Annotated in this window: 93 protein-coding genes, 1 tRNA gene, 1 other RNA gene and 1 pseudogene (1 of these 96 cut by a window edge); 47 read left to right on the plus strand and 49 right to left on the minus strand. The window is 63.3% G+C overall.

The window, feature by feature from the left end; genetic code table 11:
- Positions 1–433, minus strand: partial view of a metalloprotease PmbA gene (pmbA, locus tag ACIPHM_RS05035; RefSeq protein WP_400325118.1) — the start only. Its footprint begins 926 nt before the window's first position; 433 of the gene's 1,359 nt are visible here — the first part of the coding sequence; it begins with the start codon at positions 431–433; its stop codon lies off the left edge, out of view.
- Positions 434–548: 115 nt separating this feature from the next.
- Between pmbA and yjgA the strand changes: the two genes are divergently transcribed.
- Together yjgA and mog are read left to right on the plus strand one after the other, a co-directional pair.
- Positions 549–1,154, plus strand: a complete 606-nt coding sequence (gene yjgA / locus ACIPHM_RS05040; protein ID WP_400325120.1) for a ribosome biogenesis factor YjgA — start codon at positions 549–551, stop codon at positions 1,152–1,154.
- Positions 1,154–1,774 carry a molybdopterin adenylyltransferase gene (mog, locus tag ACIPHM_RS05045; RefSeq protein ID WP_400325122.1) on the plus strand — a complete coding sequence of 207 codons (621 nt, stop codon included), beginning with the start codon at positions 1,154–1,156 and terminating at the stop codon, positions 1,772–1,774. The genes yjgA and mog overlap by 1 nt, the downstream gene beginning before the upstream one ends.
- Before the next feature lie 102 nt (positions 1,775–1,876).
- On the opposite strand, the gene orn is transcribed toward mog, so the two are convergent.
- Positions 1,877–2,515: an oligoribonuclease gene (orn, locus tag ACIPHM_RS05050; RefSeq protein ID WP_400325124.1), complete on the minus strand. Its 639-nt coding sequence runs from the start codon at positions 2,513–2,515 to the stop codon at positions 1,877–1,879.
- Between the two features lie 102 nt (positions 2,516–2,617).
- Here orn and ACIPHM_RS05055 point away from each other — a divergent pair, with 102 nt between their 5' ends.
- A complete protein-coding gene (locus ACIPHM_RS05055) occupies positions 2,618–3,865 on the plus strand; it encodes a M48 family metallopeptidase (RefSeq protein WP_400325126.1) in 1,248 nt (415 codons plus the stop codon).
- The gene (gene rsgA / locus ACIPHM_RS05060; RefSeq protein WP_400325128.1) at positions 3,862–4,800 is read left to right on the plus strand and encodes a ribosome small subunit-dependent GTPase A; all 939 of its coding nucleotides are present in this window, start codon (positions 3,862–3,864) and stop codon (positions 4,798–4,800) included. Before ACIPHM_RS05055 ends, rsgA begins: the two co-directional genes overlap by 4 nt.
- A 76-nt stretch (positions 4,801–4,876) precedes the next feature.
- Here rsgA and ACIPHM_RS05065 read toward each other — a convergent pair whose 3' ends face one another.
- The 6 genes from ACIPHM_RS05065 to rpsP form a co-directional block, all read right to left on the minus strand.
- Entirely contained in the window at positions 4,877–5,815 is a 939-nt protein-coding gene (locus tag ACIPHM_RS05065; protein ID WP_400325130.1) for a CobD/CbiB family protein, read from the minus strand.
- 135 nt (positions 5,816–5,950) lie between these two features.
- Positions 5,951–6,637, minus strand: a complete 687-nt coding sequence (locus tag ACIPHM_RS05070) for a CoA pyrophosphatase (RefSeq protein ID WP_400325132.1) — start codon at positions 6,635–6,637, stop codon at positions 5,951–5,953.
- Between the two features lie 235 nt (positions 6,638–6,872).
- Positions 6,873–7,259, minus strand: a complete 387-nt coding sequence (rplS, locus tag ACIPHM_RS05075) for a 50S ribosomal protein L19 (protein WP_400325134.1) — start codon at positions 7,257–7,259, stop codon at positions 6,873–6,875.
- Positions 7,260–7,362: 103 nt separating this feature from the next.
- The gene (gene trmD / locus ACIPHM_RS05080) at positions 7,363–8,133 is read right to left on the minus strand and encodes a tRNA (guanosine(37)-N1)-methyltransferase TrmD (RefSeq protein WP_400325136.1); all 771 of its coding nucleotides are present in this window, start codon (positions 8,131–8,133) and stop codon (positions 7,363–7,365) included.
- 60 nt (positions 8,134–8,193) lie between these two features.
- Positions 8,194–8,835, minus strand: a complete 642-nt coding sequence (rimM, locus tag ACIPHM_RS05085; protein WP_400325138.1) for a ribosome maturation factor RimM — start codon at positions 8,833–8,835, stop codon at positions 8,194–8,196.
- Between the two features lie 127 nt (positions 8,836–8,962).
- Positions 8,963–9,214 carry a 30S ribosomal protein S16 gene (gene rpsP, locus ACIPHM_RS05090; RefSeq protein ID WP_400325140.1) on the minus strand — a complete coding sequence of 84 codons (252 nt, stop codon included), beginning with the start codon at positions 9,212–9,214 and terminating at the stop codon, positions 8,963–8,965.
- A gap of 212 nt (positions 9,215–9,426) precedes the next feature.
- On the opposite strand from rpsP, the gene ACIPHM_RS05095 reads away from it, so the two are divergent.
- The 5 genes from ACIPHM_RS05095 to ACIPHM_RS05115 all read left to right on the plus strand — a co-directional run bounded on the left by ACIPHM_RS05095 (position 9,427) and on the right by ACIPHM_RS05115 (position 14,472).
- Complete coding sequence (locus ACIPHM_RS05095) at positions 9,427–10,713, plus strand: PQQ-dependent sugar dehydrogenase (protein WP_400325142.1); 1,287 nt, start codon at positions 9,427–9,429, stop codon at positions 10,711–10,713.
- 186 nt (positions 10,714–10,899) lie between these two features.
- Complete coding sequence (locus tag ACIPHM_RS05100) at positions 10,900–11,712, plus strand: DUF4377 domain-containing protein (protein WP_400325144.1); 813 nt, start codon at positions 10,900–10,902, stop codon at positions 11,710–11,712.
- A 9-nt stretch (positions 11,713–11,721) separates the two neighbouring features.
- On the plus strand, positions 11,722–12,171 hold the full coding sequence (locus ACIPHM_RS05105) for a hypothetical protein (RefSeq protein WP_400325146.1): 450 nt from the start codon (positions 11,722–11,724) through the stop codon (positions 12,169–12,171).
- 12 nt (positions 12,172–12,183) lie between these two features.
- Positions 12,184–13,122 carry a Rossmann-like and DUF2520 domain-containing protein gene (locus tag ACIPHM_RS05110; protein ID WP_400325148.1) on the plus strand — a complete coding sequence of 313 codons (939 nt, stop codon included), beginning with the start codon at positions 12,184–12,186 and terminating at the stop codon, positions 13,120–13,122.
- A 183-nt stretch (positions 13,123–13,305) separates the two neighbouring features.
- Complete coding sequence (locus ACIPHM_RS05115; RefSeq protein ID WP_400325150.1) at positions 13,306–14,472, plus strand: PA0069 family radical SAM protein; 1,167 nt, start codon at positions 13,306–13,308, stop codon at positions 14,470–14,472.
- Positions 14,473–14,581: 109 nt separating this feature from the next.
- Here the strand turns inward: ACIPHM_RS05115 and ACIPHM_RS05120 are convergent, their stop codons facing one another.
- Positions 14,582–15,070, minus strand: coding sequence for an Lrp/AsnC ligand binding domain-containing protein (locus ACIPHM_RS05120; protein ID WP_400325152.1), 489 nt, complete (start codon positions 15,068–15,070; stop codon positions 14,582–14,584).
- Between the two features lie 104 nt (positions 15,071–15,174).
- On the opposite strand from ACIPHM_RS05120, the gene ACIPHM_RS05125 reads away from it, so the two are divergent.
- The gene (locus tag ACIPHM_RS05125; protein WP_400325154.1) at positions 15,175–16,461 is read left to right on the plus strand and encodes a D-amino acid dehydrogenase; all 1,287 of its coding nucleotides are present in this window, start codon (positions 15,175–15,177) and stop codon (positions 16,459–16,461) included.
- Between the two features lie 97 nt (positions 16,462–16,558).
- The gene (gene ald, locus ACIPHM_RS05130) at positions 16,559–17,692 is read left to right on the plus strand and encodes an alanine dehydrogenase (protein WP_400325156.1); all 1,134 of its coding nucleotides are present in this window, start codon (positions 16,559–16,561) and stop codon (positions 17,690–17,692) included.
- A gap of 75 nt (positions 17,693–17,767) precedes the next feature.
- On the opposite strand, the gene ACIPHM_RS05135 is transcribed toward ald, so the two are convergent.
- Positions 17,768–20,911: an efflux RND transporter permease subunit gene (locus tag ACIPHM_RS05135; RefSeq protein WP_400325158.1), complete on the minus strand. Its 3,144-nt coding sequence runs from the start codon at positions 20,909–20,911 to the stop codon at positions 17,768–17,770.
- A 29-nt stretch (positions 20,912–20,940) separates the two neighbouring features.
- Positions 20,941–22,284, minus strand: a complete 1,344-nt coding sequence (locus tag ACIPHM_RS05140) for an efflux RND transporter periplasmic adaptor subunit (RefSeq protein WP_400325160.1) — start codon at positions 22,282–22,284, stop codon at positions 20,941–20,943.
- 397 nt (positions 22,285–22,681) lie between these two features.
- Between ACIPHM_RS05140 and ubiG the strand changes: the two genes are divergently transcribed.
- From ubiG to ACIPHM_RS05175, 7 genes are all read left to right on the plus strand, one after another.
- Positions 22,682–23,440 (plus strand): bifunctional 2-polyprenyl-6-hydroxyphenol methylase/3-demethylubiquinol 3-O-methyltransferase UbiG, encoded by a 759-nt coding sequence (ubiG, locus tag ACIPHM_RS05145; protein ID WP_400325342.1) that lies wholly within the window; start codon positions 22,682–22,684, stop codon positions 23,438–23,440.
- A 46-nt stretch (positions 23,441–23,486) separates the two neighbouring features.
- Positions 23,487–24,167 (plus strand): phosphoglycolate phosphatase, encoded by a 681-nt coding sequence (gph, locus tag ACIPHM_RS05150; RefSeq protein ID WP_400325162.1) that lies wholly within the window; start codon positions 23,487–23,489, stop codon positions 24,165–24,167.
- Between the two features lie 117 nt (positions 24,168–24,284).
- The gene (locus ACIPHM_RS05155; RefSeq protein WP_400325164.1) at positions 24,285–28,277 is read left to right on the plus strand and encodes a DUF748 domain-containing protein; all 3,993 of its coding nucleotides are present in this window, start codon (positions 24,285–24,287) and stop codon (positions 28,275–28,277) included.
- A 29-nt stretch (positions 28,278–28,306) separates the two neighbouring features.
- Positions 28,307–28,664: a transfer-messenger RNA gene (gene ssrA / locus ACIPHM_RS05160) on the plus strand.
- 147 nt (positions 28,665–28,811) lie between these two features.
- Positions 28,812–29,381 (plus strand): TetR/AcrR family transcriptional regulator, encoded by a 570-nt coding sequence (locus ACIPHM_RS05165; RefSeq protein ID WP_400325166.1) that lies wholly within the window; start codon positions 28,812–28,814, stop codon positions 29,379–29,381.
- Between the two features lie 56 nt (positions 29,382–29,437).
- Entirely contained in the window at positions 29,438–30,283 is an 846-nt protein-coding gene (locus ACIPHM_RS05170; protein ID WP_400325168.1) for an SDR family NAD(P)-dependent oxidoreductase, read from the plus strand.
- An 84-nt stretch (positions 30,284–30,367) separates the two neighbouring features.
- On the plus strand, positions 30,368–31,048 hold the full coding sequence (locus ACIPHM_RS05175) for a semialdehyde dehydrogenase (protein ID WP_400325170.1): 681 nt from the start codon (positions 30,368–30,370) through the stop codon (positions 31,046–31,048).
- Positions 31,049–31,222: 174 nt separating this feature from the next.
- Here the strand turns inward: ACIPHM_RS05175 and ACIPHM_RS05180 are convergent, their stop codons facing one another.
- Positions 31,223–32,293: a linear amide C-N hydrolase gene (locus tag ACIPHM_RS05180; protein WP_400325344.1), complete on the minus strand. Its 1,071-nt coding sequence runs from the start codon at positions 32,291–32,293 to the stop codon at positions 31,223–31,225.
- 121 nt (positions 32,294–32,414) lie between these two features.
- Complete coding sequence (locus tag ACIPHM_RS05185) at positions 32,415–33,014, minus strand: LysE family translocator (protein WP_400325172.1); 600 nt, start codon at positions 33,012–33,014, stop codon at positions 32,415–32,417.
- Between the two features lie 296 nt (positions 33,015–33,310).
- On the opposite strand from ACIPHM_RS05185, the gene ACIPHM_RS05190 reads away from it, so the two are divergent.
- Positions 33,311–34,210: a LysR substrate-binding domain-containing protein gene (locus tag ACIPHM_RS05190; protein ID WP_400325346.1), complete on the plus strand. Its 900-nt coding sequence runs from the start codon at positions 33,311–33,313 to the stop codon at positions 34,208–34,210.
- 79 nt (positions 34,211–34,289) lie between these two features.
- Positions 34,290–35,579 carry an MFS transporter gene (locus ACIPHM_RS05195; protein WP_400325174.1) on the plus strand — a complete coding sequence of 430 codons (1,290 nt, stop codon included), beginning with the start codon at positions 34,290–34,292 and terminating at the stop codon, positions 35,577–35,579.
- A gap of 34 nt (positions 35,580–35,613) precedes the next feature.
- Here the strand turns inward: ACIPHM_RS05195 and ACIPHM_RS05200 are convergent, their stop codons facing one another.
- The 6 genes from ACIPHM_RS05200 to ACIPHM_RS05225 form a co-directional block, all read right to left on the minus strand.
- Positions 35,614–36,081: a hypothetical protein gene (locus tag ACIPHM_RS05200; RefSeq protein ID WP_400325176.1), complete on the minus strand. Its 468-nt coding sequence runs from the start codon at positions 36,079–36,081 to the stop codon at positions 35,614–35,616.
- 159 nt (positions 36,082–36,240) lie between these two features.
- Positions 36,241–37,659, minus strand: a complete 1,419-nt coding sequence (locus ACIPHM_RS05205; RefSeq protein WP_400325178.1) for a c-type cytochrome — start codon at positions 37,657–37,659, stop codon at positions 36,241–36,243.
- A gap of 11 nt (positions 37,660–37,670) precedes the next feature.
- Entirely contained in the window at positions 37,671–39,446 is a 1,776-nt protein-coding gene (locus ACIPHM_RS05210; RefSeq protein WP_400325180.1) for a GMC family oxidoreductase, read from the minus strand.
- A gap of 3 nt (positions 39,447–39,449) precedes the next feature.
- A complete protein-coding gene (locus ACIPHM_RS05215; RefSeq protein ID WP_400325182.1) occupies positions 39,450–40,169 on the minus strand; it encodes a gluconate 2-dehydrogenase subunit 3 family protein in 720 nt (239 codons plus the stop codon).
- Positions 40,170–40,560: 391 nt separating this feature from the next.
- Positions 40,561–42,456, minus strand: coding sequence for a hypothetical protein (locus ACIPHM_RS05220; RefSeq protein WP_400325184.1), 1,896 nt, complete (start codon positions 42,454–42,456; stop codon positions 40,561–40,563).
- A 275-nt stretch (positions 42,457–42,731) separates the two neighbouring features.
- Positions 42,732–43,670: a helix-turn-helix domain-containing protein gene (locus tag ACIPHM_RS05225; RefSeq protein WP_400325186.1), complete on the minus strand. Its 939-nt coding sequence runs from the start codon at positions 43,668–43,670 to the stop codon at positions 42,732–42,734.
- A 332-nt stretch (positions 43,671–44,002) separates the two neighbouring features.
- On the opposite strand from ACIPHM_RS05225, the gene ACIPHM_RS05230 reads away from it, so the two are divergent.
- From ACIPHM_RS05230 to ACIPHM_RS05255, 6 genes are all read left to right on the plus strand, one after another.
- Positions 44,003–45,058, plus strand: a complete 1,056-nt coding sequence (locus ACIPHM_RS05230; protein WP_400325188.1) for a porin — start codon at positions 44,003–44,005, stop codon at positions 45,056–45,058.
- Between the two features lie 213 nt (positions 45,059–45,271).
- Positions 45,272–45,598, plus strand: a complete 327-nt coding sequence (locus ACIPHM_RS05235) for a hypothetical protein (RefSeq protein WP_400325190.1) — start codon at positions 45,272–45,274, stop codon at positions 45,596–45,598.
- 224 nt (positions 45,599–45,822) lie between these two features.
- On the plus strand, positions 45,823–46,980 hold the full coding sequence (locus ACIPHM_RS05240; protein WP_400325348.1) for an MFS transporter: 1,158 nt from the start codon (positions 45,823–45,825) through the stop codon (positions 46,978–46,980).
- 120 nt (positions 46,981–47,100) lie between these two features.
- Positions 47,101–47,988, plus strand: coding sequence for a dihydroorotate dehydrogenase electron transfer subunit (locus tag ACIPHM_RS05245; protein WP_400325350.1), 888 nt, complete (start codon positions 47,101–47,103; stop codon positions 47,986–47,988).
- A complete protein-coding gene (locus ACIPHM_RS05250; protein WP_400325192.1) occupies positions 47,981–48,931 on the plus strand; it encodes a dihydroorotate dehydrogenase in 951 nt (316 codons plus the stop codon). The genes ACIPHM_RS05245 and ACIPHM_RS05250 overlap by 8 nt, the downstream gene beginning before the upstream one ends.
- Positions 48,932–49,055: 124 nt before the next feature.
- Entirely contained in the window at positions 49,056–50,309 is a 1,254-nt protein-coding gene (locus tag ACIPHM_RS05255) for a Zn-dependent hydrolase (RefSeq protein ID WP_400325194.1), read from the plus strand.
- Between the two features lie 95 nt (positions 50,310–50,404).
- On the opposite strand, the gene ACIPHM_RS05260 is transcribed toward ACIPHM_RS05255, so the two are convergent.
- The 3 genes from ACIPHM_RS05260 to ACIPHM_RS05270 form a co-directional block, all read right to left on the minus strand.
- Positions 50,405–51,865, minus strand: coding sequence for a M20 family metallopeptidase (locus ACIPHM_RS05260; RefSeq protein WP_400325196.1), 1,461 nt, complete (start codon positions 51,863–51,865; stop codon positions 50,405–50,407).
- Between the two features lie 262 nt (positions 51,866–52,127).
- A complete protein-coding gene (locus ACIPHM_RS05265; RefSeq protein WP_400325198.1) occupies positions 52,128–52,499 on the minus strand; it encodes a hypothetical protein in 372 nt (123 codons plus the stop codon).
- Positions 52,484–52,651, minus strand: a complete 168-nt coding sequence (locus ACIPHM_RS05270; protein WP_158453307.1) for a hypothetical protein — start codon at positions 52,649–52,651, stop codon at positions 52,484–52,486. The genes ACIPHM_RS05265 and ACIPHM_RS05270 overlap by 16 nt, the downstream gene beginning before the upstream one ends.
- Between ACIPHM_RS05270 and ACIPHM_RS05275 the strand changes: the two genes are divergently transcribed.
- Positions 52,650–52,946 (plus strand): hypothetical protein, encoded by a 297-nt coding sequence (locus ACIPHM_RS05275; protein WP_400325200.1) that lies wholly within the window; start codon positions 52,650–52,652, stop codon positions 52,944–52,946. The two genes, ACIPHM_RS05270 and ACIPHM_RS05275, sit on opposite strands and share 2 nt — an antisense overlap.
- Before the next feature lie 942 nt (positions 52,947–53,888).
- Here the strand turns inward: ACIPHM_RS05275 and ACIPHM_RS05280 are convergent.
- The 6 genes from ACIPHM_RS05280 to ACIPHM_RS05305 all read right to left on the minus strand — a co-directional run bounded on the left by ACIPHM_RS05280 (position 53,889) and on the right by ACIPHM_RS05305 (position 58,609).
- Positions 53,889–54,170, minus strand: coding sequence for a hypothetical protein (locus ACIPHM_RS05280; RefSeq protein ID WP_400325202.1), 282 nt, complete (start codon positions 54,168–54,170; stop codon positions 53,889–53,891).
- Between the two features lie 100 nt (positions 54,171–54,270).
- Positions 54,271–55,212: a DNA/RNA non-specific endonuclease gene (locus ACIPHM_RS05285; protein ID WP_400325204.1), complete on the minus strand. Its 942-nt coding sequence runs from the start codon at positions 55,210–55,212 to the stop codon at positions 54,271–54,273.
- A gap of 51 nt (positions 55,213–55,263) precedes the next feature.
- Positions 55,264–55,422: a hypothetical protein gene (locus tag ACIPHM_RS05290; protein WP_400325206.1), complete on the minus strand. Its 159-nt coding sequence runs from the start codon at positions 55,420–55,422 to the stop codon at positions 55,264–55,266.
- 138 nt (positions 55,423–55,560) lie between these two features.
- On the minus strand, positions 55,561–56,205 hold the full coding sequence (locus ACIPHM_RS05295; RefSeq protein ID WP_400325208.1) for an FMN-binding negative transcriptional regulator: 645 nt from the start codon (positions 56,203–56,205) through the stop codon (positions 55,561–55,563).
- Positions 56,206–56,382: 177 nt separating this feature from the next.
- Positions 56,383–56,907 carry a DUF2501 domain-containing protein gene (locus tag ACIPHM_RS05300; protein ID WP_400325210.1) on the minus strand — a complete coding sequence of 175 codons (525 nt, stop codon included), beginning with the start codon at positions 56,905–56,907 and terminating at the stop codon, positions 56,383–56,385.
- Between the two features lie 79 nt (positions 56,908–56,986).
- Complete coding sequence (locus ACIPHM_RS05305; RefSeq protein ID WP_400325212.1) at positions 56,987–58,609, minus strand: restriction endonuclease; 1,623 nt, start codon at positions 58,607–58,609, stop codon at positions 56,987–56,989.
- A gap of 469 nt (positions 58,610–59,078) precedes the next feature.
- On the opposite strand from ACIPHM_RS05305, the gene ACIPHM_RS05310 reads away from it, so the two are divergent.
- The 5 genes from ACIPHM_RS05310 (at position 59,079) to ACIPHM_RS05330 (ending at position 62,772) form a co-directional block, all read left to right on the plus strand.
- A complete protein-coding gene (locus tag ACIPHM_RS05310) occupies positions 59,079–59,777 on the plus strand; it encodes a phosphatase PAP2 family protein (protein ID WP_400325214.1) in 699 nt (232 codons plus the stop codon).
- A gap of 79 nt (positions 59,778–59,856) precedes the next feature.
- Positions 59,857–60,609 (plus strand): sulfite exporter TauE/SafE family protein, encoded by a 753-nt coding sequence (locus ACIPHM_RS05315; protein WP_400325216.1) that lies wholly within the window; start codon positions 59,857–59,859, stop codon positions 60,607–60,609.
- A gap of 149 nt (positions 60,610–60,758) precedes the next feature.
- The gene (locus tag ACIPHM_RS05320; protein ID WP_400325218.1) at positions 60,759–61,421 is read left to right on the plus strand and encodes a phosphoribosyltransferase; all 663 of its coding nucleotides are present in this window, start codon (positions 60,759–60,761) and stop codon (positions 61,419–61,421) included.
- A gap of 186 nt (positions 61,422–61,607) precedes the next feature.
- Complete coding sequence (locus tag ACIPHM_RS05325) at positions 61,608–62,138, plus strand: glycine cleavage system protein R (protein ID WP_400325220.1); 531 nt, start codon at positions 61,608–61,610, stop codon at positions 62,136–62,138.
- Positions 62,107–62,772, plus strand: coding sequence for an SRPBCC family protein (locus tag ACIPHM_RS05330; protein ID WP_400325222.1), 666 nt, complete (start codon positions 62,107–62,109; stop codon positions 62,770–62,772). The genes ACIPHM_RS05325 and ACIPHM_RS05330 overlap by 32 nt, the downstream gene beginning before the upstream one ends.
- A 72-nt stretch (positions 62,773–62,844) precedes the next feature.
- On the opposite strand, the gene ACIPHM_RS05335 is transcribed toward ACIPHM_RS05330, so the two are convergent.
- A complete protein-coding gene (locus tag ACIPHM_RS05335) occupies positions 62,845–63,603 on the minus strand; it encodes an IclR family transcriptional regulator (protein ID WP_400325224.1) in 759 nt (252 codons plus the stop codon).
- 297 nt (positions 63,604–63,900) lie between these two features.
- Complete coding sequence (locus tag ACIPHM_RS05340) at positions 63,901–64,809, minus strand: NAD(P)-dependent oxidoreductase (protein WP_400325226.1); 909 nt, start codon at positions 64,807–64,809, stop codon at positions 63,901–63,903.
- Positions 64,810–65,097: 288 nt separating this feature from the next.
- Here ACIPHM_RS05340 and ybgC point away from each other — a divergent pair, with 288 nt between their 5' ends.
- From ybgC to ACIPHM_RS05385, 9 genes are all read left to right on the plus strand, one after another.
- The gene (ybgC, locus tag ACIPHM_RS05345) at positions 65,098–65,580 is read left to right on the plus strand and encodes a tol-pal system-associated acyl-CoA thioesterase (protein ID WP_400325227.1); all 483 of its coding nucleotides are present in this window, start codon (positions 65,098–65,100) and stop codon (positions 65,578–65,580) included.
- A 39-nt stretch (positions 65,581–65,619) separates the two neighbouring features.
- Positions 65,620–66,294, plus strand: a complete 675-nt coding sequence (gene tolQ, locus ACIPHM_RS05350) for a protein TolQ (protein ID WP_400325229.1) — start codon at positions 65,620–65,622, stop codon at positions 66,292–66,294.
- A gap of 21 nt (positions 66,295–66,315) precedes the next feature.
- Positions 66,316–66,750 (plus strand): protein TolR, encoded by a 435-nt coding sequence (gene tolR / locus ACIPHM_RS05355; protein ID WP_400325231.1) that lies wholly within the window; start codon positions 66,316–66,318, stop codon positions 66,748–66,750.
- Complete coding sequence (tolA, locus tag ACIPHM_RS05360; protein WP_400325233.1) at positions 66,747–67,796, plus strand: cell envelope integrity protein TolA; 1,050 nt, start codon at positions 66,747–66,749, stop codon at positions 67,794–67,796. Before tolR ends, tolA begins: the two co-directional genes overlap by 4 nt.
- Positions 67,797–67,897: 101 nt before the next feature.
- Positions 67,898–69,190 (plus strand): Tol-Pal system beta propeller repeat protein TolB, encoded by a 1,293-nt coding sequence (tolB, locus tag ACIPHM_RS05365; RefSeq protein ID WP_400325235.1) that lies wholly within the window; start codon positions 67,898–67,900, stop codon positions 69,188–69,190.
- A 30-nt stretch (positions 69,191–69,220) separates the two neighbouring features.
- Complete coding sequence (locus ACIPHM_RS05370; RefSeq protein ID WP_400325237.1) at positions 69,221–69,721, plus strand: OmpA family protein; 501 nt, start codon at positions 69,221–69,223, stop codon at positions 69,719–69,721.
- A 10-nt stretch (positions 69,722–69,731) separates the two neighbouring features.
- Complete coding sequence (gene ybgF, locus ACIPHM_RS05375; protein WP_400325239.1) at positions 69,732–70,475, plus strand: tol-pal system protein YbgF; 744 nt, start codon at positions 69,732–69,734, stop codon at positions 70,473–70,475.
- 427 nt (positions 70,476–70,902) lie between these two features.
- Positions 70,903–72,018: a YeeE/YedE family protein gene (locus ACIPHM_RS05380; protein ID WP_400325241.1), complete on the plus strand. Its 1,116-nt coding sequence runs from the start codon at positions 70,903–70,905 to the stop codon at positions 72,016–72,018.
- Positions 72,019–72,124: 106 nt separating this feature from the next.
- Positions 72,125–72,200, plus strand: a tRNA-Lys gene (locus tag ACIPHM_RS05385).
- Between the two features lie 163 nt (positions 72,201–72,363).
- Here ACIPHM_RS05385 and ssuD read toward each other — a convergent pair.
- The 11 genes from ssuD to ACIPHM_RS05440 all read right to left on the minus strand — a co-directional run bounded on the left by ssuD (position 72,364) and on the right by ACIPHM_RS05440 (position 84,699).
- A complete protein-coding gene (gene ssuD, locus ACIPHM_RS05390) occupies positions 72,364–73,488 on the minus strand; it encodes an FMNH2-dependent alkanesulfonate monooxygenase (RefSeq protein WP_400325243.1) in 1,125 nt (374 codons plus the stop codon).
- Entirely contained in the window at positions 73,485–74,633 is a 1,149-nt protein-coding gene (locus tag ACIPHM_RS05395; protein WP_400325245.1) for a sigma-54 interaction domain-containing protein, read from the minus strand. The genes ssuD and ACIPHM_RS05395 overlap by 4 nt, the downstream gene beginning before the upstream one ends.
- Before the next feature lie 12 nt (positions 74,634–74,645).
- The gene (locus ACIPHM_RS05400; protein ID WP_400325246.1) at positions 74,646–75,866 is read right to left on the minus strand and encodes an acyl-CoA dehydrogenase family protein; all 1,221 of its coding nucleotides are present in this window, start codon (positions 75,864–75,866) and stop codon (positions 74,646–74,648) included.
- 58 nt (positions 75,867–75,924) lie between these two features.
- Positions 75,925–77,301 carry an LLM class flavin-dependent oxidoreductase gene (locus tag ACIPHM_RS05405; protein ID WP_400325248.1) on the minus strand — a complete coding sequence of 459 codons (1,377 nt, stop codon included), beginning with the start codon at positions 77,299–77,301 and terminating at the stop codon, positions 75,925–75,927.
- A 14-nt stretch (positions 77,302–77,315) separates the two neighbouring features.
- Positions 77,316–78,572 (minus strand): SfnB family sulfur acquisition oxidoreductase, encoded by a 1,257-nt coding sequence (locus ACIPHM_RS05410; protein ID WP_400325250.1) that lies wholly within the window; start codon positions 78,570–78,572, stop codon positions 77,316–77,318.
- Between the two features lie 18 nt (positions 78,573–78,590).
- Positions 78,591–79,895: an SfnB family sulfur acquisition oxidoreductase gene (locus ACIPHM_RS05415; protein ID WP_400325252.1), complete on the minus strand. Its 1,305-nt coding sequence runs from the start codon at positions 79,893–79,895 to the stop codon at positions 78,591–78,593.
- A 56-nt stretch (positions 79,896–79,951) separates the two neighbouring features.
- Positions 79,952–80,614, minus strand: a complete 663-nt coding sequence (locus ACIPHM_RS05420; protein WP_400325254.1) for a methionine ABC transporter permease — start codon at positions 80,612–80,614, stop codon at positions 79,952–79,954.
- Positions 80,586–81,770, minus strand: coding sequence for a methionine ABC transporter ATP-binding protein (locus ACIPHM_RS05425; protein WP_400325255.1), 1,185 nt, complete (start codon positions 81,768–81,770; stop codon positions 80,586–80,588). The genes ACIPHM_RS05420 and ACIPHM_RS05425 overlap by 29 nt, the downstream gene beginning before the upstream one ends.
- Positions 81,771–81,801: 31 nt before the next feature.
- The gene (locus ACIPHM_RS05430) at positions 81,802–82,605 is read right to left on the minus strand and encodes a MetQ/NlpA family ABC transporter substrate-binding protein (RefSeq protein ID WP_400325257.1); all 804 of its coding nucleotides are present in this window, start codon (positions 82,603–82,605) and stop codon (positions 81,802–81,804) included.
- Positions 82,606–82,655: 50 nt separating this feature from the next.
- Positions 82,656–83,483: a MetQ/NlpA family ABC transporter substrate-binding protein gene (locus tag ACIPHM_RS05435; RefSeq protein WP_400325259.1), complete on the minus strand. Its 828-nt coding sequence runs from the start codon at positions 83,481–83,483 to the stop codon at positions 82,656–82,658.
- Positions 83,484–83,763: 280 nt separating this feature from the next.
- The gene (locus ACIPHM_RS05440; protein WP_400325261.1) at positions 83,764–84,699 is read right to left on the minus strand and encodes a phosphatidylinositol-specific phospholipase C; all 936 of its coding nucleotides are present in this window, start codon (positions 84,697–84,699) and stop codon (positions 83,764–83,766) included.
- Positions 84,700–84,827: 128 nt separating this feature from the next.
- Between ACIPHM_RS05440 and ACIPHM_RS05445 the strand changes: the two genes are divergently transcribed.
- A complete protein-coding gene (locus ACIPHM_RS05445; protein ID WP_400325263.1) occupies positions 84,828–85,778 on the plus strand; it encodes a LacI family DNA-binding transcriptional regulator in 951 nt (316 codons plus the stop codon).
- Positions 85,779–86,034: 256 nt separating this feature from the next.
- On the opposite strand, the gene ACIPHM_RS05450 is transcribed toward ACIPHM_RS05445, so the two are convergent.
- From ACIPHM_RS05450 to ACIPHM_RS05460, 3 genes are all read right to left on the minus strand, one after another.
- The gene (locus tag ACIPHM_RS05450; RefSeq protein ID WP_400325265.1) at positions 86,035–87,600 is read right to left on the minus strand and encodes a NuoM family protein; all 1,566 of its coding nucleotides are present in this window, start codon (positions 87,598–87,600) and stop codon (positions 86,035–86,037) included.
- 455 nt (positions 87,601–88,055) lie between these two features.
- Positions 88,056–88,676 carry a flavin reductase family protein gene (locus ACIPHM_RS05455; protein ID WP_400325267.1) on the minus strand — a complete coding sequence of 207 codons (621 nt, stop codon included), beginning with the start codon at positions 88,674–88,676 and terminating at the stop codon, positions 88,056–88,058.
- 120 nt (positions 88,677–88,796) lie between these two features.
- Positions 88,797–89,315 carry a cupin domain-containing protein gene (locus ACIPHM_RS05460; protein ID WP_400325268.1) on the minus strand — a complete coding sequence of 173 codons (519 nt, stop codon included), beginning with the start codon at positions 89,313–89,315 and terminating at the stop codon, positions 88,797–88,799.
- Between the two features lie 312 nt (positions 89,316–89,627).
- Here ACIPHM_RS05460 and ACIPHM_RS05465 point away from each other — a divergent pair, with 312 nt between their 5' ends.
- Together ACIPHM_RS05465 and ACIPHM_RS05470 are read left to right on the plus strand one after the other, a co-directional pair.
- The gene (locus ACIPHM_RS05465) at positions 89,628–90,281 is read left to right on the plus strand and encodes a DsbA family oxidoreductase (RefSeq protein ID WP_400325270.1); all 654 of its coding nucleotides are present in this window, start codon (positions 89,628–89,630) and stop codon (positions 90,279–90,281) included.
- Between the two features lie 6 nt (positions 90,282–90,287).
- On the plus strand, positions 90,288–91,697 hold the full coding sequence (locus tag ACIPHM_RS05470; protein WP_400325272.1) for an MFS transporter: 1,410 nt from the start codon (positions 90,288–90,290) through the stop codon (positions 91,695–91,697).
- Positions 91,698–91,773: 76 nt separating this feature from the next.
- Here ACIPHM_RS05470 and ACIPHM_RS05475 read toward each other — a convergent pair whose 3' ends face one another.
- From ACIPHM_RS05475 to ACIPHM_RS05485, 3 genes are read right to left on the minus strand one after another with little or no spacing between them, the layout of a single operon-like run.
- Positions 91,774–93,267 (minus strand): M81 family metallopeptidase, encoded by a 1,494-nt coding sequence (locus tag ACIPHM_RS05475; RefSeq protein ID WP_400325274.1) that lies wholly within the window; start codon positions 93,265–93,267, stop codon positions 91,774–91,776.
- 47 nt (positions 93,268–93,314) lie between these two features.
- Complete coding sequence (locus ACIPHM_RS05480) at positions 93,315–94,634, minus strand: MFS transporter (protein WP_400325276.1); 1,320 nt, start codon at positions 94,632–94,634, stop codon at positions 93,315–93,317.
- 38 nt (positions 94,635–94,672) lie between these two features.
- Positions 94,673–96,067: a D-serine ammonia-lyase gene (locus tag ACIPHM_RS05485; RefSeq protein WP_400325278.1), complete on the minus strand. Its 1,395-nt coding sequence runs from the start codon at positions 96,065–96,067 to the stop codon at positions 94,673–94,675.
- A gap of 98 nt (positions 96,068–96,165) precedes the next feature.
- On the opposite strand from ACIPHM_RS05485, the gene ACIPHM_RS05490 reads away from it, so the two are divergent.
- Positions 96,166–97,107: a LysR substrate-binding domain-containing protein gene (locus tag ACIPHM_RS05490; RefSeq protein ID WP_400325280.1), complete on the plus strand. Its 942-nt coding sequence runs from the start codon at positions 96,166–96,168 to the stop codon at positions 97,105–97,107.
- Between the two features lie 329 nt (positions 97,108–97,436).
- On the opposite strand, the gene ACIPHM_RS05495 is transcribed toward ACIPHM_RS05490, so the two are convergent.
- Positions 97,437–99,128 (minus strand): cyclic peptide export ABC transporter, encoded by a 1,692-nt coding sequence (locus ACIPHM_RS05495; protein WP_400325282.1) that lies wholly within the window; start codon positions 99,126–99,128, stop codon positions 97,437–97,439.
- Between the two features lie 260 nt (positions 99,129–99,388).
- On the opposite strand from ACIPHM_RS05495, the pseudogene ACIPHM_RS05500 reads away from it, so the two are divergent.
- Together ACIPHM_RS05500 and ACIPHM_RS05505 are read left to right on the plus strand one after the other, a co-directional pair.
- A pseudogene (locus ACIPHM_RS05500) lies at positions 99,389–100,159 on the plus strand (GNAT family N-acetyltransferase); the annotation flags it as partial.
- A 23-nt stretch (positions 100,160–100,182) separates the two neighbouring features.
- Entirely contained in the window at positions 100,183–101,493 is a 1,311-nt protein-coding gene (locus ACIPHM_RS05505; protein WP_400325284.1) for a lysine N(6)-hydroxylase/L-ornithine N(5)-oxygenase family protein, read from the plus strand.
- A gap of 62 nt (positions 101,494–101,555) precedes the next feature.
- On the opposite strand, the gene ACIPHM_RS05510 is transcribed toward ACIPHM_RS05505, so the two are convergent.
- Positions 101,556–107,153 (minus strand): amino acid adenylation domain-containing protein, encoded by a 5,598-nt coding sequence (locus tag ACIPHM_RS05510; RefSeq protein ID WP_400325286.1) that lies wholly within the window; start codon positions 107,151–107,153, stop codon positions 101,556–101,558.
- Positions 107,154–107,171: the final 18 nt, after the last annotated feature.

Consider the following 107,171-nt stretch of genomic DNA (forward strand, 5'->3'; position numbering starts at 1 on the left):
CCTTCTCTGCCCGGCGCGCCAATTCCACGGCTTCGTCTGCCGTGATGTCCCACGGATGGAACAACGACAGATCCTGCGGATGCGTTTCGAGCAACGCTGACTCGGCGAGCCCTGCGCAGTCGTCTTCCGCGGTGAAACGAGCAATGTTGAAGGCCGCGTCGACCGTATCGTGCAACGCCTTGCGCGAGAAATCGGACGTACTGGCGTTGCCGCGACGCTGGCCGATGAAGACCGTCACGCCGACCAGCTTGTCGCGATTGCGCTCGATGGTCTCGACCTTGCCGCGCCGGACCGAGACCGACAGGCCGTCGCCCTCGGAGATCTCGGCCGCCGCATCGGTTGCGCCGAGCGAACGTGCGTATTGCAATACGTCGCTGACGATTTCCTTGAGTTGGTCCTGGGTATGCGTGAAGTGCTGGGTCGCTTGGGACATCGGCGCGATTCGGTCAGTGGCTGAATAGGAACCGCCATCTTAGCGCGACTTGCGCGCCATCGTGCGTAGGCCCAGCAACTATTTGGACGCCGCTCGCCGCGGTACAATAGCGCCCATGACGCACATTCAACGCTTTAACCGTATCGCTCACAGTGAGCTTGACGACGAAGGCCCCAGCAAATCCCAGCGCAAGCGCGAGTCGCATGCCCTGCAGGAACTGGGCGAGGAACTTGTCAATCTGGGCAAGGACGCGCTCGCTCGCGTGCCAATGCCCGAAAACCTCGACCGGGCCGTCCGGGACTGCCGGAAGATCACAGCGCACGAAGGCCGCCGCCGTCAACTCCAGTACGTGGGCAAGCAAATGCGCACGCTGGACGAGAAGGAAGTCGAGGCCATTCAACGCGCTCTGGACGTCATCAATGGTGTCTCGAAGGCAGAAACGGTCAAGCTGCATGCGCTCGAGCGCTGGCGCGAACGCCTGCTGGCCAAGGACGAGGCGCTCACCGAACTGCTCGCCCAGCATCCGAATGCCGACGCCCAGCAACTGCGCACGCTGATTCGCAACGCCCGCCGCGAGCAGGCCGCGCAAAAGCCGCCCAAGGCCTTCCGCGAACTGTTCCAGGTACTCAAGGATCTGCTCGGCACCAGCGCAGCGCAGGCCGAAACTTCGGACGATGCCGATAACGAGTTGCCGGAATTCCCAACCCGCGAGGATTATTGATGGTCGCCCGCTCACATCCGGACGAACTCCGCGTAGGTCTCGTGTCGATCAGCGACCGCGCGAGCCAGGGCACCTACGAAGATCAAGGCATCCCGGCGCTCCAGGCCTGGCTCGGCAGCGCGCTGACCTCGCCGTGGGTGTCGGAAACCCGTCTGATTCCCGACGACGCCCAGGGCATCACCGCCGCGTTGATCGAACTCGTCGATACGATGCACTGCGATCTGGTGCTCACCACCGGCGGCACCGGCCCGGCGCGGCGCGACGTCACGCCCGAAGCCACGCTGCAAGCGGGCACGAAGGAAATGCCAGGGTTCGGGGAACAGATGCGCCAGATCAGCCTGCGCTTCGTGCCCACGGCGATCCTCTCGCGTCAGGTGGCGGTCATTCGTGAAACCGCAAACCACGCGGCGCTCATCATCAATCTGCCCGGCCAGCCTAAGTCGATCAAGGAAACGCTTGAAGGTCTGCGCGATACCGACGGCAAGCCGGTCGTACCGGGCATTTTCGCTGCCGTCCCGTATTGTGTGGATCTGATCGGCGGTCCGTATATCGAGACCAACGAGGCGGTTTGCAAAGCCTTCCGCCCCAAGAACGCGATTCGCGCGCCGAAACCGGCATGACTGCGTGAGCACATGAAGGCCGGCTCATCCACTTCATCCATTTCTGCCTGAAAAAGCACAAACGCCAGCGAACTCGCTGGCGTTTGTGTCTGACCCGGCAAATCAGGCCGGGGTGGCCGCCCGTGAATCTGGTGCGCCCGGCACTGCCGTCTTCAGGAAGTGCTCGCGGTAGTACACGAGCTCGTCGATCGACTCGTGGATATCGGCGAGGGCAGTGTGCGCGCCGCGCTTGGTGAAACCCTTGTAGACCGTGGGCTCCCAGCGACGGCACAGCTCCTTGAGCGTGCTGACGTCCAGATTCCGGTAATGGAAAAAGGCTTCGAGCTTCGGCATGTAACGCGCCATGAAGCGCCGGTCCTGACAGATCGAATTGCCGCACATCGGCGACTTGTTGGGCGGCACGTATTGGGACAGGAACTCGATAAGCTGCGTTTCGGCCGACGCCTCGTCCACCGTCGACGCCTTGACGCGGTCGATCAGCCCCGAGCGGCCGTGGGTCGACTTGTTCCAATCGTCCATGCCATCGAGCACGGCGTCCGACTGATGGATGGCGAACACCGGGCCTTCGATACGGCGGGTGAGCGCAGAGTCCGTCACGACAACCGCAACTTCGATGATCCGGTCGCTATCGGGCTGCAAACCGGTCATTTCCATGTCGAGCCAGACCAAATTGAACTCGGCGCGTGCAAGCGTCGTCTCGGCGTCGGCAGGCGTGGGATTTTGGGATGGAATGGAAGACATGATCGGAAGACTCTGGAAAACGCATCGGTAGGCGACCGGTACGGCGCCTCGCCGGTCGAAAGAACTTATAATTCTCGCATACTTCGGATTCTCCTTAAGCGCATGTTCACTTATCTCTTCGTGATCTTCCTGCTGGCGATGGTCATGACCAAACTCTGGTTGGCTGCTCGTCAAGTTCGCCATGTGGTCACCCACCGGGCAGCCGTACCCGAGCGCTTCGCCGACACGATCACGCTGACCGACCATCAGCGCGCCGCCGATTACACCGTCGCCCGCACCCGCCTGGGCATGGCCGAGATCTTCGCTCAGGCGGTGCTGCTCGTCGCCTTCACACTGCTCGGCGGCCTGAACCTGCTGCACATCGGCATCTCCGGGTGGCTCGGCGAAGGCTACGTCGGTCAGATCGCATTGATCGCCGCGGTGCTGCTGATCTCCGGCATCATCGACCTGCCCTTCACCTATGTGCGGCAGTTCGTGATCGAACAGCGTTTCGGCTTCAATCGAATGTCGCTCGGGCTGTTTATCGCCGACATGGCCAAAGGCACAGCCGTCAGTGTCGTGCTCGGCTTGCCACTGCTGTTCGTCGTGCTTTGGCTGATGGACCGAGCGGGGCCACTGTGGTGGGTGTACACGTGGGTTGTCTGGGTTGCGTTCAATTTGTTCGTGCAGTTCATCTTCCCGCATGTGATCGCGCCGATGTTCAACAAATTCGAGCCGCTCTCGGATGTGTCGCTGGCGCAGCGCATCGAGGGTCTGATGCAGCGTTGCGGCTTCGCGGCGCGCGGATTGTTCGTGATGGACGGCTCGAAACGTTCGGCCCACGGCAACGCCTATTTCAGCGGCTTCGGCCGGGCCAAACGCATTGTGTTTTTCGATACGTTGATCGAGCGCCTCTCGCCCGCGGAAATCGAAGCTGTGCTGGCGCATGAGCTGGGCCACTTCAAGCGTCGCCACATCACCAAGCGTCTGGTCGTGGCCTTCGCCTTGTCGCTGGCCTTCCTCGCGCTGCTGGGGTGGCTCACCGGACGCACGTGGTTCTATACCGAACTCGGCGTCATGCCGTCGATGACGGGCAGCAACAACGCACTGGCGCTGGTGCTCTTCTTCCTCGTGCTGCCGGTGTTCGGCTTCTTCGCCAGTCCGCTGAGCAGCCTGACGTCGCGCAAACACGAGTTCGAGGCAGACGCCTTCGCCGCAAGCCAAACGCAGGCCAGCGATCTGATCAACGCGCTCGTGAAGCTATATCAGGACAACGCGTCGACGCTTACGCCCGACCCGGTCTACACGGCGTTCTACTACTCGCATCCACCAGCGTCCCAGCGCATCGACCGTCTGCTGGGGCACGCATGAAGCGCGGCGTCAAAGGTAACGCATCGCCCGACACCACCACGCAGGAACGATGCCATGGCCGCGTAGCCGCGGCTCACGGCCGTCACTACGTCGTGGAAGCCGACGACGGGGAAACGGTACTGTGTTTCCCGCGCGGCAAAAAGAGCGAAATTGCGGTCGGCGATGAAGTCTTGTGGGCTCGCACGGGCGATCAGGGTGTCATCGAAGAGATTCTGCCGCGTCGCAACCTGCTCTATCGTTCGGACCAGTTCAAGAGCAAGCTCTTTGCCGCCAACATCGATCAGTTGGTGATCATGCTGGCGACGGAGCCCTACTTCAGCGAGGATCTGCTCGGCCGCGCGCTCGTCGCTGCGCAAGCCAATGAGTTGCGCCCGCTGATCGTGCTCAACAAGACCGATGTGAGCGACGCCCTGCCCGCCGCTCGCGAGCGGCTTGCACCGTATCGTGCGCTGGGGTACGAGGTACTGGAGCTTTCCGTTCGCGCCGACCCGGACGCGGCGAAGGCATTGTTGCTGCCTCGTCTGGCGCATCAGGCTTCGCTACTGCTCGGGCAGTCGGGCATGGGCAAGTCGAGTCTCGTGAACCTTGTCGTACCCGATGCGGATGCCGCAACACGCGAAATCTCCACGGTGCTGAACTCGGGCAAACACACGACGACCTTCACGCGCATCTTTCACCTGCCTGACGGTGGGTTGCTCATCGATTCGCCGGGTTTCCAGGAGTTCGGCCTGCATCACCTCAAGGAAGGGGCGCTGGAGCGGGGCTTCCCCGAGTTTCGTCCGCTGCTCACCGGCTGCCGGTTCTACAACTGCCATCACCTGAAAGAGCCGGGCTGCGCCATTCTGGAAGCCGTTGCCGATGGTCGGATCTCGCCGCAACGCCACGCGCTTTATGCGCAGCTTGTCCACGAGTCGGAGCAGCAGATTCCCTATTGAGGCGAGACGCTCCGCTTACCCGGCAACAAAAAACCCCGCTTCGGCGGGGTTTTTCATTTGCGCTATTGCATCAACGTCAGCCTAACCAAACGGCGAGCGTCAGCAACAGCAACAGCAACATCCACAGCAGGACGGCTCGCCAGACCAGGCCGACAGCCGCTTGCAAGGTGCGCGGCGTACATTCGCTGCCAACCGGCAGAACGGCGTCATCCCCCTGACTGAGGGCATCGATACTGGAGACCTCCGCCAGCGGCCCGGTCAGTCGTGCACCGAGGGCACCGCTGCCAGCGGCCAGCAAGATGCCTTCGTTTTCGTTCGGCCATTGCTTGGCATAGTGACGCCATGCGTAGATCGCGTCTTCAAAGTTGCCGACAATCGCGAAGCCGATAGCGGTCAAACGCGCAGGCACCCAATCGATCACATAGAACGCCTTGCGCGCGAACGCACCGAACGCGGGACTACGATCGGGCGCTGCTTCCGTCCAGCGGCGCGAGAGATATTCCGCGAGACGGTACAGCACCGCTCCTGCCGGCCCCACCGGCATCAGAAACCAGAAGAACACGCCGAATACGTGACGGTGCGACGCGATGACCGCATGCAGCAATGTGTGACGCACGATCTCGTCTACTGGCATGTCGACCGTGTCGATCCCGATCCATTGACGAAGGATCTCACGCGCTTCATTCACGTTGTCGTTGTTCAGCGCAACGTGAATATCGGTGAAGTAGTGGCTGAACTGCCGGAAGCCCATCGTCAGGTAGACGATCAGCACGTTCCACGCAAAGCCCAGGAAAATATTGACCCGCATGAGCAGGTAATAGATGACGCCGACGGCCAACACGAAAGGCAGCACTACCACGAGCCACGCAAGCAAGCCGTGACGCGGCTGGCCGGCGTCGAACGACTGCGAAGTATGAGTCGCATGAGAGCGAATCAGGTTGTAGATCGGGTTTTGCGTGGAGAGGGCACGCACCTGCTCGAGGATCAGCGCGAGGAGTACCGAGAAGAATGTCATGCGTGCGATCAGATCACCAGACGGAATGGTGTAACGATAGCACAGCTTCCCGCAAATGCCCGCCCCATGCGCCTCGGCAACGCACTCACTTCGCACTTTAAGCAGGCAATTCGCGCGGTCGAATCGCCTTTCGCGTCAGGCCCGCAGAAGTTGGTAGAAATTACGCAGCATGCCGGCCGTCGCGCCCCAGATGAAGTACTCGCCGCCAGCAGGCTTCGGATAAGGCATCGCGTAAAACCGTCGCTCGCCGACCTGGTAGTTGAAGACGCGAATCTGATGGTGCGCAGGATTCATCAGGAAGTCGAGGGGCACTTCGAAGATTTCATCCACTTCGCCCGTGTCAGCCACGAGATCGAACGGTGGCTTGACCAGCCCCACGACCGGCGCAACACGAAAGCCTGTGCCCGTCACGTAATCCGGCAAACTTCCGATCACCTCCACGGCACCCGCGTCCAATCCGATTTCCTCACGCGACTCGCGCAAGGCCGTGGCTATCGGCGTTGGATCATCAGGCTCGCGGCTGCCGCCCGGAAAACTGACTTGTCCTGCGTGCGTACTCAGATGCTGCGTCCGCTTCGTGAGGAGTACGGTAGTCCCGTGGGGACGCATGACCAGCGGCACAAGAACCGCGGCCGCACGCGGCGTGAACATCGAAGGGGGAGCCAGTTCGAGAATCCCCGACTCCGGTTTCCAGAGCGGTGGACTGGCCAGACGATCTCGTAACGCTGATGGGGTCAGCCGCTCCGCCGGCACCGCAGGCTCGCCCTCGCCCGTCGAGACGATAGGTAACGCTTCAGGATGCAGGATGAGAGGTGGCGCCACGTAGACCTTTGATGGATGGACAACGTCGCTATTTTAACGAGGAAGCCGAAAACGCGTGCACGCAAAGAAAATTCTATTCGCCGGTCAATTCGCCGCATGTCGCGGTCATGACGCACCGCCGCATCGAAATAAATGCCTCGCGCACGGAACGAAAAAAGCACCCCGAAGGGTGCTTTTTCCATGCGGCTTTTTGCTGCACCCGGCCACGAGGCCGCCAGGCGTAGCGGCGTCCGACTTACTCGGCAGCAGCAGGCTTGCTCTTGAACGAGAGCTTTTCCTTGATACGTGCCGACTTGCCCGAACGCTCGCGCAGGTAGTACAGCTTGGCGCGACGAACGTCACCACGACGCTTGACTTCGATGCTGGCGATCAGCGGCGAGTACGTCTGGAACGTACGCTCAACGCCTTCACCCGATGAAATCTTACGAACGATGAAGCCCGAGTTCAGACCACGGTTACGCTTGGCGATCACGACACCTTCGTAAGCCTGAACACGCTTGCGCGTACCTTCAACCACGTTCACGTTGACGATCACGGTGTCGCCCGGGGCGAAGTCGGGGATCGTCTTGTTCGCGGTCAGACGCGCGATTTCTTCCTGCTCGATCTTGGCGATCAGATTCATTTACCACTCCTTGTGCCATCGTATCGGCGTTATATACCGGCGAGCCGGCCCCGATAGAGGATGGGTTCAAACCGAATGCCGTCCCCATGACGACATCCGCCACCTACTTGACCGACGTATCGGCCCGCAGGCTTGCCAGCCACGCCTCATCGGCACGGCTGAGCAATCCGTTGGCGCGCGCGCTCTCGATCAGATCGGGACGCTTGCGCCAGGTATTGGTCAACGCCTCGCGGCGTCGCCATTTTTCAATCTCTGCGTGATGTCCGCCTAACAAGACATCGGGCACACGCACGCCTTCATATTCTTCGGGCCGCGTGTAATGCGGACAATCGAGCAGACCATTGACGAAACTGTCTTGCTCGGCCGATTGTTCGTCGTTCAGCGCTCCCGGCAACAGCCGGATCAGCGAATCCATCAGTGCCATGGCGGGCAGTTCCCCACCCGACAGCACGAAATCGCCAACGCTGACCTCTTCGTCTACCACGCGATCGATCAAACGCTGATCGATGGCTTCGTAACGACCGCAGAGCAGAATCAGACCTTGCTCCTGCTCGCGCAACTCCACCACCCGACGATGCGTCAACGGCTTGCCCTGCGGCGACATCAACAACACGCGGCCACGGGGCACACCGGCTTCCGCCTGCGCCGCCTTCGCGGCAGCGATCGCGTCGTCGAGCGGCTTGGCGAGCATCACCATGCCCGGACCGCCGCCGTACGGCCGATCATCGATCGTGCGGTAATTGTTATGCGTGAAATCACGCGGATTCCAAAACCGCAGACCGTAGCGCGACTGCTTGAGCGCCCGGCTGGTGACGCCCCAGTCGGTCAGTGCCCGAAACATCTCGGGAAAGAGCGTGACGACGTCAAACTGCATCAGACCGGTTCCGTCCAGAGGTGCCCGGACGCAACAACGACCAGGCGGTCAATCGGTATCTCAGTAATCGAGACCCCAGTCAGCCACAATGCGCCCCGCCTCGATATCGACGGTTTGCACATATTGGCCAACGAACGGGATCAACCGTTCGGCGGTCTTTGCCGGCTTGTCGTCAACGGCAGGTGCTTCGTATGCGACACGCAACACGGTGTGCACGCCGTTATCGAGCAGCCCGACGACCTTGCCAAGCAATTCGTCCTGCAAATTCGTTACCTGGGCACCGATAAGGTCAACCCAGTAGAACTCGTCTTCGCCAGCCGATGGGAATGCACTGCGCGGCACCCAGACCTGAAGCCCCTTGAGAGCTTCCGCAGATGTCCGGTTATCGCTGCCACGCAATTGCGCGACGACGGTACCGGAATGCCCGCGACTGTGGAGCACATTGGCCTTGGTGTAGGCCGACTCACCAGGACGACGGAAATACCAGCAATCTGCGGACAAGAGGCCTTCGCCCTGCCCCGTGTGCGGCTGCACCTTGATCCAGCCGCGAATACCGTAGGCTTCGCCGATGTAACCGAGTTCGACGAGATCGTCGGGGATTTCGGTCACCGGGGCGAGCACCTGTTCTGCGCGCATGCCGGAGGCGCGACGCGCTTCAGCACCGATCTTCAGCGGTACCCGCTCACGTGCGGAACGAACCATGCCAATCCAACCTTGTGACGAACACACGGCGGTGCCTGCTCTAGATTGCTCGAGAGCAAGCACCGCCGTTCAATTCTCATGCCATCGGCAAACCGACAGCATACGTACAGCTCGACTAGCTGAAAGCTTAGGCAGCAGCCTTGGCGCCTTGCTTGATCAGACGAGCCACGGTCGGCGACAGTTGTGCGCCAACGCCTTGCCAGTGCGCCAGACGGTCTTGAGCAATGCGCAGACCTTCCGTGCCTTCGGCAGCGACCGGGTTGTAGAAGCCAATACGCTCGATGAAGCGGCCATCGCGGCGGTTACGCGAGTCGGTTGCAACGATGTTGTAGAACGGGCGCTTCTTCGCGCCGCCGCGAGCCAGGCGGATAACGACCATATTAAATCCTTGTGAATCCAGAAGTGTTCGGACAGAAAACGCGTGATTATAGCGCAAAACCCTCGTCAAAACAAACACTTCGCCAAACGGAAAGTACGTCACGCCAAGCCCCGCCCATATTGGGCCGTCTTTACGACGGTCTGTACGACGCTGCCGCCCCTGGCGGGCACTGGTCTACAATGCACGCATCCTTTGTGCGAAGCGAGCCCTGCATGCGACGATTTCCCGATGGATGGCAATTTCCCCTCCGGCCGCTCTGGCCGGCAAGGATCACCGCGCGGGTTGCCCGTCTGGCCGCCCCCGACCGGCGGGCGCATCAAATCGTCGCTCGGACTCAGTGCCCCGCCGAACACCCTACCCGAAGTTTTCCCCGGCCCACCGCGGCACGCCAGACTGCGATTCTTCTGGTCGCGGCACTAATCTCCGGCCCACGGCTCGCGGCCGCACGCGACGCACTTCCCATCGAACGTTTGTCGCTGCCTCCCGGCTTTTACGTCGAAGTGCTGTCCGATCAGGTTCCGGGCGCTCGCGGCATGGTGCTTGGCCCGAAAGGCACACTATTTGTCGGCAGCCGCGCACAAGGGGATGTCTATGCCATCACCCTCGACCCGTCGCGCGCCTACGCCGCAAGAGTCCGGACGGTGGCCTCGGGCCTGAATATGCCGGTCGGTGTCGCCATGCGCAACGGCGCACTCTATATCTCGGCGGTCTCACGCATCGTCAAGCTCGACGACATCGAAAACCGTCTCGACAACCCCGGCAATCCGACTGTCGTCTACGACAAACTCCCGACCGAGAGTCATCACGGCTGGCGATATATCGCCTTTGGCCCCGATCAGCGCCTGTATGTGGGCGTGGGCGCGCCGTGCAATGTGTGCAAGCGCGACGAGAATCGGTACGCGATGATCGGCAGCATGAGACCGGACGGCACCGACTGGCGAGTCGTGGCCCGAGGCGTGCGCAATACCGTGGGGTTCGACTGGCAACCCGGGACCAATACGCTCTGGTTCACGGACAATGGCCGCGACCTGCTCGGCGACGATGTCCCTGACGACGAACTCAACCGGCTTACCCGCGTTGGCGAGCATTTCGGATTTCCTTACTGCCATGCCGGCGACGTAGCCGATCCCGAGTTCGGACGAGAGAAGCCTTGCAGCGCCTTTACCCCGCCAGTGACAAAACTCGGTGCGCACGTGGCAGCACTCGGCATGCGCTTCTATACAGGTAAACAATTCCCCGAGGAATATCGCGGCAGTATCTTTATTGCGGAACACGGCTCCTGGAACCGAAGCCACAAGGTGGGTTACCGGGTCGTGCGTGTTGTCCTCGATGCGAAGGGCAACGTTGCCAAACAGGAAGTCTTCGCGCAAGGCTGGCTCGGCGAAAACGAATCCGTCTGGGGTCGCCCGGTCGATCTCCTGACCTTGCCAGACGGCTCCCTATTAATTAGCGACGACTACGCAGGTGCGATATATCGCATTACGTACCGAAAACCATAGGGACACCGTATGACAGGCGTCTTCATCCATCGGGAAGCCACCCCCGGACCCGCGCAAGGAACTGTTCCAGCGCACGTCCGGTCAACCCTCCACGGTATTCACGGCACCGTTAGAACACATCATCCCCTGTTCAACGCGATATTTTCGCCGTCCCTGCCCTCTTCGCAACTTCGCCCATACACCATCATGACCCAACGCCTACTCTCGTTCATGCCGTCATCGTTCGCCTCCTATCTGGCGACCCTCCTTGTGCCGGCCGCCATGCTGGCGGGTTGCGCAGCCCCCTCGGGGGGCGGCGCCAATCCGACTTCGACACCCACCGAAAGCCCCGCAGCCGCAACCGCCCCGGCCGATATTCTCGGCACCTGGCAATTGGTGAAATGGGAAGGTGCGGGCGACGCACCGAGTTTGCCCGAAGGTCGCGTGATCAACCTGACCTTCAATGACAAGGGGGCGTTCTCCGGCACCGGCGGATGCAACCGAATCTTCGGCCAATACACAATCGGGCCGGGCAAGGGGCAAGTCAGCATTCAGGCTCCGGCCACGACGCGCATGGCCTGTCCGGATTCGATGGCATTCGAAGACCGTTATCTCAAGACACTCCCCCTCGTGGCCCGCTTCGAACGCCGCGACACGCAGTTGATTCTGAGCGTACCGAACGGCGATACGCTGACCTACGCCTCGCAGACGCTGCTCAATCAGCCGATAGCCGGCACCAGTGGCACAAAGACGACGCAGGACCGTATTCTCGACGTCGACTCGCAAATGGCCGACTGCGTAGGTGTGGCACCGCGCAAATGCCTGCGCGTGCGCAGCGCCGACGATTCCGGCAAATCGCAATGGGAACTCTGGTACGCCCACATCGATGGATTCGACTGGAAGCCCGGCGTAGAATACCGCGTGAAAATTCACGGCGAACCCGTCGCCAATCCGCCCGCCGACGCTTCGAACATGCGCTGGACGCTTGTCGAAGTCATTCGCGAAACGCCTGCCCGATAACCATTCCAAATGAACGCAGTCGCTTACAAATCCAAGACTCTGACCGCCGGCCTCGCCATGCTGTTCGGCACACTCGGCCTGCATCGCTTCTACCTGTATGGTTTGCGTGACCGCTTCGGCTGGGCCCATGTCGTGGGTTCGGCATGCGGTGTGGCGGGTTGGGGGCTGCTGGTCACGAGCGAACTGCGTTCTGGTGCGGGATGGGGGCTGACGATTCTCGGCGCCATCTCGCTGTTCTCGGCGTTCCTCGCGGCGATCGTCTACGGACTGCGCCCCGACGAACGCTGGAACGCCCAGTTCAACACCAACGTCCCGAACAAGTCGCGCTCCGGCTGGATTGCCGTCATCATCGTGAGCGTGTCGTTGTTCGTCGGCGCCATGCTGATGATGGTCGGCCTCGCCGTCGCGTTCCAGACCTACTTTGAAACGCACGACACGCCGAACCGCCTGTCGCAATAACGTCCGAGCACAATGTCCGACACCCTGCCCCTCTCCCCTCGACCAACACTGGGCTTCATCGGTGCCGGACGTGTTGCCCGCGCGCTGGCGAGCGCTGCGACTCAAGCTAACTACGACGTGTCGGTCGTTGCAAGCCGGAATGCAGACAGCGCGCAACGTATCGGGGCGGCACTCCCGAATTGCGAGACATTGACGGTTGATCGCCCTGAAGATATGAACGCCGTCTTCTCGCGAGCGGATCTGGTTTTCCTTACCGTTCCCGATGACGCCATTGGCTCGTGCGCCGCGTATCTTGCACCGCACGCCGGTCAGGCGCTTGTGCATTGCAGCGGTGCATCCGAAGTCGGGTTGCTTGCCCCCGCGACGCAGCACGGCGGGCAGATCGGGGGCTTCCATCCGCTGTTTCTGTTCGCCGGACTCGATGACGACGCCACCCGCTTGTCCGGCAGTGCGATCACCATCGAGGCCGATACGCCGCTGAACGAAATCCTTCAACGTCTCGCGAGCGACATTGGCTGCCGAGCGCTGTCGATCCCGCCGGGTGAGCGCATGCAATATCACGCGGGTGCCAACTACGCGGCGAGTTTTCTGCTTTGTCTGCTCGACGAAGCGACCCATCTCTGGCAAGCCATCGGCATGTCGGAGAACGACGCCCGCGAGGCCATGTGGCCGCTCGTCATTGGCACACTCAATGCGGCGCGCGAACGCGGGCTCTCTGGCGCGCTTGCCGGGCCGGTGTCGCGGGGCGATGCCGGTATCGTCACACGTCACACCGAAGCGCTTGCCAGCATGGGTGGCAATCACGCGACGCTTTACTCGCTGCTCACCCTTCGCGCCATCCACCTTGCCCGTCAGCGGACGAATGCGGATAGCACCGCCCTCGACGCCATCGCTCGCGCCGTCGCGCCGTACATCCCGCCGTGCTCCCCCTCCCCCGAGAGCAACACATAAAACCAGCCAGGATTCCCAGTACATCTTCGCCGCCCGCAAGGGCCAGGCCGGCACCCCCATCGTTTCGAAAATCATCATCGTCGCCCTCCGTCCGAATACTGTATAAAAACACAGTATAATGACAGGCATTCCCTGCGGATGCCCCTCATCCGCGACAGGGGTTGTTATTTCAGGAGACGAGTCATGGCTTCCTCATTTGCGCCGCCCCCGTCGCGCAAGGGCCGAGGCGCCACCGCCAATCTCGAGTCGCGCTTTTCCGAGTTCCACCGCGAGAGTGACGAAACTCGCCATGAATCGGACGCAGCCCAAGAATGTGAGGTCAAATTCGTGACACAGGTCGCGCTGGAAAACGCGCGAACGATCATCTCCCGCAACACCTCGTCGGACATTCCTTTCGACCGCTCGATCAACCCCTACCGAGGTTGCGAGCACGGCTGCACTTATTGTTTTGCCCGCCCTACGCATGCCTATCTCGGGCTTTCCCCTGGGTTGGACTTCGAGACCCGCCTGTACGCAAAGCACAACGCAGCCGAGCGGCTCGACGCCGAACTGCGCAAACGCGGTTATCAACCCGCCCTGCTCGCGCTTGGCGCGAACACCGACCCCTATCAGCCCATCGAGCGGGAATACGGTATTACGCGCAGCGTGCTGGAAGTTCTGGAACGTTTCGGGCATCCCGTAGGCATCACAACGAAATCGGCGCTAGTCACACGCGATATCGATATTCTGTCGCGCATGGCGCAGCGCGGTCTGGCGCGTGTTTTCATTTCCGTGGGAACGCTTGACGCGGACATTGCCCGCAAGATGGAGCCTCGGGCGAACACGCCCGTCCGTCGTATCGACGCGATTCGCAAGCTGACGGATGCAGGCATTCCGACCGGCGTGATTGTCGCCCCGATCGTGCCCGCGCTCACCGATTTCGATATCGAGCGGGTATTGACGACAGCCGCCGACGCCGGCGCAACCTACGCCGCGTATGTAATGCTCCGCTTACCGCGTGAAGTTCACGACGTGTTCGTCGATTGGCTTGAGGCGAATTACCCGATGCGAGCACGTCATGTGATGAGTCTGATCGAACAGGTACGCGACGGTAAGCACAACAGCTCGGAGTTCGGCACGCGCATGCGCGGCACCGGATTGCATGCCGAATTGATCCGGCAGCGCTTTCATCTCGCGGCCCGCAAGTTGGGCCTCAATCAGGCCAGACCGCCGCTGCGAAACGATCACTTCAGCGTCCCGGATCCCGCCCCGTCTGCCAACGGCGACGGAGGGAATCGCAACGGACCGCATCAAGGCAATGCGGCGTCTGCCCCTTCAGGCAAGGTCGACCCGCAAATGCCACTGTTTTAGTCGGCCGAGCCGACTCCCGGACACCCCATCCTGCGGCCCGGACGATGCCAGGCCCCGGAAGCCAGCAACGTACGCCCCCCCACAAAAGAGTCCCTTATCTACGCCGTGCTCACTCCTCGACGTGGACCGTGAGGGTTTCCTTGATCTCCTCCATTACGACGTAGCTCTTCGACTGCACGGCACCGGGCAACTGGAGAAGGATGTCTCCGAGCAACTTGCGGTATTCGGACATCTCACGAATGCGGGCCTTGATGAGGTAGTCGAAGTCTCCCGAGATCAGATGGCACTCCATCACCTCCGGGATTCGCAGAACCTCCCGGCGGAACTGGTCGAACATATTGCCGGACTTGTGATCGAGCGTGATCTCGACGAACACCAGCAGCGCCGCGCCGAGCGCCGCCGGATTCACTCGGGCGAAATATCCCATGATCACGCCGTCACGCTCCATACGCTTTACGCGTTCGATGCACGGGGTAATCGACAGGCCGACCTGCTCTGAGAGATCCTTCATCGACATCCGCCCGTCCTGCTGGAGCAGCATGAGGATACGCCGATCGAGCCGATCCAGCGTCCGGATCGATTGCTGCTGTACTCTCATTATTTATTCCTGAATTTTGGCTATATACATTAACTAAACCTGCCAATCCGAGAATAGCATGCGAATTATTACTGCATAACTATGGTTTTACAGGAGTCCACGCAATGAAGGTCATCGTTCTCGGCAGCGGCGTCATCGGCGTTACCAGCGCCTACTACCTGGCAAAGGCCGGGCATGACGTCACGGTGCTCGATCGTCAGGCAGGTCCGGCGCTTGAGACCAGCTTCGGCAACGCTGGCCAGATTTCGCCGGGCTATGCGTCGCCATGGGCCGCCCCCGGGATTCCGACAAAGGCCATCAAGTGGCTCTTCCAGAAGCACGCCCCGCTCGCCATCCGTCCGGACGGCACGCTCACGCAACTCAAGTGGCTCTATCAGATGCTGCGCAATTGCACGCCCGAGCGTTACGCCGTCAACAAGGAACGCATGGTGCGTATCGCCGAATACAGCCGCGATTGCTTCCGCGATCTGCGTGCGCAAACCGGCATCGCCTACGAAGGCCGTCAGGCTGGCACGCTGCAACTGTTCCGCACCGAAGAGCAATTAGCGAACGCGGCGCGAGATATCGCGGTCCTCGAGGAAGCCGGCGTCCCGTTCGAACTGCTCGACAGCAAGGCACTGGCCGGCGCAGAGCCTGCATTGGCGGCGGTCTCGGACAAGCTCACAGGTGGCCTGCGCTTGCCGAACGACGAGACGGGCGATTGCCAAATGTTCACAACGCGTCTGGCGGCAATGGCCGAGGCGCTCGGCGTAAATTTCCGTTACGACATGCCGATCGACGGACTGCAAGTTGCGGGCGACAAAATCGGGGGCGTCGTTTGCGCAGGCACGTTGCAACGCGCTGACGCCTATGTCGTGGCACTCGGCTCCTACTCCACGCCGTTCCTGCGTGGGATCGTCGACATCCCGGTGTATCCGCTCAAGGGCTACTCGATCACCGTACCGATCGTCGATGCCTCGCGTGCGCCGGTGTCGACCATCCTGGACGAAACCTACAAGATTGCCGTTACGCGGTTTGAGGACCGCATTCGCGTCGGCGGCATGGCCGAAGTGGTCGGCTACAACAAGGCGCTCAATCCGGCACGTCGCGCTACGCTGGAGATGGTCGTCAACGATCTGTACCCCGGTGCGGGCAATACCGCCGAGGCCTCGTTCTGGACGGGCCTGCGCCCGATGACACCGGACGGCACGCCGATCGTCGGCGCCACGGCACTGCGCAACCTGTTCGTGAACACGGGGCATGGCACGCTGGGCTGGACGATGTCCTGCGGCTCGGGCCAGTTGCTGGCGGATCTGATGTCGGGACGCCGGCCGGCCATTCTCGCCGACGACCTATCGGTGGCGCGCTACAGTGGCGCGTCCGACGCGCAGGTCCAACCGGCCTTCGCCTGATCTTCAGAACGGCACCTTCGGGTGCCGTTTTTGTTTGAGCCTTACCCCGTTGCTGTACTCGCTGTTCGCTAACACATCACAACAAAGGAGACGCATCATGAAAATCGGTGTACCCAAGGAGATCAAGAACCACGAATACCGCGTAGGCATGACGCCCGCAGCCGTACGCGAAGTGGTGGCACGCGGGCACGAGGTATGGATCGAGACACAAGCCGGCCAGGGCATCGGAATGGACGACACCGTCTACGCTGCCGCCGGTGCGCGCATCGCCGCCAATGCCGTCGACGTCTTCGACCGTGCCGAACTGATCGTCAAGGTCAAGGAACCGCAGGCCGTCGAGCGCGCCCGATTGCGGCCTCATCACACGCTCTTCACGTATCTCCACCTCGCACCTGATCCTGAGCAGACACGCGATTTGATCAAGAGCGGCGCCACTTGTATTGCGTATGAAACGGTGACGTCCGCAAGCGGCGGGCTGCCGTTACTCGCCCCGATGTCCGAGGTCGCAGGACGCATGTCGATTCAGGCTGGCGCAACCGCGCTCGAAAAAACGCACGGCGGATTGGGCCTCCTGCTCTCCGGGGTCCCGGGCGTGGAGGCGGGCAAGGTTGTCATTCTGGGCGGTGGCGTCGTCGGCACCAACGCAGCGACCATAGCTGTCGGCATCGGCGCACAAGTCACGGTCATCGACAAATCCGTCGACGCGTTGCGACGCATCAGCGCACAGTTCGGTGGACGGGTACAGACGGTCTATTCGACGCAACACGCCATCGAAACCCATTTGCGAGACGCCGACCTCGTCATCGGCGGCGTGCTCATTCCGGGGGCCGCCGCGCCCAAGCTCATCACGCGCGCGATGCTCGGTCTCATGCGCAAGGGCTCGGTCATCGTCGATGTCGCGATCGACCAAGGGGGATGCTGCGAGACGTCGCACCCGACCACTCACGCAGATCCGGTCTACGTGGTCGAAGGCGTAGTGCATTACTGCGTAGCCAATATGCCGGGGGGCGTACCGCGTACCTCGACGTTCGCCCTGAACAACGTCACGCTGCCGTTCATCCTGCAACTGGCCGATCACGGCGCGGTGGCTGCGATGCGCGCGGATTCGCACTTGCTCGCCGGCCTTAACGTGGCGCGCGGCATGGTGACAAACCGCGGCGTGGCAGACGCGCTGGGGCTGGTGTACCACGACCCGCACGCCGTGCTGGCGAACCTGTCGGCCGCCGCGTGAGCCGGCTAGACCTAGTAGCTACCGAGCCACCGAACCGAACGCCCAAGTGATGCGCTGGCGGCATGCCGTCTGCCCTCACTTCGGCGTCTGCTCGCCCTGCCCCCCCGTACGCGCCTTGCGCTCCCTGAACCACAGACTGGCCCGATCCAGATAGAGATAGACGACGGGGGTCGTGAACAGCGTAAGCGCCTGCGAGAGCAGCAGCCCGCCGACCATTGCGTACCCCAGCGGACGCCGCAATTCCGACCCGGCCCCTCTGCCGAGCATCAAGGGCAAGCCCGCCAGCAGCGCGCACACCGTCGTCATCATGATCGGCCGGAAACGCAGCAGGCATGCCTGATAAATCGACTCCTGCGGCGATAGCCCCTGGTCGCGTTCTGCGGTCAGCGCGAAGTCGACCATCATGATCCCGTTCTTCTTCACGATCCCGATCAGCAGGATGATGCCGATCAGCGCAATCACGCTCAGATCGTTCCCGCTGAACATCAGAATCAACAACGCCCCTACACCGGCCGACGGAAGCGTCGAGAGAATCGTCAATGGATGGATGTAGCTCTCGTATAGCAGGCCAAGCACGATGTACACGGCCACGAGCGCCGCCAGAATCAGGTACGGCTGCGTCGATAGCGAATCCTGGAACGCCTGCGCCGTACCCTGGAACGTGCCGTTGACCGAGAGCGGCATGTTCATCTGTGCCTGCGTACGCCGAATGGCGTCGACCGCTTCACCCAATGACACCCCCGGCGCCAGGTTGAACGACAGCGTCACTGCCGGGAATTGGCTTTGGTGGCTGATGAGCAGGTAATTGGTCTTACTACGATCAACGCGGACAAACGCAGAGAGCGGCACACGCTGGCCGGTCGTCGGCGACGTCAGATACAGCTTGTCGAGCAGCACCGGATCGGCTTGCAACGCGGGCGTCACCTCCATCACAACGTGATAGCTGTTGATTTGCGTGAAATACTGCGCGATCTGCCGTTGCCCGATAGCGTCATAGAGGGTGGCCTCGATGAGCGCGGGGGAGATGCCGAAACTCGAAGCCCTGTCGCGGTCGATCGTGAGCGTGGCCGTGGCCGCGTTGCTCTGCTGATCCGTCGCAAGATCCGTGAGCTGCGGCAGGCGGCGCAACCGCTCAAGCAACGCAGGCGCCCAGCGATTGAGTTCGTTGATGTCGGCATCGGTCAGTGTGTACTGGTACTGTGTGCGCGCCAAGCGCCCCCCGACATTGATATCCTGCCCCGCCTGCAAGAACAGATTGATACCTTCGAGCTGCGCGAGCTTCGGGCGCAGCCGCGCAATCACTTGATCGGCGGATAGCGTGCGCCCGGCCGACTTGGGTTTCAGATTGATATAGAAATTGGCGGTATTGGCCGTGTTATTACCCGTATTGGCAACGAAACTCAGCACGTCTGGGTCTGCCCGCACAACGTCGGCCACGCGAATCACGCGCTCGCTCATCAACGCGAACGACGTATCCTGCGCAGACTCCGCAAAGCCGAATACGAAACCGGTGTCCTGTTGAGGGAAGAAACCCTTCGGAATCACTACGTAGAGCAAGCCCGTCAGGCCGAGCGTGACGAGAAACACCAACAACGTCAGGAATTGATGTTCGAGCACCACTTGCAGCCCGCGACGATAGCCGTTCTGCATACGATCGAAACCCGCCTCGAACCAGCGATACATCCGGCCATGCCGCTCGGGCGGCGTGTGCCGCAAAAACCGCGAGCACAACATCGGCGTGAGCGTGAGCGACACGATCACCGAGATCGCAATCGTCAGCGTCACCGTAATCGCGAACTCGCGAAAGAGCCGTCCGACGATCCCGCCCATCAACAGCAGCGGGATAAACACGGCAACGAGAGAGACTGAAATCGACACGATCGTGAAGCCGATTTCAGCCGCCCCACGATAGGCAGCCTCCATTGGCGCCATGCCGTCTTCCACGTGACGATAGATGTTCTCGAGCATGACGATGGCGTCGTCGACAACGAAGCCGACGGAGATCGTGAGCGCCATGAGCGACAAATTATCGAGACTGAAACCAATGACGTACATCACGGCCGCCGTTCCCATCATGGCGAGCGGTACGGTCACTGCGGGGATCAGCGTCGCCGGCAAATTGCGTAGAAACAGGAAAATCACCAGCACGACCAGCACGCCGGTCAGCAGCAGCGTGAACTCTACGTCTTCCACGGAGGCCCGGATCGTCTGCGTTCTGTCGGTAAGAATGCTCACTTCGACCGCAGGCGGTATCGACGCCTGCAAGCGCGGCAGGGCCGCCTTGATCCGCTCGACTGTCTCGATGACGTTAGCGCCCGGCTGCTTCGTCACCGCCAGAAACACGGAGCGGCCGCTTTTGAGCGGCACACTCTCCGGCATGGCCGCCCCACGGTACGCCCACCCCGCATATCGCGTGTTTTCTGCCCCCGCCACGGCCTGCCCCAGATCACGGACACGTACAGGGGCGCCAGCCCGATAAGCCACGATCACGTCATTCCAACGTACCGGGTCGAGCAATTGACCGTTGTCATACACCGTCACGCTCTGGCGCGGGCCATCGAAACTGCCCTTCGGCGTGTTGACGGTGGCGTTGGCAAGCGCGCTACGGACGGTCTCCAGATCAAGCCCGAGTGCCGCCACCTTGTCGGGGTCCAGTTGTATGCGGATGGCGGGCTTCTGAACGCCCCCGATGTTCACCAACCCCACGCCGCTGATCTGCGAAATCTGCTGCGCCAACACGTTGTCAGCGTAGTCATTAACCACGATGAGCGGCAGCGTGTCCGACTTCACGGCCATCAGCAGAATGGGCGAGTCAGCCGGATTGATCTTTCGGTACGTGGGTGGACTCGGCAGATTGGTCGGCAATTGTCCGCCTGCGGCGTTGATTGCGGCCTGTACGTCGACAGCGGCAGCGTCGATGTTGCGATTCAAATCGAACTGCAACGTAATAGACGTTGAGCCCAGTGCGCTGGTCGACGTCATCTGCGTGAGGCCTGCGATCAGTGAAAACTGTCGCTCAAGCGGGGTGGCGACGTTCGACGCCATCGTCGATGGATCGGCCCCCGGCAACGTCACGGACACCTGGATCGTTGGGAAATCGACCTGCGGCAGCGGCGCGACGGGCAGCAGCGGCCACGCCGCCACGCCGACCAGGAACAGCGCGGCCGCCAGCAGCGATGTGCCGATAGGCCGTTTGATGAACGTGGCGGAGATCGACATGGGCCGGTGTGCGGATATCGGCGAGCGCGCTAGCGGCCCGATGGCCCTGCGGCGGCTGCAGGGCTAGCGGGATTGGCGGGACTGGTGGTACTGGCGGGGCCGACGGAACCAGCAGATGAAGACGCCGGCTGCGAGGTCGGCGCGCTCTGCGTTGACGGTGCCGCCGATCGCGTAGACGAGGCGTTTCGAACCTCCGTCACCGGCGTTCCTTGCCGCAACTTGAGTTGGCCGTCGACAACAACTCTCTGCCCAGCAGACAGACCACTCTCGATGATGGCTTGATTACCCTGCATCGCACCGACTTTCACCGCCTGCACGGCCGCCTTGCTTTGTCCGTCAATCACGTACACGAATGTACCGCTTGGACCGTTCTGCACGACGGACGTATCGACCACGATAGCCTGCGACCTCATGCCGAGCATGAGCCGGGCGTTGACGTATTGCCCCGGCCACAAACGGTGCCCGGCATTGGCGAACGTGGCTTTGAGCTGCACGGTCCCGCTCGTGTTGTCGATCTGATTGTTGATGAGCGTGAGCTTGCCGGAGGCCAGCCGCTCGCCACCCGCACCGCTATCGCGGGCATACGCATCGACAGCAAGCCCCGTGCCCCCCGCCGCCTGGATCGCGGCATTGACAGGGCCAACCGCCTCCTCGGGCAACGTAAACAGCACCGTGATCGGATCGATCAGATTGACGATGACGATGCCGTTGGCGTCTGTGGCGTGCACGATATTGCCGACGTCAACCAGCCGAACCCCGGTGCGCCCATCGATAGGCGACCGAATGGTGGTGTAGTCGAGTTGCACCAAAGCGTAGTCGATCTGCGCCTGATCGGTCAGCACCGCGGCTTCGAGTTGCTTGACGAGCGCTGCCTGCGTATCCGCCTGCTGCTGAGACGTAGCGCCTTGTGCCGACAAAACCTGGTAGCGCTGGAGGTCCAATCGCGCATTGGCAAGCTGTGCCGCGTCACGCGCCTTCGTCGCGCGCGCTTGTTCGAGCTGCGCACGGTAGGGACGCGGATCGATCTGCACAAGCAGGTCGCCAGCCTTGACGTCGCGTCCCTCGACAAACGCAACGCGCTCGATCTGACCATCGACCCGGGCACGCACAGTAACGGAGGTCGTGGCCTGCACGGTGCCGATCCCCACGACATAGCGAGGTAAATCGATAGGGGTGACGACGGTCGACACGACGGCGACCGGTGGCGGGGGCGCGGCTGGCGGCGGGGCGCGATGTGCGACCCAACGCCAGATCAACAGCGCGACGACGACCAGCAGGACGAGCGCGAGCCAGCGCCAGCGACGCCACGGGCTCGGCCCGCGTAGGTCGATCGCCGTAGCGCCGGAATTGTCTTGCGCCGTCGGTTGCGTCATGGCGCCTCCCTGCGGAGTCCTATCCAGAACGGCCGGGGTCTGCCGTAGCGACGGCCTGCGCCGTCAAACTCCGCGACAAACACGAGGTCGTCCCGAACACGCGTCGGGACGTGCTCCGAGTGTGTCGCATCCGCACAGGCCTGGCAGTCGGCATTTTCCCTGCCTTAACAATGACTTGCCATAGGGCCGTCAGCGTAGCGCCATGCTCGCGTCATGTGCACTCACAAACGCATTCCGTCGACCTTTAAACGGTCGTTTACCGATGCACCTTGAGCCCGCACACAAACCCGCGCCAACCGCGCGGCAGGCCCCGCCACGCCTCGCGCTTTGGACATGGGCGCACTCACTTCGTTATACTTGCCCAATCTCGACGGCGCCCGCCGGCCAAACCGGCACACTGGGGCACGCGCAACCGCGCAAGATACGCCTGTCCCGAGCCGTCAATGTCCAAGAGCAAGTGATGAACGCCGACCAGCAAGAACTCAATAAATTCAGTGAATTGGCCCACCGCTGGTGGGATCCGCACAGCGAATTCAAGCCGTTGCACGAGATCAACCCGTTGCGTCTCGACTGGATCGAGCAACATGTGTCCCTGCAAGGCAAGCGCGTGCTGGACATCGGTTGTGGCGGCGGCATCCTCTCCGAATCGATGGCCCGTCAGGGCGCCCGTGTCAAAGGCATCGACCTGTCGACCAAGGCACTCGGCGTGGCCGATCTGCACAGCCTCGAAGCCGGCCTGCCCATCGAGTACGAAGCAATCTCCGCCGAGGCGCTCGCCGCGCGCGAAGCGGGTACGTACGATGTGGTGACCTGCATGGAAATGCTGGAGCACGTACCGTCGCCTGCGTCCATCGTGGCGGCCTGCGCCACGCTCGTGAAACCGGGCGGCCACGTGTTCTTCTCCACGCTCAACCGCAATCCGAAAGCCTGGCTGCTGGCGGTGGTCGGTGCCGAGTACTTGCTGCGCATGTTGCCGCGCGGCACGCATGACTATGCGAAGTTCATCCGTCCGTCGGAACTGGCATCGTTCGCCCGTGCAAGCGATCTGACCGTCCGTGACCTGCGGGGCATGACCTACAACCCGATCAGCAAGCGTTACTCGATCAATCGCGACACCGACGTCAATTACATGATCGCGTGCACACGCGACGCCTGATATGTTCGAGCCCCCCGCCCGAGTCCACGCTTCTTCCCTCGACACCATGCCGAACCTGTTGCACGGCGACATTCGTGCCGTGCTGTTCGATCTCGACGGCACGCTCGCCGATACGGCACCCGACCTCGTCGCTGCGGTCAACAAGGTGCGTACCGATCGCGGCCTCCCGCCCGGCCCCTACGAGATCCTGCGCCTGCAGGCATCGCACGGCGCTCGCGGGCTGATAGGCAGTGCGTTCGGCGTCACGCCCGACGACGCAGCGTTTGCGTCCCTGAGAGACGCCTTTCTCGCCAACTACGAAGCCGCGTTGTGCGTGCAGAGCCATCTGTTCGACGGTATTCCTGCGCTGCTTGCGGCCTTGACCGAGCGTGGCATGCCGTGGGGCATAGTGACCAACAAGGCAGCACGCCTGACCAATCCGCTCGTCAGGCTGCTCGGGCTCGCCGATGGCGCAGCCTGCGTGGTGTCGGGTGACACCACGCCGCACAGCAAGCCGCATCCGGCGCCCCTGCTGTACGCAGCCGAGTGCATCGGCATCGCGCCTGCGCAAATCGTGTACGTTGGCGACGACTTACGCGACGTACAGGCGGGCAAGGCGGCCGGCATGGCTACCGTTGCCGCGGCCTACGGTTATTGCGGCGACTCGCTGACCCCTGCGCAGTGGCAGGCCGATGCCGTCGTCGAACGCGCGGGCGCGATCGCCCCGCTGGTGATGTCGCAGGCTTAATCCCTCGCTCATCGCCTGCCAGGACTGGGCCGCCATTGCCGCGGCCGGTGCTTGGGATTGTCCCGCCGCGCGTTAGTGGCGCGGCGTATGCTTCAATGGCTACTTACGGGAGACCGCATGGCCGAGCAAGCGAACGATCGCAAATCCTCAACGGAATCGTCGGCAGGCGGCACTCGCCTGCAACGAGGTCTTGCCCGTGCACAAACGCTCGGGCGTGACCCCAACGTGCGCCGACGTGCGCGCAAGACTGGCCTGTGGGTCGCCGGCATCATTGCCGTATTCGGCGTCGTCGGTTACTTCACCGTCCCGGCGGTACTCAAGCATTACGCCGTCGACAAGCTCTCGACCTATCTCGAGCGCCCGGTCAGCGTGGGTGACGTCAGCTTCAATCCCTATACGTTGCGGCTCGATCTGCATCAGGTGCACATCGGCGACAAGACGCCCGGCCAGTCATTCGTCGACATCGGCCAGTTGCGCGTGAACGCCTCATGGAGTTCCCTGTTCCGCTTCGCACCGGTGGTGGGCGAGCTGTACATCGACACGCCCGTCGTCAACATCGTGCGTACAGCGCCGCAGCGCTTCAACTTCTCGGACATCATCGATCGCGCGACGTCGGGACCGCCCTCGCCCGAACCCTCGAAGCCAGCACGCTTTGCGCTGAATAACGTCCAGATCAAGAACGGCACGATCCACTTCGACGATGTCGTGCAGAACGAAAAGCACGTCGTCGACAATCTCCAGGTCGGCATTCCGTTCATTGCGAATTTGCCGGCCGACACCGATATCTTCGTACAGCCGCTGCTGCAAGCGTCCATCGACGGGGCGCCGATACATATCGCGGGACAGACCAAGCCATTCGCCGATTCGCTGGAATCGACCGTCGACATCAAGCTCGATCGGCTCGACGTGCCGAAGTACCTCGGCTACTCGCCGGTCACGGTGCCCGCACAAATCAAGAGCGCAGCGATCAGCACGGACCTGAAGCTGCGCTTTACTCGCGACAAGGACGGTAATCACGTACTGCTCACGGGCACCGCGGGATTGTCGGATGCCGTGGTCAACGAGGCTGACGGCTCTCCGCTCGTTGCGGTCAAACAAGTCGACGTCAAGCTCGGCAAGGTTGAACCGCTGAGTAACGTCTTCCACATCGACAGCGTGCGCATCGACGGCCTCGACCAGCGTGTCACGATGGAGAAGAACGGATCGATCAACGTCGCGCAGGCACTGTTGCCGCAACGTCCCGTGATCAAGGCCGTGGGCAAGGCGGTCGATGAAGCGGCGGCGTCGCCGAAGGCCAACGAAGCGGCCAAGTCCGTGCCGAAGGTCGCCGCGGAGCAAACCGCGCGCCCGGCTACGCCCGCCTCGGCCGCCGAGGCAGAGCAGACGAAATCGGAGGCGGCGGGACAGTCTTCGCCGCTCGATCTGCTGATTGGCGACGTCTCAGTAGTGAACAGCAAGTTGCGGTTCACCGACGAACGCGGTGCAAAACCCGCAAGCGTATCGCTTGAGAACATCCAACTTACGGTGAAGCAGTTCTCAACACTCGGCAAAGAATCGGCGACGTACGATGCGTCCCTTGGCATCCAAAGCGGCGGCTCGCTCAAGGCACATGGCCAATTCAGTCTGCCTGCGTATAACGCGAGTGGGGAACTCGACGCCCAGTCGATCGCCCTCGCCCCGCTGCTGCCGTTCGCCCAGGGCGCGCTCGCGGGCGACCTGAAGAGCGGTACGGTCGGCGCGCAGGCGAAGTTCAGCGCGGCGTTCGCACCGGACAAACAGCCGAACGTCCAAATCGAACCGGCCACGGCTACGCTGGAGAAGGTCGAGTGGCTCACGGGCAACAAGGGCGACGCGCCAGTCAAACTGGCCAAGGCTCAGGCGAAGGTCTCGCACTTCGATCTCGGTGCACGTCAGGCAGTCGTCGACGAAGTCACCGTCAGCGGACTCGACGTGGCCGCGCGCCGCGACAAGGACGGCAAGATCAACCTGCTCGCGCTGACCGGCGACGGCCAACCCAAGGCATCCGTAAGCAGCGGCACCGCTATCAACGCCCGTGTCGGCACGGAACGCGGACGCCGTACGTCGGCCACGGGATCGGCATCACATACGCAAGTAGCGGCCGGCGGCTGGCAGTGGAAGGTCGGCAAGGTAACCGTCGAAAACGCGAGCATCGGGTTCGAGGACCGGGCGGTGAAAGGCCGTCCGACCAATGCGAAATTCGCGCCGCTCAACATCAAGGTGCAAGGCGCTTCGCAGGATATGACCAAGCCGTTGCAGCTCGAAGTGAACGGCACGCTCAACAAGAAGGGCTCACTCAACGCGACAGGTAGCATCACGCCGCAACCGTTGGCGGGCGATCTTCAAGTCAAGACTCAGCAACTCGATCTGGCCGCGTTCGACTCGTATATGAGCGACCAGTTGAATGCGAGCATCGCAAGCGCCCTGCTCTCCAGCAATGGACGCGCCACGTTTGCCATGAAGGGCGACACCACGCAGGCAACGTACCGCGGGGACGCAACGCTCGGCAACGTCCGCCTGCTCGACAAGGTGACGGCCGACGACTTCGTGCGCTGGAATGCATTGTCGGTGCAGCAGATCAATCTGGCCATCGGCAGTGGCAAGCCTAATGTCCAGTTGGGCAGCATTTCGCTCTCGCGCTTCTACGCACGACTGATCATCAATGCGAACGGACGCCTGAATCTGGCCGACGTGGTGGGCAACAAGGAAACCGCCCCCCGCTCGCTCACACGGGCGAACGAGGGCGTGCCGCTCGGTGGCGCCTCGGCCGACAAGCCACCGCTGGATGCAGCCGCCTCGGCGGCGGAAGCCGAGCAACCAACGCAGGTTGAGGAGAAAGAGCAGACCCCGGGCAAAACAACGGCCCAACGCGGCCCGGGTTACGGTACCGGGAAGGCGCTACCTGCGGACGTCCACATCGGACGTATCACGCTGCAAGGCGGCAACATCAACTTCACGGACAACTTCGTCAAGCCGAACTACACCGCCAATCTGACCGGCATTGGCGGGCGCATCGGCGCATTCGGTACGGCAACGACCGAACCCGCGGACGTCGCGTTGCAAGGCAAGGTCAATCGCAACGCGCCCATCGACATCAACGGCAAGATCAATCCGCTTGCGCCGATGGCGTTCGTGGATCTGGGCGCCAAAGCCGACGGCATCGAACTGACCAACCTCACGCCCTACTCGACGAAGTACGCAGGTTATCCGATCGAAAAGGGCAAGCTCACGGTCGACGTCCACTATCTGCTCGACCAGGCGAAGCTCACGGCAAACAACCACATCTTTATCGACCAGTTGACGTTCGGCGACCATGTGGACAGCCCGACGGCGACCAATCTGCCGGTGCGTCTGGCGGTGTCGCTGCTGAAGAACTCGCGCGGCGAGATCGATGTGGACATTCCGGTTTCAGGCTCGCTCGACGATCCGCAATTCAGTCTCGGCGGCGTGATTTTCCGGGCGTTCGTCAACTTGATCGTCAAGGCGGCAACGGCACCGTTCAGCTTGCTGGCCTCCGCTTTCGGCGGTGGCGAGCAAGAGCTGGGCTACGTTGAATTCGCACCGGGCAGCGCGCGTCTCACGCCGGACGACGAGAAGCGACTCGAAACGCTGGTCAAGGCGCTGAACGATCGCGAGGCGCTCAAGCTGGACATCGTAGGTCGCGTAGACCCCGCAAAAGACACTGACGGCCTGCGTACCGCGGCGGTGGAGCGTGCCATCAAGACCCAGAAGGTCAAGTCGCTGGTCGGCAAGGGCGAGAGCATCGACGTAGACAGCGTAACGGTGAGCCCGGAAGAGCGCAGCAAATACCTGACGGCCGCGTACAAGGCGGCGGATTTTTCGAAACCACGCAACATGATCGGGCTCACGAAATCGTTGCCGGATGACGAGATGGAAAAGCTCATGGAAACGAACGTGAAGGTGGGTGACGACGATTTGCGCACCTTGGCGGAGCGTCGCGCACAGCGTGTGCGGTCGTGGCTGGATGGCAAGATCGCATCGGATCGAATGTTCGTGGTGGCGCCGAAGCTCAACGCCGACGGCATCAAGGACAAGGGGGCGACGACACGCGTGGACTTCGCACTGAAGTGAGGCATTTGTGTCATAATCCATCCTCCACTGGGGCCGACATGGTTTCGACGTGGGTAGCGAAGCGATTCAGGGCATACCGAGGACCCGTCACCTCGTTAATCAATGGGAAATTAGTAACTGCTAACGATAACTCGTACGCACTGGCTGCCTAAGGGCGCCTTCCTCGCACTGGCTCGCTGACGGGCCAGGGTAGCAATACCTCGCGAGGTCATTTACGTCAGATAATCTCCGGTGGTGCCATGGCGCCGGGGCCGAAAACTAAATGGATCGCTGTTGCGTAGCGTGTTCGTCCGCGACAAAACGGTTAAATTAAATGACTGAACTAAGTATGTAGAACTGGTCGTAGAGTACTTGCGGACGCGGGTTCGATCCCCGCCGGCTCCACCACCATCCTGAAGAAAACGGACCCTTTTGGGTCCGTTTTTTTTATCTGCCACAAACGGTACCCCCTCATCATCCCCCCGCCTACTTGCGGTACGGAGCACCTTTACCTATAATTGAGCGCGTACTCACTCTTGATGAATGCAGGACACGATGGCACGCCCTCTCAGCCCGGAAAAACGCGAAGCGCTCTTGCAATCGGCCACACAGGTCGTTGCCGAGCATGGAGTGCTGGCCACCACGGCGAGCATTGCCAAGCGGGCCGGTGTCGCCGAGGGCACTCTGTTCACGTACTTCGAGAACAAGGAAGTGCTCTTTCAGGCCTTGTACCTGCATCTCAAGCAAGCGCTGGCCGACGCCATGATGCCCGGCTATCCGCATCAGGCCGACTTCCGTCTTCGTATCGAGCACCTTTTCCAAAGCTACATCGGCTGGGGGCTGAGCAACCCGTCGGGTCGTCTCGCGGTTTCCCGGCTGGCAGCGTCAGGACGCTTGCTGGACGAAACCCGGGCACAAGCCATGGCCTCGTTTCAGGATGTCGCTCACATGATGGAACGCGCCGTCCAGAGCGGTGTACTGGTGAACGCGCCCATGGCGTTTCTCTACGCCATCATCGAGCGCATTGCGGACATCACGATCGAGTCCATCGAGAAGGAACCCGCCAACGCCGAGCGTTACCGGCAAATCGGCTTTCATGCGGCGTGGCGCGCAATCACGTCGTAAGTTTTTTTGCGCTTTAATTGCGTGAGTAATCATTCATTTTATTAAGGAATCTCGTCATGTCGAATCAAAAGTGGTTTATCACCGGCGCGTCCGGCGGTCTGGGTAAGGAGATTGCGGCAAAAGTGCTGGCCGAGGGCCATCGTGTGGTGGCTGCGGTGCGTCGCGTCGAAGCCTTGCAGTCGCTTCAGCAGGCGTGGCCCGGTCGCCTGGAAGTCGAATCGGTCGACGTTACCGACACCGATGAGGTGCGCGCCGTGGCCGCCCGCCATCCCGACGTGGATGTCGTCGTGAACAACGCCGGTGGCGCGGTCATCGGCGCGATGGAAGCGCTGAGTGAAGCGCAAATCCAGCAGCAAATCGCGCTCAATCTGCTTGCCCCCATCCATGTCACACGCGCCTTTCTCGGCGAAATGCGCGCCAGAGAACACGGCACTTTCATTCACGTGAGCAGCATGGGCGGACGTGCCGCCTTCCCCAGCGGGGCGCTTTACCACGCGGCCAAGTACGGCCTGGAAGGCTTTGCCGAGTCCGTGAATCAGGAAATCGCCGCGTTCGGTATCAAGACCCTCATCATCGAGCCGGGCTCGATCCGCACAGGCTTTGTCGCCAACATTCAGTGGGCCGAGGAGCTCGACGCCTACAAGACGGGCGCCGTCGGCCAGTTGCGCGAACACATCAAGGCAGGCGGCGACGATATCTCCTCGGGCGACCCCGTGAAAATGGCAGATGCCATCTATACCCTGAGTCAGATGGCCGAACCGCCGCTGCGTACCGTGCTCGGCGCCGACGCCTACGCTGTGCTGGAAACCACCTACGCGCGAAATCTGGCCGCGCTGCAAGTGCAAAAAGACCTCGCCACCTCGGTAACGCTCGAAGGCCTGGCGGGATTCAATCCGCTTTGAGTCTCGATGCCAGCCCCATATTGAGACCAGGATGCCCGAAGTATTCGATACTACGGACACCCGAACGACGAAGGGAGTGAAATCATGCGCATCGTACTGATCGGCGCGTCCGGCATGGTCGGACAAGGCGTGCTGCGCGCCTGTCTGGCCGCGCGAGACGTCGAGGAAATCCTGGTGATCGGCCGACGCCCGTTGACCGGTTATGACGACCCGCGGCTCAAGGTCGTCACCCTGCCGGACCTCGCCGCCTTCACCGCGCACGACCCGGCATTCAGCCACGTCGACGCCTGCTTTTTCTGCGCCGGGGTGTCGTCGTTCGGGATGTCGGAGCCGGCATATCGTGCGGTCACTTACGACCTCACGCTCACCCTCGCCCAGGAACTGCTTCGGGCGAATCCGGGCATGTCGATGGTGTACGTGTCGGGCGCCGGCGCGGACAGCAGCGAACAGGGGCGAAGCATGTGGGCGCGCGTGCGCGGCGAGACCGAGAACGCGCTGCGTCGACTGCCGTTCGGGCGCGTTGCCATTTTCCGGCCGGCCGCCATTCTCCCGGAGGACGGCGTCGAATCCCGCACCGCGCTATATCGCTGGTCGTACGTCGTGCTCAAGCCGGTGCTCACGTTGGCACGCTGGATTTCGCCATCCAGCGTACTCACGCCCCGGGTCATTGGCGACGCCATGCTCAACACCGTACGCAACGGTGCCCCGCACGCCGTGCTGACGCCCGCCGACATCCATCGACTCGCCTTCGTGGCCCCGGCGTGACCGACCTGCTGTCACGCCGTCCGCAGGCGCGACCTCACGACCTTGATTGGCACACATCACGCAATTACCGGTGTTGCGCCGATCATTACGGAGCGTAGGCCGACGCAACTTGCTGCCATCCGCTCACGCACGGCCCCGCGGCGCCCGTAGGTGCCGATCGGTACCCGCCACCCCTCAAGCGGGCTTGGGGCTATTCAGCCCAAGAAACGGAAACGGCGGCGCTGGTTTGAAGTCGACAGAAACCTCTCCACTAAAGGTATTACGTTGATCGCGGCCAAGATCGAGCCGCTTCACGAGCGCACCCGCCGCGAAATCCAGCTTCTTGAGATCTACCCAGAATGTATTGGGCGTGAGCGCCGACTCGAAGAAATACAGCAGACGCTTGTGATCGACCACCGTGCGCCAGCGCGTCGACGAAATGTTCGGCGCCCCCGGCGTGGTAATGCCGAACGGCACCGACGCATTACGAATCACGCCGAACACGCTTGCCAGCGCCTGCACCGGATCTTCGCTCTTGGGAATCGCATTGATGTAAAACGACGCGCGCGCAAAGCGATCCGACGCACGGTTGGTGCCTGGCAGGAATGTCGTGCCACCGATCTGCGTCCAGTAGGCGTTCATCGCGAGTTGCTCGTCGTAGGTGGGCGAATTGGTCATCACCTGATACTGCTTTCCGTGATGAATCACCTGACGGCCGCCGATGTATTCGACGATGGCGCTGTCGCCCGATTTATCGGACATCGACAGATGCAACGTCGCGAGCCGCTCCTCGCCCGGCGTGTTGTCCGTCACAACGGTGAACGGCTCTTTCTCCAGGGCTGCCACAGCTTCGGCGACCGTCGCAAAGTTATCGAGCACGTATTGCGCCCAGGCGGCAATCGTCAGCCCCGGTTTGGCGTCCTTGTCGAACTTGGGGTACTGCGACTCGACCAGCCACAGCAGTTGCGCGGACAGCCCCTTCTCGTTGACGCCGTCGGTCGTCGAGACGTCGTAACCCGTGGCCACCACACTGCCGTATTTTGCCGTCCAGTGAAGGGAGTTCGGTCCCGCCTCACCCGTACGTGCGATACCGCGCGGCAGCACATAGAGGTTGGTCGCGACGTCGAGCTTCCAGTCCATCGAACGTGCCGTGATGACGTCGTCGTTCGCACCGAGATACACCACTCGGGTGCAAGCCAGTGCGGACAGCGGGGAAAGCACGAGTGTTGCGGCAGCGACGAGACAAGGGAGCTTCTTGACGAACATGCGGGGCATGACGATTCCTCACTTTGGGGGATGGGAGGGGAAAATTAATTCACGAGAACCGTCAGTATAACGATGTAATTTCCAGCCCCTGCCCTTCCGCTTCGTCAGTGCGTCGAACGTTTCATTCGACCAGAATCGGATACAACGACGCGACGAGCAACGCTGCCGCCACACCATTGAAGATGCGCACCGAGCGCGCATCGGTCAGCACGCGCCGCATCGCCACACCGAACCCGGCCCACAAGCCGATGCACGGCGCGCCCAGGATGCCGTAGATCAGAGCGAGCATGGCAACGTCCGGCAGATGCGACGCATTGGGCAAATAGGTGCTGATCGCGCCCACGGCCATCACCCACGCCTTCGGGTTGACCCACTGGAACGCCGCCGCGCCGAAAAAACCCATCGGCCGCTCGCGCCCACGCCGCTCGTCGTCGATGGGGCCGGAGCGCGCCAGATGCCACGCCAGCCACAGCAAATAGGCCGCCCCCACATACTTCAGCACCGTGTGAATCACCGGAAAACGCACGAAGACCGAATGCAGTCCCGCGCCCGTCAGAAACACCATCAGCGCGAAGCCGAAAGCAATACCCGCCAAATGCGGCAGCGTACGCACGAAGCCGTAGTTCAGGCCCGAGGTCAGCACCATCATGTTGTTCGGCCCCGGCGTCACCAAAGTGATGACAGCGAAGGCGCAGAAGCCCAGCAATTGTTCGGTCGTCATAGTCGTCAGTCTGAAACACGTCTTCGGCGCTGCATCTGGTGCATCTTGCAGGCACAGGGGCAGACGCGGAGACACAGCATAGGCACGCGTATCGCCCGATGCCCGGTACAGTTCGCCAAATCCGGGCGGGCCTGTACTGGCGACCGACCATGACAGTTTTCGCGAACGTCCGTGAGCACCGCCCCGCCTTCGACGCGCGCGACAGCGCACCACAAGCGTCGGCGTCGTGCGAAAATCGACGCCATCCGAACGAAGCCATCGACACCGGCGCCCTCCGACCGCTCGACACTCACCCGATGCCGCCCCGTCTGCCACCGCTGTCCGCCCTGCGCCTGTTCGAAGCTGCCGGACGCCACCAGAGCTTCAAACGCGCCGCCGCCGAGCTGCATCTCACGCCAAGCGCCGTCAGTCATGGCATTGTCGGGCTGGAGCAGACGCTGGGCGTGACGCTCTTCGCGCGCTCGCCGCAAGGACTCACGCTCACGCCAGAAGGCGTGGACTACCTCGCCTACGTGACCGAAGCGTTCTCGCTGCTGCTCACCGGCACGCGCCGCCTGCCCACGCCGGACGCCTCGCGCGCGATTGCCATCACCTGCGCCCCCACGCTCGCCTCCCGCTGGCTCATACCGCGTCTGGACATGTTCCTGCGACGCATGCCGGGCGTGGACATCACGGTCGATACGTCGCGCCGTCAGGTCGGCTTTCCCACCGACGGTTTCGACTTCGCCATCCGCCTCTCACGTGCCCCCGTCGCCAGCGGTACTTGGCACCGGCTGTTCGGAGAACGATTCGTTCCGGTATGCAGCCCGGCCTATCACGCGATACACGCCGACGCGCACGGCAACATCGACCTGCGCAACGCCATCCGCATTCATGTGGGCAGCGCAAGCGAGGACTGGCAAGTCTGGGTCGAAGGCGCGGGCATCGACGACTTCGACACCCGGGGCGGGCTGAGTTTCGACAGCATTCAAATGGCGTTCGAAGCCGCCATGACGGGCCTGGGCGTCGTGATCGGACGCCGTCCGCTGGTCGACGAATACCTCGCGAACGGCGTACTCGTGCCGGCCCACAACGTTACTACGCAGTCGCAAGGGGCTTACTGGCTGATCAGCGCACCGGACATCGAACCACACCCCGAATGCGTAGCTTTCCGCGACTGGGTGATCGAGCAGACCGGCACGCACCAGGGTGAATAAAATTCACCCAAAATCACACACAACTCTTTTGCCAGACGGGGAGTACATTGCGACACTACGGTGAGGAGGATTCACCATCATGACGCAAACCACCACTTCCGCATCGCCCTCGCTGCAAGGACAGGTCACCCTGATCATTCTTGCTGGCGCACTCGTCCTGAGTGCCGCAATGGGAACCCGCCAGACGTTCGGCCTGTTCATCACCCCGTTTTCCTACGACCGCGGCGTGCCCGTCACGCTCGTGGCCTTTGCCATCGCGCTGCATAACCTCGTGTGGGGATTTGCCCAGCCGTTCGCCGGTGCGATGGCCGACCGTCATGGCCCGGCGCCCGTCGTCGCGTTCGGCGCGTTTGCCTTTGCCGCGGGACTCGCGATGGCGGCGCTGGCCCCGTCGGGCGTCTGGCTCGTGATCGGGCTGGGCGTGCTCGTTGGCCTGGGTATCAGTTGCACGACGTTCGGCGTGGTGCTGCCCGCCGTGAGTCGCGCCGTCACGCCGGAGAAACGCACGATGGCGATGGGCCTCGTGAGTGCGGGCGGCTCGCTCGGGCAGGTTGCGCTCGTGCCTGTCGCGCAAGGCTTGCGTCAAACGTACGGCGTGTCGACCTCGCTTTTTGTGCTCGCGCTGGTGCTGTGCTGCGCCGCACCGCTCGGTCTGTTCATGACGATGAACCGGCGCCGCCGAACGGCGAGTGCTGGCACCGCACCGGCCGCCGCCGCCCCGGCAACGCAGGAGGACGGCGAACGCGTCTCGTTGCGCGACGTGCTTCGACAAGCCCGCACCCACCGCGGTTATCAGCTCCTGACGCTGGGCTTCTTCACCTGCGGCTTTCAACTCGCCTTCATCGCAACACACCTGCCCGGCTATCTGCTGATGTGCCACATGCCCATCGGGCTCGGGGCAACGGCGCTCGCACTCATCGGTCTGTTCAATATGTTGGGAAGCTGGGGATGCGGCTGGCTCGGCGGGCGCTATCGCCAGCACCACGTGCTCGGCTGGCTGTACCTGATTCGCGGCGCAGCCATCGCCCTCTTTTTCCTGCTGCCGAAATCCGACACGAGCGTCGTGATCTTCGCCGCCGTGATGGGCCTGACATGGCTCGGGACGGTGCCGCTCACCAGCGGACTGGTAGCGAAGGTCTTCGGTACGCAACATCTGGGGACGCTCTTCGGCGTGTGCTTCATGAGCCATCAGGTCGGCTCGTTCCTCGGCGCGTGGCTCGGCGGCTTTGTGCTCGACGTCACGGGTTCGTACAACCTCGTCTGGGCCGCGACCGCAATCCTCGGCGCAGTGGCGGCAGCCCTGCACTTTCCCATCAACGATGACAGCGTGGTGTCGCCGCTGCGGCAGCCGGTGCCTGCAAGCGCTTGAGCAGCTGAACGGCTGAGCGGCCGAACCCACGGCTTTACAGCCGGTGAGCGTTGGCGAGACGGAATATCTTCGTCCAGCGCTGCGCGAGCGCGCGGCCGGGCATGGGCACACGCCAGCTCGGCTGCGTGTTGTGAGCGAGTTCGAGCGTCAGCGACCAGCGGCCGCCCTCGCTCACCGGATGCGCCGAGGTCACATCGGAAAACACGAAACGCGTCTCGCGGCCGTCCACGCGCAGCGTACCCATCTTGCGATCGGCATCGAGCGTGAGCTCCCCCCACTCGCCCGAAACACGCACCAGCCGCTTGCCGTCGCGACGCACGCCGTGCACCGCGCGGTAGCGACGTACCGCGTCGGCCACCAGCCAGGCGACGATCAGCACACACACGACAATCGTTGCGACAGCCGCGAACGTGCCGAATTGCAGCGCCACCGCGGCATACAGCCTCACGGCGCCATAGATAATGCCCGCCAGCACGACGAGCGCCAAAAGAATGAAGGGCACGACGGCCTCCCTGCGTCAGTACGCAACGACAACATCAAAGAAAAGCCCCGCCAGCGATCTTGCCCGGCGGGGCTTCATTTCATCACAAGCGCAGCCTGCGTGCCGACGTGAGTCGGCGCCGGGCTACGCCTTAAGCGCCCGAATCAGGCGCCCTGCCCCTTATCGCTGCGGCTGCGGCGCGGCGCCTACCTCCTTGCGCACCTTGGCCACCTGCGCAGACGTCACCGCCGGCGCCTTGTTGCCCCAGCTCGAACGCACGAACGTCAGCACGTCGGCCACATCCTGATCGGTCAGACGATCGTCGAAACCGGGCATGGCGTAGTGCGTCGGCGCCGACTTCGTCCACGGCATTTCCGCACCGCGCAGCACGATATGGATGAGCGAGGTCGGGTCGGCAGAGTTCACCGTCGAGCTAAGCGCAAGCGTCGGGAACGTCTGCGTATAGCCCTTGCCCGTGCTGCGGTGACATGCCGCACAGTTGTCGATGAAGGTGAGCGCACCGTTGCTCTTGTCGGACCCGGCACGCAACGCCTTGGCCACGGTCTCGTTATACGCGAGCGCCTTGGCGTTCGGATCGACCGGCCGCAGCGTCTTCAGGTACTTGGCAACGGCGGTGAGATCGTCGTCGTTCATGTACTGGGTGCTGTGCTGCACAACGTCCGACATGCCGCCGAAGGCTGCGGAATGGTCGTTACGTCCGCCCTTGAGGAACGCCGTGATATCGCCTTCGCTCCAGTTACCCAGACCGTCGGTAACATCGCCACGCAGATTCTTCGCGAGGAAGTTGTCGACCACGCCGCCCGACAGGAACGCCGTGCTGTCGTCGGTGAGCGCCTTCTCCTGCAACGCCACGCCACGCGGCGTGTGGCAGGCACTGCAATGGCCCAGGCCTTCGACGAGATAGCGTCCGCGCGAAATCGGATCGTTGTCGGTCGACGCGGCGTCGGCCGCCACCGCGGGCGCAAACATCTTGCGCCAGATCGACAGCGGCCAGCGCATTGACATCGGCCACGCAATGTCCGTCGCCTTATTCGCCTGCGCCACCGGTTGCACACCGTTCATGAAGTAGGCATACAGCGCCTTCACGTCAGCCGGACGCACCTTGGCGTACGAGGTGTACGGCATTGCCGGGTACAGTGTCGAGCCGTTCTTCGCGATACCGTGACGCACTGCGCGGTCGAAGTCTTCGAGGCTGTAGTTGCCGATGCCGGTGTCCTTGTCCGGCGTGATGTTCGTCGAGTAGATCGTGCCGATGGGTGAAGCCATTGGCAGACCGCCCGCGAACGGTTTGCCCTTGGGCGCCGTATGACACGCCGCGCAATCGGCCGCCCGGGCGAGGTATTCGCCCTGCTTCAGCAGTTGCGCCTGCGGGTCGTTGGCGGCAGCCGTCTGCGTGCCGCCCTCCATGGGTTTGACGGGCTCCACGCTCACGGCGGGCACCGCAGGCGTGGGGACTGGCGAGACGGCCGCCCCGGAAGGCGCTGTTGCGGTCTGCGCCCACACGGCGACGACCACGAGCGCCAGAGCACCGGCCGCGAGTGTGCCAACGGAGCGTTTCATCATCGTTTTGCGGATCATGGCTGCGCTCCTCAGGCTTGCACCAGCGGGCCGGCGTTCTTGAGGTACTGCTCGCGAATCGCCTTCGCGGACCAGTACGCCAGCGCCGCCACCACGCCCGTGGGGTTGTAACCCATGTTCTGCGGAAACGCCGATGCGCCCATCACGAACACGTTGGACACGTCCCAGCTTTGCAGATACCTGTTGACCACACTGTTCGACGGATTCGTGCCCATGATGGCGCCGCCCGTGGTGTGTGTGCTCTGATAGATCCGTGTGTCGTAATGCGTGCCTTTCTTGCGAATCGCCCGGAACACCTTCTCGGGGTTCATGGCACGGCCGACTTCTTCCATCCGGTCGCCCATATAGCCCAGCATGTCGTACTCGTTGTCATGCCAGTCGAATGTCATGCGCAGCAGCGGAATGCCGTAGGCGTCCTTATAGGTCGGATCGAGATCGAGACACGCGTCGCGATACGACATGACCGAGCCGGAGATCCCGATGGTCATGTAGCGCTGGTACGCGTCGGCAATGCCCGCCTTCCACTTGCTGCCCCACGACGGCGTGCCCGGTACGGTCGGCGTCATCTTGATCGGACGCCCGCCGTAGCGAATGTGACGGATACTCGCGCCGCCGATGAAGCCCAGCGGCCCGTGATCGAACTGGTCGCCGTTCAGGTCGTCCATCGACACGCCGCCGGCACCGGTGCCAACGAACGGATTCAGTTGGGTGCCCTTGGGCAGCAGCACGTTCACGGCACCATTCATCTGGTACGCATAGTTCTTGCCGACGACCCCCTCGCCGGTCTTCGGATCGTACGGCTTGCCAATGCCCGAGAGCAGCAGCAGACGCACGTTGTGCATCTGATATGCCGCCATGATCACGAGGTCGGCAGGCTGCTCGACTTCTCGGCCTTGTGCGTCGATGTACGTTACGCCAGTGGCCTTCTTGCCATCGCTGTCGAGATTGACCTTGGTGACGTACGAATGCGTGCGCAGCTCGAAATTGGGCTTCTTGAGCAGCACCGGCAGAATGGTCGTCTGCGGCGAAGCCTTCGAGTACATGTAGCAGCCGTAGTTCTCGCAGAAGCCGCAGAAGTTGCACGGCCCGAGGCGCACGCCGTACGGATTCGTATAGGGCTCGGAGGTGTTCGCCGCCGGCGCGGGATACGGGTTGAAGCCGACTTCGCGCGCGGCCTTTTCGAAGAGCTGCGCGCCGTAGGTGTTTTGCAGTGGGGGCGTCGGAAACTCGCTCGATCGCGCGCCTTCGCGGGGGTTGCCACCGGGCACGATCTTGCCGTTCAGATTCCCCGCCTTGCCCGACGTGCCGAACACTTTCTCGGCGAAGTCGAAGTACGGCTCCAGTTCTTCGTAGCTCACACCGAAGTCCTGAATCGTCATGCCGTCGGGAATGAATTTCTTGCCGTAGCGCGCTTCGTAATGACTGCGCAGCTTGAGCTCTTCCGGGAGAATTCGGTAGTGCATGCCGTTCCAGTGAAAGCCTGCACCACCGACGCCGTTGCCCAGCAGAAACGAGCCGTTCTGGCGATACGGCACGGCGAGATCGTCCGGCGTGTGACGAATCGTGACGGTCTCGCGCGCCAGCTCCTGAAAGAGCTTGCCGCGCACGGAGTATTCGAGCTCGTCGATGACTTTCGGATATTGCGCGTCGGTGGGCGTGTCGCGCATCGCGCCTCGCTCCAGTGCGACGACATTGAGTCCGGCGTCGGTCAGTTCCTGGCCGAGAATGGCCCCGGTCCAGCCGAAGCCCACGATGACGGCGTCGACCTTATCTTTCTTGATTGCCATGGCTTAGCCCCGCTTTCCGGAAATCGACACGGGCCCGTACGGGTACTTGACGTTGGGCTGGTCCGCCCAGTCGATGAAGTCCGCGCGTGCGCCGGGAAAGCCCACCAGCTTCCAGCCGACCATGTCCTTGTTGCCGCCGTGAATCGGGTCCGAGAGAAAACCTTCCTTCGTGTTCGCCAGCAGATATGAGAAGAAGGTGCGCGCGGGCACGCTGTCGAACTCGACCTTGGCGTGCTCCAGATCGCCCAGCACGGTTTCCTGCGTGGCGTGATCGAGATCGGCGAACGCCTTGTTGTACTGCTTCTTGCAGTAAGCGTCGCACGCGGCGATGCCGTGACGATAGATGTCGCGCGGCGCGAGGCTCAACTGGTAGCCCATCTCCGGCGGCTGGTCGGTGTGGAACGGCCCCTGCATGTACCAGAGCTTGCCGTAGCCGAACGGCGTTTCCATCTGACGATCGATGAACTGCGGCACGTCGGCCTGCAATGCCCCCGGGCCGAGATCGTCCGCAGGAATCAGACGGTCGACGGCGGCATTCACGAAACGCCATTCGTCGGCAGTGAAGTACTTGGGCTCGTAGGATTGGGGCGAAGCGGCGGGGGCAGCGGATTCGCTGCTACAGGCAGACTGCGTAAGCGTCGCACCGGTGGCGAGAGTCGTAGCAGGCACGATCGCCAGCACCTGGCGTAGAAAGCGCCGGCGCGGTTCCTTGTCCTGTGACATGGAGTTCTCCGTTTTTGTGGGGGACGGGACGAATCACGCATGACAGTCAAGCGGAGGCTCGCCATGCGCGAAGAAAACCTGACAGGCCATTCACCTCGCGTAGCGCATTTAACGCGGCCATTCTACTGACAAGTTCCCTACAACGCAAAGCCGACGACATTTTTGCATTGATCTCGCAACTGATTGATTGGAAAGGCTTGCGGATATTTAAAATATTTACTATCGCGCGTGCGCGCACGGTTTCGCCGAGCGAAATATGCAACGTATGCCGTGGCGTCGCCGCGGCCCGACAGAGCGCGAATGGGAGGGGAGAACGCGCCATGACGCGCAAAAAAAGCCGCCACGAAATCAGTGGCGGCTTCTGACAAACGACGAATGACGACGGCTTAGCTTAGGTCAGATCGGGCGCCGGCGTCGACGGCAACGGCGGCGGCATTTCTTCGCTGCGCTGCGGCGCACGCTGCGACTTCGGACGCGCCCCCGTTCGCAACGCCCTTTGCTCCGCCGACTCGGTTCGATGTGCGACCGGTGGCTCAACTGGCCGTCCAACGGGTTGTTCGACCGGTCGTCCCGATCGTGCCGTTTGCGCCGCCGCCTGACGCTCAAGCTCCAGCACCACCGTACGCTCCATCGCACGTGCCATCGAATCCGCTGCCGGGCGCTGCGCCTGTCGCTCGGCTTCGCGCTCATCCGACTGGCGCCGCTCGAGAATCATGCTCAACCGGCCAGCCCTTCCCCGGTTGGCCCCGATGAACTGGTCGGCAAAATAATCGCGCCGCGAATATTGCGGTGCGCTGGTGTGCCGAGACGCCTGCACCTCGGGAGCGGACGATGAAGGTGCCGTTCCGTGCGCGGACGATGACCCTTCGGACGACGAATGAAGCCTCCATGACGGTGGATTCTGGGAAATGACGTGGCGGGCAAAGGCGCCGTCATCCATGCCAGGTTCGCGCACCGATGTGAGTCCCTTGTCAAGACGCGCTTCGTGTCCAGTCGACTCGGTCTGCAGCGCCGCCAGACCGGCTTCGATATGCTTCGGTCGCGTCTCGCGCGGCGAGCTCCCGGCGGACGTCAGGCCCTCCCAACTCGGCTCGCGGCTCAGCACCCGACCCGACGCACGGCTCGACGCCCGGCTCGGCGCCTCGACCATCTCCCGCATGATGACCGCAGGGATGGCATCGAGTTCGTCAAACTCGCTGTCGTCATGCATCGGCACGAGCTGCGCCCCCAGTGTCCTGCCGCCGTCGGTGGCCTGGAGCTTGTCCCGCACCGCCAGGAAAGCCTGCTTGCAGCGATCGATCTCGGCAGCACGTGCGCCGAACCAGGAGAACGCCTGTCCGTCCGGCAGACCTCGTGCGCTGGAGAGCACCGTCGAATAATCGTACTGCCCGACCCCTCTGGCACGAATATCCGCCAGCGAAACCGGCGTGCCCGCAGGATAGCCGAGCAACAACGCCAGACGCGCCGCATCGTTACGCGCGCGTATCTGATTCCTCTGAAAGCGCGATTTCGACGCAGCAGGCTTGAGCACCAGCTTGCCGCCCCGCACCTTCAATCGAAGCGGCACATCGGCACCGCCATTCGACATCTCCTGCCGGGCTTCTCGCGCCATGTCATTGAGCGCGAGCAGCAAATTGCGCTCGACCCTGAGTTCGACGAATTTTCTCGCATGCAACGTCGTGGTGAGCTGGAGCATGGTGTCGCGCGTTGCCGTCATATCGTCGAGATTACGTTGGCCCATCGCCTTGGCTTCGCCCTTGGGCAGCTTACTCACCGACGCCGCGACGCGCTGGATCTCTTCATTGACTTTCGCAATCTGCGCGAGCTGATCGAGCACCGGCTCGGGAGCGAACCGGCGCACAAACGGCTTGTTTTCCGGCGGAGCGGCGTAGCGCACCTGTCTCATGGCTTCGGTGCGGTCATGCTCGAACACCGAATCGGTCTCGACCGCCGGTTGAAATGAAGCATGCCAGCGCGCCAGAGGTTCGGCGATCACACTGGGAACGAGCGGCTTGTTCATGAGATTGTCGGCCAGCATCTTGTCGAGCTTGCGGTAGGCCTGCCAGCGTCCGTGCGAGACACCGTCGCGATCCTCCGTGCATCGCTGCCGCTCGGGATACGTCTGCCACGGCTTGCCGGGCGCACTGACGCTCGACGCCGGGGCCGACCCGAGCCGCCGGAAGTCCGAAGCAAAGCCGTCGTCGTACTCGCACGACCGATCCTTGAACCCAGTGGAAATCACACCCGTCGACGCATGCGACGGTCCTCCGAGTAATACGCCCATCATGGTTCTCCTAATCATCGTCAGACCGGATGGTCTTCAGGCGCTCGGAGACTAGACGGGTTTTCGGCCAGCGGATTTCGATTGTGTTAGATGGCTTCGCTTTGTGGCACCGGTTCAGGGCACAGCCCGCCGCGAATTACGTTGGAAGCGCCGTTTTTTGCGTCACTTAGCTGCATCACTTAGTTGCGTCACTTAGGCCGGTTGGCGATAAAGCGGCCCGGGTGACGTGACGTGCGCAACGTGGCGACGTAAGTCGCGTCCCTGACGCAATCGCCGTATCAGAACCGAGCGAGCAGTTGGCCGAGCAATGCGGCCCCTTCCTTGCCCTTGGCGGAATCGGCCCACAGGCGGTCGATCATGGCGCGGTACATGCCGACGCCATCGGGCGAGGTGGTGATGGTGGCAATGCCGGTACGCAGATTCGGCAACTCGCCCAGACGGAACGGCGAGACTGCGACGTAGGCTTCGCCCTGCGCCTCGAAGATCTGAAACGTCTCGTTGGGCATGTTGTCGCTGACGATGCCGATCTGCACGCCCGCCGTATCGGCCTCGAGAAACTCGACGATACGCGCCACTTCGCGCCGCGCGGCCATCTTCCGCTCGAGTTGCACGCCCGGTGCGAGCCCCAGCCGTCCGACCAGCCCGTGATGCAGGAACTGCTCGATCTGACGCAGGCCGATGAGGCTCGTCACCGCGAGCCGATGCCGCGAGAAGCTCGACTTGCGCTCCTGCAAGATGCCCAGCACGCGATTGATCGTGTTCTCCCAGTGCCGATCCGCGAGCGTGGGCGGAATGCTCTCGTCGAGCATGTGACGCAGCCAGACATCGTAGTCGTCGGAGGTCAACAGGAACGAAATCGGATCGAAGTGCGCGACGATGCGCTCGGAACGGCTCTCCAACTGACGCATGCGCTCGAAATAGCTCACCGCCGAGTCGTGATACTCGACTTCCACGCCCAGCAGATTGGCCAGCGACACGCCGAGCAGCGCCGCAAGCCGTTCCAGCGTATCGATCTTGACGATCTCGCCGCGCTCCAGTTTGTAGATGGCCGCGCGCGAGATATCCAACTGCTCCGCCACATCCTCGCTGCGTAACTCCGCTGCCAGCCGATAGGCACGCAAGCGTTCGCCAATGGCTCGGAAATTGAAACGCGCGCCTCTCGGCGCCCGGGATGTCGTTGCAGTTCGAGTCAAATCGCCCCCTGTCGAATACCTCATGGATATCGCATCCACGCGAGACGCCGCAGATCACGTCACCCCGCACTTTGCAGTGCCGGGATTATACCGGTCGCCCGCCATGCCTGACGCAGCGCGCGTCGCACGTCAATACGCGAACCTCGCCGTGCTTTGCGCGCCACACATCGAGCGGCAGAATATTTTTCCAATTGTCTAATTTTTTAGATATCAGCACGATTCCGGACACGGCTCCCCCAACGCCCGAGACTACGGCGACTCGCACGCCGCTTGGGAATCGCCAGGGGGATGACCCAACGCGCGGGGGGGGTGATAGCCTGCGCGCCGTCCAGAAATTTATACAAAACAACGAGGGAATGATGAAAACCTGGCACAAGGTGGCTCGCGCCGCCGCAATGGGCGCTGCCGCACTCGCAGGCACGGCACACGCGCAATCGAGCATCAACTTCTACGGCTTGGCGGATGCTTACGTCGGCTCGGTTAAGAACCCGGGCGGCAACGCCGCCGGCGTGCAGCAAGGCGGCGGCATGACCACGTCGTACTGGGGCATGTCGGGCACGGAAGATCTCGGCGGAGGCAACAGCGCGCTGTTCGTGCTGGAGAGTTACTTCCAGCCCAACAACGGCACGTACGGCCGCTTCGCAGGCGACAGCTTCTTCTCGCGCAACGCCTACGTCGGCCTGGCCAACAACACCTTGGGCACCCTCCGTCTGGGTCGCATCACCACGCCGATGTACCTCGCGACGATCCAGTTCAACCCGTTCAACAATTCGTACACCTTCTCGCCGATGATCTTCCACACCTACAAGGGTCTGGGGACGCAGGGCGTGGTGGGTGACTCCGCGTGGAACAACGCGCTCGCGTACACGTCGCCGAGCTACGCCGGACTCGCGGGCACGCTGCTCTACGCCACCGGCAACAGCGCGACGGACCATAGCGCGAAGAAGTGGGCCGCAGCGCTCACATACGCCAACGGCCCCTTCGCGGCCGCGGTGAACTACCAGTATGTGAACTTCAGCGCCACGCCGGGCGACTTCGGCTCGCAACTCACCGGCGTGACCGGCCTGACGAACCAGAACACGGCGCAGATCGGCCTGTCGTACGACTTCGCCGTAGTGAAGGTCTTCGCGCAGTACATGCTCGTGGCGAGTCAGGCCGCCAGCGGCAATTTCCACGCGAATACGGGACAGTTGGGCGCGTCGGTGCCGCTCGGTCTGGGCAGTGTGCTGGCGTCGGTGGCCTACACCGGCTCGAACGGCTCGGGCGACAACCAGCGCCGCACCACGTGGGCGCTCGGCTATGACTACCCGCTGTCCAAGCGCACCGATGTCTACGTTGCCTACAAGTACGACCACATGCGCGATATGTCGACCGGCCAGACATACGGCGCAGGCATGCGCGTGCGTTTCTGAACGAGCGCTGACGGCACCTGCCAGCACTTTTCGGCGGGCACGCGCGGCCCGCTGGCGTTGCTGCGACGGCGGACGTGATTCATGCGCCAGACACGCTTTTAGCAATGTCTCGCCGCCGTCGCCGCCGCCCGGCATCAGGGTTTGACCCGATTATTTTCGTCTTGCCTGCCCTGCCGGGTTCGTTTAGTCTAAATATTTAGACAGATGGAGAACATGATGGATCTGCAACTCGCATGCGCCTGGTTACAGCGCGACACGGTCGGTCTGTCCGACATCGAGGATTTCGCAGCGCGCTGCCTGAACACGTCGCGCACCGCCACGCGCGAATCTGCCGCGCTGCTGCTGCTCGCACAGGCGGCGCAGACATTCGTGGAGCGCCAGTCCGGCATTGCCACCAACGGCGAGACGTTCCATGCGTTCCTCTCTCGCAGCAAAACGTACGCCACGATGTTGCGCGATGCCGCCGCCACCTCCGACGCCAGTTTTCTCGCCACCCTCAACGGCTTCGCCGCGCAGTTGACGACCGAGGTCTACGCGTAATGCCACGCGTTTTTTTCACTTGATCGTCTAAAAATATAGACAATTTGACGAATGCACGGCACGTAACGATGCCTGATGCCTTCGCCCTCCCACGGGAACCGATCATGGAAGCCAACCTGAACACTCCGAATGCGCCACGCGCGGGCGCGTCGCCCGCAGCCGGTGCCGACACCGTCAGCCCTTATGCATGGAAGGCGCTCGCGGGCTCCGCCATCGGCTACGCGATGGACGGTTTCGACCTGCTGATTCTCGGCTTCATGCTGCCGGCGATCACCGTCGGCCTGCACCTCTCGGCGGGACAAGCCGGCGCCTTGGTGACCTGGACGCTGATCGGTGCGGTCGCGGGCGGCATTCTGTTCGGCGCGCTCTCGGATCGCTACGGCCGTGTGCGCATGCTGACGTGGACGATCCTACTGTTCGCCGTCTTCACCGGGCTGTGCGCGCTTGCGCAGGGCTTCTGGGACTTGCTGGCCTACCGCACGATTGCGGGCATCGGGCTGGGGGGCGAGTTCGGCATCGGCATGGCGCTCGCCGCCGAGGCGTGGCCGGCGTCCAAACGCGCGCGCGTCTCGTCGTATGTCGCGCTTGGCTGGCAGACGGGCGTGCTCGCCGCGGCCTTGCTCACGCCGCTGCTGCTCACGTACATCGGCTGGCGCGGCATGTTCCTCGTCGGCGTGCTGCCCGCGCTCGTTGCCTGGGGATTGCGCAACCGGCTGCATGAACCGGAAGTCTTCGTGCGTCGCGCCGAAAGCAACGGCGTAAGGCCCCGGCACGGCAGCGCGAACGCCTTCCGTCTGTTGGTGAAAGATGCGCGCACCACACGGGTGAGCCTGGGCATCGTGATCCTGTGCTCGGTTCAGAACTTCGGCTACTACGGCATCATGATCTGGCTGCCGACGTTCCTCTCGCAGAAACTCGGTTTCTCGCTGACCAAGTCCGGGCTTTGGACCGCCGCGACGGTGATCGGGATGATGTTCGGCGTGTGGGCTTTCGGGCAACTGGCCGACCGCATCGGCCGACGCCCCACGTTCCTGCTCTATCAGGCGGGCGCTGTGGTCATGGTGATCGCGTACGCGCAGTTGACCGATCCGAGCGTCATGCTCTTCGCGGGTGCGTTGATGGGCATGTTCGTCAACGGCATGGTCGGCGGCTACGGCACGCTCATGTCCGAGGCCTACCCCACGGCGGCGCGCGCCACGGCGCAAAACGTGCTGTGGAATATCGGACGCGCCATCGGCGGTCTCGGTCCACTGGTCGTCGGTGCGCTCGCCGCACGCTACTCGTTCCAGATCGCCATCGCGCTGCTCGCGAGCCTGTACGTGCTCGATATGGTCGCCACGCGTTTTCTCATTCCCGAACTCAAAGGCGTCGAGCTCGAATAACGACGTGCCACGTCGTCGACATCGCCCTTCCCACTCTTCGGAACCTCCATGTCAGTTCTCTCCCCGACGTCCGGCAATGTCGCCCGCCCGTTGGCGCGGGTGCATCGGGACGCGTGCCACATGCACGATTCGCATGCACCTCACAACGCGACGTGCGGTGCGGCCACCGCCCCCACCGTTGCTACCGTTGCCACGCACCGCTGTCGCGTGCTCAGTCACCGTGCCGTCAACGCGCGCTATCGCTATCTGCGTTTGCAGGCCGACGCCCCCGTCGCGCTCACCACGCGGCCCGGCCAGTTTTATCAACTGAAGTGCCCGGTGACGGACAGTGAAGCGCCGTTCCTGCTGCGTCCCATGAGTGTCTACGGCACCGGCCCCGAGCCGGACACCATCGAGTTTCTCTACAACGTGACGGGCGTAGGCACGCGCGCGCTCGCCACGCTGCCCGAAGGGGCCTCGCTCGATATCGTCGGCCCGCTCGGCAACACCTTCACGCTCGATACCCGCTGGAAACGCGTGATGTTCGTGGCGCGCGGCGTAGGGCTGGCGACGATGGCCCCGCTGGTGCAGCACGCCGCAGCGGCAGGACTGCAATTGACGGTGGTGATGTCGGCGCGCAGCGAAGCCGACCTGATGCGCGACGAATTCCTGCGCTCGCCCGAAGCCCGTGCGTTGGCCGACGTGCATTGCGTGTTCGACAGCGACGGCTCGTCGGCCGTGGACGCGCTGGGGCCGCGCGTGCGTGCCCTGCTCGACGCCGCCCCGCACGACGCCGTCTACACATGCGGCTCGCATCGTCTGCTGATGCTGCTCCAGCGCGTGCTGGAATCGCACCCGCACATCACCGCCGAAGTGGCCATGGAGCAACGCATGGCCTGCGGCATGGGGGTCTGTCTGTCGTGCGTGCGCCTGTTCGATTGCAACGGCGACAAGCAATTCCTGCGCGTGTGCCGTGAAGGCCCCGTGTTTCCGATTCGCAACGTTGTCGGGGAGGTGGACTTTGGCTGATCTTTCCGTACGCATCGGATCGCTCACGTTGCGCAATCCCGTGATGCCGGCGTCCGGCTGCTTTGCGGTCGAATATGCGCAGGCGCTCGACCTGAACCGGCTTGGCGCGCTCGTCGTCAAGAGCGTCTCGCCCAACACACGCGCCGGCAACCCGACGCCTCGCGTGGCCGAGACCGCCAGCGGCATGCTCAACTCCATTGGCATTCCCAGCAAGGGGCTCGACGCCTACCGGCGCGACGTGCTGCCTGCTTACACGCGCTTCGATACGCCGGTCGTGGTGTCGGTGTCGGCAGACACGGCCGAGTCGTTCGGTGAAGCCTGCGAGACGCTGTCGCTGCCGGAAGTCGCGGCCATCGAAGCGAACATCTCGTGCCCCAATCTCGAAGCGGACGGTATGGCCTTCGCGATGCAGCCGCAGAGCACTTACCAGGCGGTGAGCGCGATACGCCGTCGCACATCGCATCCGCTGTGGGTGAAGCTCACGCCCAACGCCGGACAGATCGCACTGATTGCCCGCGCGGCGGAAGACGCCGGTGCCGACGCCATCGTCATGGGCAACACCGTGCTGGGCATGGCCATCGACGTGCGCACGCGCAAGCCGAAGCTCGGCAATGTGATGGGCGGTCTCTCGGGACCGGCGATCAAGCCACTGGCGGTGCGCCTCGTGCATCAATGCCATCGCGCGGTGCGCATTCCGATCATCGGCTGCGGCGGCATCGAAACGGCAGACGACGCTGTCGAATTCATGCTCGCTGGCGCCACTGCGGTGCAGGTTGGCACAGCGTCGTTCCGCGACCCGGCCGTAATGGGCCATATCGTCGACGGACTTGCCGCGTATTGCGAGACGCACGCCGTCGAGCAGATCGCCACATTGACCGGCGCCGTCGCCCTGGACCCGCAGTTGTCCGACCGCTGGCTACGGTTCGCGCAGCAGTCGGGCTAACGGGTCGTGCGCCACATCACCGGCCGAATCACGAAGCAGCGTCGCACCTAATGCCATACCTGCAACCCTCGCTCAGCGTCATGCGAGAGGGAGCACACTCAGAAACACACTTAGAAGCACACTCATGGAACTGAACGCGCTGGCCCCGCTGGCCGAGCAACTCTTCACCGACCTGCGCCGTCTTGGCAACGACGGCGTCGGCATCACGCGCGACAGCTACGGCGACGGTGAAAACGCCGCGGCGTCGTATCTCACGCAATGGGCCGATCATCACGGACTCTCGGTCACGCGCGACCGGGCGGCCAACCTCATCTTCACGTTGCCGGACGACACAGGCGACGCCCCCGCCACCTGGATCGGCTCACATCTGGACTCCGTGCCGCAAGGCGGCAATTACGACGGTCTCGCCGGCATCGTCGCCGGGCTGCTGTGCCTCGTCCAACAGCGGCGCAGCCAGCGTTACACGGCCACGCCGGTGCGTGTGCTCGCGCTGCGCGGCGAGGAAAGCGCCTGGTTCGGTCGCGCTTATATGGGATCGGGCGCGCTGTTCGGCAAACTGAGCGACGCCGATCTGGCCATGCCCCATCGCACGCACGGCCGCTCGCTCGCCGATTGCATGGCGCAAAGCGGTGCCGACATCGACGCGATTCGCAATGGCGAGACGCTCTTCGACGCCTCGCGCGCCAAGGCATGGCTGGAGCTGCACATCGAGCAGGGGCCGGTGATGATCGCGCGCAACATGCCCGTGGCGATCGTGCCGGGCATTCGCGGCAATGTGCGGCACAACCGCGTCTCGTGCGTGGGCGAAGCCGGCCACTCGGGCGCGGTGCCGCGTTGGCTGCGGCACGACGCCATGTTTGCCGTGGCCGATCTCATCACGCGGCTGGACGAGCATTGGCGCGCCTTGCTGGAGCGCGGCATCGATATGGTCGTGACGACCGGCATCGTCGGCACCGATCCCGCCGAGCATGCGATCTCGCGGATTCCCGGCAAGGTCGATTTCAGTCTGGAAGTGCGCAGCCAGAGCCCCGATACGCTCGACGTGTTCTATGAACTGATGCGCACGGAATGCCGCGCCATCGAACGCGATCGGGGCGTGACGTTCGGGTTCGACCGGCGGCTCGCGTCGGCCCCGGCGATCATGGACAAGCATGTGTCGTCAGTGCTGGCCGACGCCTGCCGTGCGCTCGATCTGCCGCAGGAACGCGTGCCGAGCGGCGCCGGGCACGACGCCGCGATCTTCGCCAACGCCGGCATTCCGAGCGGCATGGTGTTCGTGCGCAACGCCAACGGTTCGCACAATCCGATGGAACACATGGAACTGGACGACTTCATGTGCGGCGTGCAAGTGCTGGAGGCGGCCACGCACGAGCTCTGATCGAAGCGCTTCGTCGCCACAACACAAAACGGGCCGCCATGACTTGATGCCTGCGGCCCGTTTTGTTCGAGGCAGGCCCCTCGCTTGCGGCTGGCTTACGGCGCCAAAGCGATGACCTCGGCCACAGCCGCCGTCAGTTTCTTCGCATATGGCACGTGCAGGAATTCGTTCGGGCCGTGGGCGTTCGATTTCGGCCCCAGCACGCCGCACACCATGAACTGCGCCGTCGGGAAACCGGCTTGCAGCGTATTCATCAGCGGAATCGTGCCGCCCTGCCCGATGTACGCGACGTCCGCCCCGTAATGGCGTTGCGACGCCGTATTCAGTGCCGACGAAAGCCACGGCGCGACATCGGGTGCGTTCCAGCCGGAGGCCGCACCGGCGTCGGACTTGAACGTCACCTTCGCGTTGTACGGCGGGTCGACTTCGAGCAGGGTCTTCAACTCCTGCACGGCCTGCGCGGCGTCGATGAGCGGCGGCAGACGCAGCGACAATTTGAACGCCGTGCGCGGACGCAGCACGTTACCCGCATCGGCGAGCGCAGGCAGTCCGGCCGCCCCCGTCACCGACAGCGACGGGCGCCACGTCGAATTGAGCAGCGCCTCCTTCGGATCAGTCGTGGTCGGCAGGACCGACAGGCCGTCCTGGCCGCAGGCCCACGGCATCTTCTTCCAGACGTCGTCGCCCAGAATATGCGCGGTCGCCTCGGCTTCCTTCAGACGTTGCAGCGGGATCGGGCTGTGAAAGCCCTTCGGCAACACATTGCCGCTACCCGCGTCTTCCAGACGTTCGAACAACTGGCGCATGACGCGAAAACTCGACGGCGCAATGCCGCCGTAGCCGCCCGAGTGAATGCCCTCGTCGAGCACCTGCACTTCGAGACTGCCGGAGATGAGCCCGCGCAGCGACGTGGTGAGCCACAACTGGTCGTAATTGCCCGCCCCCGAATCGAGGCAGACGACCAGGCTGACCCGCCCGAGACGATCGCGCAGGGCGTCGACATACGGCAGCAAATCGTAGCTGCCCGACTCCTCGCACGTCTCGATCAGGCCCACGCAACGCGGACGCTCCACGCCCTGTGCGTCGAGCGCGGCGAGTGCCGTCACGCTGGAATAGATGGCGTAACCGTCGTCCGCACCGCCACGACCGTAGAGCTTGCCGTCTTCGAACTTGGGCGTCCACGGACCGAGATCCTTACGCCAGCCGTCGAACTCCGGCTGCTTGTCGAGGTGACCGTAAAGCACGATCGTTTCGGTGCTGCCGGAGCGCGTGGCCGGCGCTTCGAAGAAGATCACCGGCGTGCGGCCTTCCAGACGAATCACTTCGAGCGTCAGCCCTTTCACCGGTTGACGCTCTGCCCACTGGGCGGCGTCACGCACCACACGATCGATGTAGCCGTTGCGCGCCCAATCGGCGTCGAAGCCGGGGCTCTTTGCAGGCACGGCAATGTAGTCCGTCAGCGCATGCAGGATTTCGTCGTTCCATTTGCGCTCGACGAATTCACGCAATGCCACCGTGTCGAGCGACGGCTGGGCCGGGGTGACGATGTCGTTCATGGGAAGTCCTTGGGGGGTGTCTTGATGTCCGCGACGGATCGCGCGGTCTGCGCGCCTGCGTCCACAGGCGGCTCGCCGAGGCTTGATGCCGGCGAGTCGTATGGCGTCATGATAGCCATTCCGCGCGGCGGTGGCGACCGGTCGGCCGGGAGTGTCGGAGATGTCGGGAGCGCTGTGGCCAAGCACATACGAACAGGAACGCCGCCGCACCATCGCGAGACGGTCGATGCAGCGAGTCAGGCCGCGTTCGAGGGGGCGCGTCTCAGTGACCGGTACCCGGCGGCCCGAAGCGGAACACGATCTCTCCCGCCGCACCGGACGCCTTCACGCACGTTGCAGACTGCAAGCCTCTGCCCGGCACCTCAAGGGAATGCTCAGTGTCCGCAGCACTGCAACGCCAGAAGAAGGTGACCGGCCGTTCGCACCGGTTCGTCACTTCGTACCGATAGTCGGTGACGTTCGCGGGCAGCGCCCGCAGCGCCCCGCACGGCTCACCCCCCGCGTCGAGCGGCTCCGTGGGCATGGCTGGTGCCTGAGCGCGCACCGGCGCGCTCGCCATAAGGGCGAGGAGCACCAGACAACCCGATATCCCCGAGCAGCGCTTCGCGTTGGCGCGCATCAGATCCAGCGCCATGCAATGGCAATGGCACCGATGGCAACGCCAACGGAGATGACCACGCCAAACCATGCCAACTGCGCGCGCCGCGCCCGACGGCGGCTAGATTCAGAAGTGTCGTAAAAACGACCCAATCCGCCCGAGTACAACTTTTCCCAGCGAATTTCCATGACGCACCTCACAAATCAATCAAACCGGCCCGCACTGCTTTTTCTTTTCTTCTTTATCGAAAGTTTTGAGGCGCAAGACAATTCGGATAAATCCGGGGAAATTCCGCAGCATGAAACTTCCGAAATTCCGACACCGCACCGTCGCCTCAAGATCGCACTATTCTTTTGGAATTGCAATAGCGTGAACTCGCAGTATGCGACACCAAAACCACGAGAGACCACGTCATCGACGAAGGTTATCAACGCGCCGAAACGTTTTACCGTAGCGGGCGACGCGGTTTTAAGCGTGAATTGAGAGAAATGACGCGAAGCGAGCCGTCGCAACATTCACGTGTGCGCTATGCATCCGTAACAAAATGTTTCAAAAACGACGCACCGCCGTTCAAATCGGGCGATTGAAAACAGGTCTCGAAACACACTGCATTGGCCACAGCGTCACGCGCGATAAAGGCGGACGAAAGCGCATCGTGAGAGGCACGGGATAAGGGATGACGAAGGCAACGTGGCGCGGCAATCCGCCGTAGGCGGTGCCGCGCACGAAAAAGAAAGATCGGGAAGATCGGTGACTTTAGCGTCCCAGGAAGGCCGCACCCACTGACAACAGGACGAAACCGCCGACGCTACAGGCGATCGCAATTGCCAACAGGCGTTGAAAGAGTTGCTCGCGCTCGCTGGCGCTGCGATGGGAACGGGGTGCATCGTGATGAATCGTCCCCCAACCACTCGAATACACTTTTTTCCAACGGATGTGCATGAGTTACCTCGCGTTGTTTAGTGTTCGTAGCCTTGCCGGTCATCGATTCACCGGAACGGAATCGACGAGACGCAGCGCTAGTATGCGCTTTGTCTGGGAACGGTAAACCCCTCATCCGTGCTGCGTCGCCGCAAGCAAAACGCTTGATTCGTATGGTTTTCGAGACGGAAAAAAGCGACGGCGAATACCGTCACCATGACGTGATTCGGGATTTTTGTCGGGACGTGTCAATGCGACAGAATGTCGCAGGTGCGACAAGTTGTCGCGCAACCCGCATGAACCGTGGAATCGGCTGAGTTGCCGCCGTCGGCCTGTCGGGGGATGTCGCAGCGGCGTTGCCTTCGGCAAACCGGTACGCAGACACTGGAACGAGGATGTGGACGAGGTCCGCGCGTCGCATCATGCGGTGCAACATCGATTCTTCCGATAAACGACAAATTCGGGGTAAATCCCGGGGGGCGGCCTGCTCTGCCCCCGTTCCGATCAAGATTCGAACGGATTTTTGACTTGCCGCGCCGTCGTGCCGCCCGCCGCGTCGACATGTGCCGGCAGGTCGGCAACGGAAAGCGCCGCCACGACGGCGTCGAGCACCGCTTTGAGCGCCTGCGCCTGACGCAGTCCTTCGGCGTCGCGGCGAATCTCCAGGTTGCCGAAGACAGCAACGTGGTCGGTGTGATTTTCGACGTTCAGCTCGCCCAGCGTGAGCGCGTCGGCATCGTTGGCAAACGGGGCGAACCCGGCATTGGCGGAAGATGAGGTCGGCATTGAAGACTCCTGATTCGGTGGGAAATCGGCCACGGATGATCGGTCGACGGGGCAACGGCTGGAAGCCGGGGAAACGAACGCCAGGCCGCAGCCGCCGTACTTAGCGGATGATCGTACGCAAGAAGTCGAGCACCGTCTGCACTTCACGATACGACGGCGCGTCCTGGTCGCGCTTGCGCTTGCTACCCCCGCCGGCCGCCTTGGGCGCGGGCAACGACATCGCCGTCGCCTTTACGCTCGCTGACATGCCGGGGAAGAAGTCGATCCCGGCGAGCTTTTCGAGCTCGGCCACGCTCACGACCGAATAGTCGCCGGTCGCTTCGTTCGCCACAAGATAGGCGCCCGCCTGCTTGCGCTTCGGATCGTAGACGACCTTGAAGAGCTGCGTCGGCACCATGACCCGATCGCCAACTTGCGTGATCGTCTTGCCCTTGAATAGCGGCCCGGTGATGACGTACAACTCGCCGCGATCCTGCGCGAGCTTGCGTACGCTCGACTCGATGCCTGCCCACAGATAGCGGTTGTTCTCGCTGTTCTGCGGCACCATGTTCGACAGCGAGAAACTCTCCGTCTGCGCCCGCGCATCCGGCATATCTGCCGATGGCGCCATGTGGCCGCGGTCGTAGCCCGAGCGCACGTAATCGCGCAACTCGGCGCGCTCCCCCGCGGGAAGCTGCGACTCTGCATGGAAATTGTTCACGCGCGAGATCTGACGGGCGTCGCTCAGGCCCGCACGCGTGAGATGCTCCGCAGACCAGAGCGGTGTGCGCGTCACGCCCGAGTGCATGACACCGAACGCGCTGAAGCAGACCTCGCGTGCGGCACGCGTCATCGCGCTGTTCGTGATATCGGGAGCGGTGCCGGACCAGTAATGATCGCCGCACGCCGTGACGGCGGCACGCGCCTCGCCGGGTAGCGCTCCGAGAGCGAGGAGGCCGACGGCACAAGAAATGGAGACCGAAAGGGAGATTGCCAACTGCCCGGCCGTCGCGCGCAATCGGCTTGCGCGCACTGCGGCGACCGTCCATCGAGACTGCTTCATCGCACTGCTTGGGAGGAGACGTAAGGGGGTGCGATTGTAGCGGATGAACGGCTATTCAGGGACGACGCTGTCCGCGCCGTAGGCGGCACATTGCAGGGTCTGGGCGGGGGCGAGGTTGCCGCACTCGTCTGCCTGCGCGCTCGGCAGCCACGCCTGCTCGAGAAAGAGCAGGCAAAGCATCAGCGCGAGCATGAGCAGCAGTGTTTTCATTGCGGCTTCCGAGTTGGGTTGCCGCATTGTATGCGGGGACACCACCGTGCAACCTGTCCCCGCAACACAGAATTGTTTCGTTTCGTTACCGGCAGATGCCGCCGGCGAGATGCATCGACTCAGGCGCGCTCATTCCACTCATTCATCGGGAACATCGCCCCGCTGCGCGACGAGCGTCGCCAACGCGTCGCTTGCCGGGCCTTCGGCGCGCAGGCCTTTCACCACACCGATGCGATCGGGCATCGCGCGGTTCTGCGACATCTTGAATTTGCCCTCGATGCGGCGAATCGGAATTTCCACGCCGACGATAGCGCGCACCATGCTGTCGACGTAATCCGCCGGGGCGTCCTCTACGGCCCACGGCGCGGCGCGGCCCTGCTCCTGCGACTGCGTAAGATCGCCGACGAGACGGCGCAACCAGGCTGCGTCGTCGATCACGCGCGGCGTGCCCCACACGTGCACGGCGGCGTAGTTCCACGTCGGCACGACCTTGCCGTGCTCGGCCTTCGCGGCGTACCACGACGGCGTGATATACCCCTGCGGCCCCGTGAACGCGATCAGACAGTCGTCGACATCGCGCAACGCCGCTCCGTGCGGATTGGCACGCGCCAGATGCCCGCGCAACGTGCCGAACTCGCCTTCGTCGGCGTCAATCAGAAACGGAATCGAGTCGGCGATCAGCCCCTGCGCGCCGGCGCTCACGAGCAAGCCGAGCGGATGCGTACGAATGAGATCGTGCAGGACTTCGGGGCGATCCTCGGTGAAGGCGGCGGGCTGATACATCGATGGCTCCGGACAAAAGCGGCGGGGATGGAATAACACCTAGCGTACATCCGCGCGTGGCTCTGTGCAAAGACCCAATGTCGATGATTTTCTTGATACCACGACGGTATACCGTCCCGCCCGGTCAGACGGCTGGCGGATCACGTGAGCGCCAGCCTATCGCCTTTCAGACCGATGTCAGAGAAACGACTTGGCCTGATCGAGGATCTTGTCACAGACCTTGCGGGTGATCTGCTCCTTGAGACCGCCGCCATTGAGGTCGACGGTCTTGCCGTCCGGCGAGGACAGCAGTCCCTTGACACCATCGAGATAGCCGGGGCTGGCGGCCGGCGAGCCCGACTGGGTGCCGATCTTGCCGAGCAGCTTGTCCTTCACGTCGGTGGCGGAACTCAGATCCCCGCCCCCCAGATAGTTGTTCTTGATGCAGAACTGGAGGACACCCGTCGCATTGCCGATACTGCCCGACGTCAGCGATCCGGACGACGCAAGGCCGCTCAGGCTGCTGGCCATGCCACCGGAATCGCCGCTGCCCGCATTGCCCCCGCCAATGGCGTTCTTGAGCATATCGAGCTGCGCTTGCGCCGGCATCGATACACTGAGCGCGAGTACCAGCGCCAAACCTGCGCCTGCGGCACCGGTCCTGCGCCATCCATTGAAGCCGGAGTCAGTCGAACTTCCCTTGCTTTGCATGCGCCGTGACATACGAACCTCCGTGAAGTAAGTGACGTGGGTGAAGGCCGGTCAACTATAGCAGGCCGCACAGCCCCTCCGGCGCCTCGCCTCAGAACAGGGCAGCAGCGGTATCGCGCGTTTCCGGCACCACGACGCTGGCATCGACGCCCGCGTTTTCTTTCAGTTGGAAGACCAGATGATGGCCGCAGAGCAGCTCGATACGCCGGTCGCGCGCGAACTCTTCCACGCCGTCGTCGAATGCTCCGGTCGTAATCAGCATGCCGCGCGCGGCGCCGATCTGCTGCATCTCGGCGAGCATGGCGCGCGCCGCAGCGATCTCCAGCCGGGCCGACGGGTTCATCTCGCGGAAGACGTGGACGACGACCTCGCCCCCGAAAATCGGATGCGGATCCCACGCGCGGCAGATGAGCATGCCCTCCTGCTCGCCCGGCAGCAACGGCGGGCCTTCGAAGCCGTGCGAGCGCAGCAGGTGGAACATCACTTGCGTGAAGTCCCTGTCGTTGAGCGTCATCAGATTGAAGCGGCGGTCGATGGCGACATCGGCGTCCGTGACGACCTGCGTCATGTCGACACCTGCGACGGGCGACACCGCCTGCAACGCCTCGGGATGCGCCGACAGTCGAGCGCCGAGCGCCGCCAGATGCGTCGCCGGATCGCCCTCCGCCAGCACGCGCGCCGCGAAGTCGGCACGTGAGACGTGCACGCTTGCCAGGCACACTCGCTGGTCGCTCTCGCTGGCGTACGCGTTGAACACGACGGCGTCCACGTGACGCAGCGGATCGGCCGCGAACAACTCGTAGAGCGAGCGCAGCACGATCTGGCGCAGCACGCCGGCGTAGACCTGCGCGCGCATCGCGTCGCCCGCGGGCACGCCCTGCACGGTGTCTTCCGCCGTGTTGTAGTGATAGTCGAGCGCGACGGGCACGGCGGCGTCGAGCGTGGGCACGTCGTAACCGATGGCCAGCAGTTTGTGATTTTCGACGTAGTGCGCGGCGAGCGTTTGCGTGAACGCTTCCGGATACGGGCTGCGACTGAGCACAATGCGTGCGTAGCGCGTGACGGCCGACGCCTCACCGCGCAACAGTGCACCCTCGAAATCGGCCACCGCCGCGTTGTGGCGTGCACTCTCGGCGCGCGCCGCCTCCGTCGCCTTCTGCTGCGCAATCTGGAGAATCATCGAGCCCTGCGTACGACGAATCTTCGACGCTTCGTACTCGCGCTCCGCATGAACGAACTCGCTGCGCGCCTTGGCGACCGCCTGCTCGTAGCGTCCCGACGCCCCCGGCATGGCGAGCGCAAACCTGCCAGGCTTCTCGGGCGCAAAGGTTTCCCATTCGGGTTTGGGCAGCACTTTAGGAAGATGCCGGGTATCGAGCACCGGCGGCGTGCTGCGCGCACGCAAGTCGGCCGGGGGAATACGCAGATCACGGGCAAGGCCGTCGGCAAGCAAGCGCTCCAGCCGTGCGACCTCCAGTTTTGCGCGCGCGCCTTGCGCGGCGGCTTCGGCCTGACGCCATGCCAGATGCAGACGTTCTCGTGCGGCGGCGTCGTCCGCGGGCGCCTCGTCCCACTCGCGCTGCGCCTGGTCCAGCGCGCGGATTTCCGCCAACGAGCGGGCCTGCGTTTGTGCGTGGTGCTGCTCGCGCGTACTTGCGGCGCGCCAGAACTCGCGCGCCAGTCGATCGATCGTGCTCTCGAATCCCCGATTCACCACTGCCCCCGCATGCAATATTGATTTTGTTTTGCCAAGCGAACTGACTGCCAACGACAAGACGGCTTCACTACTTCCCCCAAACTGCGGTTCCTTCTCTCTGAGCCGATACGAACCAGGAGGTCCGCGACCGGCAATATTCAACATATGCGTAGGGGACGATTGTAGGACGACGACCTACCTTGCCGCAAAAATATCTTTGTTTCTCAAGCCATCGAAGCCTGTCATGAGCGCAACGCCTGCGCCCTGACCGCCATCAAATCGCCATGACGACGGCGCAGTCTTGAGCGTTCGACGCAACGCGGCGCAGCAGGGGGGGAGACACGGATCACCGCCCTCGCGCCGAACCCCGTTCAACGCGGCGTGAACGCCTCAAAAGCGAAGCAACACCGGACCGTCGTCGTCAATGACGTCTACCATGACGCGGTCTCACCGAACGTTGCGTCCCTTTTTTCACCGAAATCGCGTCATGACCGAACCTGCTCCGAACGCCGAACCGACGCCGTCGCCGCCCCCCTCCCCTTCGTCGCCCTGTCTGCGCACTGCGTGGCTGAGCGCGCTGGCTTGTCTGTTGCTCGCCCTCGTCGCCATCCCCTGGATCGACCGGCCGGTCGTGGACTTCGCGCATACGCATACGCAAGGCATTCGCTGGATTCAGATCATCGCCGAGCTGCCGTCGCCACTGTTCGTGCTGGCGTGGCCAACGTTCCTGATCATTGGCGCCGTGCTGTACTTTCGCCGCACGCTGCCGTCGTGGGCCGTTACGCTGTGGCTGGCAGGCGGCGCTGTGGGGGTGGCCAGTCTTGCCAAGCAAGCCCTGAAATTCGTGTTCGGACGCACCTGGCCGGACACCTGGATTCGTGATAATTCGTCGTATTTACGCGACGGCGTTTTCGAGTTCAAGCTCTTCGACGGCAACTACGCGGCGTACTCCTCGTTTCCGTCCGGACACCTGACGGTCATCCTCGCGTTCACGACCGTGCTCGCGCTGCGTCATCGCGTGATGCGCGTGCCGTGCGCCATCGCCATTGCGCTCACGGCGTTCGGCCAGATCGCCTGCGCGTATCACTGGACGAGCGACGCGCTCGCAGGCGCGGCACTGGGTATCGTCGTCGGCTCGCTCTTCGTGGCGGCCTGGCAGAGCTGGTGGGCCAACCGGCACGCGTAAGACACATCCCCCACAGGGCGGCGACCCGTTCATCTCCAGAGGGGATCGCCGCATAATGTCGACGCGAAAACCATAAATCATGACCGTCGACCCATTGCTTCCCCTGATTGCCGGCGCGTGCGTCGCCGGCTTTGTGCAAGGCCTGTCCGGCTTTGCGTTCAGCCTCGTGGCCCTCTCGTTCTGGGCGTGGTCGCTACCGCCCACGCTGGCGGGGCCGCTCGCGGCCTTCTGCTCGCTCATCGGCCAGCTCCTCGGGCTGCGCGCCGCACGCCGTGCGGTGCCGCTCAACCGGCTCGCACCGTTCGTGCTCTGCGGTCTGGTCGGCGTGCCCGTCGGCGTGTGGATCCTGCGTTATCTCGACCCGGTGTGGTTTCGCGCCGGCATCGGGGCGGTGCTTGTCATCTATTGCTCGATCCTGTTGCTCGCCTCGCATCTGCCTCGCATCACACATGGCGGACGCGCCGCCGACGGCGTGGTCGGATTCATCGGCGGCGTGATGGGGGGCATCGGCGGGCTCGTCGGCGTGGTGCCGACGCTGTGGTGCACGCTGCGCGGGTGGGACAAGGACATGCAGCGCGCTGTCATGCAGATTTTCTTCATCGTCATGCACACGCTCACCATCACGCTATATGCCGTGCATGGCGTGATTACGGTGCAGACGCTGCATATGTTCGCGATTGCCGTGCCATCGATGATCGTGCCGACGCTCATCGGCGCGTGGGCCTACAAATTCCTCTCCGATCACGCGTTCCGGCGCATGGTGCTGGCGCTGCTCGCCTGCTCCGGTGTGACGCTGCTCGTCGGCACCGTGCCGGAACTGCTCGCGCGCTGAGGCGAGCGCCGGGGCCCTACACGTCCCGAGATCCGCCCGCGGGTGCGTGGACGAGCACTGACGGACACAGAAGACGAAAACGAGCATCAGCCCGTGGCGTTACGATGGGAATCTCCCCCGCCTTTCGGGCTCGCCCCCGCGTCGTCGCCATGGCTGCCGTTGCCTCGTTTCTCGATCGTGCCGCCGCAGGAAGTGCGCTGGCCGAAGTCCTCGCCTCCCATGAACGGCTCGCGCGATGCGCGCCGCCCCTCGTGCTTGCCATCCCGCGCGGCGGCGTGCCGGTGGCGATGCCCATCGCACGCCAACTGAACGGCACGCTCGACGTGCTGCTCGCGCACAAGCTGCGCGCCCCGCATCAGGCCGAACTTGCCGTGGGGGCGGTCGACGAGTTCGGCGGCATCTTCCTCGCAGATCACGCGCTCTCGCTCGGCGCGACCGGCACTTATCTTTCGCACGAAAGCGCCCGACAGCGCGCGCTCATTCAACAGCGGCGCGAGACTTACACGCCGGGGCGCGGGGCGCCCGATGTGCGGGGCCGTCCGGTCGTGGTGGTCGACGACGGCATTGCGACCGGCGCGACCATGATCGCGGCGCTGCGCGCGATGCGGCGCCTTGGCGCGACACCGCTCATTGCCTGCGCCCCGGTCGGTGCGCGTGACGCGGTTGCGCGTCTGACCCCGCTGGCTGACGCCGTCATCTGTCTGGAGACCCCGGAGCCGTTCTACGCGGTGAGCGTGGCATACAGCGACTTCGTGCAGACGGACGACGCCACCGTCGTCGCCCTGCTCGCCATGGCGGCGGGTCACGCCTAGGCGCGGTGTAGTTGCGACGGTGGTGACGGTGGTTGTGGCGCGGACGATGACGTCGGGCAATGACCGCCGTAGCGGCGCACCCCGCGATTGCACTACACTTGAGCCTGTTGCGCGCGACGGCCCACGTTAGAGGGCGAGCGCGCCGCCTGCGCCGCCTCTTGCCCCTCAGTTTCGACGGAGCCTGTGATGACGACGTCCCTGATTCTCAACGTAATCGGCCCGGATCGTCCGGGTCTGGTCAATGCCATCGCCGATCGCGCCACCGCGGCCGGTGCCAACTGGCTGGAAAGCCGTCTCGCCAATCTTGCCGGCCAGTTCGCCGGCATCATTCATCTGCAAGTCCCCGACGATCAGGCCGACGCGCTCACGCAAGCGCTTCACGCGCTCGAAACGCACGGCCTGCAAATCGCCGTCACCCGCGCGCAAAGCGCCGCCACTCGCCCCGCGGCTCGCACGCTCGAGCTCGATCTCGTGGGGCAGGACCATCCGGGCATCGTCAAGGAAATCTCGCACGTGCTCTTCGCGCAGGGCATCTCCATCGACGAACTCGCGACCGAATGCGTGGAAGGATCGATGTCGGGCGGCACGTTGTTTCGCGCGACGGCACGCCTGCACGTGCCCGCGAGTGTGAGCACCGAATCGCTGCGCGAGATTCTGGAAAGTCTGGCCGACGACCTGATGGTCGATGTCGAACTCGATTCGCCTGCCGGTGCGTGAGCGCGCGCCGATGAAGCGAGCCTTCCTGTTTCTGCTCGGGGCGGTGGCGGTCGTCGCCCTGCTCTCGCTGCTGCCCCTGCCGTTCGAGCGTCGGACGCACGTCGTGAGCGTGGTCACGCTGCGCGCGCCGCCGCAGGCCGTCTACGATTACGCCACGACACCGGCCAACTGGCCGACATGGCATCCAGCGTCGCTCTCAGTGCAGGGCACCACCGATCACCCGCTCAAGGTCGGGGAGGAAGTTGCCGAGGAGTTCCGGCTCGCGGGCCGTCACGGCATTCTTCACTGGAAGGTTGTCGAGGCGAAGCCACCGTTCGAGTGGCGCATCGAGGGCGAAGTGAACCGTCGTCCGTCGGGCGAAGTTCGCTATACCCTGACACCGGACGGCACAGGCACCCGCTTCGAGCGAGACTTCATGTATCGCACGCCGAACCTGCTGTTCCTGATCCTCGACCCACTCTTCATCGGGCCACGTATGCGCGCCGAATCTGCTCAGGGCGCGAAGCAGCTTGAGCAGGTCTTCGAGACGTTGGCGCCGGGCATGCCATCGGCGCGATCGTCGGCATCATCTGGATCTTCCGGATCGTCCCGATCGGCGCCGGAGACAGCGGCCAGCGCTGCGCAGGGGCAATAAGCACGCAGCGAGGACGCAAACGCTCGCGTCTTCCCCGTCTCGTCTCGCTCCGTCCCCGACTCCCTCGGCCCTTCACTCGTTGAACGTCGCGGCCATCGTCTCGGCGGCAACCCGGAGGTCCGGCAAGAAGGTCATGAGCTTGTCGAGCGTGCAGTGCTGCGCGCTCGCCTGCACTGCGATGGCGGCACACGCGCGATTGCGATCGAGCATCACCGGCACGGCCACGGCGATCATGCCCGGCACGTGCTCTTCGTTGTTCGTCCCGACCCGGCGCTTGCGTGTCTCGACCAGTTCGTCGCGCAAATCCTCCAGATCGGTGATGGTGTTTTCCGCGCGCGGACGCAACGGCAAATGCGCGATCAGCTTCTCGCGACGCGCCCTCGGCAGGAACGCCAGCAATAGCTTGCCGCTTGCCGTGCAGTGCAGCGGCACACGCGAGCCGGGCGAGAGTTTGAGTTGACGCGACCAGTCGGTCTCCACGCGATCGAGATAGACGAGGTCGTCGCCCGACAGCATCGACAGATTGCAGGTCTCGCCGAGCTTGTCGACCAGTTGCTGGAGGATGGCATGACGCGCGGCCGCCGGACCCACATGCATCAACGCATTGACGGCCATCGCCCGCACCCGCGAGGACGGTTCGTAATGCCGGCTGCCCGCTTCGCGCGTGACGAGCCATGCGGCTTCGAGCTGTTTGAGAATACGATGCACGGTCTGCTTGGGCAGACCGATCGCGGCAACGATCTCCGCGAGTGTCATCGGCGCGCCCGAGGCGCTCAGGATTTCAAGAATGCGAAATGCGCGGACGGCCGCGGCGTTCGACTGATTGCTCATGTCGGTTGGATCTCGGGTTCGAGTTATGTTCCAGATCGTTATCGATCGCGGCGGTCCCCTTGCCTCCCACGCCGACACGCCACCGCCCCAGCCCGCTCTCAAGCTGCCACGCCGTCGTGCCGTCGCACCGCGACGTCCCGTTTTCCGCATTCTAGTGCGAATCGCCTATTCCGACGATTGCAGACAAACCCGGAGATATTCCAAATATTTGATATCCAACGCCAGCGGACAGCGGCGGGCCGGCTTGCCGCCGCCCCCCTCGCCATCCGCCATTTCACATCACATCGATGGCAACGCTTAGGCCTTGCCCGACAAGACACGCAGACGGTGAATCAGGCTGGACGTGTCCCAGCGCGAGCCGCCGAGTGCCTGCACGTCCCCGTAGAACTGGTCGACGAGCGCCGTGACCGGCAGCGAGACACCGTTGCGCTGCGCTTCGGCGAGACACAGACCCAGATCCTTGCGCATCCAGTCCACGGCAAAGCCGTAATCGAACTTGCCGTCGATCATCGTCTGGCCGCGATTGTCCATCTGCCAACTGGCCGCCGCGCCCTTGTTGATGACGTCGAGCACGAGCGGCATGTCCAGCCCGGCGCGCTGACCGAAGTTGATGGCCTCCGACAAACCCTGCACGATCCCGGCGATGCAGATCTGATTGACCATTTTGGCCAGTTGACCCGCGCCGGCCTCGCCGATACGGGTGACGGCGCGGCCGTAGGCGCCGAGCGTGGCGGCCACGCGATCGAACGCGGGGGCGTCGCCACCGCACATGATCGTGAGCACGCCGTTCCTGGCACCGGCTTCGCCGCCCGAGACGGGGGCGTCGACGAAGTGCAGGCCCTTCTCACGCGCCACGGCATAGAGTTCGCGCGCCACGTCCGCCGAGGCGGTCGTGTGGTCGACGAACACGGCGTCGGCCTTCATGCCCGCGAACGCACCATGCTCGCCGAGCACAATGCTGCGCAGGTCGTCGTCGTTGCCCACGCAGGCGGCGACGATGTCGGCATCGCGCACGGCCTCGGCAGGCGTTGCCGCCGCCGCGCCGCCGTATTCCTTGGCCCACTGCTGAGCCTTGGCTGCCGTACGGTTATAAACAGTGACCGTGTGACCGGCGCGTTGCAGGTGACCCGCCATGGGATAACCCATCACGCCCAAGCCGAGGAAGGCAACGCGCAGGGCGGGAGATTGCGATGTGGGGGAAGTCAATTCAAGGGCCTCGCAGGTTGATTCGCTAAGAGGGACCGAAGGGTGCGCGGTGCAGCCCTGCGCACACGGTGGTCTTGTCTGAAACTCAGGGGGCTTGCGAGCCGTCATTATAGAGACGGGCCACGCTCGGGTGCCAGCGCAATCCCACGTCAGACGGGGCATCGACGCGATTTCGCCCCAGTTTGGTGCGTCGCTCGCGTTTCGATAATCTGCCGTAAACAAAACGTCATCGCGCCTGTTTGAAAAATTCTGTTTCCGTGACTGGCGTTACTGCCATGTTCCGATACAATGCGCGGCATGGCTGATTTTGATACCTGTTGGTCAATTCGCGTTTACTACGAGGACACGGACGCCGGCGGCGTCGTCTTCTACGCCAACTATCTGAAATTCTTTGAACGGGCCCGAACCGAGTGGCTCCGTTCGCTCGGGATCGAGCAACTGGAACTGGCCCGCAATACCGGAATGATGTTTATTGTGCGCGCCACGGCACTCGATTATCTGAGCCCCGCCCGACTCGACGACGTCGTCGTCATCAAAAGCCGCATCGAGCGCCTCGGCGGCGCCTCCGTCGACTTCCTACAGGAAGCCTGGCGCGACGCGCCGAACGGCAGCAGCGAACTGTTGGCGCGCGGCAGCATCAAAATCGGCTGTGTCGCTGCGCACACCTTGCGCCCCGGCAAGATTCCGGCGCACGTTCGCCTCGCCATGCAATCGGCCGCCATCGTGGCCAACGCCTCAGCAGATGGCTCTGCCCCCGTGGCAGCCGCCTGAAGCCAGGGATAAAAATTCCGGTCAGTCAATAACCACACCATGCCCGATCAAGACCTTTCCATTATTTCGCTGGTCATGCATGCCAGCGTGCTCGCCCAGGCAGTCATGTGCCTGCTGCTGCTGCTCTCGCTACTCTCGTGGACGCACATCTTCCGCAAGATCTTCGCGATCCGTCGCGCGCGCAGCCAGACCGAGCGCTTCGAGCGTGATTTCTGGTCGGGCGGCGATCTTCAGGCGCTGTATCAGAGCGCCCTGAACAATCGTCATCAGACAGGCGCGCTCGAACGCATCTTCGAATCGGGCATGCGCGAATACATCAAGGCGAGCGAAAAAGGTCTGAACGATCCGCACGCGATTCTGGACGGCGCCCGCCGTGCCATGCGCGCTTGCTATCAACGTGAAATGGACTCGCTCGAAGCCAATCTGCCGTTCCTCGCATCGGTCGGCTCGGTGAGCCCGTACATTGGTCTGTTCGGTACGGTGTGGGGTATCATGAACGCATTCCGCGGCCTCTCGAACGTGCAACAAGCCACGCTCGCCAATGTGGCGCCGGGTATCGCGGAAGCGCTGGTGGCCACGGCCATCGGTCTGTTCGCCGCTATCCCTGCCGTGGTTGCCTACAACCGCTTCGCCACCGACATCGACCGGCTGTCGATCCGCTTCGAAAGTTTCGTCGAAGAGTTCTCCAACATCCTGCAACGGCAGATTCACTAAGCACTCCGGGAGCGCCGAGACATGGCAGGTTCTATGCGCAACGCTCGCCGCGGCCGTCGCGCCATGGCGGACATCAACGTCGTACCGTACATCGACGTGATGCTGGTGCTGCTCGTCATCTTCATGGTGGCCGCCCCGCTGGTCGCGCCGTCGATCGTCAATCTGCCGAGCGTCGCCAACGCGAGCCCGCAGCAGCAGACACCGCCGGTGGTCGTCAATATCGAAGCGGACAATCGCGTGCTGGTGCGCTACAAAGATGGTGAGAACACCATCGAGCAGCGCATGAGCGAGAGCGATCTGACCGGTTTCCTGCAAGGCCGTCAGGCGGCGAACCCGGATCAGCCGGTCGTGATCGCCGCCGACAAGTCGGTGCGCTACGAAATCGTCATGAACGTGATGTCCGATCTCAAGGCTCAGGGCGTCAAGCGCGTGGGCCTGCTCGTCAAGCAAAAATGAGCCGCACCGTAGCCCGTTCCGGCCGTCCTGACCGCCCCATCGGTCCGCGCAACGATGAGCGCGGCACGGGACGAGCATTCCTTCTCGCGCTGCTCATGCATGCGCTGCTGTTTGCGCTGCTCTTCTACGGCATGCGCTGGCAGAACAGCTCGCCCGCGGGTTCCGAAGCGGAACTGTGGACCCCCACCGAAGTGGCCGAACCGACTCCGCCCGTCGTAACGCCGCCGCCCACACCCGCGCCGCCGGCCATCGCCGCGCCCACACCCCCGGCCGAAGACGCCGACATCGCCCTCCAGCAGAAAAAGCGCAAACAGGAGCAGCAAGCTGCCGAACAGGCGCGTCTGCTCGAGGCGCAGCAGGAAAAGGCACGTCAGGAAGCGCTCAAGCAGAAGCAACTCGCCGACCAGCAGGCGGCGGCCGAGCTCGCCCGCAAGAAGGCGGCGGCAGACGAGGCGGCGCGTCAGCAGAAACTGGCGGACGAGAAGAAGGCCGACGATCTGAAGCGCCAAAAGGAAGAAGACGCCAGGAAAGCCGAGCAATTGAAGCAGCAACAATTGGCAGACGCCCAGAAAAAGGCGGATGCCGAGAAGAAGGCGGCGGAAGACAAGGCCGCCAAGGCCAAGGCCGCGAAGGACGCGGCGGCGCAGAAGGCTGCGGACGCAGCACGTGCCGAGCGCCTAGCATCGCTGCGCGGCATGGCCGGCGGCACGCCGGGCGCGACCGGTAACGGTCTGGGCTCGCAGGCGGGCGGCACCGGCTCGGGCGCAGGCGGCACGGCATCGGCGGGCTACGCCGATCGCGTGCGCGCCAAGGTTAAGCCCAATATTGCTTATGGCGGCGACACCGAGGGCAATCCCACGGCAGTCGTTGCGGTACGTCTGGCGCCGGATGGCAGCGTACTCTCGATGCAGCTGGTCAAATCGAGCGGCAACCCCGCCTGGGACGCCGCCGTGCAGGCCGCCATCACCAAATCCGATCCGTTGCCGCGCGATACGAACGGCAAAGCCCCCCCGAGCGTCAACCTGCGCTTCAGCCCGAAAGGCTGAGTGTGTTGTCAAACGGGAACGAAAACCGAGCGATGCGAGTCCATTTTCATTCGGATGTGGTAAAAATGCCCCTTGCACCGCGTAACTGACCAATCGAACGCATGCGAATCTCCAGTCAATATGCATGGCGTGCGCTGGTGGCCACCTGGCTCACCGCGGCTTGCACGATCGCCCATGCGCAGACACCGCTGACCGTCGACATTACCGGCGTCGGCAGTAACCGTTACCCGATCGCCGTGTCGAACTTCAAGGGCACCGCGCCGACGGATATCGTGTCCGTCGTCAAGGCTGACCTGAGCAACAGCGGCCGCTTCAACCAGATCGATACGGGCGGCGCCGCCGTAGGCGTGGACGATTCGGTCGATCTCGGCACGTGGCGCGCCAAGGGGGCCAACGCGTTCGTCTCGGGCACCATTGCACCGGCCGGTAACGGTAACTTCCAGGTCAGCTTCCGCCTTTACGATGCTGTGAACGGCCAACCGCTCGGCGGCCTGGCACTCACGTCTTCGTCCGCGAACCTGCGTCTGACCGCGCACAAGATCGCCGACTACATCTATCAAAAGTTGCTGGGCGATCGCGGTGTGTTCGCCACGCGTCTGTCGTACGTGCTGCATACCGGCTCGACCTACCAGTTGCAGATTTCGGATTCGGACGGTCAGGACGCACGCGTTGCGCTCAACAGCCGCGAGCCGATCATCTCACCGGCCTGGTCGCCGGACGGCACGAAGGTCGCTTACGTCTCGTTCGAGAAGCGCAAGCCGGTCGTGTACATCCACGATCTGCCGAGCGGCCGCCGCGCCGTGCTGGCCAACGAGAAGGGCAACAACTCTGCGCCGTCGTGGGCACCGGACGGCAGCAAGCTGGCCGTGGCCCTCTCGCGCGACGGCAACACACAGATCTATCAGGTCAACGCCAATGGCGGTGGCCTCAAACGTCTGTCGCGCAGCGGCGCGATCGACACCGAACCGCAGTATTCCCCGGACGGCAAATGGATCTTCTTCACGAGCGATCGTGGGGGCGGTCCGCAGATCTACAAGATGCCGGCCGGCGGCGAGAGTGAAGGCGGCGCGCAGCGCGTCACCTTCAAGGGGAGTTACAACGTCAGCCCGCGAATCAGTCCCGACGGCAAGTTGCTCGCGTTTATCGCGCGTCAGGGTGGCGGATTCAAGCTGTGCGTGCAGGATATGAGTACTGGCGATGTTACGGCTCTGACCGACACCAGCCACGACGAGTCACCGAGTTTTGCCGCAAACGGCAAGTACATTCTCTATGCAACGCAGTCGGGGGGCCGAAAGGTTCTCGCGGCAGTCTCGGTGGACGGGCAAACCCGGCAGATTCTTCAGGTTCGAGGAGGGGAAGTTCGCGAACCCTCCTGGGGCCCTTTCATGCAATAACATCAACAGCAACATCAAACGGAGGCTCATATGAGTTCCCTGCTTCGTAATATCCTCGCCATCTCTTCGCTGGCCGCTCTGGCCGCTTGCTCGTCGGGCGTGAAGCTCGACGACCAGGCTAACGCCAACAAGGGTCAGACCACGACCGACGCCCGCGCAGTCGCCCCCGTCGACGCCTCGGCTGACGAGTTGAATAACCCGAACGGCCCGCTCGCCAAGCGCAGCGTGTATTTCGGCTTCGACTCGTACAGCGTCGATTCGCAATACACGCCGCTGCTCCAGGCTCACGCCGGCTTCCTGGCCAAGTACTCGCAACGTCACGTGCTGCTCCAGGGCAACACCGACCCGCGCGGTACGAGCGAATACAACCTGGCCCTGGGTCAGAAGCGTGCTGAAGCCGTGCTCAAGGCCATGACGGCGCTGGGCGCCAACACCAGCCAGATGGAAGCCGTGTCGCTGGGCAAGGAAAAGGCTACGGGTACCGACGAAGCCACCTGGGCCCAAGACCGTCGCGTCGACCTGGCTTATTGATTGAATCGTCATGACGTCTCGTTTGCTTAAAAACATGATCTGCGCGGTGGCGCTCGGGACTTCGGTCCTGAGCCCGCTCGCGCATGCCGGATTGTTCGACGACGACGAGGCGCGCAAAGCGATCCTCGATATCCGCAGCCGTCTGGATTCGGACAAGCAGCGGATCGAGGGGCTCACGCGCAACGTGCTGGATTTGAACAACCAGATCCAGCAGTTGCAACGTGATCTGGCCGACCAGCGCGGTCAGAACGAAGATCTGAAGAACCAGCTTGCGAACCTGCAACAGAGTCAAAAGGATTTCTACAACGACCTCGATGGCCGTCTGAAGAAATTCGAACCGCAGCAGATGACCGTCGGCGGCGTGACTGGCACCGTCCAACCGGGCGAGAAAGATGTCTTTGACGCCGCGCTGACGAAATTCCGCAACGGTGACTACAAGGGTGCGCAAACGGACTTCCGTACCTTCTCGGCCAAGTATCCCGCCAGTCCGTATCAACCCGAAGCTCAGTTCTGGCTTGGCAATGCACAGTACGCCAACAAGGATCTGAAGGGTTCGACCGCGACGCTGCAAGGGATCGTGACGAAGTATCCGACGAGCCCGAAGGCCGCCGAAGCCATGTTGGCAATTGCCAGCAACCAGGCGGAATCCGGGCAGACTGCGGCAGCGAAGAAAACGTTGCAGGATTTGTTGGCCAGGTACCCGGACAGCGAATCGGCAGCGGAGGCCAAGAAGCGTGTGGCCAAGCTGAAGTAAGACGCCCCGCCGGAGGTTGCGCGAACCAGCCTTCCGTGTGTGAGGACCCTCGTCAAACGAACGACGCCGCCTTTGGGCGGCGTTGTCGTTTCTGGCGTGTGTATGCCGTGATCCCCCGATAATCCCGTAGCGCTCTCATAGCACGCCAATGGCACGCCCTTCGTATTTACACGAGGATTGCACCGCGTTTGCCGGTGCCGCGCATGACCTCAAGTAGAATACGGGCTTTCCAAGCGCTCGAGGCGCGGCGTCTCAGGGGATGCGTGCGGGGGCCCGCATGGCCACGCACGACATGACGACCGCACCCGCGATGTGATTGCGCACAGGCTGCGCGACACGTCCGATAACAACAAAACGCCGGCCACGCCCCGTGGCTCGCCAACATGCATCGAACGGCCGGACACGGCCGCCATCGCCTTCTCGCCTCATGACCGACGTCGATCTCACCGCCCTCTCCCACACTGTCGTGTGGCTCACCTTTGGCCTGGCCTTCGTGTTCGGTGCCGTGCTCCAGCGCACGCACTTCTGCACCATGGGCGCGCTCTCCGACATCGTGAATATCGGTGACTGGAATCGCATGCGCATGTGGTGGCTCGCCATCGGCATAGCGACGATCGGCACCGGCGTGCTCGCGTCGCAAGACATCATCGATCCGGTCAAGGCGATTTATACGACACCGCGCTTCACGTGGCTGTCGTATCTCGTTGGCGGATGGTGCTTCGGCGTGGGCATGGTGCTGGCGTCGGGCTGCGGCAGCAAGACGCTGGTGCGCATCGGCGGTGGCAATCTGAAATCGCTGCTCGTGTTCGTCATGATCGGTGTATCTGCCTACATGACACTCAAGGGCTTGTTTGCCGTGTTCCGCGTGGCTGCACTCGACAGCGTTCAGACGACGTTCGCGACATCGCAGGATTTGCCGACGCTGCTCGGTGGCCTGTTCGGCGGCAACGTTCATCGCGCACAGTTCATTCTCGGACTGCTGATCGGTGGCGCCTTCGTGATCGGCGCACTGGCCCGTCGCGAATTCTGGACGTTCGACAACTGGCTCGGCGGCCTTGTCGTGGGCGCGATCATCGTGGCGCTTTGGTACGTCTCGGGCAAGATCGGCTACGTTGCCGAGAATCCGAATACGCTGGAAGAAAGCTTCGTGGCGACGAACTCCGGCAAGATGGAAGCGCTGTCGTTCGTCTCGCCGTTGGCCTACACGTTGTACTGGCTGATGATGTGGAGCGACACGAGCAACGTCATCACGCTGGGCATTGCGAGCGTGCTGGGCGTGATTGCGGGTTCGTTCGTGTATGCGCTGGTGTCGCGCAACTTCCGTTGGGAAGGATTCCAGGGAGCCGAGGACACGGCAAACCACATGGCGGGCGGCGTATTGATGGGCTTTGGCGGCGTGACGGCGTTGGGCTGCACGGTTGGTCAGGGGTTGTCGGGCGTGTCGACGCTGGCGGTGGGATCGTTCGTGGCGATGGCGGCCATTCTGGCAGGCGGCGTCTGCGCGTTCAAGTATCAGATGTGGCGCATTGAGCGCAGCGTTTGAGCGTATTTCGCGTGCATATAGGCGAAATGGCCCGGAAACGGCTACGTTCGTGTGGCCCGGGTGTTGACACTATAACGACCGCGACGCTATAATCTTTTTCTTCGTTGGGTCGTTAGCTCAGTTGGTAGAGCAGCGGACTTTTAATCCGTTGGTCGCAGGTTCGAATCCTGCACGGCCTACCAAACGAATTCGAAGGGCTGCACACTGTGCAGCCCTTTTTCTTTTTCCGCGAGCGATAGTCGCATGATTGCCGTATCAGCGCACGGCGTTGCCGTCGTTTAGTCGCTCAGTGCTTCTCTCACGATACCTTCAGCAGTTTCGCTGCATTCCATAAAGCACAGTGATTCACCGGCTCGCACGCACGTCGAAAGCGCCGCCCGTGAGCGTGCGATCGCGCAACGTCACCGGCTGTTTGCCGGGCAGCAACGGAAACACCAGCTCTGCGAACCGGATGGCCTCTTCGAGATGCGGGTAGCCCGAGAGTACGAAGGTATCCACCCCGAGGTCGCGGTATTCCTTGAGCCGCTCGGCCACTTCTTGCGCGTTGCCCACCAGGGCGGTGCCCGCCCCACCCCGCACGAGTCCGACGCCCGCCCACAGATTCGGGCCGACGACCAACCGATCGCGACGACCGCCATGCAGCGACGCCATGCGCGCTTGCCCCACCGAATCCATGCCCGCGTAATGGCGCTGTGCGGCGGCGATATCGTCATCCGTCAGATGACCGATCAACCGGTCGGCGTCGGCCCAGGCTTCCTCGCTCGTCTCGCGCACGATGACATGCAGTCGCACGCCGAATCGCAACGTCCGCCCCCGCTTTTGCGCCCGCGCACGCACATCGGCAATCTTCTCCGCCACGGCCTGCGGCGGTTCGCCCCAGGTCAGATAGGCGTCCACATGCGTGGCCGCCAGTTCGTGTGCCGCCTCCGACGAGCCGCCAAAGTACAACGGGGGATACGGCTGCGTGGCGGGCTCGAAGAAGTTCTGCGCGCCGGACACTTTCAGGTGCCGGCCGTCGAAGTCGACCTTCTCGCCTTGCAACAGACGACGCCAGATCCTCAGAAATTCGTCGCCTGCGGCATAGCGCTCATCGTGCGCGTAGAACACCCCGTCTGCGGCCAGTTCAGTGGCGTCGCCGCCGGGCACCACGTTGAGCAGTAAACGCCCCGCCCCCAATGCCTGATCCAGCGTAGCGGCCTGACGGGCCGATGCCGTCGGATTGCCGAGCGACGTGCGAAGCGCAACCAGCAACTTAATGCGTTGCGTGACCGGCACGAGACTCGCCGCCGTCACCCACGGATCGAGACACGAACTGCCCGTGGGAATCAGCAAGCCGTCGAAGCCGAGGCGCTCGGCCGTCTCCGCAATCTGCCGCATGTAGGCGTTCGTCGCCGGGCGTCCGAAATCGGATTTCCCAAGGTAGCGTGTGTCGCCCGAAGTGGGTAAGAACCAGAAGATGTCGGGATTCATGATGTTTTCCTAAAGTCGTTGCCGATGTCGGCGCCGCCAGGCGTCTTGCGCGGGGCACCGATCTCTCCCAGCCGGATCAGGCGGGCACGCACCACGTTGCGGCTGATACCGAGCAAGCGCGACGTCTCGCTCTGGCTGTAGTTGCTGAAACGAAATGCTTCGTACAGCAGCGAGTCTTCCACCGTCTGATGCAGGTGCTCGGTCTGCGATTCGCACAGCCGGCGCATGGCCTGACGAAGCACCGTCATGTCGTCGTGCGACGGAGAATCCATGGGCGATCCGCTAGCGGCATCCAGCGCCGCCACGGGGACTTCGCTCTGCGCAGGTGCCGGCGCCGGCAGACGCAGACTCGCGGCATCGATCTGACTACGCTCGCATCTGAGCAGCGTGCGATGGATCACGTTCTCCAGCTCACGCACGTTGCCGTGCCACGGCGCCTGTATCAGCAGTTGCTCGGCGTCCGGCGTCAGTTCCAGACGAGGGTAGCCAAGGCGCCGGCTGTACTTGTCGATGAAATAGCGGGCGAGCGGCACAATGTCTCCGGGGCGCTCCTTGAGCGTGAGCACATGCAGACTGACCACGTTCAACCGGTAGTACAGATCCTTGCGAAAGCGCTTCTCCGCCACGAGTTGTTCGAGGTCGACCGTAGTCGCGGCCAGAATGCGCAGATCGATGGGAATCGGCCTACGCCCGCCCAGACGCATCACCTCGCGCTCCTGCAGCACGCGCAGCAGCTTGTTCTGCACGGGCAGCGGGAGGTCGTTGATTTCATCGAGAAAAATGGTGCCCCCGTTGGCCTCTTCAAACCAGCCGGGTTGCGCGCCGAACGCGCCGGCAAACGCACCGTTCTCGTAACCGAACAGTTCCGCGTCGACCAGCGACTCCGAGAATGCGCCGCAGCTCACCACGACGAACGGTCCCTCATGGCGCAGACTTCGACTGTGGATATGGCGTGCGATCAACGCCTTGCCCGTGCCGGTCTCACCGGCTATCAGAATGCTGGCGTCGCTCGGCGCGATTTGCTCGATGTCCGCCAACAGTTCCCGCGAGCGCGGATCGGCGAAGATCCAGTCAGCGGCGGCGCCGCACAAAGCGCCATCGCCGGGCTGTGACGACGACGGCGGCCAGGCCGGAAGCGTTGCCATACGCGCGTCACCTCATGAATAGAAGGACGGCACAGGCACCTGGGCATTGAGCACCCAGTTGCCGATGTCCTGCAGCTTGTAGTCCACCGGATCGTGCAGCGTTTGCACGCGCAGGTTCCGCCAGTACCGATCGAGCCGCAGCGCTCCATGCGTGGCACGCGCGCCCGTCGTCTCGAAGACACGACTGGCCACATCGAGCCCCGCACGCGAGGCCGCCACCTTGGCCGTCGCGACAGCAAGCGCCACGTGTCCGCGCGCATCGGCGCTCAGGGCATCGCCCTCCAGCCAGGCCTCGTCGAACAACGCCGTAGCGCGCCCCGCCAGCAGCCGGGCACCTTCCAGCGCGACGTGAAACTCACCGTAATGCCGCAACGTGTAGGAGTCCTCGCTAGCGCGCGACGCCGGCGAGCGAAACCATGGCCGAGCCTCATGCAGGGTGTAATGCCGGGCATCCGCAAGCGCGCCCTCGGCCAGCCCGAGGAACATGTGGATGAACACCAACTGCGCCAGCAACGGACGCAGCGACGAACGCGGCGTGGAAAGCGGGCCCGGATCGCGCAGCAACTCGGCGGCCTCGACGCGTACGCGCTCAAACAGCGCACTGCCGCTGTCCGTCTGCCGCTGACCGAAGCAATTCCAGTCGCTATTGATCGTGATGCCCGCACGCGCCGTCGGCACGGCCGCGATCAGCATCCGTCCGCCAATCTCTTCCTTGCCGGAAGCGATCAGCATTTCCGAATCCAGCGCGCCGGAGCAGAAGCTCTTCTTGCCCGAAAACTCGAACCAATCACCGATACGACGCACGGTGGTGCGCTCGTCGAGCGGATTGAGGGCATTGCCCCAGAACCAGTGTTTTCTGGCCGTCTGCTCGACCCAGGGCTCCCATTGAGCGGGTCGCGAGAACAATTGCACCGTCGCCAGCAACAAGTGATGAAACCCGTACACGTGCGCGATCGAACTGTCGGTCTGCGCGAAAATGCGCACGGTTTCGAGCGTCTCGCTCCATCGCGCGCCCTGACCGCCGTAATCCGCAGGAATGGAGAGCGACAGCAGACCGCTCTGACGCAATGCGTCGCGCTCTGCCTTGGGCGTGCCGCCTGCCGCATCGCGCGCCACGGCGGTCTCGGCAAATTGACGCGCCAACACCCGGGCGCGCTCGATGCCGTCTTTCGGCAAGGGCGAACGGCTACCCGCCGACGGCTGCGAGGGGGAGAAAGAATGCGAGGTTTTCATGGCGTCACGCGAAGGAAATCGCCCCCTTGGCAACGGCCATGATCAACGGCTTCAATCATCATGCCCGTCCTTGAAATTGACGATAGCTTGCGGCGGCATGCTGCGCGGGCAAACGATCGCCACGTCCGAAAAGTTGCTGGCGCATCGTGCCGGCGTCGTAGTGAGTGCGATAGCGGCCCCGGCTCTGCAACTCCGGGACGACGAGATTCGCAAAGTCTTCCCAGGTCTCGGGCACGACAATGCGCGTCAGGTTGAAGCCATCGATCTCGCCGACGTCAATCCATCGCTCAAGCTCGTCGGCCACGTGCACCGCATCGCCCACGATGGTGTGATACCGGCTGCCCAGCGCGAACTGATCCAGCAACTTGCGCCGCGTCGTCCAGCCTTGTTGCTGTGCGGTCTGCGTGGCGGATTGAATAGCATTGCCGGTGCCGAACTGAATCGGATCGTCGAGCCCGTATCGGGCGAAGTCCACGCCCGTGCTCGCGGCGAAATGCGCCAGCCCGCTCTCTGGACTGGCGTGCGCGAGGTACTCGGCGTACTTCTCGCTCGCCTCCGCCTGCGTCTTCCCGGCCACGACGGCCACACCCGCGTAGATCTTGATGTCGTCGGGCCGACGGCCGGCCCCCACCGCTGCCTGACGAATCTTGCGCGACGCCGCACGCGCCGCCTCCGGCGTGCTGGCGCCGATGAAAACGCCCTCGGCGTGCCGACCGGCAAAACGCAGCCCGCGCGACGACGTGCCCGCCTGAAACAGCACCGGTGTGCGCTGCGGCGACGGGGCGCTCATATGAATCGCGTTGGCGCGATAGAACGGCCCGTCGTGCACCACTGCACGCACCCTCTCGGGCAACGTGTGAATGCGTCTGGCCTTGTCCGCGACCACGGCGCCATCGTCCCAACTCCCCTCCCAGAGCTTGTAGGTAAGCACCAGAAAATCCTCCGCACGGTCATACCGGCTGTCGTGCTCCGCCAGTCCGTCCTGTCCGAGCCCACGCGCGCCGCTATCCACATAGCCGGTGACGATATTCCAGCCCATGCGGCCGTTGGTGAGCTGATCGAGCGTCGAGACGTCACGGGCGAAGGTGTAAGGGTGATGGGCGCCCACCATTGCCGTCAGGCCGAAACCGATGTGCTGCGTCACCGCCGCCATGGCCGACACGACCAGCCACGGGTTGTTCACCGGCAGTTGAATGCCTTCGCGCAGGGTGAGGTCCACGCCGCCTTGATAGACGTCGTAATACCCGACGACGTCGGCAATGAAGATGCCATCGAACAGGCCACGCTCCAGCACCTGCGCGATGTTCGTCCAGTACGGCAACGTGCCGTACTGCGTGGACTGGTCGCGCGGGTGTGTCCAGAGTCCGTGATGGATGTGGCCCACGCAATTCATGTTGAACGCATTGACGTGGATGTGACGTTTCGCTTGTGTCATGGGGAGTGTCCGCGTCAGATCGCGCCATGCCGCGGCGGACGCACGCCGTTGAGCACATAGTTGCCGACGGCGTGGTACTTCCATCGCACTGGGTCATGCAACGTGTGCGTACGCGCGTTGCGCCAAAAACGGTCATACCCCTGACCGGCCAGCGTGGCCCCGGTGCCGGCGAGCTCGAAGAGCTTGGTGCCGGCCAGCAGGCTCGCGCTGGTGCTCAGGACCTTGGCCTGCGCCACGGCAACCGAAGCGGCGGCCACGCTGTCTTCGTTCTGCTCGCGCTGTGCGGCGTCGACGGCCAGTGCGGCACGGGCAATCAGGGCATCTGCCGCGCGCAGGCGCAAGTGCACGTTGCCGACCTGTTCGAGCAGCAGAGGGTCCTGAGCGGCGCTGGCGGCACCCGAATCGATCCACGGCCGCGCGTGCTCGCGGATGAACGGCAACGTCGCCTGCAACGCGCCATGCCCGATGCCCGCGTCCAGCGCGGCGTGAATGATCTGTGCGAACGGACCGATCGTCGTGGGTCGCTCGAACGACGCCGTAAACGGCACCACCCATTCCGGCTCGACGCGCACCCGCGTGAACTTGACCGACCCGCTGCCGGTCACGCGCTGCCCGAAACCGTCCCAATCGTCGGTTACTGTCACACCGGGCGCGTTGCGCGGCACGAAAACGAGATAGGCGCTCGCCTGCTCCCCGTCCTGCGCGAGCGCCAGCGTGGGAATCCAATGAGCGTAGATCGCGCCGGTGCAATAGAACTTCTCGCCCTCGACGAACCACCCGCCTGGCTCGCGCACCAGTTGCGTGCGACGCTTGAAATCGCGATGACCGACCTCGGCCAGGGCATTGCCCAGCCGCTCGCCGCGCAGCACGCGATCGTAGAAGAAGCGCTTTTGCTCATACGTGCCGCCCACGCGCAGCACTTCGAGCGAGTAATAGTGATTCTGCGGAATGTGTCCGAAATTGCCGTCAGCGGCGGCGATCAGGCTGACGACCTGCGTCAGCGTTCCCGTGGACACTTCCGCGCCGCCATACTCCCTCGGCACGGTAATGCCCCACAGCCCGCTCTGACTGAACTGCGTCACCTCGCGCCACGGCAGCGCGCGCGACTGGTCACGCTCGCGCGCACCGGCAGCAATGCTGCGAGCAAACTCACGGGCGACTTCCAGCGCTTGCCGATCGTCGACGATCACCGGTACGGGCTGTTGTGGCGCCGGAGCGGGATCAGGCTGCGTGGCGGCGAAAGCACTCGCCAATGTCGATGCATTTGTCATACGAATTCCGGGGGACGGTCAGTTCCACTGGTGGCGCTGCGGCAGCGCACCGTTCAGGACGTAATTGCCCAGCAAGTGATATTTCCAGCGCACCGGATCGTGCAGCGTGTGAACGCGCGCGTTGCGCCAGTGACGGTCGAGGTTGTACTTGCTGCGACTGGCGGCTGATCCGGCCAGCGCGAACAAGTGTTCGCTAGCGTTGAGTGCCGCTTCCGTCGTTAGAATCTTGGCTTGCGCAACAGCCACCGAGGCACGCGCACTCGATACCTCGTCAATCGGTTCGCGCGCCAGCGCATCGAGATGGCGTGCGGTCTCCAGCAACACGGCGTGTGCAGCATCCACGTCGATTTGCAACTGACCGATCTCGTGGATGATGTAGGGATCGTCGCTCGCCTTCGCTACGCCGGCATCGACCCACGGGCGGCTGCGCTCGCGCACGAAATCGAGCGCGTCGCGCAATGCGCCTTGGGCAATCCCCGCATCGATGGCGGCCTGAATCAATTGCGAGACAGGCCCCGACAACGTCGGGACCGACGCGTAGCGCCACACCGGCACGACATCGTCCTCGCTCACGACGACACCATCGAACGTCACGCCCCCGCTGGCGGTGGTTCGTTGACCAAAGGCATCCCAGTCGTCGAACACGGTCACGCCCGGTGCGTCGCGACGCGCCCACACCTGCACCGCGCGGTCCTGCTCGTCAACGGCACGAAATGGCACCCAGTGTGCAAACGCCGAACCCGTCGAATAGAATCGCGTGCCGCTCACGCGAAGTGTGCCGTCGGCATCGCGTGCGAGACGCGCTGTTGCCGCATAGAGATGCGCCGCCTTCGATTTGCGCTCCGGTCCGGCGTTACCCAGCCGCTGCCCCGCGAGCACGTCGGCGAACCACCGCTGCCGTTGCGCCTCGCTGCCCATGTCCAGCAGATTCTGCAGAACGGCAAAGTGATTCTGGGGAATCTGCCCCAGCGACGGATCGGCCGCGCAAATCGTGACGAACAACTGCGCGAGCGTTTCATAGGACGCCCCCAGCCCGCCGTAGGCCTTGGGAATCGTGATCGCCCACAGCCCGCTCGCGGTGTACTGCTCGATCTCGTCCCACGGAAGTTGCCGTTCGCTGTCGCGCTGCGCGGCGCCCGTGCGAAACGATTCCGCCAGCGTTTGCGCAATCTGCAACGCCTGCGCTTCACTGGCGATGCGCGGCACAGGCCGGGGAGCTTGCGGCAGACGCGTCAAAATGCGACGCGCGTGCGCCCCGGACTCCACGGGAGCAGACGCCTGCCCGATGGGCAAGACTGACGCCTGAGCCTCCAGGTTTTTCATGGGGTGCCTCGTTTGTGAATCGGAAAGGGATGATGGATGGTGTCGATTGGCCGAAATCAGCGGCTGCGCAGCCAATGGACATATCGGTCGCCGATGGCCTGCACCACTGTCACGAGCACGATCAGCACAGCGATCACGATCAACATCACCTGCGTGTCGAAGCGCTGATAGCCGTAGCGAATGGCCAGATCGCCGAGCCCTCCCGCGCCCACCGCGCCGGCCATGGCCGATGCGCTGATCAATGCGACCAACGTGATCGTGAAACCGCCGATCACACCGGGCAGCGCTTCGGGAAGATAGACGTGGCGCACGATGTGCCACTTCTTGCACCCCATGGCCTGCGCTGCTTCGATCAGGCCGGGGTCGACCTCTCGCAGACTGACTTCCACGATGCGGGCGAAAAACGGGGTCGCGCTGACTGCCAGGGGCACGATAGCCGCCCACACGCCGATGGTCGTGCCGGCGATGAACCGTGTGAACGGAATCAGCGCGACGAGCAGCACGATAAAGGGCGTGGCACGAAAGCCGTTGATGACGCCACCGACCACACGGTTCACGCGCGGCCACGCGAGAAAGCCGCCGGGGGCCGTCACAATCAGCAACACCGCGAGCGGAATGCCGGCAGCAAAGGCGATCCCGCCGGACACGCCGACCATCATCAACGTGTCGAGCAGCGCGTTCCAGTAGCGATCAGCGGAGAGGGTCAGTGTCAGCGACATAGCCGAGTACCTTGATGTCATGTGCAATGGCCCCAGGGCCCTGCGTTAGCGTTGCCCCATCGGGCTCGACTGCCGCCCCCTTGAGCGCGAGCAGCAACTGCCCCTGCGCGTGCCCCTGAATGCGGTCCACCCCGCCGTGCACGAGCCGGATATCCCCGCCCAGCGCACTGGCAATGCGCGGGAAGTCGGGCTCCAGGCCGTCTGCCCCGCGATAGGTCAGTTGCACGATCTGCGCGTGCGGGCCTGCGGGCCGCTCGGCGAGCAGTGCCGCTTGCAGATCGTCCGGAAGCCCGTGCTGCAACGGCGCGAGCAGCGCCCGCGTTGCATCGTGCCGGGGCGAGCCGAACACTTGCCAGACTTCGCCCAACTCGGCGATGCGTCCCTGCTCCAGCACCAGCACCCGATCCGCGATCTCGCGAATGACGCTCATTTCATGGGTGATGAGAATGACCGTGATCCCGAGCTGGCGATTGATGTCGCGCAGCAAACGCAGAATGGCTTGCGTCGTCTCGGGATCGAGCGCGGAGGTCGCTTCGTCGCAAAGGAGAATTTCAGGCCCCGTCGCCAGCGCACGCGCAATCCCCACGCGTTGTTTCTGCCCGCCCGACAGCCGCCCCGGATAGGTACCGGCTTTCTCCGTCAGCCCGACCAGCGCCAGCAATTCGCGCACCCTGGCGTCGACCTGCGTCCTCGGCACCCCGGCTACCCTCAGCGGCAACGCAATGTTCTCGAACACGGTTTTCGCCGACAGCAGGTTGAAGTGCTGGAAGATCATGCCGATACGGCGGCGCAGGCCGACCAGTCCTGCGTCGTCCAGCGTGGCGATGTCGACGCCGTCGACCAGCACCTCACCGGACGTCGGCCGCTCCAGCCGGTTGACCGTGCGCAGCAGACTCGACTTGCCTGCACCGCTACGGCCGATGATCCCGAAAATGCTGCCCGGCGCGATCTCCAGACTGATGGCGTCGAGCGCCGGCACGGGCCCTGCCGACGACAGGTATGTCTTCGTCACGTCACGAAACGTCACCGTGCCTTTCTCGCCCGGTTGGGCCTGCACGCGTGCACGTGTGGCAATGCCCGGCGCGAACTGGCCGGCCGCGGCGCCCGCCGGGCCCTGCCCCGCCAGCGATTGCCTTGCTGCGACGGTTACTCCCATGGGGAAACTCCTTTCGTTGCGGCGGGCGTCGTTACTTCACCCAGGCCAGCGTGTAGAGACGCTTGTCGTCGTTGAATGCGTGGAGCACTGCGGTCTTCACGGCATCGGAGTTCTGATAGATGCGGATGAACTTCTGCACCACCGGATCCTGCGTACGGTTCGCCTTCACCACGAACTGAATCGCGAAACGCGCATCTTCGATGCCCGAGTAAGCCAGCCCGCTCGACGGATCGAAAGCTTTGGCGGAGACGATGAAGTGCGGATACCCCTGGGCGATATCGACGTCGCCGGTAATACGCACCAGTTGCGGGCCTTCGACTTCCACGAAACGCAGCTTCTTGGGGTTGTCGACGATGTCATTGAGCGTGCCGAGGAAACCGACACCGTTCTTGAGCTTGATGAGCCCCACCTTTTGCAGCAGCAACAGGCCGCGTCCCTGATTGACCGGGTCGTTGGCGATCCCCACGGTGCCGCGCTGCGGCACGTCGGCGACCGTCTTGTGCTTGAGCGAATACAGCCCCACGTTCGCGAGAATGCCGGTGCCCGCACTGGCGAGCTTGAAACCGTTCTTCTGGATTGCGTTATCGAGGAACGGCTGGTGCTGGAAATAGTTGATGTCCAGATCGCCTGAATCGACCGCGATGTTCGGCGTGGTCCAATCGGTGAACTCGACCACGTCCACGTCGATGCCCTGCTTCCTGGCCTCCTTCGCGGCAACGGCAATCGAGTCGCCGTAGGCGCCGGCCATCACGCCGATGCGCAACTTGTCTGCCGCGTGAGCATTGGCCATGGCGAGGACAGCCAAAGGAACGATGAAAAAGCGGGAAAGCTTCATGAGTGACTCCGGGAACGGGTGGCGAGTGGAAAAGAACAACGACAGATCGCTCACTTCTTCAACCAGGGCAGGCTGTAGAGCCGTTTATCGCCGACATAGGATTCGTCGATCCTGGCGAGCACGGCGGGCGATTCTTGATAGATTCTGATGAACTGACGGATGCGCGGATCGCTCGCGTTATCGGCGCGCGCAACGAAGAGAATGGCGTATTGCAGATCGTCCGTCGTCGAATACTGCAATCCGCTTTTGGCGATATCGGGCCGCCCTGCCGCGACGAAGCGCGCCGGGTAGCCTTGCGCGACATCGACATCGTCGAGTGCGCGCACCAGTTGCGGGCCCTCGACTTCCTTGAACTTGAGATGCTTAGGATTGCCGGTGATATCGGCGAGCGTGGCGTGGCTGCCGACACCGGGCTTGAGCGTAATGAGCCCCGCTTGCGCGGCAAGCAGAATGCCGCGCCCTTCGTTGACGGGATCGCTGGCAACGGCGATCGTGGCGCCGTTCTTCAGCTCGGAGAGGTGTTTGATTCTCGATGAAAACAGGCCGATGTTCGGCAGAACGCCGACACCTGCCTTGACGAACTTGTAGCCGCGCTCGCGGATTTCATTGCCGAGAAAAGCCGCGTGCTGAAAATAGTTGAGGTCGAGATCCCCGGAGGCGAGCGCCACGTTGGGCGTCGTCCAGTCCGTGATTTCCACCACGCGAACGTCGAGCCCCTGCTTCCTTGCCTCCTGCGCGGCCACCTCGAGGGTGTCCCCCAGCATGCCCGGATTGGTACCGATACGTAGCGGCTCGGCATCGGCGCTCGCGACGCCCGAAACGAAAGTCAGCGCAACGACAGCCCCGAGAAATGCACGCTTCAGTCTTTTGGTGTTCATGATCCGATCAAGAAAATGTCCCGCAAACGGCATAGCGAGAATTCCTTGAAATCTGGATCGCGTGTGCCCGAGAGCCTATTAAAACCTCGCTCCCCGGCCCCGGCTACCAAGCAAAAATGGTATGCATATTCATACTTCGCATGTAGCCCAAGCCTTTGTTAAACAAAGACATTTCCAGAAATCCAATGCATCTCCAGGCAACTTGACGCACAGGATTAGGCAACAACACCGGTTCAGACTTGCTGCAAATCGACCAATCTGCTGGCGTGCTGTGCGATTTTCAGCAACGCGCCTCCGAGCGATGCATCACTGCGTTGCGCGCCTCCAACTCGCGAACCAGCGCCCAGTCGGCGTGCTCGCAGAAGTCGAGCATCACCGTGCCGCACGCGCCGTCGTGCGTCGCCAGACGCTCGACCATCATGTCGTTGATACCGCGCCGATCGGGCCGAACACCCCCGCAAGCGACCCGGCGGGGATTCGCCCCCATCCCGGTACCGCTGCAAAAATTGACGACCCAGCGCTCGCCCGTCAAGTGCCCCGTGCGAGCGAGGAGCGCCTCGATCCTTCCTAACTTGTAATCGATCGATGCCTCCACCGGCACGCGATATTCGTCCTGAATCGCAAAGCACGCCCCCGGCCGATCGATGTCGAACGTGGCGTTATCGGGCCACGCCGACAAATCGATTCCCATGGGCGCGTCGCTTGCGAAGCGTCGCAACAGCACAATCGCGCCGCGCACGTCGCCCAGGCGTGGAATCGTATCGCCGAGATACCAGTCGACGTGCTCCGCATACCGCTCGACGTATGACATGAATGTCTGTGCAAAACTGCGCGTGCCATTCTCGTCGCCGCATTCGTCCTTGACCGACATCACAATGCACTCGCCCGGGTGCTGTGCAAAGAACGCAGCGCAAGTCGCAATGACATCGTCGAACATCAACCCCAGCGCAATGCGTTGATGATTGATGTGGAAGACATCGCCCGCGTGGCGACAGCGAATGTCGAGCACCCGCACGCCACGTGCCAACTGAACGGCAAGGCTCGCGTTCTGTGTCTTCGCCAACGAGTCCTCGACGGTGTAGGCGCAAGTGTCGTGGCTGCCCGGCAGGGTCAGGCGATGCAATGGCGTTAATCCGCACACATCCGACATCCAGTTCGCCATCGTTGCAGCGGCCATATCAGTCGTAGCCGCCATATCGACAGGTTCAACAGACATAGGGGAGCCTCGCCTGCGTGGCCCGAAAATCCGGGGCAACGTTGTATATTGATCGGCAGTCATCGTCTTGCCCTCTTGATCGGGCAGGCTGCACGAAGCAAGTTTTGCATTCCCTCACTCGTCACTTCATGCCGAAGAAACAAACGTCCTGGGTCACCGCCGCCGAAGTTGCCCGCCTCGCCGGTGTATCGCGTTCTGCCGTATCGCGCGCTTTCACGCCGACAGCCAGCATCGCGCCCGAGACACGCGAGCGCGTGATGGACGCCGCGCGCACCCTGGGCTACCAGGTCAACCTGATCGCACGGGAAATGATCATGCAGCGCAGCAGCATGGTCGGCGTGGTGACTGCCGGATTCGAAAACCCGTTTCGCGCGAAACTACTCTCCCAGATCATCGCCGCGCTCGGTCGTCGCCAGCTCACCCCCATCGTGGTGAACGCGCAGGACCCGGTGCAGATCCAGCAGTCGCTCGACATGCTGTTGAGCTACCGGATCGGCGGCATCATCATGACGTCCGCCTCTCCCCCGCTCGGCCTCGCCCGCCAGTACCTCGAAGGCGAGATTCCCGTGGTGATGATCAACCGCGCGTCGGACCTACCGGGCGCGGATGTCACCGTCAGCGACAACGCTGCGGGTGCCGCGCTGGCCGCCGATATGCTGATCGAGGCAGGCGCGACACGACTCGCCTTTGTCGGTCCGACCAAGCCCAGTTACAACGGCAAAGCCCGTTGCACCGGCTTCCTGCGTGCCGTCCGACGCAGCGCACTGGCACATCCGGTCCAGACGCACAGCACGCCGGGCGACACCTACGAATGCGGCGTCGACGCCGCCCATGCACTGCTAGCCCAGAGCGCGCGCCCCGACGGCGTGTTCTGTTCGTCCGACCTGCTGGCGCTGGGCTTCGTCGACATTCCTGCCGCCAGCTACGAGAACTATCAACTCACCACCATCGCGCAGGACACCCACGCCTTGGCGAACACCGCGACCGCGCTGCTCATCGACCGTATGAACGCGTTCTCCGGCGCCTCGCGCACGCAAATCGTGCCGGTAACAGGCGTGGTACGGAAAAGTTGCGCCTGATCGCACCGGCCGGTCAGCTCACGCAATCGTTTGATCTCACGCGTTTGATCTCACTTAAGGCCGCCGGAAAACCCATGCACGAGGTAGCGCTGCACGTAGCCGGCGACAGCCAGCGCCAAATGCCACTGGCGTGGCTTGAGGGTGATTCTGGCGAGGGATCGTTAAGGAATTGTGGCAAGCAAAAACGGGCGCTTCGCAGCGCCCGTTTTTTTGGGTTCGGCTTGCTCGGTCAGCGGCCGAGACGAATCACGCGAAATCAAGCATCCGGGCGGGTGCCCTTCACCGTCACTGCGGCGTGTCCGGCGGCGTCGCCATGACGACGCCCTGCCATCTCGCTGCTGCCCGGGTCGCCGGCCGGCAGACGATGGTTTTCGATGTCCTGCACCACCTGGATTGCCGTGGCGTCGATACCGTCGGTCAGCGGCTTCGGGTCGAGGCCGATACCGAGGATCATCACCGCCATCGCGCCGAGCAGCGCGAACTCGCGACGGCTCAAGTCCTTGAGCGACGCCACACGAGCATTGCCCACGCGTCCGAAAATCACGCGCTTGTACATCCACAGCGTGTAAGCGGCGCTCAGCACCAGCGTGAGCGAGGCCAGCGTGCCAATCCAGAAGTTGACCTTGATCGCGCCCATCAGCACGAGAAACTCGCCAACGAAGCCCGAGGTGCCCGGCATCCCGACGTTCGCCATCGAGAACAGCATTGCGAACGCGGCAAAGCGCGGCATCGTGGCGGCCACACCGCCATATGCATCGATCGACGCGCTGCCGGTGCGGTCATACAGCATGCCCGTGCACAGCAGCATCGCGCCCGAGACAATGCCGTACGAAATCATCTGCATCACGGCGCCGTCGGTGCCCATCTCCGAGAAGAGGAACAGACCGAGCGTCACCAGCCCCATGTGAGCGATCGCCGAGTACGCCAGCAGCTTGCGCAGATCGGTTTGCACCAGCGCCACCAGGCTCGCGTAGATCACGGCGATGAGCGACAAGACCACCATCAGCGGCGCGAGGAAATGGCTCGCATCCGGCAGCAGCGGCAGATTGAAGCGCAGCAGACCGTAGCCCCCCAGCTTCAGCATGCCGAGCATGACCGCGGCCCCCGTCGGACCGTCGAGGTGCACTTCCGGCAGCCACGTATGCACCGGCCACATCGGCACCTTGACCGAGAACGCGGCGAGAAAACCGAAGAACAGCATGACCTGCACCGCCAGCGGCAAGTGCAGCGCCTGCCAGCGCGCCATGTCGAAGCTCTGCGTCTGCATATACAGATAGAGCATCGCCACCAGCATCATCAGCGAACCGGTCAGCGAGAAGAAGAAGAACTTCACCGCCGCGTGCGAGCGATTCGCCCGGCCGTACACACCGATGAGCAGATACAGCGGCAGCAGCGTCGCTTCGAAGAACACGAAGAAGAGCATGCCGTCCTGCGCGCAGAACACCCCTTGCATCAGACCGGAGAGGATGAGGAAGCTACCGAAGTACGAACTCATGCGCGTCGTCACGGCGCGCCACGAGGCCAGCACCACGATGATCGTGGTCACGCCGGTGAGCGCCACGAGCCACAGCGAAATGCCGTCGATGCCTACGTGCCACGAGGCGTCGAACGATTCGATCCAGCGAAAACGCTCCACGAACTGGAGACTGGAGACGCTCGTGCGGAAACCATGCACCAGCGGCACGATCGGTGCAGCCGAAATGACGGCGGCGGCCAGCGATGCCCAACGAACGGTATTGGGATAACGATCCTGGCCCAGCAGCATGACGAGCGCGCCAGCCACGATAGGAAGCCAGATCAGGAGGGACAGGATGGGAAACATGGAGGGTCCTGGTGTGCCGCAACAAAAAACGCGCGCAAACGCGCTACGTTGACGCAACCAGGGATGATCCGGCCCCGCACGTGTCGCGCAGGCGAAACGCGCAAATCAAGGCAATTCAATGCCTGCGGGAAGGGACGCCAGGCGCAGGGGCGTCAACGAAGGTGGCAAGCATACGCGTCTCGAAAACATTTTGCATCGCAGCAAATTTTACAAATCATTGCGGATTCATAATCCGTCCGGCCGGTCGGCAGTTGAAGCAGCACCGGCGCCCTTATGTGACAAAGCGTCGCAGCCTGATTCCGCTCACGCATGACAAAGTCAACTGGCGCATACGTCAAATTCGTCAATAACGCATTGCGGAATTTGCAGTCAATGCGAGGCGTAGCGACTGGCTACACCTCGCACGAAAGGCAAGACGACACGCTGTGGAGTTTGAGGAAGGACGTCGGCGTTGATCAGACCTTCGGGCGACGCAGGTCGAACATCGGACCGATCTCGGCATAGTCGCCGAGATAGCCTGCGCGCATCACCGGATGCGCCTTCGCGGTATCGAAGATGCCATCCTCACGCAGAAACTCCCGGCGGATGTGCACCCCGACCACCTGCCCCAGCGCGAGCCAGTTGTCCATCGGCTTGCCGTCGAGATTCTGCAGACGCACGATTTGCAGCAGCTTGCATTCAAGCGACGCGGGCGACTCCGCCACGTGGGGCACGTCGACATTGACGCCCGGCGCCTTGGTCAGCCCGGCCAGTTCGAACTCGTCGACCGCGTGCGGCACCGACGCCGATGTCTGGTTCATCTGCCCTACGAGCGACTTGCTGGTCAGGTTCCAGACGAACTCACGCGTGGCTTCGATGTTGGCAATGGAGTCCTTGAACCCTTCGCTGCAAAAACCGATGATCGGCGGGAAAGTCGCAAACGCCCCGAAGAAGCTGTACGGCGCGAGGTTGACGCGCCCGGCCGTATCACGACTCGAGATCCAGCCGATCACGCGCGGCGCAACAATGGCCTTGAAGGGATCGTGGGACAGACCGTGACCCTTCGCCGGGTCGTAGAAATGAACGTCGTTGGACATGGGGCGGGAAACCAGCAATTAAGCGGTTGTGCGGGTAAGCGGGTAAGCGGGTAAGCGGTATGGCCGATGCTAACGCACTCTGCCCGCGCGTGTTGGCCGTCGCGTTCGAGACGCTCGCGTTCAGGCCGGCGTTTGGCGTCCGAGGCGCGTGATCAGATCGGCATGCGCGGGCCATTGCGCGGCAAGCGCCGCCGGATCGGCCATCTCGAAGTCCTCGAAGGCAAAGCCCGGCGCCACGGTGCACCCGGCCAGCGAGTAACGCGTCGACGGTGCGGGCTGGGCCGCGAACCAATGCCCGGCGGCAACGACATGCTGAAGCTGCTCTGCGCCCGCGACGTCGTGTCCGAGAGCGGTCGTCGTCAGCTTGCCCGACGGATCGATCTCATGAATCAAGAGCGTGCCGCCGAGGTGAAAATGCCAGACTTCGTCGCTGCGAATTCGATGGAATGCGGAAAAATCGTCCGCTTCGAGCAGATAAAGGATCGCGGTGGAAATGCTGCGCGGGCCGGTAAAACCGTCCGGCAACGCCTTGGCATCGATCTCTCCCGATGCGCGATACGTCTCGCGATAATGCCCACCCTCCGGGTGCGGCAAGAGCTTGAGCGACGTGACGAGATCGGCTGCGCACAGCGTGACCATAACCAACTCCTTCGAAATCGGGGGGAACCATCGGGACCGGGATCGGCGCCCCACACGATATCGCATTGCCGTGGTCGACAGTCGTCGAAGCCATGGAAGATTCATGTGCCGAAACCAGTATTTCGACGAATAAAACACGAAACGATATCGATATCCCCCTCCCCTTTTCGCCGAATACGGCGTGGCCAAAGGCGCAAGCGGCGATGACGACGGGATTCGGCGAGATTGCCCGATTTGTGCGACGATTGCCGTGTTGCGTCGCGCAAGGCGACGCGTTTTTCATTGCACGCGCCGCTTGGGCGCCGTCAGATCATGCCCGCCACACTCAAGATTGACTTTGTTTCCGATGTCGCCTGTCCCTGGTGCGCCATCGGCCTCGCCTCATTGAAGACGGCACTCGGCCGTCTGGGCAACGAGGTCGACGCCGACCTGCATTTCAGCCCCTTCGAGCTCAATCCCGATATGCCGGTAGACGGCGTGCCGCTTGCCGACTATATGTCGCGCAAATACGGACTCTCGCCCGAGCAGCTTGCGCAGAATCAGGCGAACATCAGTGCACGCGCTGCGGCCGAAGGTTTCCCAATGCGCATGGATCTGCGCACGCACGCTTACAACACGTTCGATGCGCATCGTCTGCTCCATTGGGCACAGACGGCCGGCCTCGACAAGCAACTCGCCCTCAAGGAAGCGCTCTTTCGCGCCTACTTCGTCGACGGCAAGCGCACGAGCGATCCGGAAGTGCTGGTCGACGCCGCCCAGCAGGCCGGCCTCGATACGGCCCGTGCACGCGAGATTCTCGCCTCGGACGAGTACGCCGATCAGGTGCGCGCGCTTGAGCGTCACTACCAGAATCTCGGCATCAGTTCGGTGCCTGCCGTCATTTTCAATAACCGGCATCTCGTGAGCGGCGGCCAACCGCCGGAGGTCTTCGAGCAGGCGATCCGTCAGATTCTTGCCGAGGGCTGATCCGTCATGTCGTCGCTCCCCCCGACCGCCGACACCGCGACGGTAAGCGCCCCTGCTGCGGCGCAACTGCACGAGCCGCCCGCCGCCGGGCGCGGCCTCGCCATGACGGCGATCCTGCTCTCCGTCTCGCTCGCCAGTCTCGATACCGCCATCGCCAACACGGCACTGCCGCAAATGGCGCTCGATCTGCATACGTCGCCCTCGGCGTCGGTGTGGATCGTGAACGCCTATCAATTGGCGATGGTGGCGACGTTGCTGCCGTTTGCATCGCTTGGCGAGCGCGTCGGGCACAAGCGCGTATTCACGTCCGGTGTGGCCGTGTTTCTGGTGGCGTCGCTGCTGTGCGCCCTGTCACCGACGCTCGGCTTTCTGGCGAGCGCCCGTGTGCTGCAAGGCGTGGGCGCGGCGGCGGTGATGAGCGTGAACATCGCGCTGATTCGCTTTCTGTATCCCGCAAGTCAGTTGGGACGCGGCATGGGGCTGAACGCCCTGATCGTCGGCATTTCGTTTGCCATCGGGCCGACGGTGGCGTCGCTGGTGCTCGCGTTTGCGAGCTGGCCGTGGCTGTTTCTGATCAACGTGCCGACGGGGCTGCTGGCACTGGCGTTCTCGCGTCGCAACCTGCCGGATACGCCGCGCAGCGAGCACAAGCCGGACATGATCGCTGCGCTGCTCAACGTGGCAACGTTCTCGCTGCTGATCTTCGCACTCAGCCAAAGCGCGCAGCAAGCCGACTGGCATCTGACGCTGGCGTGTTTCGTTGGCGCACTGGGATTCGGATGGGCGCTGATTCGACGCGAACGCGGTCATCGTGCGCCGATGCTGCCGGTCGATCTGCTGCGTCTGCCAGCATTTGCGTTGTCGACACTGACGGCCATTTGCGCGTTTGCGACACAGGGGCTGGGACTGGTTTCGCTGCCGTTCTATTTCGAGAACGTGCTGCATCGCAGCCCCATCGAAACCGGTTTTCTGATGACGCCGTGGCCGTTTTTCGTGGCGGCGATTGCCCCGTTGGCCGGACGTCTCTCCGACCGCTATGCGCCCGGCGCGCTGGGTGCGATCGGTCTGGCGATGCTCAGCGCGGGCATGGCGCTGCTGGCGATCATGCCGGAGCACGCGCAGTTATGGGACATCGGTTGGCGCATGGCCTTATGCGGTCTGGGCTTCGGTTTCTTCCAGTCACCGAATCTGAAGGCGTTCATGCATAGCGCCCCACCGGAGCGCAGCGGCGGCGCCAGCGGCATGGTCGGAACGTCGCGCTTGTTGGGTCAGGCGACCGGCGCCGCGCTCGTCGCGCTCGCACTGGGCCTGTTCGGCACGCACGGCTCGACGTGGGCGCTCGCCTGGGGCGCGCTGTTCTCCGCGGCGGGATGTCTGGCGAGCGGGTTGCGATTGATCGGAGGGCGCCCGCACTAACAACGCTTTGCCTCCAGCGATATGTCAAAAGCCCCGCCTGAAGCGGGGCTTTTGCATTTGAGCATCTCTGTCGCGCTCACGAAATCGGCGGGAACTGCGCCTTGTCCGAAAGCGGCCAGTAAGTGCCCTTCAGCCGGTCACGCGCAAACGAGGTGATATCGGCCGTACTCAGCCCCACACTGTCGACCGAAATGATCTGCTTGGCCAGATGGCGGTAGTAGGCGCGAAAATGATTCGCCCCCTTCAATGCAATCATCCGGTGCCCGCTGACGTCGAGGCCGTGCATGGCAAACGGCTCGACATCGTAGATTTGCTCGGCGCGCGACGCGACAATGACGTCCACGCCCTCAATGACGAGCCGGCACATCGCGCCCAAATCGAAGTGCACCCCGGCGAACATCGCCCCCGGACGATTCACGAACTTCCCATCCGTGATCGACTTCACATAGGCGGCCGCTTCGATGGGCTGCCCTTGATAGCGCCCGAGCTTCCCGCCCAACGACACGCGAATCGTCGCGCCCACGCCAGCGGCTTGCGCTTGCGCCACCACCTGAGCGTCGTTGATGGACGCGAAACACGTCGTCCCCGGTTCAGGCCGCGCCAGCAATAGTGCGCGCAGAAGGTGCGTGCCATCGCCCGGCGTTCCGCCGCCGGGGTTATCGGCGTACTCGTTCACGACGATGGGGCCTTCCTGCGCAGCCAGCGCAGCGGCTACGCCGTCCTCCGGCGAGGGAAACGAGGGACGAAACGACTCGCGATGATTCCAGATCCAGTCGGCGACTTCGTCCGCCAGCTTTTGCGCCAACGCCGGGTCTGCGTTTGTCGTGCATACGACGCAGGGGCACGGCGCGGCGATGTCCGCATACGGGAAGCCGTGGAACCATGAGCAATCGATAACGTTGTGTTGTGCAACGAGTCGTGCGCAAAGTTCGTTGACCAGCGCCGGCGTGAATCCGTCTTGCGTGGTAACGATATAGGGCAGCATCGGCAGGTAACGCACGGCGGTGACCGGCGTCAGACGCCCGTCGAGCATCTGCACCAATAAGTCGACGGCTTCGACCCCTCGGTCAAAGAAGTCCGTATGCGGGTACAGCTTGCACGGCAGCGTGATGTCGCACGCGAGACGCATCGCTTCGGTGAAATTGCCATGCAGGTCGTAGACCGCCGCAATCGGGACATCCGCACCGACGAGGTCTCGCACGGCGGCGGCCAGATCCCCCTCGATATCCTCGGTACCGTCGGCAACGCCCGCGCCGTGGAGCGCCAGCAAGACCCCGTCAACCGGAAGGTTGGCGCGAATGCCGTCGAGAATCTCCCGCTTCATCGATTCGTAGGCGCTCGCTTCGATGGTGCCCGACGGCGTTGCCTGTCCGATCAACGCATATTCGAGCGTGGCACCGACACGCCGGGCGCCTTCGATGAATCCTCCGACCTGATGATTCGAGTTCTCGAATACCTTCGGAATACTCTCCCCCCAGTACTGTTCGAAGGCGCGAAGCGGCGTGCGACCGGAGAACTCCGCAGCGTAGGTATTGGTTTCGTGGATGATGCCGGCCACAGCGAATCGCATGGGTGTGCGCTCCATTATCGAAATCTCCTGATTCAGTCTGGCGATACTTACCGGTTCACGGTTTTCGGGTCGAAGCTCAGCGCAATGAGCGCGCTGATGAGCAGCGAGCCTGCGATGACGAAAATGGCCGGCGCCGTGCTGTGATACGTGTCGCGAATCCAGCCGATCAGGTACGGACTCACGAACCCGCCAAGATTGGCCAGACTATTGATCGCACCGATCGACGCCGCGGCCGTCGCGCCGCCGAGGAACGCCGTGGGCAATGTCCACATGATCGGCGAAAAGCTGATGATCCCCGCCGCCGCAATCGACAACGAAACCACGGCAAGCGTCAGATTCTGACCCGCAAACACGCTGGCCGCCAGGCCGAAAGCGCCGAGGAACATGATGCCTGCGAGGTGCCAGCGACGTTCGCGACGGCGGTCCGAGCTTCGGCCGACCAGAACCATGGCAACGGCAGCGACGCAGTAAGGAATGGCACTGAGCCAGCCGACCTCAAGCCCGCCGACGGCGCCCGCGTCCCGGATCAACGTAGGCAGGTAAAAGCCGAGTGTGTAGAGCGCCATCATCGCCGGAAACGTCATCAGAATGATTTTCCCGATACGGATGTCGCGCAGAATTTGAGACAGGGGCATATGCGGCCGCCCTTTCTCGTCCTGTGCGATATCGTGGGCAATGAGCTCGCGCTGCTCGCGGGTCAGCCATTTAGCGTCTTTGACCCGGTCGGTGAGGATGAACAGCACGCCGATGGCCAGAGGAAGCGTCGGTAGAGCCTCCAGCACGAACACCCATTGCCAGCCGGCGTGACCACCGACTTGATGGAATGTGTCGAGAATCCACCCGGACAGCGGGCTGCCAAGCAGTCCTGCAACGGGAATGCCCGCCTGGAATATCGCCGTCATCTTCGCGCGCCGGTGATTCGGAAACCAGTACGTCAGGAAAAGAATGACGCCGGGGTAAAACCCCGCCTCGGCAACGCCGAGCAGAAAACGCACCGCATAGAACTGCCACGGCGCCGTAACGAACGCCATGATGCCGGACAGAACCCCCCACGAAATCATGATGCGGGCAATCCAGAGCCGGGCACCGACTCGATGCATGATCAGGTTGCTCGGCACCTCGAAGAGCATGTAGCCCACGAAGAACAAACCCGCCCCCAGGCCATAGGCCGCTTCGCTGAATTGCAGATCGGTGAGCATGTTCAGCTTCGCGATCCCGATATTGACGCGGTCGAGGTACGCCACCACGTAGCACAGCATGAGGAACGGAATGAACCGCAGTGCGACCTTCCGATACGTGGCGTCTTCAAAAATCGAACGCTCAGCGCTGACACTGGCGTTCGACGAGAGCGTTGCCTGTTGTTCCATGAGCCTGACTCCTGCGTCGAATTGTTTTGGTAAATGCTTCAGTTGGCTTGCTGTGTGTGCTCGTGCGCTGGTCCGCGCGTCTGGGCGTCCGTTTGTTCACGCGCCTGACGACGCGCCAGCGCTTCGGCACGGTCGTGAAATCCACGGCGCTCCTCCGCGGGCACGAGCGAGCCGCCCGTGGACCAGATCACGTGGGTCGCCTGGCGCATGTCCAGGCCGTGCGCCCGCGCGTATGCCTGCCCCTCGGCGGAGTCGAGCATCCAGCCGGGGCCGCTCAGACCTGCGGCAGCCGACGGCTCGACCGACACGCCCAGGCGCGACTTCAACGTTCGCAGGTTCAGGAATAGTTCGTCGTCGGCAACCGTGAAAACGCCGGACAGTTGGGCAACCATAAGGGGGGCCACCAGATGAGACGCCTCGCCGACCGCCAGACCGTCGGCATCCGTCTTGTTGTCCAGGCCGATGTCATAGACGGACACCGGCGTATCGCGCTTCGACGCCAGTTGTACGAGCATGCACGGCGATGCCACCGGCTCGGCAAAGAAACAATGAACGTGGGCGCCGAAGATCGCTTTCAATCCGTAGGTAATGCCGCCCGGCGCCCCACCGACACCGCACGGAAGGTAGACGAACAGCGGATGCTGCGCGTCTACCTTTCTCCCGGCAGCGGCGAGTTGCGCCGCGAGGTATCGCGCGCTGGCAGCGTAGCCGAAAAAGAGCAGCGGCGATTGCTCGTCGTCGACAAAATGGCTGCGCGCAAGGGCCATGGCTTGCGCGCGTCCGGCGGCAACGGCCTGCGCATAATCCCCCACATGCTCCACGACGCGAACGCCGCGCTTGCGCAGCCGCGCCTTTTTCCATTCCTTCGCATCCGCGGACATGTGCACCACCGCATCGAACCCCAGCGCCGCGGCCATCACGCCAATGCTCAGTCCAAGGTTCCCAGTGCTGCCCACTGCCACAGCGTACTGTGCAAACACCTCTCTGGCCGCCGGCGACGCAAGCACACGACGGTCGTCGTCATCGTCGGACAGGATGCCTCGCTCCAGCGCAATTCGCTCCGCGACGGCCAGCACTTCGTGAAAGCCACCGCGCGCCTTGATCGAACCCGCGACGGGCAATGCGTCGTCCCGCTTGAGGAACCAGGCGCTGTCGTCGCCGATGGGATCGTTGGCGGAGACCGGCTTGAGTGGATCGGCACGCATCAAGGCCGACTCGATTTCCCCGCCTGCGTCCACCAGTTCTTCGAACAGATCGGCAAGCAACGGCGCGCAACGGCGCATGCGCGCCTGGGCGTCCAGAATCGCGTCGGTCGAAAAATCCTGCGGGGGGAGCGCCTGTCCCAGCCGGTCGTTCAACCATAGCGTCGGCGATTTTGATTGAAGCTTGGCTAATATGGGTTCAGGCAGGATCGGGAGACGCATAGTTGGCATTTTTCCAGGAATTGCTAATACTTCTCGGAATACTAGCGCTCGATATCGGGTAAAAATAGCGCTGGATTCTAATGAATACATTAGCTGGACTAATACATATGCACCTGGATTCCTCCCTGCTCGGCGCCCTGAGGTGCTTCGAAGCTGCCGCTCGACTGCTGAGTTTTACGCAGGCGGCCCGGTCGTTGAGCCTGACGCAGAGTGCCGTCAGCCAGCAAATCCGTCACCTGGAGGACCGGCTGGGCTATTTGTTGTTTGTCCGGCAAGCCCGTAGCCTGAAGCTCACGGAGAACGGAGAGATTCTGTTTGAGGTGACGACTCGCGCGCTGGGCGACATACAGGCCACGCTGCAAAGGCTCGGCATCTCGAATTCGCCGTTGCAGGTAAGTTGCCTGCCGTCCTTCGCGCTTCAGTGGCTGATGCCCCGGCTGACGGAATTCCATCGGCAGGAGCCGGACGTTTCCGTGAGGTTGAAGGCGGAATTCCAGAGTGTGGACCGGCAATCCATGCGCGTAGACGACATCGACATCGCGGTCCGTTATGACCCGATGACCTACTCGGAGGTCAAAGCCGATGTGTTGCTCGATGAGTTCCTGGTCGCGGTGGCGACCCCGGAGTACCTGGCGGCGCATCCGGGGCTCGCGCAGGGGGCATCGTTCGACGGCGTGGTATTTCTCCACGACGCTTCGCCGTGGGTGGGCGCTACCGAATTCGTGGAATGGCGCACCTGGATGGAGGCAAACCACCCCGGCGACCAGCACGACATCGACGGCCCTCAATTCAACCTGTCGAGTCTTGCGCTGGCCGCAGCCGCCAACCATCAGGGCGTCGCCATCGGCCGGACTGCGCTGATCTACGACGACATTCGAAGCGGCCGCCTCGTACCGATTTACGGAAACCCGGTGAAGTCGCCCGCGAGATATGTGCTTCTCTCACGAGACCCCTTCGACCGGCGAACCACCATCTTCTCCAACTGGATGCAGAACGAATGCCGGCGCTTCGATCAATACCGGCTCAGTATTCTCGGCATCCAGCGATAGGCGGGGCCCGCAAGCACAAAGACCGCGTAAAACACGATCGCGTAGGCCAGGTAGATAAGCACGCCGTGCCACACGCAGGCACGCACGCGAAGTGAGGGGGAGAGGTGTGTCGTGTCGATCATGCCTGGGTGCTTCAAAGACCCGAAGTGCGTATGGCGCGACGGGTGCTCGTGACGGACTTGGAGACAGTGCCAGACGCCGCGTTGGGAAACGCGCACGTCAGCGACTGTCGCCGGGAATCATGACAGGCAAGGACTATAGATAAATTTGGTCTATTTTCCACCCAGATGGTTTGCATTGATAACCAGGGAATAAGCGCGGCATGCGGCTCACTTGACGGCGTCGACTACCGCGTCGGCGGAATTTCCTTCTCGCCTGCGCTCGTCGCTCGCGATACGCCCTGCCTTCATTTTGACTACGCGGTCCGCCAGATCGAAGTAGCGATCGTCATGCGAGATGACCACCACCAGATGACCGCGATCTCGCAGCTCCGGCAGTAGCTCCGTGTAGAACAGTTGTCGGAATGTCGGATCCTGATCGGCGGCCCATTCGTCGAACACCAATACCGGCCGCCCTTCCAGATAGGCATGCACCAGCGCCAAGCGCTTGCGCTGTCCCGTAGACAGGTCAAGCGTGCTAAAGGCGCCGTCCTTCACGCGCACCTTGTGCGCAATCTCCAGCCGCTCCAGATAGGGCAATGCCGCCTCGGGCAATGCCGCCGCACCGCCTGCGTCGGCAACGAGATCCTCAAACAGGTAGAAATCGGCGAATACGGTGGTGAACAGTTGACGATAGTCGTCGCGTGTCATCGCGGACACGGGCGTCCCGTCGAGGATGACCGCGCCTTCGTGCGGCGCATAGAGGCCGAGCAGCAGCTTGATCAGCGTAGTTTTGCCCGATCCGTTGTCGCCCACGATGAAGACCAGTTCCCCCGGACGGAGCACAAGGTCCACCGGGCCGAGCTGGAACGGCGTCGAGCCATCGGGCGCTTCGAAAAGGTAGCTTACGCCGCGCATCTCGATGCCATGCGCCAGACGCACCTGGGCAGGTGGTTGTTCGAGCACGAGGTGCGGCTCGGGGTTGGCAAAACGCAGCGACATGTCGGCAACCCGCCCGAACGCCACCTTGGCGCGCCCAATGCCGGGCAGCGCGCCCACGATCTGATCCACCGGCCCCTTGAGAAACAGCAACACCAGCACGAACCCGCTGAGCACGGCGGGTTCCACGTCGCGCATCGCCGCCCATCCCAGGATCACTGCAATCAACAGGAAATACAGGGCCGAGCCAAACGCGGTAGCGATCACGTAGGTATTGATGGCGCGACGATTGATACGTCGAATGGCTTCGACAATATGTTCGACCTGGCCGCTCAGAATGCCCATGCGTCGCGCACGGTGCATGCGAAGCTCCTTCGCACCCGCGCTGATACTTGCGAACGCCTTGTGCAGATGTTCCTCGTGGTCGCGCGCCTGCCAGAACCCGGCCATGCCATGGGACATGGCACGCGTCTGAATGGCTGCGCCGATCAACAGCATGATCAACAGCATGCCGAACAGCGGCAGCGAAAGAATGGCGAGATAGCTCAGGCAGCCGATCACCACGGCGCAGGAAATGACGGTGGCAGACAGCGAGAACGCCACGTCGCTGATCATGTCGACGTCCTGCGTCAGCACGGGCATCAGCCGATGCGTGCGGTAGCGCTCCAGTACATCGATCGGCGCGGACAGAATCTTGCGCGCCAGGCTGGTACGCACGGTCGCAACCAGCCGCTGCCCGACGAGGTTGGTCGAGATATCCGAGACGGCACGGCCCACCAGCGCCGCGAGGCAAAGCGCGATGAACGTCAGGAGCAGCCCACCCGCCATGCCGCCCGGGCGGTTGAGCACCGAATTGATGGTCGACAGCAGGGCAACCGTGGCCACACCAGCACCGATACCGGTGACGGCGGATAGCACGATCCACGGCAAAAACGGCTTGAGCAAGCGAAAAACTTCAACGGCAGGACTATGTGACGATCGCATGAGGTTCCGTTGCCGCGTCGGCGGCACAAGACGGCGCGGTGCACCGGACAATACGCATGACGAAGTCGCCTGCTGAATGTTCAGGAAGGTTCACGTTCGGTGTTCTGAACATTTCCGCCGGCTGGCCGTCCTTGTGTGGCATGGACGCGAACAGGCAACGTCACCGGGCTTTGTCCCGTGTCGTCTGCGCGCCTCTTTCACATGGATGCAGCTCCGAACCCGTGCACAACACCTTGATATCGCCCCCCATTTTTCAGTCCGGCACGCGCTCCGTCGCGACCTCGGCTAGCGTGGCTAACGCGGCTCTCATGATGCAATGGCAGCAACCCGATCCGTGGCTGCCCGCACCACGCCCGCCGTTTCCGCAGGTCCACACGCTCACCGACGGCAAGCGGCATCCTCAGCGCCCGCCCAAGCCGAAGGGCGTGGTCTACACGCGCGACATTCCCTGGCTCGACCAGACGCTGACGTTCCGCACGGTTGACCTCGAAGCGGACCTGCCGCTGATGCACCGCTGGATGAACGACCCTGTGGTGGCCCATTTCTGGAATGAGGATGGAGACCTCGATCACCAGCGTGCCTATCTGGAACGCATTGCGGCCGATCCGCACGTCACCGCGCTGATCGGCTGCTTCAACGGCACCCCCTTCGGCTACTTTGAGACCTATTGGGCGCGTGAAGACCGTATCGCGCCGTTCTGCGACGCCGCCGACTACGACCGCGGCTGGCATGTACTCATTGGCGAGCCGCGCTTTCGCGGCCGGCCCTGGCTGACGGCGTGGATGCCGTCGATCTCCCACTACCTGTTTCTCGACGATTGCCGCACCCAGCGCCTCGTCATCGAGCCGCGCGCCGACAACGTCAAGATGCGCAAGAGCCTGAGCCGGTGCGGCTACGCGCTGCTCAAGGAATTCGATTTCCCTCACAAGCGCGCCGTGCTCGGCGTGCTGTTGCGGGAGCGCTTCTTCAGCGAAGCGCTCTGGCTGCCGCAAACCGGCGACGGCGCCCAGGCCGCCGTCGGCACTCCATGACTTCTACTGCCCAAGACATCCCTATGCAAGTCCACGACCTGATCGGCATTGGCTTCGGCCCGTCAAACGTTGCGCTGGCCATTGCGCTGGAAGAGCAGCAGTCCGGCACGCGCCCGCTATCCACCATCTTCATCGAGAAACAACCGGCTTTTGCGTGGCACCAGGACATGCTGCTGGAAAATTCGCATATGCAGATCTCCTTCCTGAAGGATCTGGCCACATTGCGCAACCCTGCCAGCCGCTTCACCTTCATCAGCTATCTGCACCAGCGCGGGCGGCTGCAGGATTTCATCAATCTGAAGACGTTCTTCCCCAGCCGCCACGAATTCCACGACTACCTTGCCTGGGCGGCCTCGCACTTCGAGGACCGCTGCGCCTATGGCGAGGAAGTGATCGGCGTCCTGCCGGAGATACAAGATGGCGAGGTTTCGCTGGTGCGAGTGCGAACCCGCCTGCGCAACGGCGAGCTGCGCGAGCGCCTGGGCCGCAACCTGGTGATCGGCGTGGGGGGGACACCGAGTATTCCGGAGGTCTTCGCTGCGCTCGGCCACGACGCCCGTGTCATCCATTCGAGCCGGTACGTGCGCGGTATTGCCGAGCACCGCGATCCACGACGCATCGCCGTGATTGGCGCGGGTCAAAGCTCGGCGGAGCTGTTCATGGACCTGCATGGCCGGTTCCCTGCGGCCAGCATCGACCTGATCATGCGCGGATACACGATTCGTCCGTCGGATAACAGTCCGTTCGTCAACGAGGTGTTCAACGCCGAGTATGTGGACTACGTCTATCACCGTCCGGTCGACGAGCGCAACGCCATGCTGCGCAGCTACTGGCACGCCAATTACGCAGCGCCGGACCTCGAAATCATCGAGACGATATACAAGGTTTGCTACGAGCAACGCGCGCGTGGCGAAGCCCGGCATCACATCCTGCGTCGCCACGAAGTGCGTGCGGCCCACGCCGCGAATGACGGTATCCAGTTGAATCTGCACGATCTGGACACAGACCGTGTCACGCCGGGCCGCTACGATCTCGTCGTACTCGGCACCGGCTACGAGCGGCGCCACCATCGCGACCTGCTGGCACCGCTGGCACCCTGGCTGGGCGACATGGTGGTGGATCGCAACTATCGACTGTCGACCACTGCCGAATTCCAGCCCGGCATCTTCCTGCAAGGTGCATGCGAATCGAGCCATGGCCTGAGCGACACGTTGCTATCCGTGACGGCGGTGCGCTCCGGGGAAATCACCGCGGCGCTGGAGGCATCCTCCCCTTCCACTCGCTACGCCAGCGATGCGTCGCGCAGCAAACCGGCCCTCGCGGCACAAGCCTGAAACGCGCCCGCCCTCCAACGCGGGCACGCATCACGTGCGCCGCGCTGGAGGTGCCCCGCGCGTTAGGTCGAGGCGTCTGCCGGTTCGCCTAGCCGTGCCACGACCTGAAGCTCCGCACGATAGGCGTCCACGAGCGCCTGCATAGTCTGCGCACGGAACATCTCGTCGCTGTAGATCCAGCTAACGGACAACTGGCCGTCATAGACCCGCCCCACGATCTCGATCCAGTTCGCCAGCGGTCCCGCCTCGCTGCGCATGGCACCGGCACCTTCCGTCGCGGGCAGGAAATCCGTATGCACACCGAACGTCTGGTCGAACTGACCCAGATAGTTGAACGTGATACGAGGTTCCGCCCCCTGCAACGCCGTACGCACCGCCTTGTCGGGGCTGCAATAGCGCAGCACGCCATAGCCGATGCCCTTGCCGGGGACTGCGCGCAGCACATCCCGCGTGGCGGCAATACCGTCCTCGATCGTGTCGTGACCATGGGCCAGCCGCACCGGATACACGCTGGTGAACCAACCCGCGGTCTGGCTCAGGTCCAGTCCGACGTCGTCGCTCTCACGGCCATGCCCTTCCAGACTCACCAGCGTGGCCCCGTGACCGGTCCAGCGGGCCATCACGCGTGACAACGCTGCCAGCAGCAACGACTCGATGCCGGTCTGGAAAGCCGCGGGCACCGCACGCAGCAGACGTCCGGTGGTCTCGCGATCGAGCACCACACGGGCCGAAGCCGTTCGCGATACGCGCGCCGTCACGCCTGCGTTGTCGCGCGGCAGGTCTGCGGTATCACGCACCTGCGCCTGCCAGTACGCCGCCTCGGCGAGTAACGCCGGCGAGACCGCCAACGCGCGCAGGTGCTCCGCCCAGGCCTTGAACGATGCGCCGGCAGGCGGCAGCGTTGCCGTTTGCCCTTGCGACAGTTGACGGTAGACGGTCTGCAGGTCTTCGAGCAGGATGCGCCACGTGACGCCGTCCACCACCAGATGATGGACGACGATCAGCAGCCGCGCACTGCCGTCGGCATGCCGCATATGCACCACGCGCCAGAGCGGCCCTTTCTCAAGATCGAGACTGCGCTGAGCGGTATCGCCCACGGCCGCGATGTCGTCGCCATTGGCCACGTCGCGCGTCCACAGTACGCCATCGGCCTCGCGCGCGGCATAGGTCTGCACCCAGACACCGTCCGGCTGCTGCGTAAAGCGCATGTGCAAGGCATGATGCCGCTGTGCGATGCATTCGACGGCACGTGCAAGGTGCGCGTCGACTAGCCGCCCCTCGGCTCGCAGCAGCACCGACTGGTTGTAATGATGACGATTCGGAATCGACGTCTCGAAGAACCATGCCTGGATGGGAATCATCGGCACAATGCCTTCGACCGGGCTCGCGGCCACCTGCGCCTGCGCCGCGACCGGCACCGGTGCCACGTCACGCGCCATCAGCGAGGCGATGGTCTGGTGACGCATCAGGTCACGCAGGGTCAGCGTGATACCCAGTTTCGCGTTGCGTACGCGCGATATGACCTGCAGGCTCAGGATCGAATCGCCACCCAGCTCGAAGAAGTTGTCGGAGATGCCAACGCGCGCCACGCCCAGCACCTGCTGCCAGATCTGCGCCAGCCGATGCTCCACGTCATTGCGCGGCGCCTGGTAGAGCGCTTCGACCTTGGCTGTCGGTTCCGGCAGCGCGGCGCGGTCCAGCTTGCCACTAATCAGACGCGGCAGCGCCGGCAACACGATCAGGTGCGCGGGCACCATGTATTCCGGCAGACGGGCGGCCAACTGCACCCGGGCCCGCTCGGGCAGGTCGGCCGCATCGATGCCCGGCAGCGGCACCAGATAGGCAACGAGCTGGTTGCCGGACGGGCCGCTGCGCGTCATTACCGCCACGTCGAGCACCCCCGGCACCTCACGGGCGCGCGCTTCGATCTCGCCAAGTTCGATGCGAAAACCGCGCACCTTGACCTGATGATCGGCACGTCCGATGTACTCGACATCGCCATTGTCCATCCAGCGTACGAGGTCACCGGTGCGATAGAGCCGGCCGCCGTCGGTACTGAACGGATCGGCCACGAAGCGCTCGGCGCTCAGGCCCGGACGCCGCAGATAACCCCGCGCCACGCCCTCGCCGCCCACATAGAGTTCCCCGACGTCACCGGGCGGCACGAGGCGCAGATTCTCGTCCAGCACCCAGACGGTGCGCTCGCCCACAGGGCGCCCAATGGGGGCATACGCACAATCGATCGCCCGATCCGCCGGCGTCTTCCAGATCAATGGCGTGACGACCGTCTCCGTCGGCCCGTAGCCATTGAGCATGTAGCGTGGGCGCAGCGTCCGTCGCACCAGATCGTAGGTGGCACGCGGCATCGCTTCGCCACCGAATACGTAGACCTCCACCGGCGGGATGTCCTCGCGGCCGACCGCCCACTCGGCGATCTGGCCCAGATAGGCAGGCGGGAAGGCCACGTGCGTCACGCCGAAATGGCGCAAGGCGTCGTAGGTCTGCTCGGGCGTCCACAGTTCGTCGTCGCGCAGCACGATGCTCGCACCGGTGGTCAGCGCAGTGAGCCAGCGCTCGTGCGCGCCGTCGAACGAGAACGACATGAAGATCATTTCACACGATTGCGGGGTCATCGCGTAAATGCGTGCGGTGGCGCGACAATGCATGGCGATGGGACCGTGGGATACCGCCACCCCCTTCGGCCGGCCCGTGGAGCCCGACGTGTAGATGATGTAGGCCAGCCCCTGTCGTGGCACTACCACGTCTGGATCGGTATCGGGCCATGTATCGAAGGTATCGAACCCCAGATCATCGAGTTCCAGCATGTCGACGGTGTCGTCCAGCGCCAGACGCGCACGCACGGCGCGCTCGGTCACCAGCAGGGCCAGACGGCTGTCTTCGACCAGATAGGCGAGCCGGTCCGCCGGATACGCCGGGTCCAGCGGGACATACGCGGCACCGGTTTTCAGTACGGCAAGCAACGCGACAATCATCTGCGGCGAGCGCTGCAATGCGACCCCGACCAGGCTTTCGCGTGTGATGCCGCGCGCGATCATCGCGTGGGCCAGTTGGTTGGCGCGGCGGTTCAGCTCGCCAAAGCTGAGGGCCTGCTGCCCCATGCGCACGGCCACGGCATCGGGACGCGCCGCCGCATGGGCGGCAATCGACGCATGCACCAGCGCCGGCTCGGTATCGGCGCCCGGCAGCGCCAACGCCTGGCGTCCCTGCGCTTCGAGCGATTGCGTCGCCGCCGGCGTCAGCCAGGACAACTCGCCCAGCGGGCGCTGCGCCGCCGAAGCGAAGCTGCCGAGCAACTGCTCCATCTGAGCACGCAACGCATGCGCGAAATCGGATGGGATCTGCTGGCGCGCGCAGCAGTACTCGATCTCCAGACCGCTCTCCTGCAGGATCACCTGCAGGTCCACCGCGTAGCCGGTCAGGGACTGGCTGGCCACATGCCCGAATTCAAGCCCGTAACTGGCGGCATTGCGCAGCGTTTGCGAGATGGGATGGTTCTCGAACACGATGATCGTGTCGAACAGCGGCCGGCCCGACGAGCCCTGCCAACGCTGGATATCGGCGAGTGACGTGTGCTCGAATTCGCGCAATTGCAGGTTGCGGTCCTGCAGCTCGCGCAACCAGTCGCCGAGCGGCTGTGCCGGGGCCATCGATACCGGCACCGGAATCGTGTTGATGAACAGGCCCATCATCTCCTGCGACCCCGGCAGCGACGGTGGCCGCCCGGCAACCGTTGCGCCGAACACCACATGCTGGCGGCCCAGATGGCGCTCAAGCGTGAGTGCCCAGGCTGCCTGCACGAGCGTATTCATGGTCACGCGCTCACGCTGTGCAAAGGCTTGCAGTGCGCGCGACGCGTCAGGTGTCAGCCGCGTATAGATCTTGTCGTAGCCAGAGGCATCCAGCGGCGCACGCACGGCCTCGGCGATCAGCGTCGGCCCCTCGACTCCCTGCAGTGCCTCACGCCAGAATGCCTCGGCCACCGCCGGGTCCTGCTCGCCAAGCCAGCGCACGTAGTTGCCGTAGCCGGGCGCCATGTCGCCCAATGCCTCGCCCGCGTAGGCTTGCAGCCACTCGCCCATCAGGCGCGTTTCGCCCCAGCCGTCGAGCAACATGTGGTGCTCGGTCCACAGGATCTGGTAACGGTCTTCGCCAAGACGCACCACGCACACGCGCGACAGCGGGGGATCGAGTAGCGTGAATCCGCGTCGCAACTCGTCGTCCGCGAGCGCGACAAGGCGCTGCTCGGCATCGGGCTCGCCGCGCCAATCGAGCAGCGTGATGCCGGTGGACACCTCACGACGCACCACCTGCACCGCACGCGCCATGCCCTCTTGCCAGACAAATGCCGTACGCAGGATCGGATGGCGATGCACCATTGCCTGCCATGCCTTGTCGAGCCGCTCAGGGTCAAGCCCGCGCACGGGGACGCTGCGCTGATTCATGTAGAGCCCGCTACCGGCGGTCTCCAGCGTGTGAAAGAGCATCCCCTCCTGCGTGGGCGAGAGGGGATACACGTCCTCGATAGCGTCGGCACCGAAATCGAGACGCACCATCTGTTCGGGCGTCAGGTAGTCGTCAAGGCGGCCCCGCACCTCGGGCTGCGCAGGTGCGTCAATCGCGGATTGCCGCTGCACGACCGCCGCCAGTGCCGCCACGCTTTGCTGTTCGAACATCTGGCGCGGCGTCACCGCCCAGCCGGCCAGACGCGCACGCGACACGATCTGCAAGCTCAGGATCGAATCGCCACCGATCGCGAAGAAGTTGTCGTGTCGGCCGACAGCGGAGCGCCCCAGCACCTCAGCCCAGATCGCAGCGAGTGCCGTCTCCACTTCGCCCTGCGGCGGCTCGGATGCCACCTGCACCGCATCCGGCGCCGGCAACGCCTGCCGGTCCACCTTCCCGTTCGGATTGAGCGGCAGCTTCTCCAGCACCATCAGCGGCGCCGGCACCATGTACTCGGGCAACACTTGCGCCAGCGCCTGATGCAGCGCTTCGGCATCGAGCACCTGACCCGGCTGCGGCGACACGTACCCAACCAGACGCAAGCCACCACCCGGCGCAGGCTGCGCCAGCACCACCGCTTCGCGCACGCCCGGCTGTGCCAGCAGCCTTGCCTCCACCTCGCCCAACTCCACGCGGAAGCCGCGAATCTTCACCTGATGATCGATACGGCCCAGATACTCCAGCTCCCCTTGCCGCGTCCAGCGCACCAGATCGCCCGTGCGGTACAGGCGGCCACCCGCCGGGCCGAACGGATCCGCCACGAAGCGCTCCGCACTCAGGCCCGCACGTCCCAGATAGCCGCGCGCCAGCAACTCGCCACCGATACACAACTCGCCCGCTACCCCCGCAGGCGTCGCCTGCAACTGCGCGTCGAGCACGTGAACGCGACGCCCCGCCAGCGGCTTGCCAATCGGCATCTGTACCGGCACCGCTGCGCCCTGCACGTACGGCGCACAATCGAGCACCGTTGCCGTCACCGTCGCTTCGGTCGGTCCATAGGTGTTGAGCAGCTTCACGTGGCCCAGCCCCGCCTCTCGCCACGCCTTGAGCCCTTCCGGAGGCATCGCCTCGCCCCCGGCATGTACCTGACGCAGTGCGCCGTAGTCGCGCTGTCCCTGCCTTGCGAAGTCCTGCACCAGCAGGAACCAGTACGC

Source organism: Pandoraea sp. NPDC087047, assembly GCF_044745225.1.
GTDB lineage: Bacteria > Pseudomonadota > Gammaproteobacteria > Burkholderiales > Burkholderiaceae > Pandoraea.

Coding starts and splice junctions, on each gene's coding strand:
- rplS (WP_400325134.1), bottom strand. CDS start 7,259: ATGAATCTGATCGCCAAGATCGAGCAGGAAGAAATCGCGCGTCTGACC.
- ACIPHM_RS05240 (WP_400325348.1), top strand. CDS start 45,823: ATGGACGGTTTCGACCTGCTGATTCTCGGCTTCATGCTGCCGGCGATC.
- ACIPHM_RS05125 (WP_400325154.1), top strand. CDS start 15,175: ATGAAGGTCATCGTTCTCGGCAGCGGCGTCATCGGCGTTACCAGCGCC.
- ACIPHM_RS05055 (WP_400325126.1), top strand. CDS start 2,618: ATGTTCACTTATCTCTTCGTGATCTTCCTGCTGGCGATGGTCATGACC.
- ACIPHM_RS05180 (WP_400325344.1), bottom strand. CDS start 32,293: ATGTTCGTCAAGAAGCTCCCTTGTCTCGTCGCTGCCGCAACACTCGTG.
- ACIPHM_RS05100 (WP_400325144.1), top strand. CDS start 10,900: ATGACCCAACGCCTACTCTCGTTCATGCCGTCATCGTTCGCCTCCTAT.
- ACIPHM_RS05210 (WP_400325180.1), bottom strand. CDS start 39,446: ATGGCAATCAAGAAAGATAAGGTCGACGCCGTCATCGTGGGCTTCGGC.
- rpsP (WP_400325140.1), bottom strand. CDS start 9,214: ATGGTCGTTATCCGCCTGGCTCGCGGCGGCGCGAAGAAGCGCCCGTTC.
- ACIPHM_RS05135 (WP_400325158.1), bottom strand. CDS start 20,911: ATGTCGATCTCCGCCACGTTCATCAAACGGCCTATCGGCACATCGCTG.
- ACIPHM_RS05185 (WP_400325172.1), bottom strand. CDS start 33,014: ATGACGACCGAACAATTGCTGGGCTTCTGCGCCTTCGCTGTCATCACT.
- gph (WP_400325162.1), top strand. CDS start 23,487: ATGCCGAACCTGTTGCACGGCGACATTCGTGCCGTGCTGTTCGATCTC.
- ACIPHM_RS05110 (WP_400325148.1), top strand. CDS start 12,184: ATGTCCGACACCCTGCCCCTCTCCCCTCGACCAACACTGGGCTTCATC.
- ACIPHM_RS05255 (WP_400325194.1), top strand. CDS start 49,056: ATGGAACTGAACGCGCTGGCCCCGCTGGCCGAGCAACTCTTCACCGAC.
- ACIPHM_RS05455 (WP_400325267.1), bottom strand. CDS start 88,676: ATGTCCAACGACGTTCATTTCTACGACCCGGCGAAGGGTCACGGTCTG.
- ACIPHM_RS05270 (WP_158453307.1), bottom strand. CDS start 52,651: ATGGAAATTCGCTGGGAAAAGTTGTACTCGGGCGGATTGGGTCGTTTT.
- ACIPHM_RS05445 (WP_400325263.1), top strand. CDS start 84,828: ATGCCGAAGAAACAAACGTCCTGGGTCACCGCCGCCGAAGTTGCCCGC.
- ACIPHM_RS05410 (WP_400325250.1), bottom strand. CDS start 78,572: ATGACAAATGCATCGACATTGGCGAGTGCTTTCGCCGCCACGCAGCCT.
- ACIPHM_RS05295 (WP_400325208.1), bottom strand. CDS start 56,205: ATGTATCAGCCCGCCGCCTTCACCGAGGATCGCCCCGAAGTCCTGCAC.
- ACIPHM_RS05165 (WP_400325166.1), top strand. CDS start 28,812: ATGGCACGCCCTCTCAGCCCGGAAAAACGCGAAGCGCTCTTGCAATCG.
- ACIPHM_RS05140 (WP_400325160.1), bottom strand. CDS start 22,284: ATGACGCAACCGACGGCGCAAGACAATTCCGGCGCTACGGCGATCGAC.
- ACIPHM_RS05465 (WP_400325270.1), top strand. CDS start 89,628: ATGCCCGCCACACTCAAGATTGACTTTGTTTCCGATGTCGCCTGTCCC.
- ACIPHM_RS05205 (WP_400325178.1), bottom strand. CDS start 37,659: ATGATCCGCAAAACGATGATGAAACGCTCCGTTGGCACACTCGCGGCC.
- trmD (WP_400325136.1), bottom strand. CDS start 8,133: ATGCAGTTTGACGTCGTCACGCTCTTTCCCGAGATGTTTCGGGCACTG.
- ACIPHM_RS05105 (WP_400325146.1), top strand. CDS start 11,722: ATGAACGCAGTCGCTTACAAATCCAAGACTCTGACCGCCGGCCTCGCC.
- ACIPHM_RS05400 (WP_400325246.1), bottom strand. CDS start 75,866: ATGAAAACCTCGCATTCTTTCTCCCCCTCGCAGCCGTCGGCGGGTAGC.
- tolA (WP_400325233.1), top strand. CDS start 66,747: ATGAGCCGCACCGTAGCCCGTTCCGGCCGTCCTGACCGCCCCATCGGT.
- ACIPHM_RS05275 (WP_400325200.1), top strand. CDS start 52,650: ATGACGCACCTCACAAATCAATCAAACCGGCCCGCACTGCTTTTTCTT.
- ACIPHM_RS05335 (WP_400325224.1), bottom strand. CDS start 63,603: ATGAGCAATCAGTCGAACGCCGCGGCCGTCCGCGCATTTCGCATTCTT.
- ACIPHM_RS05330 (WP_400325222.1), top strand. CDS start 62,107: ATGTCGAACTCGATTCGCCTGCCGGTGCGTGAGCGCGCGCCGATGAAG.
- ACIPHM_RS05320 (WP_400325218.1), top strand. CDS start 60,759: ATGGCTGCCGTTGCCTCGTTTCTCGATCGTGCCGCCGCAGGAAGTGCG.
- ACIPHM_RS05470 (WP_400325272.1), top strand. CDS start 90,288: ATGTCGTCGCTCCCCCCGACCGCCGACACCGCGACGGTAAGCGCCCCT.
- ybgF (WP_400325239.1), top strand. CDS start 69,732: ATGACGTCTCGTTTGCTTAAAAACATGATCTGCGCGGTGGCGCTCGGG.
- ACIPHM_RS05095 (WP_400325142.1), top strand. CDS start 9,427: ATGCGACGATTTCCCGATGGATGGCAATTTCCCCTCCGGCCGCTCTGG.
- yjgA (WP_400325120.1), top strand. CDS start 549: ATGACGCACATTCAACGCTTTAACCGTATCGCTCACAGTGAGCTTGAC.
- ACIPHM_RS05505 (WP_400325284.1), top strand. CDS start 100,183: ATGCAAGTCCACGACCTGATCGGCATTGGCTTCGGCCCGTCAAACGTT.
- ACIPHM_RS05260 (WP_400325196.1), bottom strand. CDS start 51,865: ATGAACGACATCGTCACCCCGGCCCAGCCGTCGCTCGACACGGTGGCA.
- ACIPHM_RS05460 (WP_400325268.1), bottom strand. CDS start 89,315: ATGGTCACGCTGTGCGCAGCCGATCTCGTCACGTCGCTCAAGCTCTTG.
- rsgA (WP_400325128.1), top strand. CDS start 3,862: ATGAAGCGCGGCGTCAAAGGTAACGCATCGCCCGACACCACCACGCAG.
- ACIPHM_RS05065 (WP_400325130.1), bottom strand. CDS start 5,815: ATGACATTCTTCTCGGTACTCCTCGCGCTGATCCTCGAGCAGGTGCGT.
- ACIPHM_RS05290 (WP_400325206.1), bottom strand. CDS start 55,422: ATGAAAACACTGCTGCTCATGCTCGCGCTGATGCTTTGCCTGCTCTTT.
- ACIPHM_RS05415 (WP_400325252.1), bottom strand. CDS start 79,895: ATGAAAAACCTGGAGGCTCAGGCGTCAGTCTTGCCCATCGGGCAGGCG.
- ACIPHM_RS05285 (WP_400325204.1), bottom strand. CDS start 55,212: ATGAAGCAGTCTCGATGGACGGTCGCCGCAGTGCGCGCAAGCCGATTG.
- ACIPHM_RS05490 (WP_400325280.1), top strand. CDS start 96,166: ATGCACCTGGATTCCTCCCTGCTCGGCGCCCTGAGGTGCTTCGAAGCT.
- orn (WP_400325124.1), bottom strand. CDS start 2,515: ATGTCTTCCATTCCATCCCAAAATCCCACGCCTGCCGACGCCGAGACG.
- ACIPHM_RS05380 (WP_400325241.1), top strand. CDS start 70,903: ATGACCGACGTCGATCTCACCGCCCTCTCCCACACTGTCGTGTGGCTC.
- ACIPHM_RS05170 (WP_400325168.1), top strand. CDS start 29,438: ATGTCGAATCAAAAGTGGTTTATCACCGGCGCGTCCGGCGGTCTGGGT.
- ACIPHM_RS05425 (WP_400325255.1), bottom strand. CDS start 81,770: ATGGGAGTAACCGTCGCAGCAAGGCAATCGCTGGCGGGGCAGGGCCCG.
- ACIPHM_RS05475 (WP_400325274.1), bottom strand. CDS start 93,267: ATGCGATTCGCTGTGGCCGGCATCATCCACGAAACCAATACCTACGCT.
- ACIPHM_RS05175 (WP_400325170.1), top strand. CDS start 30,368: ATGCGCATCGTACTGATCGGCGCGTCCGGCATGGTCGGACAAGGCGTG.
- ACIPHM_RS05430 (WP_400325257.1), bottom strand. CDS start 82,605: ATGAAGCTTTCCCGCTTTTTCATCGTTCCTTTGGCTGTCCTCGCCATG.
- ACIPHM_RS05485 (WP_400325278.1), bottom strand. CDS start 96,067: ATGCCAACTATGCGTCTCCCGATCCTGCCTGAACCCATATTAGCCAAG.
- ACIPHM_RS05450 (WP_400325265.1), bottom strand. CDS start 87,600: ATGTTTCCCATCCTGTCCCTCCTGATCTGGCTTCCTATCGTGGCTGGC.
- ACIPHM_RS05190 (WP_400325346.1), top strand. CDS start 33,311: ATGCCGCCCCGTCTGCCACCGCTGTCCGCCCTGCGCCTGTTCGAAGCT.
- ACIPHM_RS05315 (WP_400325216.1), top strand. CDS start 59,857: ATGACCGTCGACCCATTGCTTCCCCTGATTGCCGGCGCGTGCGTCGCC.
- ACIPHM_RS05440 (WP_400325261.1), bottom strand. CDS start 84,699: ATGTCTGTTGAACCTGTCGATATGGCGGCTACGACTGATATGGCCGCT.
- tolR (WP_400325231.1), top strand. CDS start 66,316: ATGGCAGGTTCTATGCGCAACGCTCGCCGCGGCCGTCGCGCCATGGCG.
- ACIPHM_RS05235 (WP_400325190.1), top strand. CDS start 45,272: ATGATGGATCTGCAACTCGCATGCGCCTGGTTACAGCGCGACACGGTC.
- ACIPHM_RS05220 (WP_400325184.1), bottom strand. CDS start 42,456: ATGATGGGCGTATTACTCGGAGGACCGTCGCATGCGTCGACGGGTGTG.
- ACIPHM_RS05225 (WP_400325186.1), bottom strand. CDS start 43,670: ATGAGGTATTCGACAGGGGGCGATTTGACTCGAACTGCAACGACATCC.
- ACIPHM_RS05245 (WP_400325350.1), top strand. CDS start 47,101: ATGCACGATTCGCATGCACCTCACAACGCGACGTGCGGTGCGGCCACC.
- rimM (WP_400325138.1), bottom strand. CDS start 8,835: ATGGTTCGTTCCGCACGTGAGCGGGTACCGCTGAAGATCGGTGCTGAA.
- mog (WP_400325122.1), top strand. CDS start 1,154: ATGGTCGCCCGCTCACATCCGGACGAACTCCGCGTAGGTCTCGTGTCG.
- ACIPHM_RS05405 (WP_400325248.1), bottom strand. CDS start 77,301: ATGACACAAGCGAAACGTCACATCCACGTCAATGCGTTCAACATGAAT.
- ACIPHM_RS05435 (WP_400325259.1), bottom strand. CDS start 83,483: ATGAACACCAAAAGACTGAAGCGTGCATTTCTCGGGGCTGTCGTTGCG.
- ACIPHM_RS05230 (WP_400325188.1), top strand. CDS start 44,003: ATGATGAAAACCTGGCACAAGGTGGCTCGCGCCGCCGCAATGGGCGCT.
- ssuD (WP_400325243.1), bottom strand. CDS start 73,488: ATGAATCCCGACATCTTCTGGTTCTTACCCACTTCGGGCGACACACGC.
- ACIPHM_RS05420 (WP_400325254.1), bottom strand. CDS start 80,614: ATGTCGCTGACACTGACCCTCTCCGCTGATCGCTACTGGAACGCGCTG.
- ACIPHM_RS05480 (WP_400325276.1), bottom strand. CDS start 94,634: ATGGAACAACAGGCAACGCTCTCGTCGAACGCCAGTGTCAGCGCTGAG.
- ACIPHM_RS05265 (WP_400325198.1), bottom strand. CDS start 52,499: ATGGCGCTGGATCTGATGCGCGCCAACGCGAAGCGCTGCTCGGGGATA.
- ACIPHM_RS05115 (WP_400325150.1), top strand. CDS start 13,306: ATGGCTTCCTCATTTGCGCCGCCCCCGTCGCGCAAGGGCCGAGGCGCC.
- tolQ (WP_400325229.1), top strand. CDS start 65,620: ATGCCCGATCAAGACCTTTCCATTATTTCGCTGGTCATGCATGCCAGC.
- ybgC (WP_400325227.1), top strand. CDS start 65,098: ATGCGCGGCATGGCTGATTTTGATACCTGTTGGTCAATTCGCGTTTAC.
- ald (WP_400325156.1), top strand. CDS start 16,559: ATGAAAATCGGTGTACCCAAGGAGATCAAGAACCACGAATACCGCGTA.
- ACIPHM_RS05195 (WP_400325174.1), top strand. CDS start 34,290: ATGACGCAAACCACCACTTCCGCATCGCCCTCGCTGCAAGGACAGGTC.
- ACIPHM_RS05120 (WP_400325152.1), bottom strand. CDS start 15,070: ATGAGAGTACAGCAGCAATCGATCCGGACGCTGGATCGGCTCGATCGG.
- ACIPHM_RS05155 (WP_400325164.1), top strand. CDS start 24,285: ATGGCCGAGCAAGCGAACGATCGCAAATCCTCAACGGAATCGTCGGCA.
- ACIPHM_RS05495 (WP_400325282.1), bottom strand. CDS start 99,128: ATGCGATCGTCACATAGTCCTGCCGTTGAAGTTTTTCGCTTGCTCAAG.
- ACIPHM_RS05280 (WP_400325202.1), bottom strand. CDS start 54,170: ATGCCGACCTCATCTTCCGCCAATGCCGGGTTCGCCCCGTTTGCCAAC.
- tolB (WP_400325235.1), top strand. CDS start 67,898: ATGCGAATCTCCAGTCAATATGCATGGCGTGCGCTGGTGGCCACCTGG.
- ACIPHM_RS05395 (WP_400325245.1), bottom strand. CDS start 74,633: ATGGCAACGCTTCCGGCCTGGCCGCCGTCGTCGTCACAGCCCGGCGAT.
- ACIPHM_RS05300 (WP_400325210.1), bottom strand. CDS start 56,907: ATGTCACGGCGCATGCAAAGCAAGGGAAGTTCGACTGACTCCGGCTTC.
- ACIPHM_RS05370 (WP_400325237.1), top strand. CDS start 69,221: ATGAGTTCCCTGCTTCGTAATATCCTCGCCATCTCTTCGCTGGCCGCT.
- ACIPHM_RS05325 (WP_400325220.1), top strand. CDS start 61,608: ATGACGACGTCCCTGATTCTCAACGTAATCGGCCCGGATCGTCCGGGT.
- ACIPHM_RS05215 (WP_400325182.1), bottom strand. CDS start 40,169: ATGTCACAGGACAAGGAACCGCGCCGGCGCTTTCTACGCCAGGTGCTG.
- ACIPHM_RS05310 (WP_400325214.1), top strand. CDS start 59,079: ATGACCGAACCTGCTCCGAACGCCGAACCGACGCCGTCGCCGCCCCCC.